Origin of the sequence: Pseudarthrobacter niigatensis, assembly GCF_030812615.1 — a bacterium.
In the GTDB taxonomy this organism is placed as follows: domain Bacteria; phylum Actinomycetota; class Actinomycetes; order Actinomycetales; family Micrococcaceae; genus Arthrobacter; species Arthrobacter niigatensis.
The window spans coordinates 1-115343 of record NZ_JAUSTB010000003.1 but is presented as its reverse complement, the minus strand read 5'-3'; the positions used below and the strand labels follow the sequence as shown (position 1 = coordinate 115343).

Here is a 115343-nt window from a genome sequence, read left to right as displayed (position 1 = left end):
AGTGCCTCGTAATAGGACCGCTGGGCGTGGTGGACCAGGAACTGGTCGCCCTTCTCCGAGACGAACAGTTCCACGTCAACGCCCCGCTGGGCGGCGGTGGTGATGGCGTAGAGCAGGGAATCGTCCGGCACGAAGTACGGGCTGCAGATGGAGATGCGGTGCTGGGCGGAGTAGATCAGGGTGTTGAAGAGCCGCAGGTTGTTTTCCGTGATGAACCCGGGGCCGCTGGGCACCACCTGGGCTGTGACGTTCCCGGGCTCCGGGTTCGGTGCGAGCTGCAGCTGGTGTTCCAGCGACTCGTCGGTCTCGCTCAGCCAGTCGGTGGCGAAGACGACGTTCAGGGTGGTCACGATGGGTCCGCGCAGGCGTGCCATCAGTTCCACCCATTCGCGGCCTGCCTTGCGGTGCCGCGGGTTGTTGTAGGAGGGCTCGATCAGGTTTTGCGAACCCGTGAAGGCGATCTCGCCGTCGATGACCATGATCTTGCGGTGGTTCCGCAGGTCAGGGCGACGCCACTGTCCGTGGATGGGCAGCAGCGGCAGCATCCGCTTCCACTGGATCTTGCCTGCGCGGAGGCGCTTGAGCAGCTTCCGGTACCCCTTGATGCGGAGGGTTCCGATGTGGTCGAACAGGAGCCGCACCTCCACGCCCCGCTCCGCGGCCTCCTCCATGGCGGTCAGCAGGTCATTGGTGACATGGTCCGAACTCATGATGTAGAACTCGGCGTTGACGAACTTCTTCGCCTTCCGCACCGCCTGGGTCATTTCCAGGATGGAGTCGGGGTAGCCGGGGATGAGGTCCACGGAGTTGCCGTCCACCATGGGCAGGGAACCGAGGGTGCGGTTGAGTTCAGCCGCGGACTTCACCCATTCCGGGCCGGGGTAGTCGCTTTCCGCGTCCGAGAGCGCGGAGATGCCTGCCTGCACGCGTTCATTTACCAGTTGCTGCTGTGCCCGCCTGCGGCTGGACAACCGGAAGTTGCCAAAGAGCAGGAACAGGACGATGCCCAGGAATGGAATGAAGAAGATGCCCAGCAGCCAGGCCATGGCGGTGGTGGGGCGCCGGTTGCCGGGGATGATACCCAGCGCCAGCACCCTGATCACCAGGTCGGCGAAACCCAGGAGCACCACCACCCACGTCGGAGCGGTGCCGGCAAGTGAAAAAGGCCACAACACGTCTTAAACCCCCGGGGAGATCGGGCTCCGGAGGACGGCTTCCGGCCGGTGCACTCTGCCCAGCTTATCCGCGGTACCGCACTAAGCTGGTGCCATGACCTCTCCAGCCCCCGTGGTTCTTGCCTTCCTCGATCCCGCTTACCCTGATGGCCGGGTGGCCGATGCCTCCAAGCCGCAACTCCTGGTCACCGACCTGGGGGTCACGCGGGGCGACGGCGTCTTCGAAACCATGCTGGCCGTGGGCGGAACAGTACGGAAGATGCAGGCCCACCTTGACCGTCTTGCCGGCTCCGCGGCGGCGTTGGACCTGGAAATCCCGGACCAGCAGGCCTGGCGGCGCGTCATTGCGGCGGCGGTGGCCCGGCACCGGCTGGAGAACCCGCCCGCAGACCCGGCTGCTGATGAGCTGGTGGTCAAACTGGTGGTCACCCGGGGCGTGGAAGGCGCGCCCACCCCCACAGCCTGGGTGCAGGCCACCCCGGCCGGGGCAGCCGGGCGCCGGCAGCGTGAAACGGGCATCGACGTCATCCTCCTTGACCGTGGCTATGACAGCGACGTGGCCGACCGGGCGCCCTGGCTGCTCCTCGGCGCCAAAACGCTTTCCTACGCCGTCAACATGGCGGCCCTGCGCCACGCCCACAAACAGGGCGCCGACGACGTCATCTTCTTCTCCTCCGATGGCCGTGTGCTGGAAGGCCCCACCTCAACGGTGCTGCTCGCCCATGTGGAAAAGTCCGACGACGGCACCACGGTGAAGCGCCTCATCACCCCGCAGCTGGACAGCGGCATCCTGGCCGGGACCTCCCAGGGCGCCCTTTTCGCCGCCGCCAAGGCCGCCGGCTGGGAACTGGGCTACGGTCCGCTGGAACCCCGGGACCTCATGGACGCTGACGCGGTCTGGCTGATTTCGAGCGTCCGCCTGCTTGCCCCCGTGAACAGGATCGATGGCAAGGAGATCGGCACCCCGGCCCTCCAGAAGGAACTGACCGCGGAGTTGGGTGAGCTTTTCGCCGGCATCCAGTAGCGGCGCAACAAGCGGCGCAATCCCTTTTCCCGCTCCCGCAACACCCGTAAGGTGTGGACCATGGACTCGCGAAACCTGCCGAAGATTGAAAACCTGTCCTTCGACGACTGCTGGGAACTCCTCGACAACGACACGGTGGGCAGGTTGGCCATCGTGGTAGACGAACATCCCGAGATCTTCCCCGTGAACTACGCTGTCCACCTGCGCAGCATCGTCTTCCGCACCGCGCCCGGTTCAAAGCTGTGGGGCGCCCGGATGGAACGTCCGGCGGCCCTGGAAATCGACGGCTACGACCCTGCCTCGGAACAGGCGTGGAGCGTGGTGGTGCGCGGCGAAACGGAGATCATCGAGGACCAGGGCGTGAAAGATGCCGTGGACGGGCTGGGCCTGGAACCTTGGCAGCCGGGCGAAAAGGCCAACTACGTCCGGCTTAACGCCAAAGCCCTGACGGGGCGCCGGTTCCGCGTCAACAAGCCGGACATCTGGAACACCCGCCTGCAGGACCGTCGTCGGGCGTCCTTCGAATAGGCCACGCCCGGTAATACGCCTCCACAAGGCCCGGAGCGTCAGGCGGCGGGGCCGGCCGCCTGGCGTGACAGCTGGGCTTCCAGCCCGGACAGCAGGATGCCAAGTCCCTGGTCAAGCTCCGCCTCGCCGTCGTACTCAGACAGGGCCGGAGCCAGTGCACGGAGCTTGGGAAACTCCTTCGCGGGCAGCCGGTGGAGCCCCAGCCGCAACAGCACCTCGTTCTCTTCAGGGTCCACCACGTACTCCTGCAGTTCGTTCAGGATGTGTCCGTAGAGGAAGCCGTAGTAGGCGCGGTAGACGTGGAGTGCATCGGCCGCACCGAATCCTGCAGCGCCGAGAAGGGACAGGATCTGTTCCAAGGGACGCAGCGTGCCCAGCGGCCTAAGGCCGAGGGGCGTGGACAGGGGCCGGGTGACCAGCAGCGGCACAACATTGGGGTGCTGGAGGGCAAGCGTTCGCAGGCCATGGGCAATCCCGCGCAGCTGGGCCTTCCAGTCGGGGTCCTCCGGATGGATGCGGAGCTGGTTGAGCACCAACTCCGTAACTCCATCCAACAAAGCTGCACGGTTCTGGGCATAGCGGTAAAGGCTCATCGGGTCCCGGCCAAGCTCCTGCCCAAGGCGGCGCATGGTCAGCGCGTCCAGGCCCTCGGCGTCCACCAGCTCCAGCGCTTTGGCCAGTACCAGGTCCCTGCTCAGCCTCGGCTTGGTGGCCGCCGTTCCCGAAGTATTGGCTGAAGTCATTATTTGATCCTTACTGGGGGCAGCCGGCTGATTTATTCAATACGGTTGCCTCAGTTGTAGTCTACGAGTAAAGTCTACAGCGTAGACATGCCTCAAGATCGCTGATATTCCCAAGTTCTCCTGATGGGATCGAACCTACAGACCCACCGCCCCCGTGCAGGGCATCGAGGGTTTTGCTGCTGTAGCCGAACGGCGGCACCGCGCACCGAGCGAAGGGACGCCGTCATGGCCAATTCGCAGTTTGATCTTTTCCTCCACGAAGCCACCTACGCCGACCAGGCCTCCGAATCAAGCCTCGACCGTGACCGCCTCTTTGGGCTGTACACCAGCTGGTGCTTCGTCAACGAGCAGCCGGCCGGCACCGAGTCCAGCTTCTGGGCTGCCATGAAACACCGGGTCTCCGCCCGCCGGAACGGACTGCGCATGAAGGGGCCTGCCGCGGCGGACTACATCATGACCAGTTACCCGCGGCTGGTCTAAGCCCCAACGGGTCGTCGGACGGGGCGCCGGGTAACCGGTGCCCCGCCATCAGATGCTGTGGCACTTGACGTATGTGCCACAGCATTTTTCATGCCCCGGGACGTCCCCGCTGCCGCCTAGGTGGGAATAATCCGGAAGAGGAACCTGGCCCGGACCATCACCCACAGAAGGCCCAGCACCACGGCGTAGGCGACGGTGTTGAGGAAGATGCTCTGCTGCTGCAGCGCCGGGATGTTGGCCACGACGGCGATCAGCACCACGTGCATGATGAATACGTAGAGCGTGGCGCGGCCCAGCGGGATCAGGAACCAGCCCAGGGCCCGCTGCACGGGTTTCCAGTAGGCGCTAAGGAAGGCGTAGGCGGCCACCACCAAGACCAGGACGTTGAGCAGGCGGCCGGGCGCCAGGTAGGTCCGGCCGAACAGCGCGTCATACATGGCCCGGTAGGCGGCGTCCGGCATGAGCGCCAGCCGGACGTCATAGTTGTTGGCCAGGTACGGGTTGCCCCAGGACAGGAAGGCCAGCGCGAACGCCGCTGCGGTGCAGGCTGCCACCACCCCGGTGTGCGCCGACAGCCAGGTGACTATGCTGCGGCGGTGGTAGCCGACAACCAGGCCGAGGACAAAGAGTACCTGCCATACCAGCAGGGGGAACGAGTCCTCGAACTGCGATGGCAGGAGCCTGAACCTGGTTACGGCCCCGACCGCATATACGGCCAGGGACGCCAGCAACACCCAGATGGCCTTGCCGCGGTTGAGTGCCGCGAGGATCAGGGGGCTGGCCAGCAGGAGTACCACGTAAAGGCCCATGACGTTGAACTGCCAGGGCCCGAACTGCAGCAGCACGATGGCCGGAAGCACCTGGGGCGGCACGGGGAACTGGAACAGCGACGACATGCCCGCGTACAGGTCGTAGGTCCGGCCCGCGCCGCTGTGCCCGGCGCCGCCGGTTCCCTGGTCCACGAACGTGGTCAGGGCCTCGGTGTGGAAGAACGGGAGCAGCGACAGCAGGAAGACGCCGACCAGCACGGCCAGGGCAGTGACATAGAGCTTCCCGGCACGGCGGGACGTCAGGTCCACCACCCGGCCGAAATCCTCCTTCGCTTTGGGCCCGTACACCATGCCCACCACCAGGCCGGAGAACAGGACAAACAACTCAGCGCCTGATACGAAGCCCACCGCCTCCTGGGTGAGCAGCTGGAACAGCGAGGCCATGCCCAGGTGGTTGACCACCACGAAGACAATGGCCATCCCGCGCAGCAGGTCCACCCGCGAATCCCTGGCAGAAGGATCCTGGTAACTCCAGGCCGTGGCAGCGTTGATCCGGCGCGGGACCTGCCACAGGGCCACCAGGAGGATGGCCATGGCGGCAGCAACGGTCCACGGGGCCGCGCCAGAGAGCGTATTAGCCCGCACGTAGGTGCCTGCGGACGCCACATCCGTGACAGGCCCGGTGACCATGGGCGATGCCTTCAACCGGTCCAAGGCAGTTTTGGCGATGTCCGGGCTTCCCGTGAGCAGCCAGCTGATGCTTGCTACGCCGGTGTCCCGCGTGCTGGTCCGTTCGTCCCACACCACGGCGGCCGTTCCGGCGAAATGCGGAGAGGTGGCAGTTGCCACCGCCTGGTCCCACCAGCGCGTTTTGATGTCCGCCTCGGGCGCCCCGCCGGATGCAGGGCTGTAGAAGGCCGAGGTCTGGAGCAGGAAGGGCTTTTTATGTCCTTCGGCGTAGGTGCCGTAGAAGTTTTCGTTGCCGGAGGCCGTCAGCATGTCTTCGAGTTCGCCGGCGTGCGGCAGGGAGTTGACGGCGGCCGCGCCGGCAGTGTCGTCATGGTAGGCGGCCAACCCCACCCAGTCCACCGCGTCGTCGCCCGGGTAATACGGGGCATAGGCGCTGTCGCTCCCGTTCCAGGTTCCGTCCCCATTTGTATCCAGGAGGGAAAACCCGTCGCTTCCCGGCTGTGGCGCATTCCGGTTCCGGTCGAAGGGGTAGTCCTTCCCCAGGTAGGGCGCCCACACCATGGTGGCCCGGCCGCCGTCGTCCTTCCTGAAGGCTGCCGACACCGCTTGGAAAGCCTGCCGGTACGCAGCCGGCTGCTGGCCCCAGGCCACCCAGCTGGCGTTCATGTCGGGGGCAAAGCGGACCAGCAGTTGGCCCTTGAATCCCGCGGTCAGGTCGCGCACCTGCGCTGCGAACGCTTCCGCCTCCGCGGCGCCGAGCTGGTCCAGCGGCACGGACGGCTTGACCGTGAGCATGGCGTGGGCGCCCTTCGCTGCGGTCTGCTGCAGGAAGCCCCCGATGTCATTCCGCTCGGATTCGCGGTAGGGCATGGTGATGTCATGGCCGTAGAGCGCCGGGGTTGCGCCCAGCCGGTCGCTGAAGCCCGCGGCGGTATCCTCACCCCATTCGAGGACCGCCCCCAGCCAGGGTTTGCCCTTGTCCGGCGCGGGGCCGGCCGCCTGCGCCGGGGCTGCCGGGGCCACCACTGCCAGGAGGGCGATGAGAACCGCGGCCAGGAAGGCCGCGGCGGAGCGCGGCCGGTTACGCCGGATGGCGGCGCGGTGGTGCGATACGTGTGCCCGCATGCTGACAAGGACCCCCGGTACTCATTGCTCTGGATACGGGGCGGCGCCCCCGGTATGAACCTTATCGGTCCGCAGCAGGCTACGTGCCGCATGGCGGGCAGCTCAATGACGGAACATGACGACGTCGGCGATGCGGCTTGGCGCGGCAGGTGTTACGTTTTTGGGGAGTAATGAGTACCGGCGCCAAGCCCTGACTTGCCGGTCGGCAACCCTCCCTTTCGCGGCGGGGTGCCTCAGGTGAATACTCGGCATATCGACCGATTCGAGCTGCAAGCGTGAGAGAAGGAGATCCGTCGTGTCCGACGCACCCGCCCTTGACGAAAGACTGTCCTACCGCCTGATAACCGGCGCGGACACCCGTGAATTCTGCGAGCGGATCTCCGCCGCACTCGCCGACGGCTACGTGCTGCACGGCAGCCCGGCAGCTACTTTCAACGGCACCAGCGTCATCGTGGCGCAGGCAATCGTCCTTCCGGCCGCGATCGCCTCAGCCGATGCCGCCGTCGCCACAGCGGTGGACCAGCTCGACGCCGGCCTTGAAGGCGATTTCGACGGCGAGGGCCACGCATGAGCTACGCCGGAGACCTGACGCCCCAGGAAGCATGGGCCAAGCTGGAGCAGGGCGCCATCCTGGTGGACGTCCGCACCGAGGGCGAATGGGCCCACATCGGCATCCCGGACACCAAGGCCACGGACAACGATCCCCTGTTCATCCAGTGGACCTTCCCCGGCGGCATCCCCAATCCCGACTTCGTCAAGGACCTCCAGGCGCAGGCGCCGGAGGATCCCCAGGCGGAACTGCTCTTCCTCTGCCGCTCCGGCCAGCGGTCCATCGCGGCTGCAACTGCCGCCACCCAGGCCGGTTTTAAGGCCTACAACGTGCTGGAGGGCTTCGAAGGCGAGCCGGACCGCTACGGCGAACGCACCGTCAACGGCTGGAAGAACCGCGGCCTCCCCACCAACCTCGGAAAGAACTAAGTGACCTTCAACCCAGACGCCCCCGGCTGGAACCCCGATACGCAGGCAGTCCGCGGCGGCCTGGACCGCTCCAACTTCCAGGAAACGTCCGAGGCCATCTTCCTGAACTCCGGGTTCGTCTACGAATCCGCTGCGGCAGCTGAACGCGCGTTCACCGGCGAGGACGAGCGCTTTGTCTACTCCCGCTACGGCAACCCGTCCGTTGCCACCTTCCAGGAACGGCTCAGGCTGCTGGAAGGCACCGAAGCCTGCTTTGCGACGGCGTCGGGCATGTCTGCCGTGTTCACCGCGCTGGGTGCCCTGCTGGCTGCCGGCGACCGCGTGGTGGCTGCCCGTTCGCTGTTCGGTTCGTGCTTTGTGATCCTGAACGAGATCCTCCCGCGCTGGGGTGTGGAAACGGTCTTCGTGGACGGTCCGGACCTGGACCAGTGGCGCGAAGCCCTGTCCAAGCCCACCACCGCCGTCTTCTTCGAGTCCCCGTCCAACCCCATGCAGGAAATCGTCGACATCGCCGCCGTCAGTGAGCTGGCGCATGCGGCCGGCGCCACCGTGGTGGCTGACAACGTCTTTGCCACTCCCCTGCTGCAGCGCTGCGGGGACCTCGGCACCGACGTCATCGTCTACTCGGGTACCAAGCACATCGATGGGCAGGGCAGGGTGATGGGCGGTGCCATCCTGGGCACCAAGGAATTCATCGACGGACCCGTCAAGCAGCTGATGCGCCATACCGGCCCCGCACTGTCCGCCTTCAACGCCTGGGTCCTGACCAAGGGCCTGGAAACCATGGGCCTGCGCGTCAACCACTCGTCCGCCACCGCGCTGCGGCTGGCTGAATGGCTGGAGGAACAGCCGGCGGTGGGCTGGGTGAAGTATCCGCTCCTGAAGTCGCACCCGCAGTACGGGCTGGCCGCTAAGCAGATGAGTGCCGGCGGAACGGTCCTGACCTTCGAACTGGCCCCGACCGGCGGGCGTTCCGGCAAGGAAGCGGCATTCGCCCTCCTGGACGGGCTGCGGATCATCGATATTTCCAACAACCTCGGTGATGCCAAGTCCCTGATCACGCACCCGGCCACCACCACCCACCGCGCCATGGGCCCGGAGGGGCGGGCCGCCATTGGGCTCAGCGACGGCGTGGTGCGGCTCTCGGTGGGGCTCGAGGACCCGGATGACCTCCTCCGCGACCTTGAGCAGGCGCTGAAGCAGATCTAGCCTTTTCGACGCGCCTCCCCGTTTTCGACGCGCAGATTCCCTGGCGCGCACGGAATGTGGCGTGCGCAAAGGAGTGTGCGCGTCGAAAAGGAATATGCATGCCGCGGACCGGCAACCCAAGCGGCAGGTCAGGCCTGCCGCACGCGCAGCAGCTCCGGCGTGTCCGCCATGTCTGACAGGTCCAGCGTGTCGCGCATCGTCAGGTGGACCGCCTGCCGCACCACGGCACCGAACCCCATGTCCTCAGGCGGCTGCCCCGCCAGGGCCTTGTCGCGGGCACGGCGCTGTTCAGCGGCCCCGGTTCCGCGGGAAATGATGTCCTCCACCCCCTGCCTGGCCAGGGCCAGCTCCCCCTGTTCGGCCAGGACGGGGGCCAGGTAGTCCACCAGGGAACGGACCACGTCCGCGGCCGGTGCGGGCCTGAAGTTGCCGAAGTCCAGGAGTTCGCCGCTCAGCCCGGCGCTGCTGGCCTGCCAGGACGCCATCCGCAGCAGGACTGTGGGTACGGGCGCGGGATCCACGTCCTCGCGCCATTCCCGGCCCGCGGATTCCACCAATGCCCGTACCAGCACCGCGATGAGGGCTGCGTCCCCGGCACGGAGGCACACGTCCGCCACCCGCACTTCCACCGTCGGATGGTTCCGGGAGAGACGGGCGTCGAAATACAGCATGCCCTCATCGAGCATGACGCCGCTGTCCAGCAGCCGGGTCACCACGCGGCGGTACGCGGGATACGTCCCGTAAATACCTGCCGGGCCCGCAGTGGGCCAGCGGTTCCAGGCCTGGGTCCGGTAGCTTTCGAAGCCGGTGGGGACGCCATTCCAAAATGGCGAGTTGGCGCTCAGTGCCGTGAGCACCGCCAGCTTGTCGCGGATTCGGTCCAGGACCGCCACGCCTTCCTCCGGCGATTCAATGAAGGTGTGGACGTGGAAACCGCAGGTCAGCTGCTCCTGGGCGGTGAGGCCAAAGCGTTCCAGCATCCTGGCATAGCGCGGGTCCGGCGTGGTGTGGCTGGGCGAGGCCACGGGAGAGGTGGCGAGCGCCGCAACCCGGGCCCCGTGCTTTTGGGCAGCCTGGTCCGCCAGCGCCCGGCCGGCCCGGATCTGTTCCAGCAGGCTTCCGTAGTCGGTGCACGGCCGGGTCTGTGTCTCGATCTGCTCAAGCTTGAGCTCGGCACTCAAGCCCATCTCGTCGTCGTAATCCGCCTGGTTGCCGGCATGGCGGCTTTCCAGCTCCACCGGCGCATCATCGGCTGCCACGCGCCGGCCAGCGAGGAGCGCGTCGGCCAGGGCAAGCGGCTCCCCGGACTCCGGATCAACAATCAGGAGTTCTTCCTCGACGCCGAATGTACGCATACGAATATTCTGCCGCGCCCGCCGGGCATTCACAGGGGCGCCGCCCTTCATGACGAAGGATGAATGCCTAGTCCTGGAAGTACTCCACCTTGGCGCCGATGGTGTTCAGACGCTCCGCCAGGTCCTCGTAGCCCCGCTCGATCACATAGATGTTCCGCAGCTCGGACACGCCCCGCGCGGCCAGCATGGCCAGCAGCAGGCAGGCGGCCGGGCGGAGTGCCGGCGGGCAGCCCACCTCGGCGGCGCGCCACTTCGTGGGGCCGTTGACGTAGATCCGGTGCGGGTCCAGCAGCTGTACCTGTGCGCCGAGCCGGTTCAGCTCCGTCAGGTAGATGGCCCGGTTCTCGTAAACCCAGTCGTGGATCATGGTCTGGCCATGGGCGTTAGCTGCAATGACGGCGAAGAAGGGCAGGTTGTCGATGTTCAGCCCGGGGAACGGCATGGGGTGGATCTTGTCCTCGGGGGCACGCAGCTCGGAGGGCTTGGTGGTGACGTCCACCAGCCGGGTGCGGCCGTTGCGGGCCATGTATTCGCCGGAAATTTCGAGCTTCTGGCCCATCTGGCCCAGCGTGGCCAGTTCGATTTCCATGAACTCGATGGGGACCCGGCGGACCGTGACCTCGGAGTTGGTGACGATGCCGGCCGTAATCAGGCTCATGGCCTCGATGGGGTCCTCGGACGGGAAATACTCGATCTCGGCGTCGATCACGGGCCTGCCGGTGATCCGCAGGGTGGTGGTTCCCACGCCCTCGATGGCCACCCCGAGCATCTGCAGGTAAAAGCAGAGGTCCTGCACCATGTAGTTGGGGCTGGCGTTGCGGATCACGGTTGTTCCGGGCCGGTGGGCCGCCGCCATGATCGCATTCTCGGTAACGGTGTCCCCCCGTTCGGTGAGGACGAAGGAGCGGTCCCGGCTATCCGCGGGCGGTGCCTGCACGGTGTAGAACCCTGCCGTGGCCTCCACTGACAGGTCGAACTCGCGCAGTGCCTGCATGTGGGGCTCCACGGTCCGGGTGCCCAGGTCGCAGCCGCCGGCGTAGGGCAGCCGGTACTCCCGGGACTCATCCAGCAGGGGGCCCAGCAACATGATGACGCTGCGGGTGCGGCGTGCCGCGTCCACGTCCATGGCGTCCAGGTCCAGGACGGCGGGGCGGCGCAGGCGGAGGTCCGTGTCATTGAGCCAGGTGCACTCGACGCCGATGCTGGTCAGCACCTCGACGATGCGGTTGACTTCCTCGATCCGGGCCAGGCGGCGCAGCACTGTGGTGCCGCGGTTGATCAGGCTGGCGCACAGCAGTGCCACGCCGGCGTTCTTGCTGCTGTTGACGTCCACGGCGCCGGACAGGGTGCGGCCGCCCTCCACCCGCAGGTGGGTCATCCGCGGCTTGGCCACGTTCACGATGCTGCGGTCAAAGATGTTTTCCAGCCGCTGGATCATTTTCAGGCTCAGGTTCTGCTTGCCCTGTTCCATCCGCGCCACGGCGCTTTGGCTGGTGCCGAGTTCGGCGGCCAGCTGGCCCTGGGTCCACCCTTTCTCGCCCCGGGCGTCCCTCAGCATGGCGGCAACGTGTTCAGCGGTTCTCTGGGTCATACCGCGAATATATCATAAATGAGTTATCCCTCCCCTTTCGCGGGGGAGGTGAAGGGTACCACCCCCGCGCTACCCATCCGATGCGATAGGAAAGCATGCAGAGCTTCCAGCGGGAGTCAGCTGCCCAGCCAGACCATGTTCCACGTGCCGGCAGAGACGGCCGCCACCAGGGCCAGTCCGGCCACCAGCACACCGCCGGCAACCACCCAGGAGTCCAGCGGGCTGAAGGTGGATTCCCTGGCCCACGTCCGCCGGCCCCCGCCGAACCCACGCGCTTCCATGGTCACGGCGAGCCTCGACGCCCGCCTGATGGCCTGGACCAGCAGTCCGAAGCTCTGGCCCAGCGTCGCCTTCACCCGCTGGACGAGGCTGCCGCGGGCGCCCACGCCCCGGGCACGGCGGGCCATCCCGATGGTCTGCCACTCCTCTGCCATGAGCCCCACCAGGCGCATCGCGGCGAGGGTGCCCAGGACGAACCGGTGCGGCAGGCGGGCCTTTTGCGCCAGTGCATCCGCCAGGTCCGTGGGGTCGGTGCAGCTCATCAGGAGCACCGCGGGCAGGGCGATCGCAAAGCCGCGCAGGAGGAAGCCGATGCCCAACTGGAGGGAACCTTCGCTCATGCTCCAGATGCCGACGTCGAGCAGGATCCTGCCGCTGTCCGGCGCCAGGATGGCGGTACTCCAGCCTCCGATGGCTGCGGCGAGGATCAGCGGCCATCCGCGCTGCCACAGCAGGGACACGGTGAGCCCGGCAAGGGGGAACAGCATCAGTTCGAAGGCGAGGGCCACTGAGGCGGACACCCAGTCGATGGACAAGGCCAGGACCGCCGTGATGAGCAGGACCGCCGCGAACTTGCTGAGCGGGTTGGCGCGGGCCAGGAGTGCATGGTTGCCGCTCAAGGTGAGTTCCTGCCTCATGGTGCCACCGCCTCCGCGGCAGCCAACCGCAGTTCCGTCCCGCCCAGGGCCGAGGTGAACTCCGCGTCATGGGTCACGGAAACCACCGCCGTACCCGCATCCAGAAGCTCGGACAGGAATGATGCGAGTTCGGCCCAGGTATTGGCATCCTGCCCGAACGTGGGCTCGTCCAGGATCAGCACCTGGGGGCTGGCGGCAAGGACGGTGGCCACGGAGAGGCGCCGCTTTTCCCCGCCGGAGAGCGTGTAGGGGTTGGCGTCCACCAGCTGGGTGAGCCGCAGGCGCTCCAGCAGTTCGTCCACCCTGTCCGCGCCGTGCCCCAGGTGCCGCGGGCCGAACTGCAGTTCGTCCAGTACCTTCCCGGTGACGAACTGGTGTTCCGGCTCCTGGAACACCGTGCCCACCCGCGAGATCAGCTGCTGGGCCTTCCACTTGTAGGGGTCGATGCCGGCGCCGCGGCTGAGGTCCAGCGTGGCTGAAACCTTCCCCGCCACGGGCTCCAGCAGACCGGCCAGGGTCAGGGCGAAGGTTGACTTGCCGGCACCGTTGGGACCGGTGATGGCCAGGGCCTGCCCGGCGCGGACCTGTGCAGCCACGTCCTCCTGGACCGGCACCGGCGGAATCTTCCGAAAGCCCTGCCGGCGGGCGCGTCCGCGGGACACGGCAAGCTGCTCAGCGGCCAACAACAGGTTCCCCGTTCCCGCGGCCGGGACGGCGGCGCGGGGACGGGTCGCGGGCACATACCCGGGCACCCACACGCCGGCAGCGGCCAGCATGGTCCTCGCCTCACTGAGCACACGGTCCGGCGGGCCGTCCAGGAGCACGGCGGGATCCGAGGCCGAGCCCGGCTGCAGGACAATGATCCGGTCCACCAGGTCCTTCCAGACGGAAACCCGGTGCTCCACCACCACAAGGGTGGCCCCGGTCTTGTCCAGGCAGCGGGCCACGGCGTCGCGGACCTCCAGGACGCCGTCCGGGTCGAGGTTGGCGGTGGGTTCGTCCAGCAGGATCAGGCCGGGGCGCATCGCCAGGATGCCCGCCAGCGCCAAGCGCTGCTTTTGCCCGCCGGACAGGGCCGACGTCGGGTGGTCCAGCGGGAGGTGGGAGAGTCCGACGTCGGCAAGCGCCGCGTGCACCCGGGGCCAGATCGCGGCGCGGGGCACCGCGAGGTTTTCGGCGCCGAAGGCGACGTCGTCCCCCACCCGGGAGAGGACCACCTGCGTTTCGGGGTCCTGCTGCATCAGGCCGGCGCGGCCGCGCTGGGCGCGGGGCGCGGCTCCGTCCACCCGGAGCGAACCGGACTCGTCGGCGTCGCCTGATTCGCCGTCGTCGTCGATGTCTCCCAGGACGCCGGCCAGCGCGTGCAGCAGCGTGGACTTCCCTGCGCCGGAGGGGCCGAGCAGGAGCACCCGCTCCCCGGGGGCGATGTCCAGGTCAAGGCCGTGGACGGCGGGTTTGGCCCGGCCGGCATGCCGCCAGCCCCAGCCACGGGCGGTGACGGCGGCGGGGCGGACCGCGCCGGAGTCCTGGGTGGGTGCCATCAGGAGAAGACGGGCTCCGTTGCGGCCTTGCGGGACGCGAAGGAGCTCAGCACCCCGGTGCGTGCCAGGCCGCGGGTGGCAACCCAGGCCAGGGCACCCGCAAGGATGGCCCCGGAAATGGTGGTGAGGACAATGTAGGCCAGCTTGTCGGCGCCGGAGTAGGCGATGTTCCAGCCCCACGGTGCAAACGAATCGTTCAGGCCGCAGAAGAATCCGGCCGCGGCGCCTGCCAGCAGGGACACGGGCAGGTTGAACTTGCGGTAGACGAAGATTGCGAAGATGATTTCCGCGCCCAGGCCCTGGATGAAACCGGAGAACAGGACCGAGGCGCCGTACTGGGAACCCATCAGCAGTTCGCCGGTGGCGGCGACGGTTTCGCAGAACAGGGCCGCCCCGGGCTTGCGGATGATCAGCATTCCCAGCACGCCGGGAATCATCCAGCCCCCGGCGAGCAGGCCGGTCAGGGGTGGGTAGGCTGCGTTCATGGGGGCGGACAGGGCGGCGGCACCCTGGTCCCATGCCCAGAAAATAACGCCGCCTGCGATGGCCACCAGCGCGGCGACGACGATGTCCACGACGCGCCAGGACTTGCTGGTGGTCTTCTTGATTGCTGCAGTACTCATGTGGTCCTCCTGGGAAACAGGAGGGGAAAGTGGACCCGGCCGGCGGCCTGTGGCCGTGGAACCGCGACACTTTGAGAACTCGACTCCCTTGCGCCGGTACTAACCGGATCAGGTTCGAGGGTCTGCGGCTGTCCGCACTCTCAGCGCCCACCTGCGGTGCCCGGCTAATGCCAGGTTGTCCGACGGCGGCGCTCCCCTGTCGTTTTTAGTGTTGCTTTTGGTGTGGGTAACGCTTGTTGTTGTGCCCGGTTGGGCGTGGTCAAGTTTACACCTGGCCGGGCTGGATTGCGGGCTGCCGGCGCCAATCACCCGGATATGACCGGCTAGGCTGGGAGCAGTCCGTTTTCCGCCCGCAAGGAGTACCTGGAATGAACCTTCTCATCAAACTGCTCGGGACGGGCGTGAGCCTCGGCGCAGGCCTCGCCGGTACCAAACTGGTCAATGCCATCTGGGAAAAGACCACCGGACAGAAGCCGCCCACCGGCAAACACGAGGACGTACCCACCAGCCTGCGTTCGGCGCTGACCTTTGCGCTGATCTCGGCGTCGGTCAGTGCCATCATCCAGGTCCTGGCCAACCGCGGCACCCAGCGCGCCATCACCCGCTTCGCGAAGACCCAGGACATCGTCTAGCGTCGTGCCCCAGCGTTACCGGCCGTCGTCGGGGCTGTCCTTCCGGGCAGTCTCGGCGGCGGCTTTTTGCACCACGGCTTCCAGTTCATCGGTGGTGAGCAGTTCCCGGTGCAGGTGCTTGGTGCGGTAGCCGGCACGGCCCACCATGTGGGCGGACACGGGCACCGTGAGGAGTTGGAAGATCCACGCCACCACCAGGACCGGCCACACCCACCACGTCCGCAGCTGCAGCCCGATGGCCGCCAGCAGCAGGAAGAGCCCCAGCACCTGCGGCTTCGTGGCGGCGTGCATGCGGCTCAGGAGGTCCGGGAACCGCAGCAGGCCTATCGCGGCGCCCAGGGACATGAGGGCACCCACCACCATGAACACGGCGGAGGCGAGGTCGATCCAGGCGTCGGGCCGGAAGAAGTCAGGATTCATTGGGCTTGACCCTCCTGTCTGCCACGAACCGGGCTACGGTCACGGAACCGATGAACCCGATGACGGAGATGGCCACCACCAGCATCAGGTTGTTCAGGTGCCGGTTCACCGCCATATCGATGCATAGCGCCCCGGCAAGGATTGCGAGCAGCACGTCGGCAGCCAGCACCCGGTCCAGCAGCGACGGGCCACGGGCGATCCGGATGATGGCACCGGCGGCCGCCAGCGAGAAAATGACGGCTGTGACAGCCAGGACAACGGGCATCATGCGCCGGCCTCCATACGGACCTCTTCCAGTTCATCCGCGGTGCCCATGATGCGGATCAGGCCCGCTTCAATGGAGCGGACCTCGTTCCGCAGGCCTTCCACGTCCTTCTTGGAGGTGATGTTGAGTGCGTGCAGGTACAGCGTGGACGTGGAACGGTCCACGTCCACCACCAGGGAACCCGGGATCAGGGAAATCACGTGTCCCGTGGCAGTGACGATCAGGTCCTGGTGGCTGCGCAGTTTCACCGCGACCACGGCATTGGTCACCTTGGGGCCGCGGACAGCTGCCAGATACAGGACCTGCGCGCTGGCCACCACCACCTTGCCCACGAACGCCAGCGCAAACGGCACGGCGTGGAGAATATTGAACCGGCCGCTGAGCTCCACCGGCGGGAGGTAGAAGAGCCGGGCCACGCCCACGGCCAGCAGGGTCCCGAAGAGGAGGTTGCCGGGGCTGAAATCCTGCCACAGGGCGCCCCACACAATCACCAGCCAGACCAGGAGCGGCAGTTCCTGGCGCAGTGAAATGCGTTTACGGCTCATCGTCCTCCTCCCGCCGCGGTGGCGCCGGGAACGGCGATGCCCTCGCCCAGCACCGCCTGGATGTACGGCGTCCGGTCAAGCATGTCCCGGGCTGCCCGGTCCGAAAGTGCGAACAATGGTCCGGCGAAGACGGTCAGGGCAACACCGAGCACCACCAGGGCGGCCGTGGAGCCCACCATGGTGCGCGGCAGGAGGGTCACCGTGTTGTTCACCTTGGCTCCCGGCCCGGAGACCCTCGCAGCGGGAGTGGCAAGGAGCACGGGGTCGGGGTGCTCGGCGTCCTCCGGCTTCCGCCAGAACGCACGGTTCCACACCCGGGCGATGGCCAGAAGCGTCAGGAGGCTGGTCACCACGCCGCCGATCACCAGCGCGTAGGCCAGCGGCGTGCCCAGCTCCACGCCGGCTTGCAGCAGGCCAACCTTGCCCAGGAATCCGGAGAACGGCGGGATGCCGGCCAGGTTCATCCCGGGGATGAAGAACAGCAGCGCCAGCATGGGTGAGAGCTTGGCGAGTCCGCCCAGCCGGTCCACGGACGAGCTGCCGCCGCGCCGTTCGATGAGGCCGGTGACCAGGAAGAGGCTGGTCTGGATGGTGATGTGGTGCGCCACGTAGAAGACCGCCGCCGCCAGCCCAACAGCCGAGGACATGGCCAGCCCGAACACCATGTAGCCGATGTGGCTGACCAGGGTGAACGAGAGGAGGCGCTTGATGTCGCTTTGGGCCAGGGCACCGAGGATGCCCACAAGCATGGTCAGCAGCGCCACCACCATCAGCGGCGTGTTCAACGTATCGCCGGGGAACAGCAGTGTCTCGGTGCGGACCATCGCGTAGACACCCACCTTGGTCAGCAGGCCCGCGAACACGGCCGTGACCGGTGCCGGAGCGGTCGGGTAGGAGTCGGGAAGCCAGAAGGACAAGGGGAAGACGGCGGCCTTGATGCCGAAGGCCACCAGGAGCATCACGTGCAGCAGGGTTTTGGTGCCCTGGTCCAGTTCGCCCAGCTTGATGGCAAGGTCCGCCATGTTCACGGTCCCGGTGGCCCCGTAGACCATGGCGATGGCAATCAGGAACAGCACCGAGGACACGACGGACACCACCACATAGGTGACGCCGGCGCGGATCCGCGGCCCGGTGCCGCCCAGGGTCATCAGCACGTAGCTTGCAGTCAGCAGGATCTCGAAGCCGACATAGAGGTTGAAGAGGTCCCCGGACAGGAACGCGTTGGACACCCCGGCCACCAGGATCAGGTAGGTGGGGTGGAAGATGGACACCGGCGCGTCGCGGTCGCCGTCGGCCATGCCCTGGCCTGTGGCGTATACGAGCACCGCAAGGCTGACGGCTGAGGAGACCACCAGCATCAGGGAGGAGAACTGGTCCACCACCATGACGATGCCAAACGGCGGGATCCAGCCACCGATGGTCACCGCGGCCGTGCCGCCGTTCCAAGCCGACGCCAGCAGGAGGCACTCAAGTGCCAGCGTCAGTGACAGCAGGCCAATGCTCACCGCCCTCTGGGCCCGGGAGTGCCGGATCAGCAGGAAGGTCAGGGCGGCGCCCAGGATGGGAAGTACGACGGCGAGCGGGGCAAAGCTTGCGATGTTCACTTTCCGCCTCCTTCCGGGCTGTGGTCAACATTGAGGGAGCCTGGCTTTTCCTCCGCGGCAGCATGTTCGGCGGGCATTTCCCGGCCGCCTGCCACCAGCGTGGCCACCCGGTCCGCGTCCCGGTCCGTGTCCCGGCCGGAAGCACCGCGGTCCGAAACATCCTTGCCGTCGGAACCGAGCATGGTGAGCGGGAACTCTGAAGTTTCCGCGGGGACTTCGGCGTCATCCTCGGCATCAAAGCTGGGGGTCACTGCCACCCGGAGGTCCTCGGCGTCGTCCTGGATGTCGTCCTGGCGGGCCAGCACCCAGGTGCGGTAGATGATGCCCAGCATGAAGGCGGTGACCGCGAAGGAAATCACGATCGAGGTCAGGATCAGTGCCTGCGGCAGCGGATCGTTGTAGTCCCGGGCGGGCGTGTCCTTGCTGAAGAGCGGCGCCAGTCCCGCGTATCCCCCGGTGGCCAGGATCAGCAGGTTGGTGGCGTTGGCCAGCAGCATCAGCCCCAGCAGCACCCTCGTGAGGCTGCGTTCCAGGATCAGGTAGATGCCGCAGGCGTACAGGGCTCCCATGACAATCAGCAGGGTCAGGTTGACGCTCATGCGTGTCCCCTTGCGGTGGTCTCGGCAGGAATCCCGTCCGGTTCCTGTTCCAGCTCCCCGGTGCCCTGCCCGTCCCCGGCAACGCCAGGCTCCTGGCCAGCTTCCTGGGACCGTTCCGGCTCCTGTGCACCGGGCCCGGACTGTTCCTCCAAGTGCTCATCGATCTCGGCTCCCAGGCTGCGCAGCACGTCAAGCACCAGGCCCACCACCACGACGTATACGCCGATATCGAAGATGGTGGAGGTGACGAACTTGATGTCCCCGAACACGGGCAGCCAGACCTGGATGATGGCGGACTGGAACACCTGCCCGCCCAGCAGCAGCGGCGCCATGCCCGAGGCGGCTGCGAGTGCCAGACCGATGCCCAGGAGCGCCCCCGGGCTCAAGGGCGCAGCCTCCCGAAGCTCGAAGCGGCCGCCTGCCAGGTAGCGGATGGTCAGGGCCAGGCCGGCGGTAAGGCCACCGGCGAATCCGCCGCCGGGCAGGTTGTGCCCCGCCAGCAGCAGGTAGAGCGAGAAGATGATCATGGAGTGGAAGATCAGCCGCGTGACCACCTCGAAGATGATGGAGCGGCGTTCCGGGGCCAGGGTCCGGCCGGCCACAATCCAGGCGTCCCGGGTGGAGGCCGCAAACCTCCGGCTGATGGCCAGGGCTGCAGCGTCGCGGGAGCCGGGGTCCACCCCGGGATGCCTGCCCACCGTGCCCGCCGCAACGCTCGCGGATGCCTGGAGCCGGTCGCCGCGGCCGCGCACGAAGATCAGGCTTGCCACGCCGGTGGCGGCCAGTGCCAGGACGCTGATCTCGCCGAACGTGTCCCAGGCGCGGATGTCCACCAGGGTCACGTTGACCACGTTCAGGCCGCCACCACCTTCGTAGGCGAGCTGCGGGAACTGCAGTGACACCGGGATGGCCGTCCTGGCACCCATGGCGAAAATGGCCGCGAATACCATGGTGACGCCGAAGCCGGCACCGATGATGACGCGAAGTACGCGGTATTTTCCGCCGGTGCGGTCGCGCAGTTCGGGAGGCAGCCTGCGCATGGCCAGGACGAAGGCCACCAGGATGATGGTTTCCACCAGCATCTGGGTCAGGGCCAAGTCCGGGGCACCCTGCAGGGCGAACACCAGCGCGATGCCGTAGCCGGTTACGGAGACCATCAGCACCGCAAGGAAACGCTTGTTGGCCTTGACGGCCGCCAAGGCGCCGATGACGATGCCCGCGCCGGCCACCAGCTGCAGTGGCGAATTCGGGTCCACCAGGTAGACGTTCGGCGGGAGTGCGTTGCCGCCCAGGAGTATGGCCACCAGTGGCAGGACGAATGCCACGCTCAGGATCACTGCGAGGTAGAAGTACAGGGAACCGCGCTGGGTCCGGCCGGTGATCCAGACGGCAGCGTCGTCCAGCGCTCCGATGGTCAGCTGGTAGGCGCGGTCGCCGTCCACCCAGGCCGGGACCAGGGACTGGGCGCGGGCCACCGCGGTGCGGCCGAAGTACATGGCTGCGCCGAGCACGAAGGTGATGGCCGTCAGCCCAAGCGCCGGGGTGAACCCGTGCCACAGCGCAAGGTGGCCTGCCTGCGCTGCGGGCGTGCCGGCGTCGGACGCTGTGGATGCGAACAGCGCGGCGTACGGCTGGATCCAGGCGTCCACCGGAACCGGCCAGAGCCCGTAGGCGATGGTCAGGAGGCTGAGGACGGCGGGCGCCGCCAGGAAGGAAGGCCTGATGGCCTTGAACGGTGTGGGGTCCACCCCGGGTTTGACCGCGAACGCACCCCACATGAAGCGGGCACTGTAGGCGAAGGTCAGGATGGAGCCCACCACCAGCCCCACCAGGACCACCATGCCCCACGGACCGGAATGCGGGTCCGTGGCGTGGTGGACGAAGGCTTCCAGCACCGATTCCTTGGCTACGAACCCTGCCAGCAATGGCACACCGGCCATGGACGCGGCGCCGATGCCGGCAACGATGCCGAGGGCGCGGGAGGAGCGGAAGACGCCTGACAGTTTCCGGACGTCGCGGGTCCCGGACTGGTGGTCGATGATGCCCACCACCAGGAACAGCGTGGCTTTGAACAGGCCGTGTGCCAGCAGCATGGCCAGGCCGGCCAGCGCGGCATCGGGCGTTCCCAGGCCTACCACCATAGTGAGGAAGCCCAGTTGGCTGACGGTGCCGTAGGCCAGGATCAGCTTGATGTCGGACTGGCGCAGGGCCCGGTAGCCGCCCACCAGCATGGTGGCCAGCCCCAGCCCCATGACCACGGGCTGCCAGTAGGCAGTCTCCGCGAAGCCCGGGGCAAGCCGTGCCACCAGGTAGATGCCTGCCTTGACCATCGCCGCAGCGTGCAGGTAGGCGCTGACCGGGGTGGGCGCGGCCATGGCGCCAGGCAGCCAGAAGTGGAACGGGACCAGCGCCGACTTGGTGATGGCACCTACCAGGATGAGTACGACGGCGGCGCCCACCATGGCCCCGGACGTCCCGTCGGCCAGCGCGGGGGCCTGCTCCAGGATGCCGGAGATACGGTAGGTGCCGGCGGCCGTGCCCAGCATGATCAGGCCTACCAGCATGGCCAGGCCGCCGGCGGTGGTGACCATCAGCGCCTGGAGGGCGGAGCGCCGGGCGGCAAGCCTGGTCCGCGCGAAGCCGATCAGCAGGTAGGACAGGATGGTGGTCAGTTCCCAGAAAATGAACAGCAGCAGGAGGTCATCCGCTGTGACCAGGCCGAACATGGCGCCTGCGAACGCCAGCAGCTGGGCACCGAAGCCGCCGAGGTCCTGGTCCGTCCGCTTGAAGTACCGCGCACAGTAGACCAGCACCAGGGAGCCGACGCCGAGCACCAGGAGGGACATGACCCACGCCAGCGCGTCCATCCGGAAGGCAAGTTCCAGATGGAGGCCGGGGATCCACTCGAAGGACTCGGTGATGGCGCCCGGGCCTGAGTAAATGGGGTTGTGCTGGAACATCAGCCAGCCGAAGGAAACCGCCGGGACGGCCGCCAGTGCATAGAAAGCGTTGCGGCCCCAGAGCCGGAAGAGGAAGGGCGCGAGGACAGCCACCGAAAACTGCACGGTAAGGACTGTGATCACTGTATTCTCCGCAACGTCAGGAATTCGATTGTCAAAAGTTGGAGCAGGCGGCAAAAAGTAAGGTCCGGGAGGGCCCAGTTTATCAAGGCCGGTCCGGCGTCTTCCCCGGTTTAACCCACCGCCCCTGCCCGAATCCCCGGCATCAAGGGCCCGTGGTCCCCGAGTGTTCGCCACGGGCGGATACGATGCATCGTATGAACAGCGCCAGCGCTCCCGGGGCGATGCAGCCCGCCTCGGATCTTGTTGCCGGAACCGGTTCCTCCAAAGGGCAGGTCCTGGCCTGGGCTTCCTGGGACTGGGGCTCCGCTGCTTTCAACGCCGTCATGACGACGTTTGTCTTCACGGTCTACCTGACGTCCAACGCCTTCGGCGGCGAGGACAGTGCCTCGGCGGTACTCGGCGGCGCGTTGGCGGTTGCCGGGTTCGCCATCGCGCTGCTGGCACCTGTCACCGGCCAGCGTTCGGATGCGGGGGGCCGGCGCAAGCTGTGGCTGGGAGTCAACTCGGCCGCCGTCGCCATCCTGACCGCACTGTGCTTCTTCGTGTTCCCGCACCCGGAATTCCTGCTCCTCGGCGTCTCGCTGATCGCACTGGGCAACGTCTTCTTCGAATTCGCCGGCGTCAACTACAACGCCATGCTCGCGCAGGTGTCCACGCCGCGGAACATCGGAAAGGTCAGCGGTTTCGGCTGGGGCGCCGGCTACCTGGGCGGCATCGTCGCGCTCCTGATCGTCCTGCAGCTCTTCGTCCAGCCTGCCTTCGAATGGTTCGGCGCCTCCACGCAGGACAGCCTGAACATCAGGCTGGTGGCCGTTTTCTCAGCCCTGTGGTTCTTGGTCTTCGCCCTCCCCGTCCTGTTCGCCGTTCCCGAAGTGCCGCGCTCCGGCCAGGCCGCGCGGCTGGGATTGGCCGCCAGCTACCGGCTGCTGTTCCGGCGGATCAAGGCGATCTACGCCACCAGCCCGCACACCATCTACTTCCTCCTGGCCAGCGCCGTGTTCCGGGACGGCCTCGCAGCAGTCTTCACATTCGGCGGCATCATCGCGGCCGGCACATTCGGGTTTGCCCTGTCCCAGGTCATCTTCTTCGCCATCTTCGGGAACGTCGTGGCCGCCGTCGGCGCCGTCATCGGCGGGTTCCTGGACGACAAGGTAGGCCCCAAGGCTGTTATCACCGGTTCCCTGGTGGGCCTTTTGATTGCCGGGACCGCCATTCTGGCCCTGGGTAACGGCAACTATTCCCTCTTCGGCATGGAATGGGCCGGCAGCACGACGTTCTGGGTCTTCGGACTGTTCCTCTGCCTGTTTGTGGGTCCCGCCCAATCCTCGTCCCGCGCCTACCTGGCCCGGCTCGCGCCACACGGTGAGTCCGGTGAGCTCTTCGGCCTGTACGCCACCACGGGCCGGGCCGTCAGCTTCCTGGCGCCTGCCCTGTTCACGCTCTGCATCACGGTGGCAACTCCGCTGGTGCCCGCCGGGCAGGCACAGCGGTGGGGCATCCTGGGCATTATGGTGGTCCTCCTCGCAGGGCTCCTTGTGCTGCTGCCGGTGAAGGCACCGGAACGGGCCCCCATCGCAGTGGTCCCGGCCAGCTGAAAACTCGTTCCGATGCTGGTGCAGCCCGCCGCCCGGTGTTGCCAGGCCGACTAGGCTGGAGTCATGAACGTGGACGAAACGAACCTTCCCGGCCTGGGCCGCCGGAAGGATTTCATGACCGCCTCCGGACGCCGCATCGGCGTCGTGGAGCTCCGGGAAGGCCAGACGGAACTCATCGTTTCCACCTGGGACGACCCCGATACCTGCCAGGCCTCGATTCCGCTCACCAGCGATGAAGCCGCCACCCTGGGCAACCTCCTGGGCGGTATGCACCTGGCCATGAAGCTCGCGGAAGAGCACAAGGACGTCCCTGGCATCGTCACCCGGCAGTTCTCCATTGCTGCGGACTCCCCTTTCCAGAACCAGCCCATGGGCAAGGCGTCCATCCGCACGCGGTGCGGCGTTTCGATCGTGGCCATCATGCGGGAAGGTGAGGTGCTGCCTTCGCCGGGACCCGACGTCGTCCTCCACGCCGGTGACCTGCTGGTGGCAGTCGGCACCCAGGAAGGCCTGGACTCAGCGGCCGATATCCTTCGCCGCGGCTAGATTCCATGGACCCGTTGGCCCAGACCCTCATTGAACTGGGGGCCGTTGTGTTCTTCCTCGGCCTCCTGGCCAGGTTGGCCGGACGGATCGGCATGTCCCCCATCCCGTTCTACCTGCTGGGCGGGCTGGCTTTTGGCGCCGGCGGCATCGTCAAACTTGAAGGTATGCACGAGTTCGCACATCTGTCGGGCGAGATCGGCGTCATCCTCCTGCTGCTTATGCTCGGTTTGGAATATACAGCGGCTGAGCTCTTCACCGGCCTTCGCCGCTCCTGGCAGGCGGGCGTGCTGGACCTCGTCCTGAACTTCCTGCCCGGTGCCGGCCTTGCCCTGCTGCTGGGATGGGGCGGTGTGGGGGCCATGGTCATGGGCGGGGTGACGTACATTTCCTCGTCCGGCATCGCCGCCAAGGTGATCACTGACCTGGGCCGGCTGGGCAACCGGGAAACCCCGGTCGTGCTGTCCATCCTGGTCTTCGAGGACCTGGCCATGGCCGTCTACCTGCCCATCCTCACGGCGACGCTCGCGGGTGTGGGTTTCCTGGGCGGGCTCACCACCGTGGGGATCGCCCTGGCAGTGGTCAGTGTGGTGCTCATGGTGGCACTGCGGCACGGGCACCACGTCTCCAAAGCGGTGCACAGCGAGAACTCCGAGGTCTTCCTGCTCAACGTCCTCGGCGCCGCCCTGCTGGTGGCGGGCGCGGCGTCCGCCATGCAGGTTTCGGCAGCAGTGGGAGCCTTCATGCTGGGCATCGCCATCTCGGGGTCCACTGCCCACAATGCCACCCGGATCCTCGAGCCGCTGCGGGACCTGTTTGCGGCCATCTTCTTTGTGGCGTTCGGGCTCAACACGGACCCTTCATCCATCCCGCCGGTCCTGGGATGGGCCCTGGTCCTGGCCGTGGCTACTGCGGCAACCAAGATGCTGACCGGGATCTGGGCGGCAAAACGGGCAGGGATCGCCCGGCCCGGACGCTTCCGTGCCGGCGCCGCTCTCGTTGCCCGCGGCGAATTCTCCATTGTGATTGCAGGCTTGGCGGTTGCGTCAGGGGCAGTCCCGCATGAGCTCGCGGCGCTGGCCACCGCCTATGTGCTGCTGATGGCGGTGGTGGGCCCACTGGCCGCACGCTACGTCGAACCGCTGGCCAGGCCGTTCGTCCGAAGGCCCGCGGTAGCTCCGCAGACCTGATGTGGCCGGCGTCGCTCCTAGATGCTGGTGCGGTGGAAGTTCAGGTGGCTGCGGCTGGCGGTAGGACCGCGCTGGCCCTGGTAGCGGTTGCCGTATTCGCCTTGACCGTACGGGTATTCCGCGGCAGAGCTTAGCCTGAAGAAGCAGAGCTGGCCGATCTTCATGCCCGGCCACAGCTTGATGGGCAGCGTTGCCATGTTGGACAGCTCAAGGGTGACGTGGCCGGAAAAACCGGGATCGATGAAGCCCGCGGTTGAGTGCGTCAGCAGGCCCAGCCGGCCCAGGGACGACTTTCCTTCCAGGCGGGCCGCGATGTCGTCGGGCAGGGTGACCGTCTCATACGTGGAGCCCAGGACAAACTCCCCGGGGTGCAGGATGAACGCCTCGTCCTGCTCCACTTCCACCAGCCGGGTCAGCTCGGGCTGCTCCTGCGCGGGATCGATGTGCGCGTACTTGTGGTTGTCGAACAACCGGAAGAACTTGTCGATCCGGACATCCACGGACGACGGCTGGACCATCGCGGGGTCGTAAGGTTCCAGCACAATCCGCTGGGAATCAATTTCGGCACGAATGTCGCGGTCAGAGATCAGCACGGCTCCCAAATTACCGTATCGGTTATCCACACCCGCATTTTCCCGTTGTTGCTGTGGCCTCGTGGGGCTAATGTTGCGAATGAAAGCCGCCGGAATGGTCTCCCGGGATGGCATAACAGAGCTGGGGATGTTGTGAATAAATTAGTGGCACCGTCTTTTCTTGGCGTGCTCTGTGCGTTGGCGCTGGTCTCGTCGTCAGCCACTGCACCGCCCTCGCCGTTGCCGCTGACCCAGGCGGGGGCGGCGGGCATTTCGCTTGCAGCCCCGCTGGTGCATGGCGGCGGTGCGTCCACAGCGGGTGACGCTTCCGCCGGGCGCCTCACCCCGGCCGTGGACCCGGATATCCGGGTGGCGTCACCGCTGACGGATGCCGCGCCCGCGCCGGCACCCAACCCCGCGCCTGCTGCCCCTTCCACGCCCGCGGTCCAGCCCGCCACCGAACCTACGCCCCCGCCGGCACCTGCGGCGTCCACCGTGGAGCCTGCTCCCCGGACCGTGTCCATCCCGCCGCTCTGGGCGCCGGACCAGGATCTGGCATCGCCCCCGGCCACCCGGCTCACGGCTCCGGAACCGGCCGCCCCCAGCCTGTCCACGGAAGCCCTGGTCCCGGACAACAATTCAGCGGCCATCCTCACCGTCTTTACCAAGATCAACGAATACCGTGTGGCCAACGGCCTGAACAAGGTCAAGTACCACCCCACTGTGGCGGGGTTGTCCCAGGACTGGTCCGACAACATCGCCACCCGTGAGGTGATCGAACACCGGGCCAATTTCTGGACCGACCCCCGCGCCATGAGTCCGAACAACGGCGCCGGCGAGATCATCGCCATCCGCACGGACCGGGACGCAGCCCAGCTGGTGGAATGGTGGAAGGGTTCGCCCGGCCACAACGCCATGCTCCTTGACCCGCGCTTCAACGTGATGGGCGCCGGCATCTCGTACACCAACTCCACCTACCAGATCTGGGGCGTGGTGAACTTCTTCGGCTACACCACGCTCCCGGCAGGCACCCTCGATTCACCGGGCGGTTCGGCATCGGGTGATGCCTTTCCGCCGTCACCGCCAAGCCTGTGCGACGCACCTGTGAAGCACATGCCGCCCACCCTTAATCTCAGCGCCGCGGCAATCACCGGCCCTGCCGACCTCGTGTCGGTCGACTCCGCCGGGCAACTGCTGGACCGGGCCTCCACCGGGCCCCGCACCTATGCCGCCGCAAAGGTAATCGGCTCAGGCTTCAGCGGGGCCAAGGAAGTCTTCGTGACCGACTGGGACCGCGATGGCGCCTTTGACGTCCTGACCCAATGGGCCAACGGCAACCTCACACTGCACCGGGGCATCGCCGGCGGCGGGTTCCAGGCGCCCATCACCCTGGGCCTGGGCGGATGGGACTCCCTGACCCTTGCCGTGGGCGGATGGTGCGCAAACAACCGGATGCCGCAGATCCTGGCCCTTGACGGCGGCGGAAACCTCTACCTCTACGGCAATAAGGGCACCGGCGATATTGCAGAACGCGTCACCGTGGCCACGGGCGTGTACGCCTCCCGGCTCGCCATGGTGGACTACGACGGTGACGGCTTCCAGGACATCCTGGGGCTGCGGACCGACGGCACCGTCCAGCTCTACCGGGGGTGGGGCAGCACCGCCCTCCGCGCCGAAGCCCGGGCCACGGTCGCTACCGGCTGGGCGGACGTCACAGGGATCCGGTCCCTGCGTGATGCCACCGGCCTGAACACCAGGGGCGTGGCGCTCCGCCGCGCCAACGACACCGTGCAGTACTGGGACCTGGGCTCCGGAAGCCTCGCGTCGCCGTCGAACATTGCCGGTCCTTGGACCGGGCAGCGGCTGGCGCAGTAAAGGCGAAGGGAGCGGCTCAGATGGCCGGCTGGAGCTCCAGCACGTTCTTCAGCCGGTCCAGCTGGGCCACATCGGAACTGACCCGGCGCTGGAGCATCCCGTTAAAGAAGGGCCACCTGCCGAGGACCCCGAACCGCCCCTCGCGTTTGGCTTCCACGGAAAACCGGACCCGGGTTCCGGCTTCTTCCGTGCTGAGATAGTAGCCGCCCCACCGGGTGGCAGGACCGGAAACCACGTGGAACTGGATTTCGGCGCCGGGCCGGACATTGGTGATCTCCAATTCGGCGGGAATGCTCAGGCCGGAGCGTCCGGCCACCATCTTCCGGTAAACGGCGCCCCTGGCTTCGGCCGGACCCTCCACAAGCTTCACGCTGCGGACGTCGCTGCGCCAGGCGGGGAGGTTGGTGGCGTCAAGGAGGTACTGGTAGACGGCCATGGCGTCGCGCTCTATGAGGACCTCGTGCTCTGCGATTGCCATGAAGAAATTCCTGTGGTTGACGTCGGCTGCCCGCAATAGCTGCCTCCCCCCAAAGCGGCCGCTACCCGGATCAGGTTAGCCACCGCCCCACGCCCGGGCCTAGCCGGCGGCGCGGACGTTATTGAAGAGTTACTGGATGACGCCACGGTTCGCGGGACACGGCGCGGCCGCCGGCCCGGGTTGGCGGGGAGCCTACAGATCTGCGCTAAGCTAAGTTCTGCCCCGCGCGAGCGAGGGCATTGCGGCTGTAGCTCAATGGTAGAGCGCTAGCTTCCCAAGCTTGATACGCGGGTTCGATTCCCGTCAGCCGCTCCATTCCTGCAGCACTCAAAGGGGCGCGCACCCCCCGGCTGATGATTAGGTCCACGGGTGTAGTCTCAGTAGTCAGGAACCTATTCGGTTCCGCTACAGGAGCAATCATGGCTGATAAGTCCCCGCGTCAAACGGCATCAAAAAAGTCCGGCAAGTCCATCAAGGAAAAGCGCGCAGACAAGAAGGCCGCCGCAGCGCCGGCCAGCTCCCTGGACATCACGTCCACCAAGGCCGCAAAGAAGAAGTGAGCGGCCACGAACCCCGGCTGAGCCTGGGCGTCCTGGCTTCCTCGCGCAAACCGGACGAGCGCCGCGTACCCCTCCACCCCCTGCACGTCGAACGGATCGCTCCCGCACTGCGGCAGCGCATCATCCTGGAGCGTGGCTACGGTGAGCGCTTCGGCGTCCCGGACAGCCACCTCTCCACGCTGGTGGGACGCATGGCGGCCCGGGAAGAACTGCTGGCCGCGGCCGACGTCGTCCTCCTGCCCAAACCGCAGCCGGAAGACCTGGCGGAGATGCGGGACGGGCAGGTCCTCTGGGGGTGGCCGCACTGCGTCCAGGACCGCGCCATCACCCAGCTGGCAATTGACAAGAAACTGACCCTCATAGCGTTTGAGGCGATGAACCACTGGGCCAGCGACGGCGGGTTCGGCCTGCACGTGTTCCACAAGAACAATGAGCTGGCCGGCTACTGCTCGGTCCTGCACGCGCTGGCGCTGACAGGTTCCACCGGGGACTACGGGCGCCGGCTGAGCGCCGTCGTGATTGGCTTCGGTGCCACGGCGCGCGGGGCGGTGACGGCGCTGAACGCGCACGGCATCCACGACGTCCAGGTGCTGACCAACCGCGGCGTGGCAGCGGTGGGCGCCCCCATCCATTCAGTGAACATCGTGCAGTTCGACCACGACGACGAGGCTCCCTTCCTGAGCCAGGTCATCACCGAACGGGGCAGGGTTCCGCTGGCTCCGTTCCTCGCCGAGAGCGACATCGTGGTCAACTGCACGCTGCAGGACCCGAACAACCCGCTCACGTACCTCCGGACCGAGGACCTGGCAGCGTTCACCCCGGGCAGTCTTATCGTCGATGTTTCCTGCGATGACGGCATGGGCTTCAGCTGGGCCAAGTCCACCACGTTTGCGGCCCCGATGATCACGGTCGGTGACCACATCAACTACTACGCGGTGGACCACAGCCCGTCCTACCTCTGGAACTCCTCGAGTTGGGAGATCAGCCAGGCGCTCCAACCGTTCCTCGGGACAGTCATGGGCGGACCGGCCGCGTGGGACGCGAACGACACCATTGCGCGGGCCATCGAGATCCGCGACGGCGTCATCCGAAACGAGGCTGTGCTGCAGTTCCAGGAGCGCGTCCCGGAATACCCGCACGAGGCGTTGCACCTGGCAGTTCTTTAGGCAGCTCCCCTTAACGGCAACCGGGCGCACCGCGCCCGGTTGCCTTCAGCAGTTGCCCGCGCGCCCTCCCTAGGCGCGGGCGTGCCGGCTGACGATCCGCAGGGGGCGGCGCCCCTTCAGGTCCATCCGGAGCTGCAGGCCGCCCTTGCGGGCCAGTATGGCCCCCACCGACAGCGCGGCCAGCGCGGGTACGCCGCCGGACACCAGCAGCGCAGCGTGCGGGTTTACATGCTCGGCGATCCAGCCCAGCATGGGGCCGCCCAGCGCCTGGCCTCCGATCAGCACCATGATGTACAGGCTCATGACCCGGCCGCGGATGGCCATGTTGGAGCTGACCTGCACCAGCTGGTTGGACCCGGTGAGGAACATCAGGCACCAGAACCCGGACAGGACCATCACCGCGCCGAACCACACCATGGACGGGGCAACGGCAGCCAGGCAGAGCATCAGGCCGTACATCCCGGCGCAGAACACCACGGACCGCAGGCGCAGCTGCCGACGCCGGGTGGACGCCACGGCGCCGGACAGTGCTCCGAGTGCCACCAGGGCGTTGAGGAGTCCATACCCGCCGGCCCCCACCTGGTAGACGTGGTCCGCGAAAGCGGCAAGCAGCACCGGCAGGCTCATGGCGAACACCGCGATGAACCCTGCCATGAGCCACGGCCAGTAGATGGTGGGCTTGCTCAGGGCGTAGCGCAGCCCCTCCCGGAGCATGCCCTTGCTCTTGGGCGTCGGGGCGCTGACGTAAAGCTGGTCCTTGCGCAGGAGCAGGAGCATGGTCACCGTGGAGCAGCAGGCCAGCGCGTTTGCCGCGAACGCCCAGCCGGCCCCCACTGCCGTCAGGAGCACACCCGCGATGGCCGGTCCGATCAGGCCGCCCAGCTGGAAGGTGGTGGAGTTGACGCTGATGGCGTTCCGCAAGTATTTCGGGCCCACGAGCTCGTTGACGAACACCTGGCGGGCGGGCTGGTCAAGGACGGTCACCAGGCCCAGGACAAACGCGATGACGTAGACGTGCCACACCATGATCACGCCGGTCAGGGCCAGGACGGCCAGGGCCGCTGAAAGGATGGCGGCCACGCTCTGGCACAGGATGAGGATCTTCCGTTTGGCGAACCGGTCCGCGATCATCCCGCCCCAAGGGCCCAGCACCAGGGACGGCATGAACTGCAGGGCCACCGTGAACCCCACGGCCGTCACGGAGCCCGAGAGCTGCAGCACCAGCCAGTCCTGGGCGATGCGCTGCATCCAGATGGCGATGACGGCGATGAAGTGGCCCATGGCGAAGATCCGGAAGTTGGGCACTTTCAGCGAGATGAAGGTGTGCCGCCAGGGCAGCTTTTCAGTGACGACGGCGAGCGGCTGGGTCTGGTTGTCCGGGGGCGCTGAGCCCGCCGCGGCGATAACTGGCTGGGTGACGGAGGCCGACGAAGGCGGTGGGGGTGCCACAGGTGTGTCCTCAAAATTGCGGGCGGGCTGGGATGTCCTTAACGCTAGGCTGGCGGAGGCAATTATGGAGCGGTATGGTCCCTATAACTCGTATTGCGAAACGCAATACACGCCGACTCGAATGCCGTGGGGGACCCAAGATGTTTGAACCAGCCCAGTTGCGTTCCTTCCTGGCGGTGGCGGACACCCTGAGCTTTACCAAGGCCGCCGAACGCCTGGGGCTGGCGCAGCCCACCATAAGCCAGCACATCCGCAAGCTTGAGGCAGCCGCCAAGCGCAGCCTGGTTACACGGGACACCCGGGACGTCCGGCTCACGGACAACGGCGACGCCATGGCCGGTTTTGCCCGCAGCATCCTGTCAGCGCATGACGCCGCGGCCCGCTATTTCTCGGGCTCCGCGATGCGGGGGCGTCTGCGGTTCGGCACGGCGGATGATCTCGCCATCACCGGGCTGCCCCGGATCCTGCGTGAGTTCCGGCAGATCTATCCGCAGATCAACCTTGAGCTCACTGTGGGCCAAAGCGACCAGCTGTACCGCAAGCTGAACGCCGGCCAACTGGACCTGGTGTTCGTGAAATGGGTGGCCGGGGCAAAAGACGGCACGGTGGTCCAGCACGATTCGTTCTCCTGGGTGGGCCTTGAACAAACATCGCTGGAACCGGGAACGCCCGTGCCGTTGATCGCCTACCCGTCCCCCAGCCTCAGCCGGAAACTGGCCATCGATGCGCTGGAAGCCCACGGCCGGACCTGGCGGATCACCTGCACCACCCGCCAGATCAGTGGGGTGCTCGCGGCAGTCAGGGCGGGCATCGGCGTGGCCGTCATGCCCACGTCGCTGGTGCCCGAAGACCTGAAGATCATTACCCGGCGCTTCGACCTTCCCGCCGTAGGGGACGTGGATTTCACCCTGATCCGCAATCCGCTGGCCAATGCCGAGGTGATCGACGCCCTTACCCAAACGATTGTCGGCAGGACCATTAACCGCCAAACTTAACTCTCCAGCGGCTCAATTTCCAGCATTTAGGGGAGTTAGGGGGCCCGTGTCCATTGATAGGGGAAGTGGCATCACCTATGCTGGTTTTCCAAGGTCAAGCAGCAGGCCGGTTCACCGAAGCAAGCGAGTCTCCGCATGCCGGAAACCACCGCTTGGGACAGGCAGCCAATGACGACAGCCAGGAATATCCACCCAGGTTCTGCGCACGCACGCCCGTACTCCACCGCACGGCCGTCCACCCGCCAGAACACCCTCGGAACCGGACACGCCTCCGTGGACTCCGGTTATGTGGGGAAACCCACCTGCGACAAGTGCCGTACGGACGAGTTCGTCTACCTCGAGTCGTACATTCCACCCACCTACCGGCGTGACGGGACGGTGGCCACCCTTGGCGAGGTGGCCTACACCTGCACCCGCTGCGAGGATTTCTCCGCCCACAGCGTCCCCGCCACCTGGACGCCGCCCGGCTGGTACTTGGGCTAGCGGGACAAACAAAAGGTCCGGCGGTTGGGCTTGTGGAAACAAGCCCAACCGCCGGACCTTCTGTGTGCCCGCAGGCGCTAGATCAGCGCGTCCGAGAGGTGGTTCGGGGTGCCGAACCGGTGCGCGGTGATGCTGACGGCCTGCTCATGCAGGAAGGGCAGCAGCTCCACGCGGCCCGCCTCCGTGACCGGGTGGGCGTAGATGGCCAGGTCCGGCCGCCCGCCCGTGGCCTCGGCGAGTGCGGAGGCGTTGCCGCCGATCAGGCGGATGCGGCCCCCTGACAGTTTGCCCGCCGAGGCGAGGTGTCCGGCGGAAGCCAGCCAGCCGGCGTCGGACTCCACCGTCACGTTGATATCCTGTGCGGTGAGCACGGAGCGCAGCTGCGCGGGAAGTTCGACGGCGGTGGACACGGTGAGTGCCGAACCGGCCAGCACGCCCGCCGCCACCGTCCGGACCAGGTGTGCCAGCGGAGCACCTTCGGAAAGGCGGATGGTGACCGGCAGGCTGCGGTAGCGGAAGATGTTGCGCTCGGCGCCCAGCCCCGAGACGTCCTTGGCGGTGCCGAACTCGTCAGCCCAGGCTTCGGCGTCGGATGCCAGGGCCCGCTGGACGGACTCGAGGCCTGCCGGGTCCAGGGCGGGGCCGGCGGCGTTGAGGATGCGGCGGACGGCCGCGTTGGATACCGGAGCCTTCGCGGATGCCTTCGCCGGAAGCCAGTCACCCAGGCCGGCCAGGTAGTTGGGGCCGCCTGCCTTGGTGCCGGCACCGACCGCCGACTTCTTCCAGCCGCCGAACGGCTGGCGCTGGACGATGGCGCCGGTGATGCCGCGGTTGATGTAGAGGTTGCCGGCCTGGATGGTGTCCAGCCAGATGCCCAGTTCCTCGGAGTTGAGGGAGTGCAGGCCCGCCGTGAGGCCGTATTCGATCTGGTTCTGGATGGCGATGGCCTCTACCAGCGTTTCGGCGGTCATGACGCCCAGGACCGGGCCGAAGAACTCGGTCAGGTGGAAGTAGGAGCCACGCTTGACGCCGTAGCGCACGCCCGGGCTCCACAGCCGGCCGGTGCTGTCCAGCTTCTTCGGTTCAACGGCCCAGTTCTCGCCCTCGCCCAGCGTGGTGAGGGCGTTGAGGAGCTTGCCGTTGGCGGGCTCGATGATGGGGCCCATTTGGCTGGTGGGGTCCTGCGGGTAGCCCACCTTGAGGGAAGTGACGGCGTCGATCAGCTGGTTGTGGAACCGCTTGGAGATGGCCACGGAACCTACCAGGATCACCAGCGAGGCGGCGGAGCATTTCTGGCCGGCGTGGCCGAACGCTGAGTAGGCCACGTCCTTGGCGGCGAGGTCCAGGTCGGCGCTGGGGGTAACGATGATGGCGTTCTTGCCGCTGGTTTCGGCCAGCAGCGGCAGGTCCTTGCGGAAGGACCGGAACAGCTCGGCGGTTTCGTAGCCGCCGGTGAGGATCACGCGGTCCACAACAGGGTGGCTGATGAGCTGGGTGCCCAGTTCCCGCTCCCCCAGCTGCACCATGGTCAGTACGCCCTTGGGCACGCCGGCCTCCCACAGCGCCTCGACCATGACGGCACCGCTGCGGGCGGCCTGCTTGGCGGGCTTGATGACGACGGCGGAGCCGGCGGCGAGTGCCGCGAGGGTGGACCCTGCCGGGATGGCGACCGGGAAGTTCCAGGGCGGGGTGACGACGGTGAGCCTGGCTGGGACGAACGTGGCGCCGTCGACCGTGTCCAGCCTGCGGGCGGACTCGGCATAGTAGTGGGCGAAGTCCACGGCCTCGCTGACCTCGGGGTCGCCCTGGTCGATGGTCTTGCCGGTCTCGCTGGCCATGACCTCGAGCAGGTCGGCCCGCCGGGCTTCCAGGATCTCCCCGGCGCGGTGCAGGATGTCCGCACGTTCGTTGCCGGACAGTTCGCCCCAGGCCTTGCCCTTCTCCACTGCGTTGGCAATGGCCGAGTCGAGGGTGTCCTCGTCATTGATGAATGCGGCCTTCACCGATGCGTCGCCCAGCGTGGAGGACGGGACGCGCTCAAGGATGGCCCGGCCCCAGGTCCGGTTGGCCGGAAGGGCGGGATCGGTGTCCGGGGTGTTACGGAATCCGGTGTGCGGCATGGCCTCCGGGGGAAGGTTCCGGTCCTGCCGGCGGTTGGGCAGGGGAACTGTGTTGTCCAGTGCCTCCAGGGAGGAGAGGAAACGCTGCTTCTCGCGCTCGAACAGCCCTTCGTTTTCGCTGAGCTCGAAGACCGCCGACATGAAGTTTTCCTGGCTGGCGCCTTCTTCCAGGCGGCGGATCAGGTATGCGATGGCGACGTCGAACTCGGACGGGTGCACCACCGGCGTGTAGAGCAGGAGTGAGCCGACGTCCTTCTTGACGGCCTCGGCCTGGCCCTGCGCCATGCCGAGCAGCATCTCGAATTCGATGCCGGACTCCACGCCGCGCTGCTTGGCCAGGAGCCACGCGAAGGCGATGTCGAACAGGTTGTGGCCGGCCACGCCGATCCGGATGTTCTTGATACGTTCGGGGTGCAGGGCGTAGTTGATGACGCTCTTGTAGCTGGTATCCGAGTCCTGCTTTGAACCCCAGGTGGCCAGCGGCCAGTCGTGCAGCGAGGCTTCCACCTGCTCCATGGGCAGGTTGGCCCCCTTGACTACGCGGACCTTGATGCCGGCGCCGCCGTTGGCGCGGCGCTCTGCGGCCCAGTCCTGCAGCCGGATCATGGCGGACAGCGCATCCGGGAGGTAGGCCTGGAGCACGATGCCGGCCTCGAGGTCCTGGAACTCGGGCTTGTCCAGGATCCGGGTGAAGACCGCGATGGTCATGTCCAGGTCCTTGTACTCCTCCATGTCCAGGTTGATGAACTTGTTCTTCTGTCCGCTGCCGGAGTAGGAGGCGGCGCGCCGGAAGAGCGGGGTGAGCTTTTCGACGACGTGTTCCACGGCTTCGTCGAAGGCCCAGGCGGAGTGCGGGGCCACGGTGGAGGAGACCTTGATGGAGACGTAGTCGACGTCGGGCCGCGCCAGCAGCGTGTGGGTTCCCTCGAGGCGCCGGGAGGCTTCGTGCTCGCCGAGGACTGCCTCGCCCAGGAGGTTGACGTTGAGCTTGATGCCGTCCTTCTTGATCTTGGCGATTGCTGGGCCCAGCTTGGCGTCGGTGGCATCCACGATCAGGTGGCCCACCATTTCGCGGAGGACCCTGCGGGCGATGGGGATGACCAGCCGCGGCATTGCCGGGGCCATGGTGCCGCCCAGTGCCACGGCGCTGCGCATGTACCACGGCAGGAAGGCGGGAACCTTGGGGGCCAGCTTGGCGAGGTTGCGGGCGGCGACGTTGAGGTCCTCGGGGCGGACCACGCCGTCAACGAAGCCCACCGTGAAGTCCAGGCCGTTGGGGTCCTTCAGGACGCCGGCCAACTGCTCTGCGGAGGCGTCCACCGGGACCTTGGCGGCCTCGGTAAGCCAGCGCCGGACCAAGGCTACCGCTTCATTGGCGAGGGCCTTGGCCTGGGGGACGTCGACGTCGACAGTCTGCGGGGTGGCCGCCTTTGCGACTGCCGGTTCCATTGCAACGTGGGTCATTGTTTTCCCGATCTTTCTGGTGTCCTGGGAGGTCTTTCCACCAGTATGAGCTTCTGCTCACATAAGATAAAGCGATCTTTTCCAACCAATACAGGTTAGGAAAACCACTGTTTTATCCCCCTCCCAACGCCTCATCACCTCCTGCCCCACAACCACCAACGCCCCATCACCTCCCGCCCCCAAACCGCCAACGCCCCATCACCTCCCGCCCCACAACCACCAACGCCCCATCACCTCCCGTCGAAAGCAACGAACCCTCCCCCACAGAATGTGAGGGAGGGTTCGGCTGGACGCCGCATTATCTGATGGCGCGTTGGGAGAAAGCGGTAAGAACGTGATGGGGCGTTGGGGGAAAACGGGCAGAAGGTGATGGCGCGTCCGGGGAGAGGTCAGGAAAGCGGGCGGTGCAGTTCTGCGAGCTCCTGGTGCCGCGGGCTGTCGGGGTTCATCAGCGAATGCTTGCGTCCATAGCTGAAATAGATCACCAAGCCGATGATCAGCCACACCACGAACCGCAGCCAGGTCTCCCAGTGCAGCTGCAGCATGAGGAAGGCCGAAGCCAGGACACCGAACGCCGGGATCACGGGCATCAGGGGCAGGCGGAACGTGCGGGGAGCATCAGGCCGCTTGTAACGAAAGATGATCACGGACAGGCAGACGACGACGAACGCGGCCAGGATGCCGATGTTGGTCAGGTCCGCGACTGCCTTGATGGGGAACACGCCGGCCAGGAAGGCGGAGGCGATGCCGCCGATCCAGGTGACGCGCTGCGGGGTGCCGCGGTGGTCCGTCTTGGCGAACCAGCCGGGGAGCAGTCCGTCACGGCTCATGGAGAACCACACGCGGGTAACGCCCAGGAGGAACGTGAGCATCACGGTGAGGATGGACAGCACGGCGAACACCGAAATGATGGTGGCGATAACCGGCAGCCCCACGGAGGTGAAGGCCGAGGCGAAGCCTGCCTTGGGGTCGATGTCCTTGTAGTTCTGCATGCCGGTGAGGACGAGCGTGGCAGCAACGTAGAGCAGCATGGCGATGATGAGCGAGAGCACGATGGCCTTGGGCATGTGCTTCTTGCCGTCCTTGGCTTCCTCGGCCGCAGTGCTCATGGCGTCGTAACCAAAGACTGCGAAGAAGACGGTGGCGGAGCCTGCCACCACGGGGCCGAAGCCGCTGGGCATGAACGGGTTGTAGTTGTTGGTGTCAATGTAGAACACGCCAAGCCCGATGATGAAGAGGATCAGGACCACCTTGATGGCCACGGCTGCCAGCTCGAACCGGCCAAACGCCTTGGTGCCGCGGGACAGGATCCAGGTGACCAGGAGGCAGACCAGGATGGCAGGGATGTTGATGATGCCGCCCTTGCCTTCGTCAAAGGTGGAGGTCATCCAGCTTGGCAGGTGGATGCCGATGCCGGCCAGGAAGGCGTCAAGGTAGCCGGAGATGCCGATCGCCACCACCGCCACGATGGCGATGTATTCCAGCAGCAGGTCCCAGCCGATGAACCAGCCGATGACCTCGCCGAGCGCTACGTAGCCGTAGGTGTAGGCGGAGCCGGCGCGCGGGATCATTCCCGCGAACTCCGCGTAGGACAGGGCTGCGGCCGCTGAGGCCAGCCCTGCGATCAGGAAGGAAATCAGTACCGCGGGCCCCACCCCGGGTGTGCCTTCGCTGCCGGCGGCCACCAGTCCCGCGAGGGAGAAGATGCCGACGCCGATAATGCCGCCAACGCCGATGGCGGTGAGCTGCCACAGGCCAAGGGACTTGAACAGTCCACTGTGCTTGTTTTCTTCTTCGATGTCATCAATGGGCTTTCGCCGCATGATCGATTGGCTCAAATCTTTGCTGCTCATCAGGAACTCCTGGTTGGGGTGCGACCCCGCCGCGGCACGCCAAGAAACCTGGCTGTGACGGGGGTAACTCGGTTTCAACAGTATGCGTGCGCAATTGCGTTAGATAAAGTGACTACTTCTAACCTATATTCGTTAGTTTCAGTTAGGAATCCACCATGCTTGATGTCCGCAGGCTGCGGCTGCTCCGGGAGTTAAGCATCCGTGGGACGCTCGCGGAGGTGGCCGAGGCACTGCAGTACAGCCCGTCGTCGGTATCGCAGCAGCTGGCCCTGCTGGAGAAGGAAGTGGGCGTGGAACTGCTCCGGAAGACCGGGCGGCGGGTGCAACTGACGCCCCAGGCCGAGGTGCTCGTGGCGCACACGGCTCAGCTGCTCGAAACCATGGAGCAGGCCGAGGCGGATCTGGCCGCATCCCTGACCACAGTCACGGGGACGGTACGGATCGCGGTCTTCCAGTCGGCCGCGCTGGCGCTGATGCCGGACACCTTGACGCGCATGGCCGCGAAATACCCCGAGGTGCGGATCGAAATGATCCAGCGTGAGCCCGAGACCGCGCTGCATGAGACGTGGGCACGCGACTTCGACCTGGTGATCGCCGAGCAATACCCCGGGCACGCCGCCCCGCGCTACCCGGAACTGGACAAGGTGAAGCTGACTACAGACGCCATCCGCCTGGCCGTTCCCCCGGCCTCCGGCAACGGACCCGGGATCCGTTTCCTGGAGGACACGGCAGACCTGGCCTGGGTCATGGAACCGCGCGGCGCCGCTTCGCGCCACTGGGCAGAACAAGCCTGCCGCAGCGCAGGATTCGAGCCCGATGTCCGCTTTGAAACCGCCGACCTGCAGGCCCAGGCACGCCTGATCGAGTCCGGCAACGCCGTGGCCCTGATGCCGGACCTGGTGTGGACGGGCCGCGGCACCACCGCGCAGCTTCTGGAGCTTCCCGGCAAGCCGCACCGCACCATCTTCACCTCGGTCCGCCGCTCCAGCACCCAGCGCCCGGCCATCCTGGCCGCCCGGGAGACCCTGGCCGCGGCAGCCGCGGCGGTGGCAACGGACGACGCCGGGTGACCGGCCGCCGTCGTCCGCGTCCTTCCGTGCGCAGCCACGCCGCCCGGCGTTGCGCAGGTGCGTTCCCTGCGCCCTGAGAACCCGCGCCGGTGCGCAGGCGCGTCGTGGCCCGTATGTTTCGTGCGTCACTGCGGGTAAAGGGCCGCAGGACTAGACTGGAGCCGTTATGAATCGAACAATGTTCAAGTCCAAAATCCACCGGGCCACCGTCACGCACGCCGACCTGCACTACGTCGGCTCGGTCACCGTTGACCTCGACCTGCTCGAAGCCGCCGACATCCTGCCCGGCGAGCTGGTGTCCATTGTGGACGTCACCAACGGCGCGCGGCTTGAAACCTACACCATCGCCGGCGAGCGCGGTTCCGGTGTCATCGGCATCAACGGTGCAGCGGCGCACCTGATGCACGAGAATGACATCGTCATCCTCATCACCTACGCCGAAATGACCACCGAAGAAGCCAAGGCCTACCAGCCCAAGGTGGTCCATGTCGACCAGGACAACCGGATCATCCAGCTGGGCAATGATCCCGCCGAAGGCCTGACTCCCGGCATGATGCGCCCCCCTTTCGCGCTTAACAACGCCACCCTGTAGCCGGAGCGTGTGTCCCGGTCCCTGCCTCCGCCGTGCCCGAACGGCTGACCCTTGCTAGGGGTGCTGGCGGGATTCTTCGTCGTTTGGTGCATCATCCTGGTGGGTTGGTTCGTGGGCCGGAAGCGGATCCTTGGTGATAACGCCCGCCCCGTCCTGAGCGGCCTGACGTTCTTCGTCGCCAGTCCGGCGCTCCTCTTTGAAACCCTGAGCAAGGCCCGCCTGCAGGAAGTCTTCGCCGAACCGCTCCTGGTCACGGCGGTGGCGGCCATCGCCACGGCCGGGATCTACCTGGTGCTGGCCAGGTTCTGGCTGAAGCGGGCCCTCCCGGAATCGCTGATGTCCGCCATGTCCGCGTCCCTTGCCAACTCGGCGAACCTGGGTATTCCCATCGCGGTATATGTCCTGGGCGATGCGAGCTATGTGGCGCCCCTGCTGATCTTCCAGCTGGCCTTCTTCACGCCAACGTTCCTGATGGTCCTGGACTCGAGCACCAGCACGCACCGGACCACGGTTTTGGGCTTCTTCCTGATGATCCTGCGCAATCCGATGATCGTGGGCTCCGGACTGGGGCTGCTGGTGGCAGGCACCGGATTCCAGGTGCCGGCGCTCGTCATGGAGCCGATCCACCTGATTGGCGGGGCCGCGATTCCGGCCATGCTGATGGCGTTCGGGATGAGCCTGAACGGCAGCCGCCCGCTGCAGGCCTCCGCCGGCCGGCGCGTGGACACCCTGCTGGCCAGCGGCTTCAAGCTCGCGGTCCAGCCGGCCCTGGCCTACGTCTTTGCCCGCTTCGCGCTCGGGATGGAGGGGCATGCCCTGTTCGCGGTGGTGGTGACGTCCTCGCTGCCCACCGCGCAGAATGTGTTCGTAGCCGCCAGCCGGTACCAGACCGGGCTTACCGTCGCCAAGGACACCGTGCTCATCACCACCGTGGTGGCGGTGCCGGCGATGATCGGCGTGGCACTGCTGCTGGCCTGAGCGCCGGCCAACCGACATAACTGCAGCTTGGAGGGCTGATGAATACTGTGCTGGACACCGTCGTGATCGGCGGCGGGGCCATGGGCTCTGCGGCCGCGTGGGCACTGTCCCGCCGCGGCCGGCAGGTGACGCTGGTGGAACAATTCGGCCCAGGCCACAAGATCGGCGCCTCCCACGGTGCTACCCGGAACCTCAACCCTGGCTACCACCAGCCCGACTACGTGGCCATGCTGGCAGAGGGGCTCGCCCTGTGGGACGAGCTGGAGCAGGACAGCGGCGTGCAGCTGCTGGCGCGCACCGGCGTGGTAGCCCATGGTCCCGGCGGGGACCTCCCCAAGGTTGCCGAGGCCCTGACCGAGGCCGGCATCCGCGCCGAATTCCTGGACCCTGCCGAAGCCGGCGGGCGCTGGCGCGGCATCCGCTTCGACCAGCAGGTCCTGCATATGCCCGACGGCGGCCAGCTCAACCCGGAGGCGGCGCTGCCCGCCTTCCAGCGTCTCGCCTCCGCCCGCGGCGCCGAGATCCGGCACCATACCAAGGTGGTGGACTTCGAGGTGTTCGACGACGGCGTGCGGCTGGGCCTTGAATCCGCTGCGGGCACGGAAGTGGTCACCGCAGCCCAGGCCGTCGTGACCGCCGGCGGCTGGACGGAAAAGCTGCTGGCCAGGGTTGCGGGCACGGGCGCCGCAGCGTTGCGGATCCCGAAGCTGAGGGTGACGCAGGAGCAGCCGGCGCATTTCCGGGTGGCGGACCCCGGCGCGGTGTGGCCCGGCTTCAACCACTATCCCGGCCCGGATTACCAGGGCTGGTACTCCCCCGTGTACGGCATGCAGACCCCCGGCGAAGGCATCAAGGCCGGCTGGCACGGGGTGGGCCCGGTGGTGGACCCGGACCACCGCGATTTTCTGCCCGAACCAACGCAGCTGGCAGCGCTGCAGGAGTACGCACGGCAGTGGCTGCCCGGCGTGGACCCTGATTCGTTCGAGGCCATCAGCTGCACGTACACCACCACCCCGGACGAGGACTTCATTTTGGACCGGGTGGGGCCGGTGGTGATCGGCGCGGGCTTCTCCGGCCATGGCTTCAAGTTCACCCCGGTGGTGGGGCGGATCCTGGCCGACCTTGCCACCGGGACCCGGCCAGCGCCGTCGATCTTCCGGGCGTCCCGCTAGCGGCGCTGCCACCCAGGGCGGGCGGCGCCGCCGGGCTGGCGTGCCGGTCTGGCGGGATTCCCTACTCCCGGCTGCCGTCCGCGTTGGTGGGCACTGGCTCCGCGCCGGAATTGCCGCTGTCCTCGGCCTTGACCGCCGGCATGGACAGCACCGCTGCCACCGTGAGGAGGCCGGCCACGAGCGCGGCCAGGAACACGGCACCCGAAGCGCTGATTACCGTGGCGGGGACGGCCTCCCCACCGCTGCTGCCGCCGTAAATAGAGTTGGCCACGGCGCCGAACACGGCCACGCCCAGGGCACTGCCGATGGACCGGGCGAACATGTTGGTGCTGGTCACCACGCCGCGTTCGTGCCAGGGAACGCTGGACTGGGCGGAAATCAGCGTGGGGGTGGCCAGCAGGCCCAGGCCAAGCCCGACGACGAAGCAGCTGACCGCGATCAGCGCCACGTTGGGCGACGACGCCGTCAGCGACAGGATCAGCAGCCCCGCCACGGCGATGGCAATGCCGATCAGGGCGGTGGACTTGAACCCGATCCGCAGGTAGAACTTCCCGGCCTGCGAGGCGCTGAGCGGCCAGCCGAGGGTCAGGGCTGCGAGCGCCAGGCCGGCCACGAGCGGCGAGGAGGACAGGGCGCCTTCGAGGAAGGTGGGCACGTAGGAGGTCAGGCCGATCATCATCGCGCCGACGCCGAAGGACACCAGCGCTGTGGTGGCCAGCAGGCGCCGGGACACCACCCAGGCCGGGAGGATGGGCTCCGCCGCCCGCCGCTCCACCAGGAGGAAGGCCACCAGCAGCACCGCCCCGACGACGAAGACGCCAATGCTGATGGGCGAATTCCAGGCCCACGCCTGGCCGCCCTGCAGCGCACCGAGGATGAGCAGGCCGAGCGATCCGGCCAGGAGGACGGCGCCGGCGTAGTCCACCTTGTGCCTCTTCCGTTCCACATTCTCGTGCAGGGTGCGGACCAGCATCCAGCCTGCCAGCAGGCAGAGCGGCACGTTGACCAGGAAGATGCCGCGCCAGATGCCGAGGGCGGAGAAGACGCCGCCCAGGCTGGGGCCCACCACGGACGAGATGGCCCAGACACTGGCCAGGTAGCCCTGGACCTTGGCACGCTCCTGCAGGGTGTAGATGTCCCCGGCGATGGTCACGGCCACGGGCAGCACCGCGCCGGCGCCGAGTCCCTGCAGGGCGCGGAAAGCGATCAGGGAGGGCATGCTCCACGCCACGCCGCAGAGCACCGAGCCCAGCAGGAACAGGCCGATGCCGGTGAGGATGATCGGTTTGCGGCCGGCCATGTCGGAGAGCTTGCCGTAGATGGGGACGGACACCGCCTGCGCCAGCAGGTATGCGGAGAAAAGCCATGGGAAGGATGCGAAGCCGCCCACGTCCCGGACGATCGACGGGACGGCCGTGGCCACGATGGTGGAGTCGATGGCCACGAGTCCCGTGGACAGCATCAGGGCGATGAGGATGGGGCCGCGGTCGGACCGGAACCCTACTCCCTGGGCGCGGGCGGTCGTCATCAGTCTCGTTTCAGTAAGGTGGATCCCTGTTACCTCCACTCTACGTACCCACAATGGGAGCCGACTATCTCCTGTCCTGGTGTTCGTCCAGCAGCCGGGCACAGCGGATGAAGCCCAGGTGCGAGTAGGCCTGCGGATGGTTGCCCAGGTGGGTCTCGGTGCCGGGGTCGTATTCCTCGGGGAGCAGCCCGGTGGGGCCGAAAAGGTTCACCAGCTGGTCAAACAGGTCCCAGGCTTCATCGATGCGGCCGACGGCCACGTACGCCTCGATCAGCCAGGTGGTGCAGATGTGGAACCCGCCCTCCAGGCCCGGCAGCCCGTCGTCGTACCTGTAGCGGAAGACCGTTGGACCCACCCGCAGCTCCCGCTCCACGGCGGTGACGGTATCCAGGAAGCGCTGGTCCGTGACGTCCAGCAGGCCGGAGAGGCCGATGTGCAGGACGGCGGCATCCAGGTCCGGGCTGTCGTAGGCAACAGTGTAGGACTTCGCGGACTCGTCCCAGCCCTCCCGGAGCACTTCCGCACGGATCGTGGCTGCCGCCGGCGCCCAGGCCGGGTCCGGCTCCCGGCCGTGCCGCGCCGCGGTCCGCAGCGCGCGGTCCAGGGTCACCCAGCACATCACCTTTGAATACACGTGATGCCGTGCTGCCCGCCGGGCTTCCCAGATCCCGTGGTCCGGTTCATGCCAGCGGGCCAGGACCGCCGAGGCCATCTGGTTCATCAGCTCCCAGTGGTCGTCGGCGAGCGCGTCCTCGCGTTCACTCAGCGAGTGGATGAGTTCGGCCACCGGCCCAAAGACGTCCAGCTGGACCTGGTGATCCGCCGCATTGCCGATCCGCACCGGACGGGATCCCGCGTACCCCGGCAGACTGTCGACGACGGCTTCCGTGGACAGCGGCGCGCCCGTCACCGAGTACAGGGGGTGCAGCCATTCGGGGCCCGGTGCGTGTTCGAGGATCCGGCCCAGCCAGCCCAGGAATCCGGCCGCCTCCGCCGTGGAGCCCAGGTCCACCAGCGCATTGACGGTCATGGAGGCATCCCGCAGCCAGCAGTACCGGTAATCCCAGTTCCTGGTCCCGCCGATCCCCTCGGGCAGGGAAGTGGTGGGGGCCGCGAGTACGGCGCCCGTGGGTTCATGCACCAGGGCGCGGAGCACCAGCGCCGACCGCCGTACCAGCGAGGGCTTGACCGATGGCAGGGAAAGGTTCTGCACCCACTGCCGGGCATGGAGCGCCACCCGTGCCCGCCGTTCCGTCTCCCCGCCGGGGTCCGCGGACTGCGGCTCGGTGTCCCCGCAGCGGAGGTTGAGCACCACGGGCCCGTCCTGGAGGTTGACGGACGCCGTTGCCGTGGCATGGCGGCCGTCCGAGGTGATGCTGAACGCGGCGCCCGGCGCGAACAGGATGATGGGCTCCGAGGTGCCCAGCACATGCAGTTCCCCGCCCCGCGCCTCCATGCTGAATGGGGCGTTCGCGTAGTCCGGCCGCGGAGCAAACGTGATCCTGGCGGCACCGTGGCCCGTCAGCACCCGGACCAGGCTGGTGATGCCTTCCGGTGCAGGCTCCAGGTAGTCGGTGACCGTGACGTCCGCCCAACGGGTTTCGACAATCATGGTGCTGTCCACGTAGCGCTGCCCCAGCACCTGGGAGGCTTTCACCGGTTCCACCGAGAAGTGCCCGGCGGCATCGCCGCCCAAAATGTGGGCGAACAGGGAACCGGAGTCCGGCAGCGGGTGGCTCATCCAGCAGATCTTCGCGTCGGGCGTCAGCAGCGCGGTGGAGGACCCGTTCCCGATCATCGAGTGGCGTTCAAGGCCCACCGCGTCCTCCCCGAACAGCCACGCCCGCCGCAGTTCGAAGAGGAACGCCAGGACGCGGGCGAAGGATTGGGGGTCGCGGAGGCGGTGCGGGGCTGCCGTCTCGCCCTGGCCCACGTGCAGGCCGAGGTCGGGCCCGCGCAGGGTGGCAATGGCCAGTTCGTCGCTGGCGGCGTCCCCCGCGAACATGGCCGCGCTGGCCCCCAGCCGGGACCTGAGGGTCTCCAATGCCTCGCCCTTGGACGGTTCCACCACGGACAGGTCCAGCACGGAGCCGTCCACGATGAAGAACAGCCCGTGGGCAGCAGCGATCTGCCGGGAAATTTCCGTCACGGTCGCCACCACGTCCGGCCGGGCGGGCCGGGTGTGCACCGAAACTGCCACCGGTTTGCGTTCGATCCAGATGCCCTCGTGGAAGCCGACGGCCTCGTTGAGGGCGGCATTGACCTTCTGCAGGACGGACTCGGTGGCCAGGCTCTGCGCGTGGGCGAACCCCATGTCCGCTTCGGCGCCGTGCGAACCGATGAGGTGCACCTCCGCGGGCAGCCGTGACACCGCTGCCAGGTCACGCAGGGAGCGGCCCGAGATGATCGCCGCATGGGTATTGGGCAGCGCTGCCAGCGCACGAAGCGCAATGGCCGCGCTGCCCAGCGGGAGCGTCTCGGTGGAGATGCCTTCGGCGTCGCACAGCGTTCCGCCGTAATTGCAGGCCACCAGCAGGCTGGGGACGCGGGCCAGCACCTTGAGCTCCGCGAGCAGGGCGGGGGTCAGCCCGTTGTCCGCCGCATCGGACTGGATGAAGGCGCGCAGCATGTCCAGCGGAAGGGACCGTGTGAGCAGCGCGGAATCCGCCACGCTCTGGTTCAATGGCGTCGGCATCCAAAACCCCTTTGAGGCAGGGCCAGGCCGGGAACACAGCCGCACGGATGGTCCGCGGGCTACCGGTTGGCGCCCCGGGGTTCCGGGTGGATGACCCGGGGCACATCCCATCCTCAGCCCGGGCAGTTACCCCCGGAAGTCCCCTTCATTGCGTATGTGTAAAAGTCTGACCGACCGAGTGGCGTTGCATGTTGCGCACCGGCCGGCAAACCACAGCGGCTACACCCGGACCAGCCCGGCCGCCTCGGCCAGGAGTTCCACGGACCGCAGGCGCGCCTCCGTCCCCGGGCTCTGGTGCGCCACGATGAGTTCGTCTGCATCGGCGTGCTTTCCAAAGCTGTCCAGGTAGTCAATGACGACGTCGGGCGTCCCCACTGCGGAGTACGTCATCATTTGTGCCATGTGGCGTCCCTGCGGCGAGTCCAGGATCATGTCCGCCTCGTCGTCGGTGAATTCGCGGCCGCCGCCGAAGAACAGGGAGACGCGGGCGCGCTTGGTGGCCTGGAACATGGCCTGCGCCTCGGACGCGGAGTCGGCGGCGATGACGTTGACGCCGGCGATCACGTGCGGCGCGTCCAGCTGGGCGGACGGTTTGAACTCGCTGCGGTAGATGGCCACCGCGTCCTGCAAAGCGGCGGGGGCGAAGTGCGAGGCGAAGGCGTAGGGCAGGCCCAGCTGCGCGGCCAGGCGGGCGCCGAACAGGGACGACCCCAGGATGTACAGCGGCACGTTGGTCCCCTTGCCCGGGGTGGCCTCGACGCCCTCGATGCGGGTGGGGCCGGTCAGGTAGCCCTGCAGTTCAAGGACGTCCTGCGGGAAGCTGTCGGCGGACATCGGGTCCCGGCGCAGGGCGCGCATGGTGTTCTGGTCACTGCCCGGGGCCCGGCCCAGGCCCAGGTCGATCCGTCCGGGGTGCAGCGTTTCCAGGGTGCCGAACTGCTCTGCGATGGTCAGCGGGGAATGGTTGGGCAGCATGACGCCGCCGGCGCCCAGCCGGATGCTTTCGGTGTGCGCCGCCACGTGGGCGATCAGCACGCTGGTGGCGGAGGAGGCGATGGAGGACATGTTGTGGTGCTCGGCGTACCAGACGCGCCGGTAGCCCAGCTTCTCGGCGTCCTGCGCCATGGCCACGCTGCCTGCGAAACTCTCCGCCGCCGTCTGGCCTTTGCCGATGGTTGCCAGGTCAAGGATGGAGAGGGGAAGAGTCACGTCAGGTGCCGGCCTTTCAAAATGTTTCGTAGGGGGGGTGCCGGCCGGATGGCGGCGGGCACGTGATGCATAACGACGGCGGGCCCCGCCTTATTTCTGTGAGCTGGGGAATACTCAGCATACTGATGAGGTTGCCGCCCCTATGAGCCATGATTCAACGAAGCAGCTGGAACTGTCCGCAACGATCGACCTCAAGGACCTGGGAACCGTGCACCGGCTGGGTTTTGGTGCCATGCGCATTGTGGGTGACGGCGTCTGGGGTGAGCCCGCAGACCGGCAGGCCGCCGTGGCCGTGGTGCGCCGCGCCGTCGAACTCGGCGTGGATTTCATTGACACCGCCGACTCGTACGGCCCCAACATCAGCGAGGAAATCATTGCCGAGGCCCTCCACCCCTACAAGGAGGGGCTGAAGATCGCCACCAAGGTGGGCTTCACACGCACGGGGCCCAACAAATGGGTTCCCGTTGGCCGGCCGGAATACCTGCGCCAGCAGACGGAACTGAGCCTGCGCAAGCTGAAGGTGGACACGCTGGACCTGCTGCAGCTGCACCGCATCGATCCCAAGGTGGACGCCGAGGAGCAGTTCGGCGTGCTGCGTGAGCTCCAGGACGAAGGCAAGGTCCGCGCCCTGGGCCTGTCCCAGGTGGGCGTGGCCGAACTCGAAGCCGCCGGAAAGCACTTCACGGTGTCCACCGTCCAGAACCGCTACAACCTGACGGACCGCAGCTCCGAGGACGTGCTGCGCTACTCCGAGGAGAACGGAATCGGCTTCATCCCGTGGGCGCCGATCTCCGCCGGCGAGCTCGCCCGGCCGGGCGGACCGCTGGATGAGGCCGCCAAGCGCCTTGGCGCCACCACCTCCCAGGTGGCCCTGGCCTGGCTGCTGCGCCGCTCCCCCGTGATGATGCCCATCCCCGGCACCGGCTCCGTGCAGCACCTCGAAGAGAACATGGGCGCCGCAGGCATCACGCTCGACGACGATACGTACGCGGAGCTAGAAGCGGCCGGCAAGTAGAGAACTCGGTACGTAAAGAAACCTGGACAGGAGCTACACGATGGCAAACATTTTGATGGTCGTCTCGGCCGCGGATTCCCTCACCATGAAGGACGGCAGCGAGCACCCCACCGGCTACTGGGCAGAGGAACTGGTGGTGGCCCACCAGACCCTGACGCAGGCCGGTAACACCGTCCACATCGCAACCCCCGGCGGCCGGAAGCCCACCGTGGACCAAGTCAGCCTGGCTGCCGAATCGGCCGGTGGCGAGGACCGGGCACAGGGCTTCCGGGACTACCTGGAAAAGATCGACGGCGAGCTGGCGCACCCGCTGGTGCTGGCCGACGTCGACGCCGCAGCGTATGACGCCGTGGTGATGCCCGGCGGCCACGGCCCCATGGCGGACCTCTACCAGGACACCGACCTGGGACGCCTGCTGGTGTCAGCGAACAGGGACGGCAAGATCATTGCGCCGTTCTGCCACGGTCCGGCGGGGCTGCTGAGTGCAACGGACGACGACGGCGGGTTCACTTTCAAGGGCCGGCGCCTGACGGTCTTCACCAACGAGGAAGAACTTGGCGGCGGCACCGGGGAGAACACGCCGTGGCTGGTGGAGGACGCCCTCAAGGCCAAGGGTGCCGTCATCGAGAACGGCGCGGCCTGGTCCTCCAACGTGGTGCGGGACGGCAACCTCATCACCGGGCAGAACCCGCAGTCCAGCGAGGATGTGGCCAAGGAAGTGCTCGCGGCACTGTCCTAGGCAACCGGCCGTGACGCACTAGAGAGGGGACCAGCTCAGTGAGCTGGTCCCCTCTCTGCGGCGAACGTCGTTGGGCGCTGGCCCGGCTGCGGATCAGGCGGCGCAGCCTCCCAGCGCTATCGTTCCGTCGATGGCACGGATCTGCTGTTGTACGGTGCCGAGTTGGGACTGCAGCCCTGCGACGACGTCCTTTTGGGCCTTGATGTCGGCAGTGTTCTGCTTCTTTTGGGCCTGCAGCGTGGCCAGCTTCTGCTGCGCCGCCGAGAGCTGCTGGTCCAGGCCGGTCAGCTGGCCCTGCAGCATTGCGAGGTTTGCTTCCGCGGTGCTGATGTCACCCTTTAGCTGGTTGAGCTGCTGCAGCAAGGGTGCTACCCGGGTTTGCAAGGACAGAATCTCGGACTCCTTGGCGGTAACTTGGCCGTTGAGTCCGGTGATCTGCAAGGCCAAGCTGTCTGCCAGGTTGTTGAGGGCCGTGAGTTCCACTTCCTTGGCCGTTACTGCAGTGTTGGCTGCGGTAACGGTCGCTTGGAGCGCTGGGAGCTGGTCCTGCAGCGCGCCCAGCTCTGCCTGCTTCTGCTGGACGGCGTTATTCGCGGCGGCCAAATCCGTTTGGGCCTGGGTCAGGGCTTCATTCTTCGATTCCAGGACTGCTTTCTGGTCGGTCACCGCCTGCTGCGCCTGCTGGAAGTCAGAAGCAAGCCCAGGCAGCGCGGCTTCCAGGCCCTTGACTGTCTGCTGCTGGGCTGTAACGGCGGCTGCTGCATCATCGGCTGCCTTTTGGAGGTCCGGCAACTGGTTTTGCACGGACGTCAGCTCCGCCTGCTTGGTGATGATTGCTGCGTTGGCCTGGTTCACTGCATCCTGCAGGCCGGGCACCTGGGCCTTGAGCGCGGCCATATCGGCTTCCTTGGCCGCGACGGCTAAGTTCGCGGCGGTCAGGGATGCCTGCAGCGGCGCCGCCTGCTGTTGCAGCGTACTGCTTTCCTGCTGCCTCGTAAGGAGCTGCGCATTCAGCGCGGTGACCTGGCTGTTCAGGGTTGCCAAATCACCCTGGAGGCCCGAAATCTGGGTGCTCTTGTCCGCGATCTGGTTGTTTACGAGGGCCAGTTCGTCTGACTTGGACTTACGCAGATCCTGAAGCGCCTTCTTCTCCTCGCTGGTTCCCTTGATGGCGGCGATCTGCTTGGTGATGGCGTCAATCTGGGACTGCAGTGAAGCCGCGTTGTCCTGAAGCGTCTTGAGGTCGCTCTGGGCTGCGGCCAGTGCAGACTGCTTCGATGAGATTTGGCCGTTGAGCGTGGCGATCTGCCCCTGCAGTGCGGCCACCTGGGCGTTGGCTGCGTTTACCTTTGCCATCTGGTCGTCGTAGGCCTTCTGGGCGGCCGCGGCAGTTGTCTGCAGTGTGGTGAGGTCGCCTTGGGCTGCGGTGAGCGCGGCATTCTTGGCTTCCAGTGCAGCTTTCGCATTGGCAGCGTCGCCCTGCAGTGTGGCCAGGTCAGACTGGGCGGCTGCGATCTGTCCCTGCTTGTCCGTAACCGCATTCGTGGCGGCCGTTGCAGCTGCCTGGAGGTTTCCCAGTGTCTGCTGGGCTGCGGCCACCTGGTCCTTTTGGGCTTGGAGCGCCCCCGCCGCGGTGGTTCCGGCGGCTTCCAGTGTCCTCAGGTCCGCCTCCGCCTGGGTGACCTGCAGCTGTGCGGCGCTCACCGCTGAGGCTGCCTGTTGCGCCTGGGAAGACAGGGCAGCAAGGTCGGTTTGCGCCTGCTGGATCTGGGCCGCCTTCGCGGCAACGTCGGCGGTTGCCGTGGCTGCCGACTGCTTCAGCTCCTCCAGTTGGGCCTGCGCTGCGGCCAGGGCCTGCGCGTTGTCAGCCTGCTTGGCAGCGAGGTCTGCGGCCTGTGCCTTTAGCCCATCGGCGGCGGTCTGCGCCGCAGTCAGTTGCTCCTGCAGCGGTACCAGCGCGTTTTGGACGTCCGCCTGCTGGCTTCGCAGGGCGGCGAGGTCGCCCGTTGCCTGCGCAACCGCTCCGGACTTGGCAGTGACCAGGGGGCCCAGCTGGTCCACCTCAGCCTGGGCGGCGGCTGCGTCCTTGTCGAGCTGGGTTGCCTGGGCATCCATGGCGGCCAGCGTCTTGTCCGCCGCCGCGATGTCCGCTGTCAGAGCGTCAGCCTTGGATTGGAGCGTTGCTTTCTCGGCCTGCAGCGCCAGGATGATGTCGGCGTTCTTCTTCGCTGCGGCCTTCAGGAGGTTTTCCTGAACGTTGCCGCGGTGCGCCAGCTGGTTCACCACCCCGTTGCAGATTCCGGTGACCGTGCCGGTGGCTGCAACCGCGGGCTGGACCAATACCATGCTGGTGGTGAGCAGCCCGGGAAGGATGACGGCGGCGGCAAGGCGTCGGGACAAGGGGGACTTGGACGGGGAAGTGCGCATGCGAGCTCCTGGTGAGACCTGAGCGGCGGCCCACTCTGGCCGCCTCATGGCCCAACCGTAGGTTCCGGAGTGGCCGGAGAACACGCGTAATCACCACTTGTCTTTCTTGCCCGAGTACTCGCTTTCTGCTGGATGCGTGACAGGCGCGTGTCCGGCTGGGCCACAGCTGGCGAATATGACCGCCGCGGTCCTCCGGTGAACTGCCGTTACTCCCTGTATCCCCGGGTTTCGCGGCCTTTGATTCCACCGCGGAGGCTGCCGGATAGTGGCTGCAACGCGCACATCCCGCTGCATCTTCCACCCTCGTTCCAAGGAGGAACCATGGCCTTCACCACCAGGCCGGCCGCCGTCGTGGCCCTTGCCGTTTCAGCACTGCTGGGACTGGCTGCCTGCTCCGACCCCGGCGCTTCGGCGGCGACAGCACCGTCGTCGTCCGCCACAAACACTGCCGGCAAGACCTTCAACCTGTCCCCGGAGCAGGACCGCTTCAAAGTCGCTGCGGACCCCGCCGCTGCCGCACTGGTCCCCGAGGCCATCAAGGCCGATGGCAAACTCACCGTGGTGACCACGGGCGGCGCGGCGCCGCTCAGCCTCTTCGCCACGGACAACAAGACCCTGATCGGCAGCGAGGTGGACATCGCCTACGCCGTGGGCGAGTCACTGGGCCTGCAGGTGGAGGTCCTGCCCGTGGCGTGGGCGGACTGGCCGTTGGGCATCGAATCGTCCAAGTACGAGGCCGTGCTGTCCAACGTCACCGTCACCGAGGCACGCAAGGAAAAGTTCGACTTCGCCACCTACCGCAATGACCTCCTGGGCTTCTATGCCAAGAGCGGTTCGGACATCGGGGAAATCAAGGAGGCCAAGGACGTGGCCGGCAAGAGGATCATCGTGGGCTCCGGCACCAACCAGGAGGCCATCCTGGTGCGCTGGGACGAGGAGAACAAGAAGAACGGCCTGGCGCCGGTCCAGTTCCAGTATTACGACGACGACTCCGCCTCGAGCCTGGCCCTTCAGTCAGGCCGTGCGGACCTGACGTTTGGGCCCAACGCGGCTGCCGCCTACAAGGCGGCGCAGGACGGAAAGACGAAGCAGGTGGGGACGCTGAACGGCGGCTGGCCACTGACGGCGCAGATCGCCTTCACCACCAAGAAGGGCAACGGCCTGGCGGTGGCCGCCCGGGCTGCGCTGAACCACTTGATCGAGGATGGCACCTACGCCAAAATCCTGGACCGCTGGGGCCTCTCCTCCGAGGCCATCCAGAAGTCCGAACTGAACCCGGCGGGCCTGCCCAAGAAATAAGGCAGCCTGCCGACGAAGGAATCCCCGCCCTGCCGGCAGCAGGGCGGGGATTCTTCTGTTTGAGTGCGGATCCGCGAAAGTGCGCTCCCGGCCGGTTAGGCAATAGTCTGGCCAGATGGGGACCAGTGCCGTTAACTCCGGCGAACAAGTGGACAGGCAGGCCCGCATTCTCGAAGCGGCAATGGACCTGCTGTCCCGCCACGGGATTTCCGGCGTGAGCATGCGCGCCGTCGCACGCGAAGCCGGCGTGGCGCTGGGCCTGGTCAACTACTACTACGACGACAAGACCACCCTGATCCGTGCCGCCCTGCGCCGCGTGGATGAGCATGACCTTTTACTCGTCGCCCCGGACCCGTCGGTGGCCCCGGATGAACAGCTGCGCCGGGCGCTCCGGCGCGTTGCCGGAGCTGACCTGCTGACCACGCGCTACCTGTCCCTGCGCCTGCACCTGTGGGCCCTTGCCCAGGCGGATGAGGACTACGCGCAGATCAACGCCGCCGCCTTCGACCGGTACATCGACGGGCTCGCGGCCTTGGTGTCCAGCGCCATGCCAGGGCTGACCTGGGAAGCGTGCAGGGAGCGCGCCTCGGACATTGTGGTCATCCAGAACGGCGTCTGGCTGACCGCGCTGCTGGGCGTTGACAAGGCTTCAATTGAGCGGAGCATCGAGCGGACGGAGCAGATCGCGTTCGCACCGGTTCCGGACGAAAACGCCGGCGGCCGGGTTACCTTCCGGCCCTGAAAAACCCGCTTCAGGGGCAACAGTAGCGCCCTGCGAAGCATTGAACAAGTGTTCAAGAAACCTATTGAACACTTGTTCAACTTGCACTACTGTCCTTCCTATGACTTACGCCACACAGGCCCAGGAAGCCGCCCCGAGCACCGAAACCAAGCCCGCCTCCTCCCTGTTCATCAACGGCAAATGGGAGCCAGCGGCGTCGGGCGCCGTCCGTGAAATCCGCAACCCGGCCGACGGCGAGCTGGTGGCCACCGTCTCGGAAGCGGGCCGGGAGGACGCCGAACGCGCCATCGCGGCGGCCCGCGCCGCCTTCGACTCCGGCGTCTGGTCCAGCGTCCCGGCACCGGAGCGGGGCGCCTTCCTCCTGAAGGTCGCCGCCGGACTGCGGGAGCGGCGCGAAAAGTTCGCCCGCGCCGAGTCCCTGGACACCGGCAAGCGGATGGTGGAAAGCCGCATCGACATGGATGACATCGCCGCCTGCTTCGAGTACTTCGGCAGGCTCGCCGGGCAGCAGGCGGGCAGGATTGTCGACGCCGGGAACGCCGCCGTCGTCAGCAGGATCGTCTACGAACCCGTGGGCGTCTGCGGCCTCATCACGCCGTGGAACTATCCCCTGCTCCAGGCGGCGTGGAAGATCGCGCCCGCCCTGGCCGCCGGCTGCACCTTCGTCCTCAAGCCCTCCGAGCTGACCCCGTCCACCAGCATCCTGGCTATGCAGCTGCTGCAGGACCTCGGCCTGCCGGACGGCGTCGCCAACCTCGTGACGGGAGCGGGCGCTGAGGCGGGCGCACCCCTTTCGGAACACCCCGCCGTCGATCTCGTCTCCTTTACCGGCGGGCTGGAAACCGGCAAGCGGATCGCCGCGGCCGCTGCCGGCACCGTCAAGAAGGTGGCGCTGGAGCTCGGCGGCAAGAACCCCAACGTGGTGTTCGCCGACGCGGACTTCGACGCCGCCGTCGACAACGCCCTGAACGGCGCGTTCGTCCACTCCGGGCAGGTCTGCTCCGCCGGCGCCCGGCTGCTGGTGGAGGAATCCATCGCCGAACGCTTCGTGGACGAACTGGTCCGCCGCGCAGAGGGCATCCGGCTGGGCGGGCCTTTCGACGACGACGCCGAAACCGGCCCGCTGATCTCCGCAGCGCACCGCGACAAGGTCCACGCCTACGTCCAGCGCGGCATCGCGGAAGGCGCGCGGCTCCGCACCGGCGGCGCGGCACCTTCCGGGGAGAAGTACGACGGCGGGTTCTACTACCAGCCGACCATCCTGGACCAGGTGCAGCGCGGCATGTCCGTGGTCACCGACGAGGCGTTCGGCCCCGTGGTGACCGTGGAAACCTTCCGCACCGAGGACGAAGCAGTGGCCACCGCCAACGACACGATCTATGGCCTGGCCGGCGCCGTCTGGACCCAGGACGCCGGCAAGGCTCAGCGCGTGGCGTCACGGCTGCGGCACGGCACCATCTGGATCAACGACTACCACCCCTACCTCCCCCAGGCCGAGTGGGGCGGCTTCGGCCAGTCCGGCGTCGGCCGCGAGCTGGGCCCCACCGGCCTGGCTGAATACCAGGAAGCCAAGCACATCTACCAGAACACCAGCCCGCAGGTCACCGGCTGGTTTGCTGACCACGGCAAGGAGAACTAGATGCACTACGACAACATCGAGGACGTGACCGAACGCGGGTTCGACTACGTCGTTATCGGCGGCGGGTCCGCGGGGGCGGCGGTGGCCGCACGGCTGAGCGAGGATCCGGACGTGACCGTGGCCCTCGTGGAGGCCGGCCCGGACGACCGCAATATCCCGGAGATCCTGCAGCTGGACCGCTGGATGGAACTGCTGGAATCCGGCTACGACTGGGACTACCCCATCGAACCGCAGGAAAACGGCAACTCCTTCATGCGCCACGCCCGTGCCAAGGTGATGGGCGGCTGCTCCAGCCACAACTCCTGCATCGCTTTCTGGGCGCCCCGGGAAGACCTGGACGAGTGGGAAGCCAAATACGGAGCCACCGGCTGGAACGCCAGCGCCGCCTGGCCGCTGTACCAGCGGCTGGAAACCAATGAAGATGCCGGCCCGGACGCACCCCACCACGGGGACTCCGGCCCCGTGCACCTGATGAACGTGCCCCCGGCGGATCCTGCTGGCGTCGCGCTCTTGGACGCCTGTGAGCAGGCGGGCATCCCCCGCGCGAAGTTCAACACGGGAACCACCGTGGTCAACGGTGCCAACTTTTTCCAGATCAACCGGCAGGCGGACGGCACCCGCGCCTCCAGCTCGGTTTCCTACATCCACCCCATCATCGACCGGCCCAACTTCACCCTGCTGACCGGCCTGCGCGCCCGCCAGCTGGTGTTCGATGCTGACAAGCGCTGCACCGGCGTGGACGTGGTGGACGGAGCGTTCGGCCGGACCCACCGGCTCACGGCCCACCGGGAAGTCGTCGTATCCACCGGCGCCATCGACTCCCCCAAGCTCCTCATGCTCTCCGGCATCGGCCCGGCCGCACACCTGGCCCAGCACGGCATCGAGGTGCTGGTGGACTCCCCCGGCGTGGGCGAGAACCTGCAGGACCACCCGGAAGGCGTGGTGCAGTTCGAGGCCAGGCAGCCCATGGTGCAGACCTCCACCCAGTGGTGGGAAATCGGCATCTTCACCCCCACCGAGGACGGCCTGGACCGCCCCGACCTCATGATGCACTACGGCTCCGTCCCGTTCGACATGAACACGCTGCGCCACGGCTACCCCACCACGGAGAACGGCTTCAGCCTCACCCCCAACGTCACCCACGCCCGCTCCCGCGGGACGGTCCGGCTGCGCAGCCGCGACTTCCGCGATAAGCCCATGGTGGACCCCCGCTACTTCACGGACCCTGAAGGCCACGACATGCGCGTCATGGTGGCCGGCATCCGCAAGGCCCGCGAAATCGCCGCCCAGCCCGCCATGGCGGAATGGACCGGACGCGAGCTGTCCCCCGGCATCGAAGCACAGACCGACGAGGAGCTCCAGGACTACATCCGCAAGACCCACAACACCGTCTACCACCCGGTGGGCACGGTCCGCATGGGAGCGGACGACGACGGGATGTCACCTTTGGATGCCCGGCTGCGGGTCAAGGGTGTCACCGGCCTCCGGGTCGCCGATGCATCCGTCATGCCTGAGCACGTCACCGTCAATCCCAACATCACCGTCATGATGATCGGCGAGCGCTGCGCCGACCTGATCAAGGCGGACTACGCCGGCGCCGACGCCCCGGAAGAGAAGGAGCTCACCACGTCCCTCGCCTGAGCGGCGGGTCATCAAGGGGGCCGCATTCCCCAACAATGGCGGCCCCCGCAGAACGTTATCTCGCCGCACCCCAGGGCGGCCGTTCCCATCGTGCTTTTCTGATCTAGGAGTCCATATTGGAACCCAGCAAGAGTATTGATTCAAGCGGCATGGATGAATTTGGCTACACCCAGACCCTCGACCGGAGCATCGGCAAGTTTGCCAGCTTCGCAGCGGGTGTCAGCTACATCTCCATCCTCACCGGTGTTTTCCAACTGTTCTACTTCGGCTTTTCCATGGCCGGCCCGGCGTACGCCTGGTCCTGGCCCATCGTGTTCGTCGGGCAGCTGATGGTGGCCCTCTGTTTCGCCGAGCTGGCCGGCCGCTACCCGGTTGCGGGCTCGGTCTACAACTGGGCCAAGCGGCTGTCCTCCGGAACCTCGTCCTGGCTGGCCGGCTGGCTGCTGCTGCTGTCCTCCATCATGGCGCTGGGCTCCGTGGCCCTGGCCCTGCAGATCACGCTCCCCCAGCTCTGGAAGGGCTTCCAGTTCGTCGGCGACGGCACGGGCCCCTATGACTTCGCGATGAACGGGGTGGTCCTGGCCACCATCATGATCACCATCTCCACCCTCATCAACGCGTTCGGCGTGAAGCTGATGACCCGGATCAACAGCATCGGCGTCTTCGTGGAGCTCATCGCCGCCGTGCTGCTGATCCTCGCACTGGCCTGGCACGTGGTCCGCGGGCCGGAGGTCTTCTTCCAGACCAACGGCTTCGGCGAGGGCCAAGACCTGGGCTTCTTCGGCGTCTTCCTGATCGGCGCCATGGCCTCCGGCTACGTCATGTACGGCTTCGACACCGCCAGCTCCCTGGGTGAGGAAACCAAGGATCCCAAGAAGACCGCGCCCAAGGCCATCCTGCGCGCCGTCACGGCATCATTCCTGCTGGGCGGGGGGATCCTGCTGTTCGGCATCCTGGCTGCACCGGACCTCACGGACCCGCAGATCGGCTCACCCGACGGCGGCCTGCAGCACATCGTGCTCTCCGTCCTGGGCGGCCCCTTCGGCAAGGCCTTCCTGGCCTGCATCGTGGTGGCCGTGGTGGTCTGCACCCTGGCCGTCCACGCCGCCGCCATCCGGATGATGTTCGCCATGGCCCGTGACAACAACCTGCCCTTCAGCCGGCAGCTGGGCAAGGTGGACCCGGTCCGCCGGACCCCCACGGTGGCAGCGATCGTCATCGGCGTCCTGGCGGTCATCCCGCTGCTGGTCAACGTGATGCAGCCGGCCATCTTCACCATCCTGTCCAGCATCAGCATCGTGCTGATCTACCTGTCCTACCTCCTGGTCACGGTTCCCCTGCTCCGCAATCGGATCCTGAAGAAGTGGCCGCTGGTCGCGGACGGTTCCGAGCCCGGGTTCAGCATGGGCAAATGGGGGCTACCCGTGAACATCCTGGCCGTCCTGTGGGGCGCCGCCATGACGGTTAACCTGGTCTGGCCCCGCCCGGAGATCTACAACTCGGTGCCGCCGTTCGAGTGGTACCTGCAGTGGGGCGGCGTATTCTTCGTTGCCGCCGTGGTGATTGGCGGGACCCTCCTGTACCGCCTGAAGATCCGCCACCAGACCGGGGTGCTGGCCGAGCACGCTGCCGCAGTGGCCGCCCATCCGTCGTCCAATGACCCGCGGTACGACGCGCAGGAGGAAGCGGTGCCGGCCAACGCGGTCATGGCAACCGAAGGCTAGCAGCGCCTCAGCAGAAAGGGTCGACGGCGGCACTCACCCGAGTGCCGCCGTCGACCATTTGACGTTCAGGGCGCCTGCACAGGGTCAGGGCCCGCGTCACACAACGGAACGGCCATCCGCTCCGGACCGCCAACGCCCTACCCTTGACAGGTGACATTGACTAAACTCCGCACCGCGTCAGCGGGCTCCCTCGCCGCAGCAGGCCTCCTGCTTACCCTCGCCGCCTGTTCCACGCCGGCCGCCACCCAGCCAAGCTCCTCCGCACCCGCGTCAGCGGCTTCATCGAGCGCCAGCGCCGCTTCAACCTCCGCCGGCCCCTGCGCCGGCGTGAAGGTCGTCGTCGATTCGGGCGCCCTGAAGCAGTCCGCCGCCGACACCTCCACCTGCGTGTCCGTGGACGGACCCACCGTGGCATCGGACGTGCTGGGCAAAGCCAACGTGAAGATCCAGGGCACAGCCAAGTACCCCACGAGCTTCGCGTGCCGCGTCAACGGCGTGCCCGCTGCGGACTTCGACATCAAGCACAAGGGCGGCACTACCCGCGAAGCGTGCGATGACACCAACACGGTCTCTTACTGGGCCCTCTGGGTGAAGCCCGCCGCCGGCACGTGGGCCTACGCGCAGGAAGGCCTCGACAGCCTCAAGCTCAGCCCCGGCGAAAGCCTTGAACTGCTCTACACCGTGGACAACGAACCGGCAGCACCCGCGTCATGACCTTCCGGCCCGCGCCGTTGCGCGCAGCAGCGGTTCTCGCTGCTGCGTTCATCGCGGCGCGGGTCGCCTACCGGGTCCTTTTCAACGGGACAGGTACCGGCAGCCCGGTCCTGCTGGACCTGCCGCCGCTGCGGCTTCCGGCTCCGTACGCCCATGTGGTGTTCCTGGGCCCGGTCACCGGTCCGGGGCTGTGGGCAGCGGTGCTGTCCGCATTGCCCATCGCCGCGACCATTCTCGCTTTCGGCCTGCTCAACGCCTGGGTGGATGTGTCCCGGGGCTTTGTCCGCCTGGCCCGCGGCGGCCCCCTGCAGGGCGTGGCGCGGATGCTGGTGGTGGCGTGGGCGGCGCTCCCGGCGCTGGCCGACGCGGTGGCCTCGGTTCGGTTGGCCTTCCGGTTGCGGGGCGAACGCTTCGGCCCGCGCGCCTTGGTGCCCGTGCTCGAACGGACCCTGGAACACGCAGGCCGCATTGCCGCGGCGCTGGAGCTGCGCGGCTTCGGCAGCCGGGCAACACACTCAGGAAATCACGACGACGGCGCGCCGCTTCTGGTGCGCGGTGCACAGTTCGGCGTCGCTGACACACGCATCAGGGTTGATTCGTTCGCGCCGCCCGCCGGGTCCGTCACGGTGATCACCGGGCCCACCGGATCCGGTAAGTCCACCATCCTGCGCGGCCTCGCGGGCCTCCTTTCGCACGTGGACGGCGGCGGGCTGTCCGGCACCGTACGGATTGCCGGGACGGACCGTGCCTCCGCTCCCCCGCGCGACACCGCGGGTTTAGTGGGCGTCGTCCTCCAAAACCCGCGCGCAGCCTTCGCCACCAGCCGGGTCCGGGATGACATCGCCCTGGCGCTCGAGCTCCGCGGCGTGCCGTCGGCCGCCGTGAAGGCCCGGGTCCTGGCGGTGGCGGAACGGATCGGGGTCGCCGCGCTGCTGAACCGGGAAGTCAGCACCCTCTCGGCAGGTGAAGCAACGCTCGTGGCCATCGCCGCCGCCGTCGTGGACCAGCCCAGGCTGCTGCTGGTGGACGAGCCGCTGGCCGACCTCGACGCCACGGCCCGCAGCCGCGTCATTGCGGCGCTCAGGACCCTGGCCCGCGAAGACGGCGTGTGCGTCATCGTGGCCGAGCACCGGGCCGGAGCGCTGGTGCCGGTGGCGGATTCCTGGTGGACCCTCGAGGACGGCGCCCTGGTGCGGGGCACCGCTCCCGCCCCCTCCGCTCCTGCCCATGCCCGGCCCGTTGTCTTCCCCGCCCACAGCCATGACCCCGTGCTGACGGCAACCCACCTCGAGGTGCACCGGAAGGGGACGCCGCTGGTCCGCGACGCTTCCGTGGCCCTGCATCGCGGCGAGATCGTGGCGCTGGTGGGGCCGAACGGGGCCGGGAAGTCTTCCCTCCTGGTGGCGCTGGCCCTCCCTGAAGCCAAAGGCGCGGTGGAAACGTCCGACGGCGGCCGGGTCGCCCTGGTGCCGGACGCCTCCGATGACCTTTTCACCCGGGATACCGTGGCGGGCGAGCTGCGGGCGGCGGAACGGCGGCTGGCGCGCAAAAAACACGGCGCGGCGGTTGCTGCCGGTGCCGCGGCGGCCCGCGTTGCCCGGCTTCGGGGAGACGTTCATATTCCGGTCGGGAACGGGCATCCGCGGGACCTCTCCGCCGGCGAACGCAGGATCCTGGCCATCGCCCTGCAGACCATGGACAGCCCCGGGGTGCTGCTGATTGACGAGCCCACCCGCGGACTCGATCCGGCCGCACGCGCAGCGGTGACGAACGCCCTGCGCACGGCGGCAGAGGACGGCGCGGCGGTCCTGATCGCCACGCACGACCTCGACTTCGCGCACGGCCTGGGTGCCCGCATCCTGCCGATGCGTGACGGCGTGGCACCATCCCTGGAACCTGTCGCTGCCCCGGAACCGTATGTCCCGGCACCCCCTCCCGCTTTTGCCGGAGCCCAGGCTGGGGCGTCCCCCGCTGAACAGGAAGATGTACCGGGCGCCACGAGTCCACACCGGGTCCGGATGCCGAGGGGCGCTGAACTCGCGGTCCTCGCCGTCGCCAACCTGCTCGCCCTCGCCGCGTTCTGCTGGCCGTTGCTTGCCGCGGCCCTCCCCCAGGACGCTGCCGCCGCAACCCCTTACGCGGCGCTGGCCATTGCACCCGTGGCCGCGGTCGCCGTCGTGCTTTCCCTGGACGGGTCGGTGCGTTCGGCACACACGGTGGCGCTGCTGGGCGTGCTGGCTGCCGTCGCTTCGGCGGTGCGGGTGGCGAGCACCGGCGTCGGCGGCGTGGAAGCGGTCTTCATCCTGCTGATCCTGGCGGGGCGTGCATTCGGTGCCAGGTTCGGCCTGCTCCTCGGGGCCGCCACGATTGCCATCTCCAGTGCGCTGTGGGGCGGGATCGGACCGTGGACGCCGTTCCAGGTCTTTGCCTGCGCGTGGGTGGGTGCGGGAGCCGGGTTGCTGCCCCGCCGGGTGCGCGGCAAGGCGGAGTTGTGGATGCTGGCCGCCTACGGCGTGGTGGCGTCCTACGTGTTCGGGCTGCTGCTGAACCTGTGGTTCTGGCCCTTCGCCGTGGGCGCCGGCACAGGCATTTCCTACGTTCCGGGCGCGCCGCTGGGCACCAACCTCAGCAGCTTCCTGCTGTACTCGCTGCTGACCTCGACGGCGGGCTGGGACACCCTGCGCGCCGTCACCACGGTGATCGGCATCGCGGTGGTGGGCCGGGCGGTGCTCGCCTCACTGCGGCGGGTGAAGCCGGTGTCCGGTGCGGGCGGGGCTGCCGGGGCGGACGGCCAGGCCGCCAGTGTGCCGTCACCGCTGGTGCGGGACCGGCGCCAGCTCACACCGTAACGCAGACAGGTTGCCTCCAGCCAACGAATTTGTGACACTGTTGTCCTCTGTTCCCCAGTGTTAGGCAATGTTTTGACGGGCATTTCAGGTTTCGCGACGCAATCCGCGCGCTGACACTTCCCTGATGCCCCAAGGGCCGGCAAGTTCAGCGCTTCACCCGCTGAAACCACCCGGAGCCCGATGCCGATCCACGGCTTTCTTTCCCCTGCACTGATTTCCTGCCCCGCAGCATACGCCTGCCCATGCCAGGCCGCCGTGGCCGCCCACCGCCACGCCCCGTCCGCCCTAGGACCCGCGCTCTACGGACCTGACCTTGGCGAACCGCGGCCCAGCCGCCCAACATCCTGTTTTGGGAGCACCATGCCTGCAACAAAAAATCCATCCATCGTCCTCACGGACGTGCATTTCCGGTGGCCGGACGGCTCGCCGGCTTTGTCCGGGATATCCGGGAGCTTCGGGCCCGGGAAAACCGGGCTCGTCGGAACGAATGGCTCCGGGAAGTCAACGCTGCTGCGACTCGTGGCGGGGACCCTCACACCGACGGCCGGCAGTATCACCACGGGAGCCGACGTCGGCTACCTTCCGCAGACCCTGACGCTGCACCACGATGCCACCCTGATGGAGCTGCTCGGGATCAAGGACAAAGTCCGTGCCCTGCGGGCTATCGAATCCGGTGACGCAGCGGTGGAGCACTTCGATGCGTTGGGCGACGACTGGGACATCGAGGCCCGTGCGGACGAGGCGCTGGAGGGGATCGGCCTGGCCGGCGTCGGGCTGGACCGGCGCGTGGGCGAACTGTCCGGCGGGGAAGCCATGCTGGCCGCCATCTCCGGGCTCCGGATCCGGCGCACCCCCATCACCTTGCTGGATGAACCGACGAACAACCTGGACCGCCGGGCACGCTCGGCGCTCGGACGCATACTGGCCGACTGGCCGGGCAGCCTGGTGGTGGTCAGCCACGACCTGGCACTGCTGGAACTCATGGACAGCACGGCCGAACTGTATGAGGGAGGGCTCACGGTGTTCGGCGGCCCCTACAGCGAGTGGCAGGCGTACCTGGACAGCCAGCAAGCCGCAGCCGCGCAGGCAACCCGTGCCGCTGAGCAACTGGTGAAGAAGGAAAAGCGGCAAAAGCAGGAGGCCGAATCGAAGCTCGCCCAACGGGCCAGGACGGGCCAGGCCAGCTACGACAATAAAAAGGGATCCAAGATCCTGATGAACCAGCGGGCCTCTGATGCCCAGGTCTCAGCCGGACGAATGCGTTCCGGCATGGACGCCAAAGTGCAGGCCGCGCAAGCGGCCCTGGACGCCGCCGCAGCGAGGGTGCGGGACCAGGAGCGGATATCCCTGAACCTTCCCGACCCGGACGTTCCGCGCGGCCGGCGGATCGCGGAACTGCGGGGCACCAACCGCTCCTTTGTGGTGCAGGGCCCGGAGAAGGTGGCCATCATCGGACCCAACGGTGCCGGCAAGACCACACTGCTGGAACGCTTGATGGGCGGTGTCCCGTGCATCGAGGGCGAAGCCGGTGGAAGCCTGCTGACGGACCGCGCCGGCTATCTGCGTCAACGGCTCGACGGGCTGCGGGAAGAGGCAACAAGCCTCGAAAACGTACAGGACGCCGCGCCGGACGTGCCTGCGGGTGATATCCGCAACCAGCTGGCCCGGTTCCTCCTCCGCGGCGACAGCGTGAACCGGCCGGTGCACACGCTCTCGGGCGGTGAGCGGTTCAGGGTTTCCCTGGCCCGGCTGCTTTTCGCCGACCCGCCGCCTCAAGTCCTGATCCTGGATGAGCCAACCAACAATCTGGACATCCGGAGCGTTGACCAGCTGGTGGAGTCGCTCGGGGCCTACGGCGGCGCCGTCATCGTGGTCAGCCACGATGACGCCTTCCTGGACCGGTTGGACCTGGACTTCATCCTCGGCATGGGACGCGATGGGTCGCTGACCGAACTGGCCTCGCTGCCTGGCGCGGAATGACAGGAGGCCGGGGCCGGCAGCGCGGTCCCCAGGGCCACAGCCAAACTCACACCTTGAAGTACTTGGCCTCCGGGTGGTGGAACACGAACGCGTCGGTGGACTGTTCGGGGTGCAGCATCAGCTCGTCGCTCAGGACCACGCCCATCCGCTCGGGCTTCAGCAGCTCGGTGACCTTGCGGCGGTCCTCCATGTCAGGGCAGGCGGGGTAGCCCAGCGAGAACCGGGCACCGCGGTAGTCCAGCTTGAAGTACCCTGCCGTGTCCTTGGGCTCCTCGGCGGCGAAGCCGAGCTCCTTGCGGATGCGGGCATGCCAGAACTCGGCCAGCGCCTCGGTGAGCTGCATGACCAGGCCGTTGAGTTCGTAGTAGTCGCGGTACTGGTTGGCCGCGAACATCTTGGACGTGAACTCCTCGATCTTGGAGCCGGCGGTGACCAGCTGCACCGGCAGCACGTCGATCTGCCCGGACTCGCGGGACTTCACAAAGTCCGCCAGGCACAGGTGCCGGTCGCGGCGCTGGCGCGGGAAATCGAACCGCAGGCGGTCGGTGCCAATCGGGCCGCCTGAACCACCGTCCGGGGCGAGCAGACCGGCCTGGCCCAGGACGCCGTCGGGATCCTCGCCGTGGTGCAGCACCACCACCTGTTCGCCCTCGGAAACCACGGGGAAGTAGCCATAGGCCACGGACGCGTCCAGCATGCCCTCGCCCAGGATGCGGTCCAGCCAGTAGCGCAGGCGCGGCCTGCCCTCGCGTTCCACCAGTTCCTCGTAGGAGGCCCCATCCTCGCCGCGGCCGGGCTTGAGGCCCCACTGGCCCATGAAGGTGGCGCGCTCGTCGAGGAACGCGGAGTAGTCGTGCAGCGAGATGCCGCGGACGATGCGCGTGCCCCAGAACGGCGGCACGGGGACGGGGTTGTCGGTGGCGACGTCGGACCGGCCGGGCATGGCCTCCGGCTCGGTGATGGTGAACTTCGCCCCGCCCTTGTGGATGCGCTTCTTCAACGGCGGCAGGCCGACGTCGTCCGGTGATTCACCGCGGGCCACGCGGACCAGTGGTTCCATGAGGGACAGGCCCTCGAAGGCGTCCTTGGCGTAGCGGACCACGCCGTCGAACTGCTCCGCCAGGTCCTGCTCCACGTAGGCGCGGGTGAGTGCCGCGCCGCCCAGGATGACCGGCCATTTCTTGGCCAGGCCGCGGGACTGCAGCTCGGCGAGGTTTTCCTTCATCACCACGGTGGACTTGACCAGCAGGCCGGACATGCCGATCACGTCGGCGTTGTGCTGCTCGGCTGCGGCGATGATCTCGGCGATGCCCTGCTTGATGCCGATGTTGATGACCTTGTAGCCGTTGTTGGTGAGGATGATGTCCACCAGGTTCTTGCCGATGTCGTGCACGTCGCCGCGCACGGTGGCGATCACCATGGTCCCCTTGCCGGAGGAGTCCGACTTCTCCATGTGCGGTTCGAGCAGCGCGACGGCGTTCTTCATCACCTCGGCGGACTGCAGCACGAACGGCAGCTGCATTTCGCCGGCGCCGAAGCGTTCGCCCACCACCTTCATGCCCTCGAGCAGGTGGTCGTTGATGATGCCCAGCGGGGTCATGCCTTCGCTGCGGGCCAGGTCCAGGTCTGCTTCGAGGCCCTTGCCTTCGCCGTCGATGATGCGCCGTTCCAGCCGCGCGCCGGTGGGCAGCGCCGCGAGTTCGGCGGCGCGCTGGTCCTTGAGCGCTGCGGTGTCGACGCCGGCGAACATGTCCAGCATGCTGGCGAGGGGATCGTAGGTGGTGTTGCCGTCGGCGTCGTATTCGCGGCGGTCCCAGACGAGGTCCAGGGCCACCTTGCGCTGCTCATCGGGCAGTGAGGCGAGCGGGACGATCTTTGCGGCGTCGATGATGCCGCTGGTCAGCCCCGCCTGGACGGCCTCGTGCAGGAACACCGAGTTCAGGACGATGCGCGCGGCGGGGTTCAGGCCGAAGGAGACGTTGGATACGCCGAGCGTGGTGTTGATGCCGGGGTATTTGGCGGTGATCTGGCGGATGGCCTCGATGGTTTCGATGCCGTCGCGGCGGGTTTCCTCCTGGCCGGTGGCGACGGGGAAGGTGAGGCAGTCGACGATTATGTCCTCGACCCGCATGCCCCAATCGCCCACCAGGGAGTCGACGAGGCGGGAGGCGATGGCCACCTTGCCTTCGGTGGTGCGGGCCTGGCCTTCTTCGTTGATGGTCAGGGCGATGACGGCGGTGCCGTGTTCCTTGACCAGCGGCATGATGCGGGCGAAGCGGCTGTTGGGGCCGTCGCCGTCCTCGTAGTTGACGGAGTTGACCACGGGGCGGCCGCCGATGAGTTCCAGGCCGGCCTGCAGGACGGGCGGCTCGGTGGAGTCGATGACCAGCGGAAGGGTGGAGGCGGACGCGAAACGGGAGACGATCTCCTTTACGTCCGCCACGCCGTCGCGGCCCACGTAGTCCACGCAGACGTCCAGCAGGTGCGCGCCGACGCGGATCTGTTCGCGGGCGATGTCCACGCAGTCGTCCCAGCGTTCCTCGAGCATGGCCTGGCGGAAGGCCTTGGAGCCGTTGGCGTTGGTGCGCTCACCGATGGCCAGGTAGGCGGACTCCTGGTCGAAGTTCACGTGCTGGTACAGGGAGGCGACGCCGGCCTCGCGCTCCTCGGGGATTCGTGCCGGTGCCGTTTTGTCCCCTGTGGTGGGCACGGCTTTGCTGCGGAAGGGGGCAAGACGTTCGACGACGGCGGCCATGTGTTCCGGCGTCGTACCGCAGCAGCCGCCCACCAGGCCCAGGCCGAATTCGCGCACGAACTGTTCGTGCGCGGTGGCGAGTTCGGTGGGGGTAAGCGGGTAGTGCGCGCCGTTGGCGCCGAGGATGGGCAGGCCGGCGTTGGGCATGCAGGCGATGGCGACGGAGGACTGCTTGGCGAGGTGGCGGAGGTGTTCGCTCATCTCATCGGGGCCGGTGGCGCAGTTCAGGCCGATGGCGTCGACGCCGAGCGGTTCGAGTGCGGTGAGGGCGGCGCCGATTTCGGATCCCATGAGCATGGTTCCGGTGGTTTCCACCGTCACCTCGACGAAGATGGGGAGGCGGATGCCGCGGTTCACGATGGCCTGTTTGCAGCCGTTGACGGCGGCTTTGGTTTGCAGGAGGTCCTGGCTGGTTTCGATGAGGAAGGCGTCCGCGCCGCCGTCGATGAGGCCCTCTGCCTGGAGGGCGAAGGTCTGCTTGAGGTAGTCGTAGCTGGTGTGGCCCAGACTGGGGAGCTTGGTGCCCGGGCCCATGGAGCCGAGGACCCAGCGCATGCGGCCGTCTGTTTCTTCCGCGGCTTCGGCGCGTTCGCGAGCGATTTGTGCGCCTTTTCTCGCCAGTTCCTCGATGCGGTCATCGATGCCGTAGTCCGAGAGGTTGGACCAGTTGGCGCCGAAGGTGTTGGTTTCCACGGCGTCGATGCCGGTGGCGAAGTAGGCGTCGTGGATATCCGCGATGACGTCCGGGCGGGTGTCATTGAGGATCTCGTTGCAGCCCTCGAGGTTCTGGAAGTCCGTTTCGAGCTGCAGGTCCCGGCCCTGCAGCATGGTGCCCATGGCGCCGTCGGCAATGACCACCCGGTGGTTCACGGCGTCCAGGAGTTCCTGGGAACGGGCTGGGCGGGGGACGGATTCGATGTCCAGTGCGAAACGAGGCATCTAATCAGGTTACGTGTGGGGGCCGGAACGTTGCGCTGTGTGTCCGTGTACTACGGGGAAGAAGCGGGCTCGTGATGTCTGGTCCCGCTTGGGAAGTTGGAGTTTACGCTACTCGCCTAGCGTCAAGTAGCCATCCGTCCGGTGTCAGACCAAGCTACTTTGGGTCTTAGTTTGCCCCGGCAACAGCGGGACGTCTTGGGGCTCTTCACGGTTTATTCGGCCCCGCTCGGGCGAACTGCGAAGAGCCCCAAGCCCCACACTCTTAGAGTGCTGCTGTTTGTCTTGCAACCAATCCAGGGCAGTGTGCCTTAAAGCAAGCACTCATAAGCACAATTTTGTCTGCTCAGGAAGAAACCGGGGGCATGACGCCACTCAGCAAAGTGGAACCCCGGAAATGAATTTGCTAGTTAGCGAGAAGATGAGACCGTAAAGCACAGCGCTTCAATCATACTTTTCATTTCAACATGCGAATCTCTGGGGTCGTAGGTAATCATCTCTATTCCATAATGTTCTTGAAAAAGACGCTGCAAATACATCGGCCCGTCAGATGGAGCTAGCCAATAATGGGCCCCAGCCCGACTAGCGCCTCCAAATGAATTTTCGAGAAGCAGCATCAAATCGGGATCCTGAAAAGAATAACCAATAAAAAGACATGTCTTCGTTAAGAAAATGGCCTCCATCACTCTATAAAGTTCTGCGGCCCTATGGCGGATCGTCGCATAGTCAGAGCGAGTAAGCACGATATTGCTGAGATCGTCAACGGTGCCGTGCGGCTTCACTAAAGCCGGTGTTCCGGTCCGCACGTCCGCGCCCAGATTAAGGTCGCCTGGCCGATGGACACTATAACCGTGATCACTTGCACGTTCTATCAGTCGGTCATAATTGGTAGTAATGATGAGAGAGGGAGCTAATTCGTTGATAATTTTTTCGTGCAACTGCGATGCCTTAAAAGGAGCACCAACTGCGCCGTCCGTTGCCGCGCGAATCATTGCCCTAAAGTCATGCTCCTTGCCCGCGGCCACAGCGCTTTGTTTCACAACCTCCGCAGCATCTAGAAACTGACCAAGTCGCACCAATTCATCAACCAGTTTCCTTTCATCCCCACTTGTAAAGGTCGCGCTGAGCTGCTCGATCAACTGCTTCCAGCCAAGAGGGCTAGAGTGACCGTTGGAAGCATTCCTGGATAGCCCCGCTCCAATGACCAAAGCCCAGTCTTCGGCAATGATGCGCTGAACGAGATTGTCCGGCCATTTTGTTAGCAGGCTGGCCGCTGACGCCGTAGCGATCGTCATCGCTTCAGTCCTGCGTTTTCAGCGAGGGCGTCACCTATGGACTTCAACTGATCAGAATAGGCGCGCTGCTGCGAAACTTGAGCACCGCGAACTCCGTCCTTGGGCGACAGTTCCAGTATGGGAGCGTGGACGCTTTGTGCTAGCGGGATCATGGAAAACATGTTGGGTACAACTCCAAGGGCAGGGTCGATCACGTCCGGCGCCGCAAACTTGGTCAGCATCCTTGCACGTTCCGGTATTTGAAGTTTGAAGCGGTCATAGGCTGCAACAGAGCGAACCTCGTTACCGGTTCGTTTGCTGACATACTGTTGGATCGTATAGCCCACAAAACCCTGCTCTATTCCTGATGTCTGAGGCAAATCTAGGACGCCTGGCAATCCAATGTTTTCACGAGTAACAGCTGCAATTGCAGCCTCGTAATCGTGCGTCCAACTATTGATCCACTCCGTGATGTTGTCTAGGGCGTAAAGGCTGAAGAGATCAGCGGCCATTGGCGTTACGAACTTGTCAGTGCCGATAAGCACAGAACGGTTTAGGGCACCTAGGCTTGGCCCGACGTCGAAGACGATCAAGTCGTAGTCGGTTGCCGCGACGAGGGCAGCGACCCATCTACTCCTCCTCGCGCCACCGAAACTTCCCGCTCTAAAATCAGTCCATGACTGGCTGAGCTTGTCTTCTACCGCTGACAAAGTCGGGTGACCTGCCAGAACGTCCACGCCAAACCGTTCGCTGCGATGGACAACGAAATCTGTATCAATCCCACTATCACCCGAGCGAATCTGCGTGAGGACTTTGAGAATTGTCTTCCGTTCCGAGGAACTTCGGTCCTCGTAAATGTCTAACCATTCTTCGTCCTGTAGCAGCAGCTGCGTAGCGTTGCACTGAGGATCGCAGTCAACAACGAGTGTCTTCAGATTGAAGTTACTAGAAAGATAATGCGCCATGTTACAAGCAAGAGTGGTCTTCCCGACTCCGCCTTTGTTATTGAAGAACGCCAATGATTTCATGTAGAGAACTTAGCCGATTCAATGGGGTTTCCTTCAATTACTGCGCCTCGTGTCCGCCCCAAGCCCCACTTCTAAACGTCCGCCGCCGGATCGGCGAACTGCGCCTCGTACACCCGCGCGTAAGCTCCACCGCAGCGAGCAGCGAAGCGTGGCTGCCCTGCTCCACAATCTGGCCGGCCTCCATCACCAAGATGAGGTCGGCGTCGCGGATCGTGGACAGGCGGTGCGCAATCATGGCCGGCATGATCAGCCCGGAAATGAACTGCGAGTTAGTCGCCCTCTGCCGGTGCCCATCCCAAAGCCGGCCCCAGCATCCTCGCAATATCCGTAAGTATCTGAACGTAATCCTCGTGGTCGAAGCTGAAGGGGAGTGCGAAGGCCACTTCGTCCACTTCCTGGAAGCCCGCGTGGGCGTACAGCTGTTCGGCGATCTCCTCGCTGGTGCCGATCAGATCAGCCGCGAACATCATGCCCCGCGGCCCTTGCGGAGCGGCAGTCCGTGGAGTGCGTTCGTCCACGTACCGCTGGTACTTCTCCCGCTGGGCCGCAGTCGCCGAATCGGTGGGGATCACCACCAGCCCCTGCGACACCCGGGCCCCATCGTGGCCGGCAGCAGCAGCCGCTTCCCGGAACGCCCGGATCTGCGACTGCTGGACCAAGGCAAAGTCGGGCTCCTGGTCCTTGTCGGGGAAGATCACGCTGCTGGAGAGCAGATTGAACCCATTCGAACCCGCCCATACCGCTGACTTCGTACTCCCGGCTCCATACCAAAGACGGCTCCGCAGCCCTGGCGAGTGCGGCTCCACGCGGTTCGAAAACTCCTCCACCACGCCCTGCTTACCGGAAAACTCCCGGACCGTCTCCCCGGCAACCAAACGCGCAAACCGCTCCACGCGGGCGTAACTGAAGTCCTCCACGTCCGCCGTATCGGGGTACAGCTCGTGCTTCACCGTGTCGTACTGCATCGGTTCGCCCACGCTCACGCCGGGGTTGATCCGTCCGCCGGCGAGCAGGTCCACGGTGGCCAGGTCCTCGGCCAGGCGCAGCGGGTTCTCCCAGCCCAGCGGCGTCACGGCAGTGCCAAGCTCAATGTGCGAGGTGCGCTGGCTCGCCGCAGCCATCACCGCCACAGGCGAAGAAATCCCGAACTGCAGGTGCCGGTGGCGCAGCCAGGCACTGTCGAATCCCAGTTGCTCCCCCAGCTCGATGATCTGCAACGTGGACTCGTGGCCCGCAGCCGGGTTTGCCGGATCAAACAAGCCAATGGTCAGAAACCCCAGCTTGCGCAGGGGACGGTTGGGGTGCGGCATCGGCTTCCTTCAAAGCGGCGGACGGGGCTGGTTTCAGACTAGGCGGAAGCCCCTTAAATGAACCAGCAAGCATTGACGCACATGACGGCCTTGTGGTTAGGCTCACCACGAGCCAGCGACGGCCCGCCACAGGAGGAATACATGTCATTGCAGGAAATCGAATTCACGTCCGCCAACGGCCGTGACACCATCCAGGCGTGGGTCTACGAGCCCATCGGCCAACCCAAGGCCATCGTGCAGCTGATCCACGGGCTCGGCGAGCACTCCCGCCGCTACCTCCACCTCATCTCCACCCTGGTGGACGCGGGATTCATCGTGGTGGCAGGCGACCATTCCGGGCACGGGCGCACCGCGATGCAGCAGGGCACGTGGGGCGATGCCGGGGAGGACGCAGCCAGCGTGGTGGTGGCGGACGAGGTCACCCTCCAGGCCAAAGCCAGGGAGGCACTCCCCCAGCTTCCGTACGTGGTGTTCGGCCACAGCTGGGGCTCCATGATCGCCCGCGGCATGGCCGTCAATCCAGGTGCGCAGCTTTCCGGCCTGATCCTCTGCGGAATCGCCGCCCAAATGCGTGGCATCGAGAAAAGGATCAACCGGCCGGAACTGGCACGGCTTGCCTCCGGCGAGAGTGCAGCGGAACCCGCGCCTGAGGAACTGGTGGGCCAGTTGTTCGACGGTTTCCTGGGCCGCCTGGGAGAAGACGCCGGCCCCACCGCCTGGGTGGCGCTGGACGCCGACGTCGTCACCGACCACGGGAGGGACCCCTTCAACAACTTCGGCGCACCGCTGAGCGCACGGTTCCTGCAGGGCTTCGTGGACCTCTACGACCAGGTCACCTCGGACGACTGGTACAAACAGCTCCCCGCGGACCTCCCCGTGCTGATCCTCGCCGGCGACCAGGACCCCGTGACCAACTACGGCGAAGGCGCCTACCACGTGGCAAACCGCCTAGCGGATTCGGGCCACGCGGACGTCCGCACCCGCGTCTTCCCCGGCGTCCGGCATGAGGTGCACAACGAACCCACCACCCGCGCAGAGACAGAGCGCGAGACGGTCGAGTTCATCCAGCGTGTCACCCAGCGGCAGGACTCCCCCACACCGTCAGCTGCAGGCTGACCGTCCCCGAGGAAAGCACCCCGCTGGAAGGTTCGACGGCGGCACTCACCCGCCGCCGTCGTCGTACCTTCCAGCAAGGGGAGGCTCAGTCAGCTGCTGATTGCTCCAGCAGCCGTCGGATGCGTTCGACGGTTGGGTCGATGCCCCCTGTTGACTCGACCATCAGGCCGGATTCGTCGGTCTGCAGCTCCTCCAGGGTTTCCAGCTGGGACGTGAGCAGCGACGCCGGCATGAAGTGTCCGGGGCGTTGGGTGAGGCGGTCCTGCAGTGCCGGCCTGTCGGCTTTCAGCAGGATGAACGTGGTGGCAGGCGCGGCCGTCCGGATGGCGTCCCGGTAGCTTCGTTTCAGTGCTGAGCAGGCAACAATGGTTGGTTTTTCGGTGCTGGCGGACAGCTTGGTACCCACCAGGTGCAGCCACGGCCATCGGTCATCGTCCGTGAGGGGAACGCCCGAAGCCATTTTCCTGATGTTTGCTTCCGGATGCAGGGTGTCGCCATCGACGAAACTGGCGCCGAGCCGGGTGGCGAGCGCCTGGCCGACGGAGGATTTCCCTGCACCGGAGACCCCCATCACCACGATGCTCTGGGGCATTACAGGGCGCCCTGCCGGGCAGTGCCGGCGGGAATGGGCGTCAGGCGGGTGACCTCGACGGGTTCTGCCAGGAGTCCTTCGAGGGAGGCGTTGAGCCGCTTCACGGCGTCCCCCACTCCGTGGGCGTCGAGCAGCTCGGCGCTCTCCCATTTCTCAATCATGACGATCTGGCCGTTCGGCGCATCGTGGATGGCGTACAGAAGGCATCCGGTTTCCTCGTGGACCTCGGCGATGGCGGGCTTGAGGGCCGCGACAACCTGGTCGCGGGCGCCGTCGTTGGGCGTGAAGACTGCAGTGACGACGATGGTCATGATGGTTCCTTTACTCGATTGCTGGTGACGCTCAGATAAATGCCTGTGTGGTCAAGGTCCCCGAGACCCTCGGTGACCATTGCCTGGAATGCCGAGGTCAGGGTGTTGGCGACGGGCAGTGCGAGTCCGGCATCCGCGGCCGCCTCCGTGACAAAGCGCAGGTCTTTGAGCTGGTTTTTGGCCGAACCGCCACCGTGGAAGTCCCCTGAAACCCAGCGTTCGCCTTTTTGCTGGAGGACTTCAGAGTTGGCCAGGCCGCCCTTGAGGATGGCCTGGACCTTTTCCAGGTCCAGGCCGGACGCCTTCGCCAGCGCCATGGATTCCGACAGGGCGGTGACCGTTGCCGCCACCACGATCTGGTTGCAGGCTTTCACGATGGCCCCGGCGCCGGCCTCCCCGAACCACATGACCGTGGAGCCGTAGAGCTTGAAAAGCGGAGTGAGCCATTCGACCACACTCCCGGGCCCGCCGGTCATGATGCTCAGCCGGCCCTGCTCCGCCCCGATGGTCCCGCCGCTGAGCGGTGCGTCGATGACCACCACCCCGTAACGGGACTTGCAGTGGGCTGCGAAGGCGGTGACCGCCGTGGGGGACAGGGTGCCGTGGATGACCAGGACAGGTTCAGCCACGCCTGTCCGCGCCCACCCCGCGAGCAGGCCGTCCTCGCCTTCCAGGAGTGCTTCGACCTGGGGCAGGTCCGGCAGAACGGTGAGGACCACATCCGCCGCGGCCTCCGCCGGCCGGAGCGCTACTGTCCCCCCTTCGATGGCTTCGGCTTTCTGGAGGGTGCGGTTCCACAGCGTCAGGGGTACCCCGGCGTTGATGATGTTCCGGGCGATGGGGGCTCCCATGGGGCCGGTGCCGAGCAGCGAGACGGAGACACCGGGATCGAGCGCTGAGGGACGTTTGGTTTCTGTCATGGGCTAGAAGGGGATCAGGCCGGCGAGGGCGGGAAGGAAGGTGCTGAACCAGGGCACGGCGGCGAGGACGAGGAGGCCGACGAACACCGCTACCAGGTAGGGCCAGAAGTGTTGGAGGCTGTTTTCCACGGTTTCGCGGGCGGTGGCGCAGGCGACGTAGAAGCCAACCCCTGCCGGCGGGGCGAAGGATCCGATGCCCATGGAGATGATGAGGACCATGGCGTACTGCACGGGGTTGACGCCGAAGTCGGTGGCGATCGGCAGCAGCAGGGGCGCGAAGATGAGCACCGCTGGCAGGCCTTCGAGGAGCTGGCCCATGATGATCAGCAGCACCACCGTGAAGAGCATGAACAGGATGGGGGAATCGCCCAGCCCGGACATCAGGTCGTGGATCTGCTGTGAGACGCCGGCCAGGGCGAGGGTCTGCGCCAGGGGCGACGCCGCGGCGATGATGAACAGCACCATGCCCGCCGTCGTGGTTGTTTCACGCAGGGTGTCCCCCAACAGGCGCCTGCTGCCGCGGCGGTAGGCTGCCGCGAGCACGAAGGCGTAGGCGACGGCGACCGAGGAAACTTCCGTGGGGGTGGCGAATCCGCTGAGGATCCCCACCACCATGCCCACGGGCAGCAGGAGCGTCGGCAAGGCGAAGAACGTGGCGGAGCCCCGGGCCCGCCACGTGGCCTTGGCGCTTGGGACGCCTCCCTGCTTGCGCGCCCTCAGGAAGACCAGTGCCATGACCACCAGGGCGAGGAAGGCTGCCGGCACGAAGCCTGCAAGGAAGAGGGTGGTGGTCGAGATGGTGGTGATGGAGCCCAGGATGAGCAGGACGATGCTGGGCGGGATGGTTTCGCCCATGATGGCCGACGCCGACAGCACGGCGACCACTTCTCCACGCGGGTACTTACGCTCTTCGAGCATGCCGCGCATGGTGGTGCCCACTGCTGCGACATCGGCGACCTTGGAGCCGGAGATACCGGAGAAGATGTACATGGTGACCACCACCACCTGCAGCAGGCCGCCGCGGAGATGGCCGATCAGTGCATCGACGAGCTTGGCCAGCGGCAGGGTGAGGCCGGCCGAGTTCATGACCGTGCCGGCCAGGATGAAGAACGGGATGGCCAGCAGGACGAATCCCTTGGCTCCGGACGCCATGCCGATGGGGATGGCGCTTACGTCGGAAATGCCGCCGAGGTACAGGTAGATGCCGGAGGCGAGGGCCAGGACAAACGCAATGGGCAGTCCCAGGAACAGCAGGCCGAACAGGGCCACGAGGACCACCACGAGCAGGACGTTCGGTGAGGCGTAGTAGAACAGCGGCGGGGAGATCAGGACGACGGCGACGAGGGCGGCTGCGATTCCGGCACCGACGACGGCGGGTCGCCAGGCCTGGCGCCGAAGTTTGACCAGGGCAAACCAGGCGATGAGGACCATGCCCACCGAGAAGGGCAGGTTGACCCAGAACACAGGCAGCTGAAGGATTGGAGTCTTTTCCTCGACCTGCTGGACGAGGGTGGGCACGAACAGGGCAAGCGCGCCGGCGCTCATGACAAAGACGAGCCAGTCGACCAGCGCCGCGAGGTACGGCTTCCAGGATGCGGGCAGGCGCATGATGAGCGCCTGGACGGACATGTGTGCGCCTTTCGGGTAGGCGATGGCGCCGCCGATGAAGGCAATGGTCAGCAGGGCAATCTCGGACACTTCCTGTGTCCAAAGCACTGAATCACCGGTAATGAGGCGGACGGTGATGTTCAGGAGGATGACCACGAGCTCCGCGAGAATCGCCGCTCCCACAATCCCTTCGAGCGTCTTGTCGAGCCAAGCTGCGCCGCTCCAGCGGTCTGGCACGTGGTCGTGGTGGAGGATTTCCTCCGCTTCGAGGGGAAGGACTTCCTCGTAGTCCTGGGGAGCAACGGTGGGTTTCATGGTTTTCCAGACTGTCGACATTGAGAGCGGGATGTGTGTGGGGAGTGGGGTGCTGGCACGGGTGGGAGCCGCCTTGTGGGCTCCCACCCGTCCTTGCTACTTCTTGCCGGTGAAGGCGATGGCCTGGTCGAAGAATTCCTTGCCGATGAGTTTGGAGAACTCCGGGTAGAGGCTTTGGGAGGTGGCCTTGAATTCGGCGAGCCCGGACGCGCTGAGCTCGTTGGCCTTCATGCCCTTGGCTGCCAGTTCATCCAGCTGCTTCTTGGACTGTTCCTCGTCATAACCGGTCTTGAAGGTGGCCGTTTCCTCTGAGGCGGCGGTGAGCGCCTTCTTCTGGTCCTCCGTCAGGGAATCCCACTTCTTCGATGACAGGGCCAGCACCCAGGCGTCGTTGATGTGGTTGGTCATCGAGACGTATTTCTGCACCTCGGAGAACTTGTTCGTCCAGGGAACCTCAATCGGGTTTTCCTGGCCGTCGATCGTTCCGGTCTGCAGGCCGGTGAAGACTTCGGAGAAGGCCATGGTCGTGGGGCTTGCGCCCAGCTTGCCGAAGAAGTCGGTCCACAGGGTGTTGCCCGGCACCCGGATCTTCAGCCCCTTCAGGTCGGACGGCTGTTCAATCGGGCGCACGGAGTTGGTGATCTCGCGGCCGGTCCGGGTCAGGAAGGCGAGTGCCACGGTGTCCTTTGCCGCCAGCTTGTCCTTCAGGACCTTTCCAGGTTCTCCAGCCAGGAACTTTGCCTCTTCCTTGGTGTCCGAGAAGAGGTAGGGGATGCTGATGCCGTTCATTTCCGGCACCACCGAGGCGTAGACGGAGGTGGACAGGATGAGTCCGTCGAGTGATCCGCCCTGCAGCCGGGTCACGGCGGCGTTCTGGTCCCCGCTGAAGCTCGTGCCGTTGGGTACCACGGTGACCTGGACGGAACCGTTGGAGGTCTTCTTGACCTGGTCGGCGAAGTGCTGGGCGGTGACGCCGACCGAGGACGTCAGCGGGTCAGGGATGGAGAGCTGGATCTTGGCCACCGGGGCGCTTTGGCCGGCGGGGGTTCCGCCTGCACAGCCGGACAGCAGGGCGGCGGCCAGGCTGGTTGCCAGTACCCCGGTGATGGCGCGGGTCTTGAAGTTCATTCGATGCCTTTCTTCATTGGAAGGATGCGGTGGTACTGGTTCAGGAGACGGTGACGGGGGCAGAAATCAGCGCTTCGGTTTCGCGGCGGAGTTCCAGCGCTTGGGACAGGGAGTCATCAATGATGACATCGTCCCAACCAACGATCGCTCCCTTGGGCACATCGTTACGCAGCTCCACGTGGTGGGCCAGGGCGACGGGGAGGGCGCCGGTGGAGACCGAGTGCTTGGCGGAAACCAGCTTGCCCCACACCGTGAAGCCGCCTTCGCCGTCGAGGAATTCACCGGCCTTGAGGTCTTTCTTGGCGGTAGCGACCACATCGCCATAGAAGCCGACGGGCCCGCCGGTGGGGATGCCGCGGAGGGCTGCGTTGGCGATGGACATGTTCAGTTCGAGGCCTACGTAGTGGTAGGGGCGGTACAGGGCGGCGTACTGGCCGGTGGGGTCCGGGTGCCAGGGGTATTCGTTGAAGCAGCCGGAAACGTAATTGTTGGTTGCCTTGACGACGACGAAGACGCCCTCCTGGGTGTTGTGGCTGATCCAGCTGCCGTCGCGGTTGACGCTGGACATGACGTCGACGCTTCCTTCGTGGGCCAGGGATCCACCGACGGCGGCCGGGCGGCAGATGGTGGCGATCTCTTCAACGTTGCCCGGTGTGAAGCTCAGGCCGGAATCGGAGGGGGCCAGCCCCGCGCCGTTGGCCACTGCCGCCATTTCGATGGCGGCCTTGGTGCCGTCGCGGAACGAGGTGTGCATGTAGGGGTTGAGCTGGCCGGAGTCGGTCAATTCCTTGGAGAACTCCCAGTTCTCCCAGACGTTGTCCGGGTTCATCTCGTGGTAGTGCTCCAGGTATTTTGCGCCCTTGCCGGCGCAAACCACATCAAAGCCGCTGGTGCGGGCCCAGTCGACGAGTTCCATGATGAGGGCCGGCTGGTCCCCGTAGGCCATGGAGTAGACCACGCCTGCTTCCTCGGCCCGCTTGGCCAGCGCAGGGCCGGCAAGGGCATCAGCTTCGACGGTCACCATGATGATGTGCTTCTTGGTTTCGATTGCCTTCAGGGCGTGCTTGATGCCGACGATCGGGTTACCGGTGGCTTCGACAATGACGTCGATGTCCACGTCGAACAGTTCGTCAGCGCTGGCGACGATGGCGGTGGAGCGGTCCTTCAGCGCCGTAGCGATATCGGGAGCTACCTGGGAAGCAGGCCAGTCCACCAGCTCGAAGGCCCCCTGCGCCCGCTTGACGTTGATGTCGGCAATGGCAACAACGTGGATGCCGGGGATGTTGTTGGCCTGCGCCAGGTACATGGTCCCGTAGCGGCCGGCGCCGATCAGTCCAACGCGGATGGGACGGGACTGCTGCTCACGCTCGCTGAGGAGTTTATGAAGGTTCACGGGAATCTCTCTAGGGGGTGCTTGGCCAAAGAAAAGCACCTCCGGCTTGCCGGATGGCACAACTTCTTTGTCGCGTTTTGTGGGAAAAGCGTCCGGAGTGGAACCGGTTCCACTTTTGTACCAGCTGCTGATAAGCTGTGTCAACGATCACCTTCCAGCCCGGCGTCATGAAGCAAACGGCTGAAAGAAATCGCGTAGGTCATAACCACGAAAGTCTTGTGTCTCAAGGAGGAGCGGTGCGCAAAGCGCCTACCATTCGCGACGTAGCGTCTGCTGCGGGAGTATCCGTCTCTGTGGTCTCACGGGTACTGAACCCGGAGTCGGGACCGGTCGCACCCGCAAAGAGGCAAGAGGTCTTGAGGGTCATCGATGAACTGGGTTACCGGCCCAGGGCGGCAGCGCGTGAACTCAGCGCCGGGCATGCACTCACCATCGGCCTGGTGGTCACCGATCTCTCCAACCCGTTCTTCGCCCGCCTGGCGGACAGGATCGTCTGGGAGGCGCGCAGCCATGGCGTGCAGGTGGTGTTGATGACCACGCAGGAGGATCCGCACCTGGAGGCGGACTCCCTGGATACGTTGCTGGACCGGTCGGTCAGTGGCGTCATTGCCACTCCCACCGGGGGCAACATCGAAAAATGGAGGCGCCTGCGCGACCTCGGCGTCAATGTCGTCTTCATCGACCGTGCCATCGAAGAACTCGAAGATGTCGATGTTGTCAGCATCGAAAACTTTGACTCGGGACAACGCTCAACCGAGCATCTCATCAGCCTGGGCCATACCCGGATCGGGCTGATCACGGGCCCGCTTACCACCTCCACCGGGAGTGCGAGGTTGAACGGCTACAGGGCTGCACACCGGAACGCCTCCCTGCCAGTAGACCCCACGCTGATACGTGACGTACCTTTTCGCGGGGACGCGGGCGGGGACGCCGTAGGATCGCTGCTTGCGATGCGCCAGCCGCCAACAGCACTCATCGTTGCCAACACGGCACAGGTGCAAAGTTCAGTCCGCAGGCTCGTCCAAATGGGCACTGACATCCCCGATCAGCTTTCGCTCATCGTCTTTGACGACAATCCCTGGACTGAACTCACCTCTCCCCCGCTGAGCGTCATCCGCCAGCCACTCGACATGCTCGCCGTCCATGCCATCGAGCTTGTGCTTGGGCGGATGCATGGGAAACTTCCGGACGGGGCCCGCCGCATCGAGGTCAAAGCGGACTACCTTCCGCGCAACAGCTGCGCGCCCGTTACCGCCCCGGTCGCGCGCTAAAGGCCTGCAGGGTCCAGCCCTGGAAGGCGGCCCTGGAGAAAAGCACCCGCAAAAATGGTCGACGGCGGCACTCACCCGGCGCCGTCGTCGAACCTTCCAGCAAAACCGGCCGGTCACGTCAGGTGTGCGTAGCCTTCTGCTGCCAGCGGGACAGGCGTGCGAACGTGGGGCCAGCGGGCGCCGGGATTTTGGCTGGGTCGGCGCCCGGCCGCCGTCGGCGCAGTTCCAGCGCCAGCGCCTCCTGTCCGCGCGCCATCGCCCACCGGTGGTTCGCGGCAAATGCCGGCTTGAGCAGCCAGCCCAGCCGCCGCAGCAGCGGTTTCGCCGCACTGACCCGCCAGTCATAGGTGACCACCGTTTCAGGCCCGTCCTGCTCGAACGTCCAGCGTCCGGTGCCGTTGAGGTCGCCCCGCGCGGACAGCGCGAAACCCTGCTCCGTAACGGGCTCCGTGAGGGTGAGCTGCCACTTGAGCGTGTAGGGCAGCCAGCCTTTGGTGTGGAGGAAGAACGCCTTGCCGGTGCCGTCCGGATTGCCCGTATCCAGGGGCTCGACGTCCAGATACACCGATGGCCACCAGCGCGGAAGCGTGCCGGCATCCCCCAGGACGTCCACCACCTCCCGTGGTGTCCCGGCCACGCGCCAGACGGTCAGGAACTCATAGTCGGTGCTGCTTTTCGAATCGCCCATGGCTGCCTCCGCGGCGAGGATGAATAGGCGGCCCACAGTACGCACGCCGTTGTTTGTGGTCAACGGACGCCGCGCCTACGGCCGCCTACGGCCGCGCCGGCCGGGACCGGTAAACGTGCCCCGGCAGCAGCGGAATCCCCTCGAAGAGCTGGGGGGCGGACACCAGCTTGTAACCCTGCCCCTGCAAGCCCGCAATCAGTTCCTGCTGCCCGGATATTGTCGAGGGCTGGACGTCATGCATGAGCACCATCGCGCCGGGCGTGGTCTCCTTCAGCACCTTGGGCACGAAGGCCGCCGGATTCTTGCTCTGCCAGTCCAGCGAGTCCACGGCCCAGATCATCAATGGTTTGCCCACTGCCGCCTGGACAGTTGCATCGGCCGCGCCGTACGGCGGACGCATCATGCTGGGAGTGGAACCCGTGGCGGCCAGGATCGCGGCATCCGTCCGGTCCATCTCTTTCCTGATCGCGGGCGGGGACAGCTTGGTCAGGTAGGGGTGGCTGAAGGTGTGGTTGCCGATTGCGTACCCGGCCTCGGCAACCTGCCTGGCGGTGGCCGGGTTGGCGGTGGTGTTGGACCCGGTCATGAAGAACGTGGCCTGCGCGTCGTTGGCCTTCAGGATGTCCAGTAACTGGGGCGTGGTGCGGGGGTCGGGCCCGTCGTCGTAGGTCAGTGCAGCGCAGGGGACTATATCGCAGTTCACGTGCCTGTGGGCCGGGGCGCTTGCCGGGCGCGGTGCTGCGGCGGCGTTCAGCTGCCCCAGCACTTGGCGGCCGTAATCGCTGAGGGCAGCCGCCGTGTCTGCGGCATCCATCGTGGCCGTCACCTCCCGGCCGGGCATGCCGGGCTGCCCTGCGGAGACGGTCAGTTCGCCTTCCGGACTGAGGACAAGGTCGGTCGGGATTCCTTGAGGGGCGCGGGCCGCGATGTCGGCCGGGACGCCCGCCGCACGTGCCTGGATGGCCGGTATGGCGTCAGGCCTCAGCAGGTCGGTGCCGTTGCGGGCCGCGCCGGTGGCCAGGTCGACATAAACGGTGGCGGACGCCATCGCGCTGACTCCCTCCGGCCCGGCGTCCGACACCCTTTGACGGACCACGAGCACATTGCCCTTGGCCTGGACGGGTTTGGCCGAAATGACCATTTCCCGGCCCTGGTGCTGGCCGGCGTTCAGTGCCATCGCGGGCCGGTAGCGGCCACCCGCCGGAGCCGCCCCATCCAGGAGTCCCAGCAGCCACGAGTCGATCTGGGCGTTGAAGGCGGCCAGCCCGTCAACGTAGGTCCAGGACGCGTGGACGTGGTGGTTTCCCACCTGGGCCGTCAAGGCCATCGGGTACCCGCCCGGGACAGCGGCCGGCTGATCCAGCACGTCCGACAATGGCGGTGGCATCGGCACCACCCGCGGCTGGCTGGAAACCCGGTCATGGGACTGCAGCAGGGAAGGGGCCACCGCACTGCCAGCACCGCTGGCCAGCACCGCCGCTGCGCAGAGCGAGGCAACGAGCATACGCAGGCAGGCAACAGCCACGCTCCCGCGGGTGCGCCCCATACCCAGCCCCATCGATCCGCACGCTCCTCAGGTGTTGACCTCTCGATTGTCCCTTACTACCAGGCCCACATGACGAAACCGGAGGCAGTGGCCTGGAACCGGGGAGCTGCGGCAGCCTAGATGGTCACGTTGAGTCCCGCTGTGTAGCCGCCAGCGGCTGAACCGCTCATTGTTGCCAGCTGGTAGATGCCGCCGTCGTCCCCAAAGACGTTGTCCGATTTCAGGGTGGTGCGGGTCATGTTGGTGATGCTCTTCTCGTATCCGGGGGTGGCGTAGACGTCGTCGCAGGCCGCCTTGGGCAAGGCGATCTGGGAGACGGCCAGGACCTGCCCGGCAGCCGTTGCGTTGTTCATCGACTCGAACACCTCGAAATGGATGTGCGGCCAGCGCCCGGAGTAGGCGGCCGGGAAGATCGACGTGAAGGTGACCTGCCCGTTGGCATCGGCTTCCTGCACACCGCGCAGGTAGTTTTCGTTCTTCAGGCTCGAGTCGTACATCGAGTATTTTCCGTCCCGGTCACAGTGCCACGCGTACACCGCGGCGCCGGCCATCGGGGCGCAGCCGTTGGCGTTGTCCAGGAGGGTCAGCGTGAACGTCAGCGGAATGCCCTCGGCCTTCGCGGAAGCTGTGCCGAAGCTTGAGGTGATGTCCCGGCGCACCACTCCGGACGCTTCCAGGACGTTCGGCCCGTTGGAACCGTCGCCAGGATAGGGGCCCGCGGTTTCCTGCGGAATTTCCACCCCGCACTCGGCGATGGCCCGCGTCAGCGTTGGCGTGGCGGTGCCGGTGTCCGAGGCCGTGGCAGATGCGGCGGACGTGGTGGCTGCCGCCGTCGTGGTTGCTGCCGGCGAGGTGGAACCCGTGTTTCCGGCCGGTGAACACGCGGCGAGCGCGGCCACCGCACCGCCCGCGCCCAGGAACAGTCCCAGGGACCTGCGGCTCACCAGGGTGTTCAGGTCAAACTCCAGCCCCCGGTCATGGTCGGGGTGCGGCTGGTCAAGGTCGGGCTGGCGGGGTGCGCGTGAAGTGCTCATGATGCAAGGAAACCGCACGGGGCTATGCCGTGGGCCGGTTGCTGCTGTGCCGTTGCTGTGCGTTCGGACGGAGCTTCTTGCACGGCCGGCCGGGGGAAGGTACGACGGCGGCACCCGCCCGCCGCCGTCGTCGTCCCTTCCAGCGAAGCCGGCCCGGCGCATAAGGCGCCGGAAAAGCGAGGCGGGGCAGGCCCCTTGGAGCCTGCCCCGCCTCTTTGCACCGGCCGATGCCCTGCGCCCGACTTTCGGGTTTCCTGTTGCGATGGAGTATGCAGGAACATCTGCCGGCGGGTCTGGTGCGGACGCTGCGGCCTAGAGCGTCCTGGGATCCTCGGCGTACATCTTCAGCCGGATGTTCAAGGCGTCGGACATGTGGCGGGCGGCGATCTCACCCGCACGCCCGGAGTCGCCGTCCCCGATGGCGGCCAGCAGCTCGGCGTAGTCCGCCAGCACCACCGGCCACCGTCCCGGGTAGGTCAGGGTGGTGAGGGTGTACCGGCGCACCTGCTGGTCAAGGCGTTCCAGCAGTCCGATCAGCGACGGGCTGTGCGTGGCGTGCCACAGCTGGGCGTGGAAGGCGCGGTTGGTTTCGGCGAGCGCCCGGCCGTCACTGGGATCCAGCTGCTGCATCTGCGTCAGCAGCCCCGTGAGCAGCTGACGGTCCAGGGCCGTTGCCTTGACGGCAGCCTTGGCGGCGGCTGCCTGCTCCAGGATGATCCTCGACTCGTAAATGTCGATGATCTCCTCGGCCGAATGCGTGCGGACCACCACCGCCTTGCCGCGCCGCTCCACCAGCCCGTCCTGCTCCAGCCGCTGCAGCGCCTCCCGCACCGGGGTCCGGGATGCCCCGTAACGCTCGGTGAGCTTGGCCTCCGTGAGGGGCTCGTCAGGCGCAAAGACGCTCGCGAGGACATCCTCGCGGAGCCGCTGGTGGATGGGACTGGCCACTTTTTCCTCTTTTCCGTTGCTGGTGGGGGCTGCTGGGTTGCCTAGGCGATGGAGCCGGCGCGGCGGCCGAAGACGGCGCCCGCCGCAAGCCCGGAGCCGCCGGGGTAGTTTCCGCTGAACAGTCCGCCCAGCGCTTCGCCGCAGGCATACAGCCCTTCGAGCGGCTCCGCGTCTTCGGTGAGCACGCGGCCCCAGGTGTCCGTCTTGAGGCCACCGAAGGTGAAGGTGATGCCGCAGGTCACCGGGAAAGCGTAGAACGGGCCCGTGGCGATGCTGCGGGCCCAGTTGCTCTTCGGCGGCTGGGTGTCGGCCCGGCGTCCGTCCTTGACGTTGGGGTCGAAGGGCGAGCTGCCGGTGATCGAAGCATTGAAGCCTTTCACCGTTTCTTCCAAACCCTCGGGGCTGATGCCGGCCTTTTGGGCCAACTCGGCGAGGGTTGGAGCGGTGACCACCGAGACGCCCGGCATGTCGTACTCCTCGGCGCGCAGCATGGGGCGGGAAGAAGCGTCAAAGATCTGGAAGGCGGCCGAGCCCGGCTGGGCAAGGATGTCCCGGCCGTACTTCGCGTAGGTGTAGTTCCTGTAGTCGGCGCCCTCGTCCACGAACCGCTTCCCGTCGCTGTTCACCACGATGCCCAGCGGGTACCCGCCGCGGGTGAGCTGGTTGGTGAGCTGCAGGTTGCCCTCGTTCTCCGGGTGCCAGGCATCCCAGGCCACGCTGTGGCAGGTTGACCAATCGCCGCCCCTGGCCGCGCCGGCGTCCAATGCGGCGAGGATCATCTCACCGGTGTTGCCCGGCGTGCCGCGTACCTTCGCGTTCTGCCAGCCCTCCCCCAGGTGCCGGCGGCGCAGTTCAGGTGAGGCCTCGAACCCTCCCGAGGCGAGGATGACCGACTCGGCCCGGAGCTCACCTTCTCCGGATGAGCTGCGGTACCGGACCCCGCGCACCCGGCCGTCCTCCTGGATGAGGCCGGTGGCTGCGCAGTCGTAGATGACCTCAACGCCCATGCGCTCAGCAGCTGCGCGGTGGTCGGCCATCAGCCCCTTGCCGCCGCCCACATTGCCCACGTGCAGTCCGCCCCAGAACAGGTACCCGCCGTCCTGGGTCCGGTACGCCTGGCGTTCGTACATCAGGCGGTATTTGAGTCCCATGCCCTGAAGCCAGCGCAGGGTCGGGTTGCTTTCGCTGACCAGGACCGCGGAGAGTTCGGGGTCGTTGCGCCCTTCCGAGACCTTGGACAGATCGGCAAGGTATTCGGCGGCGGTGTAGGCGGGGACCTCGCTGGCGGCGTGCCGCTCATCAGGTTCCACGAATTCGATCAGCTCCTGGAGCCCGTCGTGGGAGATGCGCGTGGCACCGGCGGTGTAGAAGCTGTTGCCGCCCGATGCGGCTTCCCGTGCCTTTTCGAGCAGGACCACTTTGCGTCCACGCTCGGCGGCTGCAAGTGCTGCCGTAAATCCGGCGTTGCCGCCGCCCACTACCAAAACGTCGCTCTTGATCATCGTCAATCTCCTCAGCTCCATCGCTGTACACGATTGTATACATAGGTATGCCGTAGCATGCAATAGCGCCTTGGCGCAGGCTTCACGGGCTTGGCGGGAGGGTTTAATGCCGGGATTTGTGGCTATCCCAGGCGCGGGTGGCTGATTTCCTGGGCGTCGATGTACATCTGGATGCGGATGTTCTTTGCCTCGTCCATGTGGGCGCTGGCGATGCGGCCAGCCTCCTCCGCGTTCCGTGCGCGGATGGCCACCAACAGCTCCTCATGCTCCTTCAGCACGCGGTCCCAGCGCTCCTTGGTGGAGAGCGTGGTGCCGGGGTAGCGGATGAAGTGGACCAGGATCCGGTCCAGCAGGTCAAGGAGGGCGGCGCTGTGGCTGGCGGCCCAGATGCGCTCATGGAAGGTGCGGTTGGCGGCGGCCAGTTCAGCCGGAGTGGCAGCATCGAAATCAAGGGTGACCATGGCCTGGTGGGCGCGGTCGATCAGCATCAGGTCCATGTCGGTGTGCCGGAGAGCCGCGGTTTTTGCGGCGGCCTCCTCCAGGAAGGTCCGCACCTCGTAGAGGTCCAGCATCTCCTCCGGGCGGTACTCCCGCACCTGCATCCGCGAACCGTAGCGCTCCACGAGCCCCTCGGTTTCGAGGCGCCGCAAGGCTTCCCTGATGGGCGTCCGGGAGACGTTGTACTTCTTGGCCAGGGCGCTTTCAACGAGCTGGGCACGGGGAGGCAGCTCCTGCGAGATGATGGCGTTCCTGATCATCAGGTAGGGGCTTGTCTCTGGTTGCGACGCCACGGGCGGCCTCCGGTCTTCATGCAAACAAGCGGCAGGACGCGCCGGCGCCATACCTTTAGCCGCAATTCTAACGCACTGCATACCGTTTCGGCGCGCTGTGAACACCGTACCGATTTTCAGCACACCATCTCGCCCCGCAAGACACCAAGGCTGCCGTGTCGGTATTCATATTCAAATGACTGTTGCTTAAGTCATATCAACGGTATACCGTTTGTGACCAACGCCATACAGCACAGCAATTACCGGATTCCGGTTTGCCCAGCTTTGAACATTTATCCGGCGACTGCACACGGCAGCGCGGGGTATTTCAGGAGAACCAATGACGCTTCTATTCAGGGAAGAGCCGCAGGCCGGCACCCTCCCGGTCACCCCGGTACCGGCCACCCTCGTCCGTGGCGGCACCAGCAAGTGCTGGATATTCCGTGACGAGGACCTTCCGGCTGACGCCCTGGAGACGGACCGTCTCCTCATCCGCACCTTCGGCTCGCCGGACCTCCGCCAGATCGACGGAGTGGGGGGCGCCTCGTCCACCACCAGCAAGGCGATCACTGTGGCGGGCACCGACCCGGACGGAACGGTCCGCTATCGGTTCGCCCAGGTGGCCATCGACAAGCCGGCCGTGGAGTGGGCCAGCAACTGCGGCAACTGCGCCACAGCGCTGGGCCTGTACGCGCTCCATGCCGGGCTGGTCGCTCCCACCGGGGAAGTCACCCGGGTCCCCATCCTGAACACCGTGACCGGGCTGCGCCTCGTTTGCGAGATCCCCACCCCGGGGGCGCAGGTACCGGCCTACGGCGGGCGGCGCCTCGACGGCCAGCACTACCCCGGCGTCCCCATCGACGTCATCTTCCAGAAGTCCTCCTGGTCCAGCTACGGAGCACAGTTCCCCACAGGCAACGCCATCGATGACATCGAGGTCGACGGGAAGCGGTACCAGGCGACACTGATCGACGCGGGCGCCCCGGCTGCGCTCTTTGCCGCACAGGACCTGGGGCTGGACGCAACCGGCAGCGAGGAAGCTTTGGAGGCGCTGGTCCGGATCGCTCCGAAGCTGCGCGCTGCGGCCGCCTGCAGGATGGGACTGCCGCAGGACCTCAGCTCCATTCCGAAGGTGGGCATCGTGGGGCCTCCGCCAGCAGGCGCAACCGGCGTTTCGGCCCGGATGATCTCGATGACCGCGCTGCACCCCGCCATCGGCCTCACCAGCGCCGTCGCCGTCGCTGCCGCTTCGGGCACAACAGGCAGCGTGGTGCAGCGCAGCGTGGTTCCGGCGGCGGAGGCCGGACTCTTTATCCACCTGCTGAAAGGCAAGACGGCGCTGGCATTGGATGCAGCCGATCCCGCCGAAGTCTCCTTTCAACGCTCGGCCCGCGTCATCAGCGAAAGCACCATCCTGGTGCCCAGTGACTGAAGAAACCCCTACCGGAAAAACCCAGCCAAGGAATCAGCCATGAAAATCAGCATTCAAAACCTGCAGCTGAAGTACGGAAGCTTCACTGCCATCGAAAACCTCAACCTCGACATTGAAGACGGCGAGGCCCTGGTACTCCTGGGCCAGTCCGGTTGCGGCAAAACCAGCACCATGCGCTGCATCGCCGGCCTGGAAGAGCCCACCTCGGGGCGGATCATCATCGACGACGTGGTGGTGTTCGACTCCGAAAAAGGCATCAACCTGCCCCCGAACAAGCGCAACGTCGGCATGGTCTTCCAGTCCTACGCGGTATGGCCGCACATGACGGTGGCCCAGAACGTTGCCTACTCCCTCAAGCAGAAGAAGCTCTCCAAGAGCGAAATCGATGAGCGGGTCATGGAGGCCCTCACGCTGGTGGGCCTGGAGCCCTACGCCGACCGCGGCGCCAGCCTGCTCAGCGGCGGCCAGATGCAGCGCGTGGCCCTGGCACGCAGCCTGGTCATGCGGCCCAGCGTGCTCATGCTCGACGAACCGCTCTCCAACCTTGACGCCCGCCTGCGTGACCGGCTCCGGGTTGAACTGCGTGAAATCCAGCTCCAGCTCGGGCTCACCTGCGTGTACGTCACCCACGACCAGCACGAAGCCTTCGCCCTCGCAGACCGCATCGCCCTGCTCCAGGGCGGCCGGATTGTGCAGATGGGCGCACCCCAGCACATGTACGAGGCACCCGCCAGCGCGTCAATCGCCCACTTCCTCGGTGTTTCCAACATCATGGACTGCACGCCCGAGGGCACCGCCGCCGGGTCCACCACCGCACGCATCGCCAACAGCGAGCTCACCGTCCAGTCGGCCCAGCTGGCCAGTGACGCCGGGACCTCCCCCAAGGTGTGCATTCGGGCCGAGGACCTGCAGATCACCGCCATGCCCACCGAACACCCCAACTCATGGCCGGGAACGGTCCGGGTAGCGGGGTTCCAGGGCAATGACATCCGGTACGCCATCCAACTGGAATCCGGGCCCGAGCTTGATGCCCTGGGCGGACTTCGCCGCGGCGAACAGCACAAAGTGGGAGACCGCGTGTGGGTGACCGTCAACCCCCGCGAAGTCCAGATCCTGCCGGCTGAGGTCCTCGCATGAGCCTCAAGACCACCGAGGCGGCCACCCGCGCCGACGCCCGCCTCGCACCCATGCCGGCGCCCCGGGACTACCGTGCAGCCCGGACCCTTTCGGGCCTCCGGAAGAACACGCCGGGCCTGATCGTCCTGGTCATCCTCGGCGTCCTCATCGTCCTCCCCCTTGCCCTGGTGTTGCTGGCCGCGTTCTCGGACAGCGTTCCCCGGCCCGGCAGCATCTCCCTGGGCGGCCTGACACTGTCCAACCTGGCCCTGCTGGCCACCCCGGAAGCACTCGGGGCCCTGGTCAACTCGCTCATGGTCGGTGCCGGCTCAGCGATCATCGCCCTGCTGATCGGGGCATTCCTGGCCTTCGTGTGTGCCCGTTCCGATGCGCCGTGGCGGAAGTTCATCTTCTTCATCGGCATGGCGCCGATGTTCATCCCCGCCCTGGTGGGTGCCCTGGCCTGGTCGCTGCTGTGCTCGCCCAGCGCCGGCTACATCAACATCTTCCTCCGCGACCTGGGCATTGATGCCGCCATCAACATCTACAGCCTCCCGGGCCTGGTGTTCGTGCTGGGAATCTTCTACGCCCCGTACGCCTTCCTGCTGCTGCACAGCTCACTGTCGATGATGAACGCCGACCTCGAAGAGGCCGCCACCGTCCACGGGGCGCCCTTGCGCACCATGCTGCGGACCGTCACCCTGCCCCTGGCCCTTCCCGCCATCCTGGGCTCCGCCGTCCTGGTCTTCGCCTTGACCATGGAGAACTTCCCGGTGGCCCAGGTCATCGGCAACCCTGCCGGCGTGGACACCCTGCCCACCTATATCTACCGCCTGATGAGCGCCACCCCGGCCAAGAGCAACCAGGCTGCCAGCGTCGCCGTGATCCTGACCGTTGCGCTGATGGCCGTGACCCTCATCCAGCAGCGCATCATCAACAAGCGCAAGTTCACCACCATGACCGGCAAGGGCAACCGTCCCCGGCAAGTGCCGCTGCGCAAGATGCGCTGGCCGTTCACCATCCTGGCCCTGGCCTACTTCGCCGTATCGGTGGTCCTGCCGATGCTGGCCCTGCTGGCCGCTTCGATGCAGGCCACCCCGTTCGTGTCCTCGATGTCGCAGCTGCTCGAAGCCAACTCCCTTAGCTTCGCGAAGCTGATCGAGGTCCTGGGATCCAACGACTTCCAGCTCGCCCTGAAGAACAGTGTCCTGGTGGCCCTGATCGCAGCCTTCGCCGGCACCACCCTCAGCTTCATCGCCTCCTACATCCGGTACCGCACCAAGTCCAAGGTGGGACGCCTGATCGAACTGGTCGCCATGACCCCCCTTGCCGTCCCCGCCATCGTCATGGGCATCGGACTGCTCTGGACCTGGCTGCTCCTGCCGCTGCCCATTTACGGCACCCTGGCGATCCTCGCCGTCGCCTGCGTCGCAGTGTTCATGCCCCAGGGATACCGCGGAGTCTCCGCATCAATGCTCCAGATGGACCAGGACCTCGAGGACAGCGCCGTGATGCTCGGCGCCGGACGGACCAGGTCCGTCCTGGACGTCACCCTGCCCTTGATGCGCGTGGGCATCATGTCCTCGTTCCTGCTGTTCCTCATGCTCTCCATGCGTGAGCTCAGCGCCTCCATCTTCCTCTTCACCTCGAACACCCGGATCCTGTCCATCCTCGTGTTCGACAACTTCGACAACGGCCAGAGCCAGGCAGCTGCCGCCGTGAGCGTCCTGTACTGCCTCGTCATCGGAATCCTCGCCGTCATCGCCCAAAAAGTCGGCGGCGAACGCAAGACCAAGAACTGACCTCACACCCACCTTTGAAAGGGACACCCTCAATGAAGTTAGCCTCCAAACTCCCCGCCCTCACCGCCGCCGGAGTGCTCCTGGCCCTCAGCCTGACCGGCTGTGGAAGCGCCGCCCAGAGTGCCGGCGTGGTCACTGCCAGCGCAGCCGTGAACACCGACAACGGACTGGTGATCAACGGCGAATCCATCGCGGACAAGGACACCTATGAGAAGGCCAAGACCCAGACCCTGTCCCTCTACTCCGGCTACACCGACTCGTCCGAAAGCGCCCTGGTGGACGCCTTCACCAAGGACACCGGCATCAAGGTCAACGTCGTCCGCCTCACCCCGAACAAGCTCTCCGAACGCGTGCTCTCCGAGCAGGGTGCCGGCAAGCTCAGCGCCGATGTCATCCGCACGTCCGACTACCGGATCGCCAAGTCCATGGAGGACGCCAAGGTCTGGAAGGCCTACGACGTCCCCGGCGCTTCCGCACTCAAGGACGTCTCCGTGGACGGCGGCCAGTTCACCCGCATGTTCAACTCCGTCTACACCCTGGGCTACAACACCCAGCTGGTGAAGGAAGCCGATGCCCCCAAGTCATGGGCGGATGCCGTCGGCGGCAAGTGGCAGGGCAAGCTGGGCATCGTCCAGGGCGGCTCTGGCGGCAGCACCGCGGCACTGAACCGGTTCATGGAAACCAAGATGGGCGGCGACTACTTCGCCAAGTACGCTGCGCAGAAGCCCAAGATCTACGACTCCCTGGGCGCTGAAGCCACGGCTCTGGCCCGCGGCGAAGTGGCCGTGGGCACGGTCACCATCAGCGGCACCAACATCTCAGCCGTCCAGGACAAGGCCCCGGTCAAGTTCATCGTCCCCGAGGAAGGACTCGTCTCGTACGACTACTACCTGGGCATGACGGGCACCGCCACGAACGTGGAAGCCGCGAAGGTCTTCATGAACTACAACCTTTCCAAGCAGGGCCAGCAGGTCTTCGCGCAGATCGGTGAATACCCGGTCCGCACCGACGTGGCACCGCCCACCATCATGGGCGTAACCCTCCCCGCCGTCGATTCCGGCAAGGTCTACCGCATGCAGAACAGCGACGCCACCACTTACGGCAAGGACGACCTGGCCAAGTGGAACCAGGTGTTCGGCTACACCAAGTAACCCCGAAATCCCGCGCCTGGGGACCCGGCCTCCGCCGGGTCCCCAGGCTTTTTCGTTCCACACCATCCACCAGGAGGCCCCGTGACCGCCGCCCCGGACATTTCGGTGCCCCGGAACACCACGTCCCTGCTGGTCCTCCAGGACGGCAGCACCGTCGTCGAACTCGGCGACACCACCCGCGCCAGCTACGTCGCCTCCGTCCGCAAAAGCCTGCTCTCCATCCTTTTCGGCATCCAGGTGGCAGCCGGCACGGTCAGCCTCGACGCCACACTCGATGAGCTCGGTGTTGACGATGTGGGCGGCCTGCTGCCCATCGAGCGGACGGCGCAGCTCCGTGACCTGTTGACGTCGCGTTCGGGCGTCTACCACCCGCCCTCCAGCCCGGGCAGTGACGAGGCTGCCTTCCCTTCACGCGGCACAAAAGCACCGGGGCAGTATTTCCTCTACAACAACTGGGATTTCAACGCCGCGGGCGCCATCTTCGAGAAGGCCAGCGGCCTGACCGTCTTCGAAGCGTTCCAGCAGCACCTGGCCGGTCCGCTGGGGTTCGACGACTACGACCCCACACGCCAGCGAATGCTCGGGGACGCCCGAAAGTCCGCCTTCCCTGCCTACCACTTCTTCCTCTCCGCCCGGGACCTGGCCAAGATCGGGATGCTGATGGCAGCCGGCGGCCAGTGGGAGGGACGGCAGCTTGTCCCCCGGGAGTGGGCCACGGACAGCGTGGCCACCCATGTCAGGCGCGCAGACATGGCGCCGTCCACCGGTTTTGGCACCTGCGACTACGGCTATCTGTGGTGGCTCCCCCGGGAATCCGGCCCGCAGTGGCAGGGGGCGTTCCTGGCCGCGGGCAACTACGGCCAGTTCCTGCTGGTCCTGCCGGCGATCGGGAGCGTCATTGCGCACCGGCGCTTCGTCAGCGACAGCTTCGCCGTCGCCCGGAACACCCCCACGGCAGCTGCCTCGACGGCAGGCCCCGCTCCGGTGACCCACGCCGACTTCATGGACCTTGCCCGGGCTCTGGTTGCCGGGCCCCTGGCCCGGTAGGCGTCAGGAAAGGCACCGTACGACGGCGGCACCCTCCTTGTCAGGAAGCCGCGCCCTTGGCGATGGACCGGAACACCTTGGTGGCCTGCTGCGCGGCGGGGCTGAGCCGCCGGTTTGCCAAGTGGGCCAGGAGGATCCGGCGCTTCGGGGACCCGGCGAGCGGGACCGCCACGACGTCGGGGCGCAGGGCCGTCAGGGCCAGCCTGGGTGCCAGGGCGATGCCGATGCCGGCCGCCACCATGCCCTGTGTCTCCTGGTAATCGTTGGCGGCGAACGCGATCCGCGGTTCGAACCCGGCGTCGCGGCATACCCGGCTGAGGACGTCGGCCACGGGGTGCTCGTCGCGCACCACCCATTCCTGGTCGCTCAATGCGCCGATGCGGACCGAGCCCAGTTTCGCAATGGGGTGCTCCCGCGGGACCAGCAGCACTGTTGGATCGTTGGTCAGCCTGACCAGGGCGAGGTCGGGGTCCTCGATCTGTTGCCAGGGATAGTCCCACAGCAGGGTCAGTTCGATTTCCCGCCGCCGCAGCCGTTCCAGCAGGCCGTCCCGGCGGGCGCTGACAACCGTCACTGCCACCTCGGGGTGGCGGGCGCGGAACGCCAGCACAACGTCGGGCATCAGGGAGGCTCCGCCGGTGGGAAAGGTTCCAAGCCGGAGCTGGCCGCGCCGAAGGCCCGCGAACTCCCCCATTTCGGCGCGGGCAGCTTCCACGGTCCTGTCGATGTCGTCGGCGTAGTGCAGCAGGGCGTGCCCCGCCTCGGTCAGGACCACGCCCCGGGGATGGCGCTCGATGAGGACCACGCCCATCTCCTGCTCGAGTTTGGCTATCTGCTGCGACACCGCCGAGGTGGTGAAGGAAAGGGCGGCAGCAGCAGAGGTCAGGGAGCCGGAACGGCCCACCTCGCGGAGCACGTGGAGCCGGTGGAGGTCGAGGATTGCCATGCACTGAGTTTAGCAAAAGTAGATAGTCGTCCATTTATTTGCGATTGTGCTGAAGGCTCCCATCCCGGATCGTAGAAGTACAAGGTGCTGTGAAGTAGAGCACCTGCAAGTTACGAGGGAGAAATACAGTGGGACTCAAAGGACATTGGTACCGGGGCGGCACCAGCAAGTGCTGGCTCTTCGATGCCAGGGACGTGGCCCTCCACGCCCCCACCCGCGAGGAAATCCCCGCACTGCTGTCAGCCGCATTCGGCGCAGCGGACGCGCGGCAGCTGGACGGCGTCGGGGGCGGAACGTCCACCACGTCCAAGGCTGCGGTCATCTGGGCAACCCCTGGTGCCGAGGCAGACCTCGACTACCTTTTCGCCCAGGTGGGGATCGGTGACCCCACCGTTGAGCTGGGTTCCAACTGCGGCAACTGCGCCACCGCCATTGCCCTGTTCGCAGTCCAGACGGGCATCGTTCCCGCCCGGGACGGCATGACCAAGGTCCGCATGCGCCACGTCACTTCCGGTGCCGTGCTGAGCGGATCGGTTCCCACCCCGGGCGGACACATTCCCAAGTCCGGCCTGGCCCGGGTTCCGGGCAGCAGCGCCGCCGGCGTTCCTGTCAGCCTCTCGTTCCATGGCCCCTGGGGCCAGAACACCGGTGCACTCCTGCCTACCGGCAACACGGTGGACGAGCTCCAGGTCAACGGCCGGACCCTGGCCGCCACGATGGTGGACGCCGGCGCCCCTGCCGTGCTCCTGGCAGCCGACCAGGCCGGCGTCGATCTTTCCTCAATGACTGGCAACCTCACCGCCCAGCTGCCGGACCTCATCGCGGCACGGGCATCAGCCGGCCTCATCATGGGGCTGCGGAAGCCTGAGGATCCGCCGCAGAACGCCGTCCCGAAAGTCGGGGTGGTGGCTCCTGCAGGCGACTACACCGCCGCGGACGGAACAACCATCACCGCCGGCAGCCACGACGTGCGGGTGCGGATGCTGTCCATGCTGGCACCCCACCCGGCCATCGGCCTGACCTCAGCCGTGGCAGTTGCCCTGGCATCCTCGCTGCAGTCATCGGTCGTAGCCAACGCAGCAGGCCAATCACCATCCACCGGCACCGGAACTCCCCGCTTGCTGCGGGTCGGGACGCCCGCCGGCGTGATCACCGCCGAAATCATCACCGATGACACCGGCAACGTCAGCGAAGTGGCCCTCCACCGGGCAGCCCGCCACATCGCCACCGCAGATATCGACGTGGCCCCGGCCGCCGAGCTGTCTGCCTAAAACCCCTATCTCTTTGCCCCATCATTAAGGGGCCGCACCAACCAGGAAGTTGTTCAATGAAGATCAAATCCATCCTCGGACACCTGTATGTCCAGGTACTCATCGGAGTCGCCCTCGGCGTCGTTGTAGGCGCACTGTGGCCGGACCTCGGCTCGTCCCTGAAGCCCATCGGCGACGGATTCGTGAAACTCGTGAAGTTCATGATCGCCCCCATCGTGTTCTGCACCATCGTCGGAGGCATCACCTCCCTGCGGGACACCAGGAAGGTGGGGCCCACCCTGATCCGTTCGCTGGGCCTCTTCTACGCACTGACCGCACTCGCCCTGGCCCTGGGCCTGGCCGCGGTGACGCTGTTCCAGCCCGGCGCCGGGATGCACATCGATCCCGCGCACCTGGACTCTTCGGTGGCGCAGAAGTACACCACGCAGCTGCCCAGCAGCAACCCCGTGGACTTCATCCTCAGCATCATCCCCACCACCTTCGTGGGCGCCTTCGCGGACGGTGAAGTCCTGCCCGTGCTGGTCATTGCACTGCTGTGCGGCTTCGCCTTCAGCAAGCTCGGCGCACCGGGCCAGCTGGCGCTGAACGTGGTCAACAGCTTCAACAAGCTGCTCTTCATCATGTTCGGTTACATCATGAAGGTGGCTCCGCTGGGAGCCTTTGGGGCCATGGCCTTCACCGTTGGCAAGTACGGCGCCCACTCCATCGGAAACCTCGGCATGCTGATCCTTGCCTTCTACGCCGCCTGCATCGTCTTCGTGGTGGTGGGCCTGGGCATCCTGGCCAAGGTGACCGGCTTCAGCCTCTGGCAGATCCTGCGCTACTTCAAGGATGAGTTCCTGATCGTCCTGGCCACGTCCTCCAGCGAACCGGTCCTGCCGCGCCTGCTGTCCAAGCTTGAAAGGATCGGCTGCGACCGCAGCGTTGTGGGGCTCGTGGTCCCCACCGGCTACTCCTTCAACCTGACCGGAACGGCCATCTACCTCACCCTCGCCTCCATGTTCATCGCCCAGGCCTGCGACATCCACCTCAGCTGGGGCCAGATCCTGCTGATGCTCGGCATGATGCTGCTGACCTCCAAGGGTGCGGCCGGCGTCACGGGCAGTGGTTTCGTGGCCCTGGTGGCAACCCTGACGGTCATGCCCACCCTGCCGGTGGCCGGCGTGGCCCTCATCGTTGGCATCGACCGTTTCATGAGCGAGGCCCGTGCCCTCACCAGCACGGTTTGCAACATCGTCTCCTGCGTGGCAATCGCCAAGTGGCAGGGCGAGCTGGACATGGGCAAGCTCCGCTCCGAACTCCAGGCGGGCTTCGTGCCCACCGAGGCGGAGAAGGTCCAGCTGGCCGAACCGGCCCTGGCCCACTAACCGGCCGGCAGGCCACCACCCCCAGTGTTTGCCCGGGATCCCAGCAGGGGTCCCGGGCAAACCCTTGCAAGGGGGACTACTTCACAACCCCTACGGAAAGGACCCGGAATGAGTGAGCGCCAAACGGAGCAGGACACTGCAGAAGACTGCGATGAAGGCACCTGCTTCTACTGCCAAAGCCCGGAAACCGACTAGCACCCAAGGAAAGGCAGGGAGGTGGCGGGCCCTACACCCACTGCTCCCATACAGTCAGCTGCAGGGTGACCGTACCGGGCGAACCGGCCACCACAGCACCAGCCCCCACGGAAGGTTCGACGGCGGCACCCACCCTGCCGCCGTCGTCCCGTCCGGCAAAACCAGCCTTCCAATTAAAGCCAGCCCGGCCGGCGAAACCGGCCCAGCGCATCAGGCGCGGACCGCCGCGGCCGCCTCATCGGCGGTACGCACGGGCGTTTCCAGCCCCAGGTGCTCGCGGAGGGTGCTGCCCCGGTAGTCGGTGGGGTACACGCCGCGTTCCTGGAGTTCGGGGACCAGGTGGTTCACGATGTCGTCCAAGCCGGTGGGAATCAGCCACGGGGAAATGTTGAACCCGTCCACGGCCCCCACCCGCGCGTACTCGGCCAGGTGATCGGCCACGGCCGTGTAGGAGCCGGTGAACGTGGAATCGATCCGCGCGGTCTTCGAGGTGACGAACTGCCGGATGGACAGCCCCTTGTCCTTGGCCTCCGCCCGCCACTGGTCCGCCAGCTGCCGGGCCTTGGCGCCGTGGAAACCGCTGCCGCGGGTCTCGGACGTTTCCTCCACCACCGGATCGATCTCCGGCAGGGGGCCGTCCGGATCGTAGGAGGACAGCTCGCGGCCCCAGAACTGCTCCAGATAGGCAATGGCCTGCTGCGGGCCGATCTGCAGGCTGCGCACCCACGCCTTCTTCTCGGCGGCTTCGGCAGCGGTCGGCGCCAGGATGAACTCACTGGCCGGCATGATTTGGACGGCATTGGCACCGCGGCCGGCGGCCACGGACCGCTCCACCAGGTCCTTCCGGAACTCCACGGCGTCGTCGAACTTGGGGTGGGCCGAGAAGATCACGTCCGCCTGCCGCGCGGCGAAGTTGCGGCCCTCCGGCGAATCCCCGGCCTGGAACAGCACCGGCCGGTACTGCGCACTGCGCGGCAGCCGGGGCGTGACGTCCACGGTGTAATGCTGCCCGTGGTGCACCACCCGGCGGGCGGGACCGTCCGGCGTCTCCCAGGAATCCCAGATGCGCTTGGCCGTCTCCACGAAGGCCTCGGCGTGCTTGTACCGGTCGGCGTGGTCCAGGTAGCCGCCGCGGCGGAAGTTCGCTCCGGTCCAGGCGTTGTCCGTGGTCACGATGTTCCACGCCGCACGGCCGCCCGAGACCAGGTCCAGCGACGCGAGCCGGTGCGCCAGGTCAGCGGGATCGTTGTACGTGGTGTTCTGGGTGGCCACGAGCCCGATGTTTGTGGTCACCGAGGCCAGCGCGGCGAGCATGGTCTGCGCATCCGGCCTGCCCACCACGTCCAGCGCGTGCGGGCGCCCCAGGTGTTCCCGCAGGCGCAGCCCCTCGCCCAGGAAAAACGCGGCGAACAGGCCCCGCTCCGCGGTTTGGGCGATCCGGCGGAAGGATTCGAAGTCCGTCTGCGAGCCGGATTCCGGGGCCTTCCAGATGGTGCCCGAGTTGACGCCCTGGAAGAAGACGCCGAACTGGATCTGGCCGCTTGGCGTGAAGACCTCGGATTTAGCACGGGTGTGCTGTGTCATGGTTTTTCCCTTACTTTCCGGTGCCGGCTGCCGCGGCGGAGACGGTTGCATAGCGGCTGGCCGGGCGCTCCAGGCCCAGCAGGCCGCGGAAGGTGCCGTCCTGCACCACCGGGCGGAGTGCTCCGCGGCGGCGCAGTTCCGGCAGCACCAGCCGGCCCAGCTCCTCGAGATCGACAAAAAGCGACGCCGGGTGCAGCCGCACGCCGTCGGCCGCCCTTAAAAGGTCGGACAGGAAGTCGGTGAGACCGGCTGCGGAACCTGCAAAAGCCGCCCGGCCGCCGTCGAACGCTGCATCCCTCGCAGCCGCAGCCTGCCCGCGGGCGTCCAGGACGACGTCGAGCTCGGCGATCACGGCAACGGACGCCCCCACCCGGGCCCGGACGTCGCGGACCTCGGCGGCCAGCAGTTCCGCTGCGGGCGCAGACACCAGCACGGCATCCACCGCGTCCGCCGGAACGTCTCCGAGCAGGGACGCGGGAACCAGCACCGGCAACTGCCCCTGGAGCGGCCGCGGAATGATGGATGGCCCCTTGACGGAATAGCCCGCGCCGGAAAAACCGGCAGGTGTCTGGAAATCGACATAGTGCAGCTTGTCCACGTCGATGTACCGGCCGGTGGCAACATCGCGGATCACGGCGTCGTCCTCCCATGAATCCCACAGCCGGCGGGACACCTCGATGGACGCGGCCGCTTCCTGGCCGAGCGCCTCGCCGGTGACGGAAACACGGCCGACGGCGGCGGCCGCCCCAGATGCGTCGGAAGCGGTGGCGATCCACCCGGCCCGGCCGCCGGACACGTAGTCCAGGCTGGCCAGCTGGGTGGAGACGTGGAAGGGCTCGGTGTGGGCGGTGTCCACCTCCGGGACCAGCGCAATGGTGTGCGTCACCGGCCCCGCGAAGGCTGCCCGCTGCAGGGCGTTGGCCCGGCCGGGCGCCGGCGCGTCGGTGAAGGTGGCGGCGTGGAAGCCGGCGGACTCTGCTGCCAGCACGGCGCGGGCAAGGTCCGCACCGTCCCACCCGGCGCCGTCGAGCTCGATCGCCAGGAAGCCCGGCTTTTCAAAGGTACTCACTGCTGGTCCTGACGCTCGTAGGGAATCTTTTCGCCGGCTTCGATGGCCACGGGAAGCCGGTTTTCGGCCGGCGGCAGCGGGCAGGTGGCCAGGTCCGTGTAGGCGCACGGCAGGTTCACGGCCCGGTTGAAGTCCAGCACCACGGACCCGTCCGCGGCCGGCACCACCGAAAGGGAGCGGTTGGCCGCGTAGGTAGTCTTGCCGGCGGTCTGGTCGGTGAACAGTATGGACAGTGAGCCGGGCGCGTGGCCGTTGAACGCGGTCAGCGCCAGCTCCTGGCCGGCCAGCTTGAAGCGGATCTCGCCGGGTGCCTCGTAGACATGCCGGATGCCTTCCACGGCTGCACCCACGGTGGTGGGCCGCGGCGCCTCGAACGGCACGAAGGTCCCGCGGACGGCGTACGCGGCATCCGGGGAGTAGGCGGGCGTGCCCTGGTACGCCTGCAACAACGGGTTTTCGGGGTGACGCGGCCGCACGATGTACTCGCCGCCCCGCTTGGCCAGTTCAATGACGGTCTCGCCGGACACCAGGTTGATGCCGCCGCGTTCTTCAACGGGGCCAAACTCCAGCGATGCGCCGGCTTCCGTGTTCAGCTCCGTGCCGTCCTGCTGCAGGCTGTCACCCGGTTCCAAAAGGACGCGGACGACGTCGGCCGCCACGCTCCAGGTGCCCGGGGCGCCTTCCAGCCGGGTGGGTTCGTCGCCCAGCCAGTGCAGGTGGGTCACCGCCAGGAAACCGTGCCGGTGGGCGCGCTGCTGTTCGTGGGCGGCGTGCCATTCCTGCCAGTCGGCGTCGAAGGACTCGAGGGCGGTTTCAGTGTGTACTGCGTTCATGATGCCTTCCCCGCCTGTGACGGAGCGGCCGTGGCGGTTGCCGGCGTGGCCGCGAAGTTTTCCGCTGTGATGGTCTTGGATTCCGGCAGGGCTTCCTCTGACAGGCCCCAGCGTTCCAGGACCTTCCCGTAGGAGCCGTCCCCGATGACCTCGTTCAGGGCCTCGGAAATCACCGGCGCCAGCCCGTTGCCGCGCAGCGTGGTGGCGGCCACCAGGGTCTCGGACGGCCAACCGGCGTTGACCTTGCCCACCACTTTCAGGTCGTCCCGGGTGTTTTCCCGGTACACGGTGGAGGGGTACGGCGCGATGTTCAGGTCGGTCCGGCCGGAGGACAGGGCCAGGATGGTGTCGGCGTCGGAGGAGTAGTACTGCAGCGTGGCCGGGGCCTTGCCTTTGGCCTCCAGCTCCTTGTTCCAGGCCAGCAGGATCTTCTCCTGGTTGGTTCCGGAGCCCACGGAGACCTTCAGGCCGGAGATGTCGTCCGCGCCCTTGATGTCATAGGTGGCGGACTTCTTCGCCTCGAACCCCATGTACGCGGCCCGGTAGCTGGCGAAGTCGAACAGCTTGACCCGGTCCTTGTTCACGCCCACGTTGGAGAAGACGGCCTCGAAGTCGCCGGACTGGGTCTTCAGCGGCCAGTTCTCCCAGGACGTGACCTGCACGTCCAGCTCCAGGCCCAGCTTGTCCGCCACCAGCTGCGCGACGTCCAGCTCGGAGCCGATCGGCGTCTTGTCGTCCGTTGCGTGGAAGGACAGCGGGATGGAACCGGCCGTCGTGGCCACCGTCAGCTTGCCGTCCTTGCTGATCAGCGCGGGAACCTTGGCGGCGAGCGCCGGGTCCTTCTCCGCGCGGATCCGCTGCTGGTCCGGGGAGGTGTTGTAGACCACGCCGTTTCGGGCCGCCGTCGCCTGCGCCCCTCCGGTGGGGTTGCCGGCGGCGGAGGCGCCGGGGTCCGCGCAGCCGGCGAGCGCGGCTGAACCAAGGAGTGCCGTGCCGAGGAGTACGACGGCGGGACGCGCCGCGAGGGCGCGGCGGCGGCTGGTGGGGAAAGCCATGGGAGTTCCTTAGATGTTGAAGGCCGGTTCGAGCACCTTGGAGAAGAAGCTCCGGGTGCGCGGTTCCTGGGGGTTGCTGAAGATGTCCTGCGGGGTGCCCTGTTCCACGATCTGGCCTTGGTCCATGAACACCACGGTGTCCGCCACGTCGCGGGCGAAGCCCATCTCGTGGGTGACGATGATCAGCGTGGTGCCGGACTTGGCGAGTTCACGGATGACGTCCAGGACCTCGTTCACCAGTTCGGGGTCCAGGGCGGAGGTGGGCTCGTCGAACAGCAGGATCTTGGGGTCCAGGGCCAGCGCGCGGGCAATCGCCACGCGCTGCTGCTGGCCGCCGGAGAGCTGGCGCGGGTAGGCGTCAGCCCGGTCCTTGAGGCCCACCCGGTCCAGCAGTTCCAGGCCGCGGCGGCGGGCTTCCGCCTTGGAGCGGCCCTGTGCCACCACCGGCGCTTCCGCCACGTTCTCCAGCGCGGTCAGGTGCGGGAACAGGTTGAAGTTCTGGAACACCATGCCAATGTCGGTGCGCTGTTTCAGGATCTCCTTTTCCCGCAGTTCGTGCAGCCGGTCGCCGCGGACTTCGTAGCCCACCAGCCGGCCGTCGATGGTGATGTGGCCGCCGTCCACCTTCTCCAGGTGGTTGATGGTGCGCAGCAGGGTGGACTTGCCGGATCCGGAGGGGCCCACGATCACGGCTACTCCCCCGGGTTCCACGGTGAGGCTGACGCCTTTGAGGACTTCCGTGGGGCCGAAGGATTTGCGGACGCCGGTGATCTCCACCAGGCCGCGGGTGGCCGTGGGGGCGGTAAGGGTCTCAGTCATCAGAAGTTCCTCCGGGTGGGGACTGCCGCGTGGGTGGCGAAGAATTTGCGGGCCTTCTGCAGGGGCGTCAGCGGCAGGTTCCGCACCGCGCCCTTGGAGTAGTGCCGTTCGATGTAGTACTGGAAGACGCTCAGCACGGAGGTGATCACGATGTACCAGAGGGTGGCCACCAGCAGCAGCGGCAGGACCTGCTGCGTGCGGTTGTAGATGACCTGCACCGTGTAGAACAGCTCGGAGTAGGCCAGGACGTAGACGATCGAGGTGCCCTTGACCAGGCCGATGATCTCGTTGAACGCGGTGGGCAGGATGGCGCGCATGGCCTGCGGCAGGACGATCCGGGTGGAACGGCGCCAGGCCGGGATGCCCAGGGCGGCCGCGGCTTCCAGCTGGCCCTGGTCCACGGACAGGATGCCGCCGCGGATGATCTCCGCCGAGTACGCCGCCTGGTTCAGGGTCAACCCCAGCACTGCTGCCGCGAACTGGCTGATCAGTGTGGTGGTCTGGACCTCGAAGAAGCGGACATCGGTGAACGGGATCCCTAAGCTGATCTTCTCGTACAGGTAGCCCAGGTTGTACCAAAGAAGCATCTGGACCAGCAGCGGCGTGGACCGGAAGATCCAGGAGAAGGTCCAGGACACCGAGACCAGCAGCGGCGATGCGGACAGCCGCATCAGCGCCAGGATGAAGCCCAGCACGAACCCCAGGATGCCGGAGATGGCGGTCAGCTTCAGCGTTTCCACCAGCCCGTTGACCACCGACTGGGCGGTGAACCACTGCGCCACCACGCCCCACTCCCAGCGCGGGTTGGTGGCCAGGGACCACGCCACCGCCAGGACGCCGAGCGCGACGACGGCAGTCCCCACCCAGCGCCACGGATGCTTTGCTGCCACCACCCGGTAGGACGAGTAGTCCGGGGCCTTCCGGGCGGCCGCCCCATCTTCGGGCCGCCGGGTTTTCGGTGGCGTTTCCGCCGGCGGTGCCGGCTGCGGCTGTTGTGACTGCGCCACGGTCGTTGCTGCTGAACTCATGTGCCACCTCGCTTCTCGTCGTGGGATCCGGATGGGCGTTGCCCCGGGTGGGACCGTTCGGCCCCTTGCTGGCTGCAAATCTAGGACCGGCCGGAACGGCCCAGCAAGGCGGCAGGTTGCAATAGTTCACGGGGCTTCGTACGGCGTCATGAGTCGATTCTTTGCGTCCCGTAACGCGCCGTGACGCGGAGTTAACGGCCGTGACCAGGCGCTCGACCGCCGTCGTCACGGCTGCCTAGCATGGGCACTCAATCCCAGCCCCCACTGTCAGGAGCATCCATGCCAGCCACCATCCCGGCCATCGTCTTCATTGGCGGCGGACCGCGCACGGCCGGTGTGCTGGAACGGATAGCGGCCAACCGGCCTGACGTCTTCGCAGGCCCGCTGCAGATCCATGTGGTGGAGCCGCACGTCCCCGGTTCGGGCCGGATCTGGCGGTACGACCAGGACCCCGGCCTCCTGCTGAACTCCATGGCAGCGGACATCACCATGTTCACGGACGAGTCGGTGGACTGCGCCGGCCCGGCCGCCCCCGGCCCCGGTTTGGCCGCGTGGGCCGCGGGCGTCCTGGATGCCACCATCATCGACGTGCCGGACTTCCCGCAGCAGCTGTGGGACCAGCTCCGCGCGCTGACGGGCACCACCTTCCCCACCCGCCGGCTGCAGAGCCAGTACCTGGAGTGGTTCTTCCGCCGGGCCGCCAAGTCGCTGGGCCGCAGCGTGACGGTGCACCGGACCACCGCCCTCGGCATTGCCGCTGTGGATGGCGGCCATGAGGTGGAGCTGGCCAATGGCCGGACGCTGCACGCGGACATTGTCGTCACCGCCCTGGGGCACACTGACTCCCGCCCGGACGCCGTCTCCGCCGGGTTCGCGGACTTCGCCGCCCGGCACGGCGGCTACCACGCGGCACCCAGCTACACCACCGACGTCGACTACTCCCCCATCGCCGCCGGGCAGGACGTGATCGTCGCCGGGATGGGCCTGGCGTTTGTTGACCTGCTGGTCCTGCTCATGGAGGGGCGCGGCGGCAGGTTCCAGGAAACGGACGACGGCGGGCTGCGCTACCTTCCGTCCGGACGGGAACCACGGCTGTGGGCAGGGTCGCGCCGTGGGGTTCCGTACCACTCCAAGATTTCCGCACCCCTGCGCGGACAGGCTCCGGGGCCGCTGCGGTTCTTCACTGCTGGTGCCGTGGACGCCCTCCTGGATGCCCACGGCGAACTGGACTTCCGGAAGCACCTCTGGCCGCTCATTGCCAAGGAAGCAGGCTACTGCTACTACCGCGAACTCCTCACGGGCAGCCCGGAACGCGCGGCCATGGAATGGGAAGTGTTTGCCGCCCGTTATGCCGGGGTGGACTGGTACAGCGGCGAGCGCGCGGACCTCGTGGCGGCTGCCGTGCCGGACCCGGGCCTGCACCTGGACCTGGAGCGGCTGGACCGGCCCTTCGACGGTGTCCACTTTGCCGGCCACCAGGAGCTGCAGGACGCCGTGGCCGGGTATATAGAGCACGATCTCTCTTTACGGGACGGCCCGGACCATCCGGAAACCCTGGCCCTGTTCCTGGCCCTGCTGCACGTGTACATGGAGGTGGGACGCGTGGTTCCCGCGGAACGCCTCAATGCCCGCTCGCAGCAGGTCATTCACGGCTGGTGGCACGGCTTTTTCAGCTTCGTGGATTCCGGTCCGCCGCCGCACCGGCTGCGCCAGATGCTGGCGCTGCACCGCGCCGGGGTGCTGCAGTTCCTTGGCCCCGGCCTGGAGGTATCCGCCGACGACGCCAGCGGTACCTTCGTCGCCACATCGCGGCAGTCCGGGGTCACGGTGTCCGCCACGGCACTGATCGAGGCGCGGTTGCCGTCCACGTCCGTGGCCCGCTCGCTCAACCCGGTGCTTTCTTCGCTGTATGACGGCGGCCTGGGCAGCGAACAACAGCTGCTGACCTCGGACGGCATCCACTCCACCGGGAAGCTGCTGGTCTCTCCCGGGCACCACCTGGTGGACGCGGACGGCCGGGCGCAGGCAACCCTCTTCGGCGTCGGGCCGGGAACCTCCGGCTGGGGCGCCGGCGCCTTCGCCAGGCCCAACACCAACGCGGCGCCCTTCCGCGAGAACGATGCCCTGGCCCGGACCGTCCTCGGGGTTGCCCGGGACATCGCCTCCCAGGTGTCCGCCACAATGAGTCCAGAACCAGCCGCCGCCGGAAAGAACTAGCACCATGACCGCAGAGTCCGATCTCAAGCCCCGCCCCCTCGATCCCGCCAGGCTGTCGGTCCTCAGCCTTCCCATGCACGATCCGCGGGTCCGGCCGCTCCTGGACGAGCTCGCCGTCGAATATGACACCCGCTACGGGGACCTGTTTGGCCGCGGGGCCGCGGCAGAGGAACTGAACCGCTACCCGGCGGCCGAATTCGAGGGCCCGCACGGCGCCCTGCTGGTGATCCAGGAAGACGGCGAGTCAATCGCCGGCGGCGCGTTCCGCCGGTACGACCCCGCCACGGCGGAACTGAAGCGGATCTGGACGCACTCGGCACACCGCCGTCGTGGGCTGGCACGCCTGGTGCTCGCCGAACTCGAGGCCCTGGCCGCCGCCCGCGGCTACACCAGGCTGTACCTCACCACCGGTCCACGGCAGCCGGAGGCCAAGCACCTCTACCTGAACACCGGCTACGAGGCGCAGTTCGATCTCGACGCCGACCCGGAAACCATCGGGCCGCTGGCCTTCACCAAGGACCTGCCGAAAATTTGAGTGCCCGGCCTGCCCGCCAGATGGGGTGACGCCGCTAAGCTGGCGCCATGGCCACGAAAACCACAGCAGAGAAGCTTGCCACCATCCAGCAGGGCTACGCGCTGGAAGGCGCCACCATCGAGTTGGGAGCCGCCATCATCGACGGCGAACTCCACAAGGACGCGCCGGTGCGGCTGCCGCTGGCCATGATGAACCGGCACGGGCTGGTGGCCGGGGCTACCGGTACCGGCAAAACCGTCACGCTGCACATGATGGCCGAGCAGCTGTCCACGGCAGGCGTGCCCGTTTTCCTGGCCGACATCAAAGGTGACCTTTCCGGCCTGGCGACGGCCGCCGTCGGCAGCGACAAATTGAAGGCCCGCACGGACAGCATCGGCCAGCCGTGGCAGGGTAAGACGTTCCCCGTGGAATTCCTCGCGCTGGGCGGCGACGGCAACGGCGTCCCGGTCCGCGCCACGGTGACCTCCTTCGGTCCCGTCCTGCTTTCGCGCATCATGGAACTGAATGACACGCAGGAATCCAGCCTTCAGCTGGTCTTCTACTTCGCGGACAAGAACGGCCTGGAGCTGATCGACCTCAAGGACCTCCGCGCGGTCATCCAGTTCCTCACCTCGGACGAGGGCAAGGACAAGCTGGAGGAACTCGGCGGCCTGTCCAAGGCAACCGCAGGCGTGATCCTGCGGGAGATCGTGAACCTGGAGGCGCAGGGGCTGGAGAAGTTCTTCGGTGAGCCGGAATTCGATACGGCCGAGCTGCTGCGCACCGCCCCCGACGGCCGCGGGGTGGTCACCTGCCTGGAACTGCCCACCCTGCAGACCAAGCCCATGCTGTTCTCCACCTTCCTGATGTGGCTGCTGGCAGACCTGTTCGAGGACCTTCCCGAGGCCGGCGACCTGGACAAACCCAAGCTCGTGTTCTTCCTCGACGAAGCACACCTGCTGTTCAACGGGGCCTCCAAAGCCTTCCTGGACGCCATCACCACCACCGTCCGGCTGATCCGGTCCAAGGGTGTGGGCATCTTCTTCGTCACGCAGACGCCAAAGGATGTCCCCGCCGACGTCCTGGGCCAGCTGGCAAACCGGGTCCAGCACGCCCTGCGCGCCTTCACCCCGGAGGACGCCAAAGCGCTCAAGGCCACGGTCTCCACGTTCCCGGTCAGCGACTACGACCTGGAAGAGACGCTGACGTCCGCGGGCATCGGCGAGGCCGTCATCACCGTCATGAACGAGAAGGGTGCACCCACCCCGGTGGCCCTCACCCGGCTGCGAGCCCCGGAATCCGTCATGGGTCCCAGCGAGGAAGCGCTGGTCCGGAGCACGGTGGCCGGCTCCGCCCTGCTCGGGAAGTACGGGACCACCGTGGACAACCCCTCCGCCTACGAGAAGCTCACCGGCAAAGCCGCAGCCCCCACGGGCCCGGCGGTCCCCGGGCCTGCTGCCGGCGCACCTGCCCCGGGTGCTCCTTCAGCTCCGGGCACGTACGACGTGGACGCCGAGGCCCGCCGGATCGAGGAGGAAATCCTGGGCCGGCCCAGCAGCAGGCCAGCCCAGGCCCCGGAACCGCAATACAGCGAGCCCCAATTCGACGAAGCCCGGGACCCGGGGCCGCGCCAGTCCCGGGCCAAAGCGCCCCGGACGCGCCAACCGCAGCCAAGCCAGCCGGAGCCACAAGCCGGCGGCATGATGGGCGACCTTGGCGACGTACTCGGCGGTGCCCTGGGCGGGGGGCTAAAGAGCATGGCGCGGTCCGTGGGCACGCAGCTGGGACGCGAACTGCTCCGCGGCGTGTTCGGAACGTCGTCCCGGCGCCGTCGCCGCTAACCCCGCCACCGGGGCCGCCGGAGGCAGGGTCCAAGGTGCTGGTGGGCGTTGTCCCGGCGCCCCGCCGTCGGGAGTTAACGGGTGTTGCCCGGCAGATTAGGGGGACACCAACTTTAGTGTGCGTCGGCACTGACGTTACTGTGTAGAACGTGCAGATGAGTCAAGCGTTGGTGAGGATCGCGGCCGGGTGGCTGCTGGGCCTCATGCTTGCCATCGCCGGAGCCGTGGTGGCCATCAATGTCGTGAACAATACCGTGGCCAGTCCGCAGCAGCCCGTCAGGGAATACCTGGACGCGCTGAAGAGCGGCGACGGCGGGCGTGCGCTGGGGATCCTGCGGGCGGCTGTCCCGCCCAGCAACGCCGCCATGCTGGATGGGCCAGGGCTGCAGACCTCCGCGTCCCGCGTCACGAATGTGGATATCGGCGATCCCGAGGAACGTCCGGGGAACCAGGTCATGGTCCCGATGGAATACACCATCGACGGCAGCCGGCTGCACACGGAGTTCCTGCTGCAGAAGACCGGTACCGAGTGGCTGTTCTTCAACACCTGGGCATTCGTCCCGTCCCGCCTGCCCACCGTCGATATCACCGTGGTCAACGGCAACGAGGCGGTGCTGAACGGCGTCCCGGTGAACATGCCCAACGGCCGCAATTCCTTCGCGGTCTTCTACCCGGGCGAGTACGAGGCCTCCCTCAACGGGCAGTACTTCTCGGCTCCCGCCACCCGGGCCACGGTCACCGCCAAGGACGCGCCCGTGGCGCCACTGAACCTGCTGACCCAGGCCACGGACAAGCTGAAGAACGATGTCGCGGCCAAAATCAGGGAATTCCTGGACGGCTGCGCGGCCCAGGCCGTCAAGGAACAGAAGCTCCAGCCGGACTGCCCCTTCTACTACGCCAGCAACAACCGGGTCCAGGACGGCACCATCAAGTGGACCGTCACCGAATACCCGGGCGTCTCGGTGGAACCCTTCGACGGCCGGTGGGTGGTGTCCCCGCTGGACGGCAAGGCCAAGGTCGAAGCGCTCCAGCAGAACTCCTTCACCGGCGCCTGGTACCCGCTGGACGCCGAGGTGGACTTCAGCTTCACCACCCGCCTCGACGTGGCCGGTGACACGGTCAAGGTCACCCCGCAGCTGAGCTTCTAGGCCCCCTCCCCTACCCGCCGCGTCACACCGGGCACGCTTTCAACAATGGCGCATGACGCAGCCCCTGCTTCACCATCGCCTGCGGCCCGTACACCACGTCGGCGTAGTAGTAGCGAAGGGCTGTATATCCCTGGAGGACCGACTCATTGTTACGGCGATGATCCTTTTGAACCTGTTTCCACTCCGCGTGGTGCCTCCCGTCCAGTTCAACGACCAGCCATCCGTCCACAGATCCACATACCCCACCCGCTCCAGGTACACCTGCGGCTGCACCTGGATTCCCGCTTGCCGGAAGTATGTGTCGCCGCGGGTTACGGCGCACTCCACCATGACCAGCGATCCCGCGAAAGACAGGCATCGAAGCGCGTGGATCAGCACATCAGCCAGGGCGGCCACAGGCTGGACCCGGGAGGGTGGCAGCAGGAGCCCGGAATGATGGATTGCATCCCCACCGACCGCCTCCTGCCGGCGGTGGTAGACGTGGCGTTTTCCGTCCGAGGGCAGCGACCACAGGCTATATGCAGTCGCAGCGCTGGAACACGTCAACAACTCCCGGTTTTGGAGCACGGCAACCAAATCCGGAGGCGCCGTCGGAAGCGCATACAGACCCCGGTCCGGTTGCAGGACCCCCGCCCGTACCGCCCTCCTGAGGGCGGCGTCATCCACTCCCAGCCTGGCAAGGGCGGGTCTCCGTGCGGCTCCGCCGCAGACTTCCAAGGCTCTGAGGGCATCCACCTGGCCATGGTGCCCCGCTTCTGAGGGCCGCCCATACCCCGCCGCCGCCCTATGTGGACAGCGGCGGATCCGGCCAGCGTCACGCAGAGCACGCTTTCAGGGCCGGCAGTCTGCGAAAAGCCCGGAATCCCGGGACGGCCGCCGTGCTGGGAACGCGAAAGGCTGCCTCCCGTGACGCGGAGTCACATGGAAGCAGCCGTTCAGCAAACCACAGGCGGTCAGTCCATTCCGCGGAGGTCCAGGACCAGTTCGGTGTCGCCGTCGGCCTGCAGGACCACCGGGATGCCCCAGTCCTGCTGGTAGAGGTGGCAGGCGGCGTGGTCGGGGATCTCGCCGTCCTCGGTCTCGGGGCCGTCGCAGGCCGCGGCGCGGGCGGTAATGTGCAGCACGCCCTCGGGAACGTCCGGGGACAGCTCCAAGGTGCGGAGCAGTCCCACCGAGGTGCCGCCGCCGGCCACCAGCAGTTCCGGCGGGGTGGAGGAGATCTTCAGCTGCGTCGGATCGCCCCAGCGGTCATCGAGTTTCTGCCCGGTGGGAGCGGCGAAGCGGACGGTTAGGTCCAGGGCGCCGGCGGCCACAGGGCTCTTGGGCCGCTGGGTCTGGGATGCGCCCTCATCCACCTGCTGCGCTTCCTTGGGGATGGGAACGTACACCAGCTGGTGCTTGTTCGCCTCGACCACCACCAGAAGGGGCTCGGAGCCGGCGGATTCCGTGTGGTCCACAATCACGTCGGACGGCTCGGCAAGCCCGCGGGCCAGCGTGGACACGGTGCCGGACGCGGGGTCGTAGCGGCGCACGGCTCCGTTGTAGGTGTCTGCGATCGCCACGGAGCCGTCGGGCAGGACGGTCACACCGAGCGGGTGCTGCAGCCGTGCTTCGGCGCCCGGGCCGTCGCGGAAGCCGAAGTCGAACAGGCCCTTGCCCACGGCGGACTCCACGGTGATGGAGGCGTCGTCTGCGATGTTCAGCTTGCGGAGGGCCGACGTTTCGGAGTCCGCCACCCAGATGTTGCCGTCGGCATCTTCGGCCAAGCCTGAGGACTGGGCGAACCAGGACTCGTGCGCGGGACCGTCGAGGAGCCCTTCCAGGCCGTTGCCGGCAATGATCGACACGGCGCCGGAGACGGGGTCAAAGCTGAAGATCTGGTGCGTGCCGGCCATGGCCACCACCACCGCATTGAGCTTGCGGGACCATACGACATCCCACGGCGAGCTCAGCGCCACATCCAGCGGGTCCGTGCCCAGTGAGCCGCTGAAGCCGGCGCCTTCCTCGTCCACCCGGGCCGGACCGGTTTCCAGCAGGCGCTGGATGCCGTTTCCAGCCAGGGTGGAGGCCTTGCCGTCCGTGAGCGAAAGTCCACGCAGCCGGTGGTTGACCGAGTCGGCAATGACGACGTCGTAGCCCGCCTTGGCTGCCACGTCTTCCGGGAGCAGGACCAGGCCCTGGGGCTCGTTGAACTGGGCGCTGGCGGTGTCCCCCGCGGCGGGGCCGTCGGTGTAGCCCTTGGTGCCCGAGCCGAAGGTGGCCAGGACTGTTTCGAAGTCGGTGGCCAGTTCCACCAGGCGGTGGTGGCCGGTGTCGGTGACCAGCCAGGACCCCTTCTCCGCAGCAACGGAAGCGGCTGCACCTGCGGGCGTGCCGCCGTCGGCTGTTCCAGCCAAAGCCGTGGAACCGCGGCCCGGCGGGAGGAACAATGCCTTGCCGGGGAAGCGCAGGGTGCCGGACGTTGCCTCGGGGGCCACGTACGGGCCGGAGCCGCGGTGCAGGGTGCCCTTGGCCTCGTGCTCGGCGATCAGTTCCGGGATCAGCACCGCGAGCCCGTCCGCGTGGCCCTCACCGGAAAGGTGCGCCACGATGTAGCCCTCGGGATCAATGACCACCAGGGTGGGCCATGCACGGGCTGTGTACGCCTTCCAGGTGTCCAGTTCGGGGTCGTCCAGGACCGGGTGGTGGATCTCGTAGCGCTCCACGGCGGCCGCCAGCGCCACAGGGTCCGCCTCGTGCTCGAACTTGGGCGAGTGGACTCCCACGGTGACCAGCACGTCGGAGTACTGCTGCTCAAGCGGCCGCAGCTCATCGAGGACGTGCAGGCAGTTGATGCAGCAGAAGGTCCAGAAATCGAGCAGCACGATCTTGCCGCGCAGGGCTTCGAGGTCCAGGGACTTGCCACCGGTGTTCAGCCAGTTGCGGCCCACCAGTTCGGAGGCCCGGACCCGGGCATGCGTGCGTACGGTTTCGCTCATCAGCGTCCTTCCAGCTTGTTGCGTTCAGCCAGCTTGGCATCGCGTTCGGCCAATTTGGCAAACATATCGTTGTAAGCGGTCAGATCGGCGTCGTTATTCCTGTCCGCGGCGCGGTCCACCCGCTTGGTCTCCCGCTGGTCCGACCTGGACCACATGATGGCGACGCCGATCGCCACCAGCAGCGTGGGCACTTCGCCAATGCCCCAGGCCACCGCGCCGCCGGCCTGCTGGTCGGCAAGGGCGGACGGTCCCCAGGCACGGCCCAGGTTGCCAAAGTAGTCCGCAGCCATCAGGCCCGTGCCGCCCATGATGGACACGCCGAAGAAGGCGTGGAAGCCCATGGTGGCCAGGAGCAGGAGCAGCCGCATGGGGTACGGGGCGCGGCGCGGCAGCGGGTCGGTGCCGATCATGCTCAGTACGAAGATGTAGCCGGTCAGCAGGAAGTGCAGGTTCATCAGCTCGTGGCCCACATGATCGCGCATGGCGAAGCCGAAGAGGTCCGAGTAGTAGAACAGGATGATGGAACCGGCGAAATTGGCTGCCGCGAACAGCGGGTGGGTGACCAGTTGGGAGAACTTCGAGTGCACGAAGACCAGGAGCCACTCGCGGGCACCGCGTGAGCCGTCACCGCGGGCGGGCAGGGCGCGCAGGGCCAGCGTCACCGGCGCCCCGAGCACCAGGAAGATCGGGGCCACCATGGTCAGCGCCATGTGGTCCACCATGTGCGCAGAAAACAGGATGCGTCCGTAGACCGACGGCGGCCCGGACGTGATGTATGTCAGCACCACCAGGCCGATGACCCAGTTGACGGACCGGAACCACTGCCAGGAGTCTCCCCGCCGGCGGATCCTGGCAACGCCCAGGAAGTAGGCGACCAGCCCGAAGAGGGCCACGCCGACCCAGATCCAGTCCAGGCGCCACTCAGTAAGCCAGCGTTCGGGAGTGAGCTCGGGGGGAAGCTCGTAGCCGCTGAGGATGAAGGCGGGTGAGGCGTTGGGTGCCAGCTCTGTTGGCTGCGGCGGGGCTGAGCGGCCCAGGGCCACGGCGATGCCCGAGGTGGCACCCATGACCAGCAGCTCCGCCAGGATCAACTGCCACAGCACGCGCCGCGAGGACATAGTGGCCCCCTTGCGGCCCAGCTGCGGGATGACCCACTGCCGGTGCATGAAGCCGATGCCGCCCAGCACCACCGCGCCCGCGGTCTTGGCCAGGATCAGCTGCCCGTACGCCGAGCCGAAGAGATCATGCCAGCTGGTGACGCGGATTGCTGCGTTGATGATGCCGGAGGCGAAAACCAGCACGAATGCGAAGCCCGCCAGGGTGGAGAAGCGCTTGAGCGTGGGTTCGGTGATATCGGAAGCTGCCCCGGCTTTGGGCCCCGTCAGGATTCCAGACAGCAGGGCCAGGATGATGATGCCGCCCACCCATGTGCTGACGCCGAGCAGGTGCAGGCCGAGCGAGTTGATGGCGCCCTCGTGGTCCGACGAGCTTGAGGAGTGTCCGATCAGGGCGGTGGGCACCAGGCCGATGAGGGCCAGGATGAGGGTGAGGGCCAGGCCACCGAGTGACCTGACGCCGAAGAGTGCCGTCGTCACTATCGCGGCGATGATGGTGACGGCGAGCCAGGCCCGCCCTGTATCGATGTCCGTCATGAAGTACACCAGGGCCTGCGTGAAGGCAGGATCGCCCGACAGTCCCTGGCCGGCCACATCGGCGTACGTGAGCACCAGGACCGCTATAGCGGACAAGGTCCACACCGCGCCCGCAACGGCCGCCACAGCGAGCACGCGGGTGAAGGCGGGGTGCTCGGGTGCCCCGCTGCCTGTTTTCTCCCGGTCCCGCCTGCGCCCGTTGAGGTTCTTGGGCAGGATGCCGACGGCGAAGATGAGGCCGCCGACGACGGTCGCCAGGGACACGTTGTGGATGGCCTTGCTGATGGGGAGTCCCCAACGGACCAAGGCGCCGGGATCGGCGACGCTGCGGGCCGCTGACGCTCCGGAGAAGATCAGCGCTGCTGCAAGGCCCAGGAAAAGTGCCGCCAAGCCAGCCACTTGCCAGGCAACCCGTACCCCCGGGGTGCCGGCGTCCCGGACCGCAGCCCCCTTGCCAGGGCTGGACTGTGGCGGGGTGGAGCGTGGTTTTGCGGCAGAAGACACCATCCCATTGTCCGCTACGCCCGCCCGGGCGGCGAATCCGGGGTTAAACGCCAAGGAGCGGCAACCCGACGGGTTGCCGCTCCTGTTCCAGCCGGCTGCATGCCGGCCGGGAATAAGCTCTACTTCTTGGAGACTGCAGCCTTCAGCTTGGAGCCGGCGGTCAGCTTAACGCTGTGGCCTGCTGCAATCTGGATGGTCTCGCCGGTCTGCGGGTTGCGGCCGGTGCGGGCTGCACGGTCGGTACGCTCGACGGCGAGCCAGCCCGGGATGGTGATCTTCTCGCCGGCGGCGACGGAAGTCTCGAAAACCTCGAACAGTGCGTCGAGGACGGAGTTGACGGCAGCCTGGCTGGTGCCGGCCTTGCCAGCTACCTCTGCAACAAGTTCACTACGGTTCTTAGCCATTGATGTCCTCCTGGACGGTTCTGATTCTGGAGCCTGCACACGGCATGCGCGCAGGCCACTGTCCGAAAACTTACCAGCTTGGGCGGTTCCGGTCCGCAAATTCCGCGTGTTTCCGCCATTTTTTGAGGTTAATCACCGATTCTTCGGCCGTTTTCACCCTCGTCAACCCATCACGGGCACCAGCAGCACCGCGGTCCACGCTCGGCTGGCAGGTAAGTACGACGGCGGCCGGCACCTCCCAGCCACGGCCCGCCAGGGTGGATGGCCGGAAGGCCCGCGGCGTGCGGTGTGCGGTGTTTTGTGTGTTAAATGTGGGAGGCCCCAACCGTGTGGTTGGGGCCTCGACCATTAATAGTTGTTCCGGCGGTGACCTACTCTCCCACACCCTCCCGGGTGCAGTACCATCGGCGCTGTGGGTCTTAGCTTCCGGGTTCGGAATGGGACCGGGCGTTTCCCCCACGCTATGACCGCCGTAACCCTTGTACCCGGCCAACCCCTGGGGGGTTGGTGGGAAGTCTTGTGGTTACAACATGGTGTTGTTATTCAGTTGTTGGTTCCGTGCCGTGACAACCCGTGTTGGGGGGTTGTTGGTTGGGAACCACATAGTGGACGCAAGCAGAGTTTTGTATGTATCTGTGTGGTGTAAGTTGTTGGCCTATTAGTACCGGTCAG

General features: G+C 66.7%; 93 protein-coding genes, 1 tRNA gene, 1 rRNA gene, 2 pseudogenes and 2 riboswitches (1 of these 99 running past the window's edge). Of the genes and pseudogenes, 44 read left to right on the top strand and 53 right to left on the bottom strand.

Annotated features, from left to right (window positions below; genetic code table 11):
• On the bottom strand, window positions 1–1175 hold the 5' portion of the coding sequence (gene cls, locus J2T23_RS05765) for a cardiolipin synthase (RefSeq protein ID WP_370871431.1). Its footprint begins 301 nt before the window's first position; only the first 1175 of its 1476 coding nucleotides appear in the window; it begins with the start codon at window positions 1173–1175; its stop codon lies beyond the left edge, outside the window.
• Window positions 1176–1269: 94 nt separating this feature from the next.
• Here cls and J2T23_RS05760 point away from each other — a divergent pair, with 94 nt between their 5' ends.
• Together J2T23_RS05760 and J2T23_RS05755 are read left to right on the top strand one after the other, a co-directional pair.
• Complete coding sequence (locus J2T23_RS05760; RefSeq protein WP_141159086.1) at window positions 1270–2199, top strand: aminodeoxychorismate lyase; 930 nt, start codon at window positions 1270–1272, stop codon at window positions 2197–2199.
• A gap of 60 nt (window positions 2200–2259) precedes the next feature.
• Window positions 2260–2727 carry a pyridoxamine 5'-phosphate oxidase family protein gene (locus J2T23_RS05755; protein WP_141159085.1) on the top strand — a complete coding sequence of 156 codons (468 nt, stop codon included), beginning with the start codon at window positions 2260–2262 and terminating at the stop codon, window positions 2725–2727.
• A gap of 38 nt (window positions 2728–2765) precedes the next feature.
• On the opposite strand, the gene J2T23_RS05750 is transcribed toward J2T23_RS05755, so the two are convergent.
• Window positions 2766–3470, bottom strand: a complete 705-nt coding sequence (locus J2T23_RS05750; RefSeq protein WP_141159084.1) for a TetR/AcrR family transcriptional regulator C-terminal domain-containing protein — start codon at window positions 3468–3470, stop codon at window positions 2766–2768.
• Window positions 3471–3695: 225 nt separating this feature from the next.
• Here J2T23_RS05750 and J2T23_RS05745 point away from each other — a divergent pair, with 225 nt between their 5' ends.
• Complete coding sequence (locus tag J2T23_RS05745; protein ID WP_141159083.1) at window positions 3696–3950, top strand: hypothetical protein; 255 nt, start codon at window positions 3696–3698, stop codon at window positions 3948–3950.
• Between the two features lie 116 nt (window positions 3951–4066).
• Here J2T23_RS05745 and opgC read toward each other — a convergent pair whose 3' ends face one another.
• On the bottom strand, window positions 4067–6535 hold the full coding sequence (gene opgC / locus J2T23_RS05740) for an OpgC domain-containing protein (protein WP_307357944.1): 2469 nt from the start codon (window positions 6533–6535) through the stop codon (window positions 4067–4069).
• Between the two features lie 166 nt (window positions 6536–6701).
• Window positions 6702–6817, top strand: a riboswitch (SAM riboswitch).
• Window positions 6818–6830: 13 nt separating this feature from the next.
• Here opgC and J2T23_RS05735 point away from each other — a divergent pair.
• From J2T23_RS05735 to J2T23_RS05725, 3 genes are read left to right on the top strand one after another with little or no spacing between them, the layout of a single operon-like run.
• Window positions 6831–7106, top strand: coding sequence for a DUF1737 domain-containing protein (locus J2T23_RS05735; RefSeq protein WP_141159081.1), 276 nt, complete (start codon window positions 6831–6833; stop codon window positions 7104–7106).
• Complete coding sequence (locus J2T23_RS05730; RefSeq protein WP_307357941.1) at window positions 7103–7513, top strand: rhodanese-like domain-containing protein; 411 nt, start codon at window positions 7103–7105, stop codon at window positions 7511–7513. The genes J2T23_RS05735 and J2T23_RS05730 overlap by 4 nt, the downstream gene beginning before the upstream one ends.
• On the top strand, window positions 7514–8722 hold the full coding sequence (locus tag J2T23_RS05725) for an O-succinylhomoserine sulfhydrylase (RefSeq protein ID WP_307357939.1): 1209 nt from the start codon (window positions 7514–7516) through the stop codon (window positions 8720–8722). It begins immediately after the preceding gene.
• A gap of 128 nt (window positions 8723–8850) precedes the next feature.
• Here J2T23_RS05725 and J2T23_RS05720 read toward each other — a convergent pair whose 3' ends face one another.
• The 5 genes from J2T23_RS05720 to J2T23_RS05700 form a co-directional block, all read right to left on the bottom strand.
• On the bottom strand, window positions 8851–10077 hold the full coding sequence (locus J2T23_RS05720) for a glutamate--cysteine ligase 2 (protein ID WP_141159078.1): 1227 nt from the start codon (window positions 10075–10077) through the stop codon (window positions 8851–8853).
• A gap of 67 nt (window positions 10078–10144) precedes the next feature.
• Entirely contained in the window at window positions 10145–11668 is a 1524-nt protein-coding gene (locus tag J2T23_RS05715) for a UDP-N-acetylglucosamine 1-carboxyvinyltransferase (protein ID WP_141182661.1), read from the bottom strand.
• A 116-nt stretch (window positions 11669–11784) separates the two neighbouring features.
• Complete coding sequence (locus J2T23_RS05710) at window positions 11785–12585, bottom strand: energy-coupling factor transporter transmembrane component T family protein (protein WP_141182662.1); 801 nt, start codon at window positions 12583–12585, stop codon at window positions 11785–11787.
• A complete protein-coding gene (locus tag J2T23_RS05705; RefSeq protein ID WP_307357933.1) occupies window positions 12582–14126 on the bottom strand; it encodes an ABC transporter ATP-binding protein in 1545 nt (514 codons plus the stop codon). Before J2T23_RS05705 ends, J2T23_RS05710 begins: the two co-directional genes overlap by 4 nt.
• Window positions 14126–14749 (bottom strand): ECF transporter S component, encoded by a 624-nt coding sequence (locus J2T23_RS05700; RefSeq protein ID WP_141159074.1) that lies wholly within the window; start codon window positions 14747–14749, stop codon window positions 14126–14128. Before J2T23_RS05700 ends, J2T23_RS05705 begins: the two co-directional genes overlap by 1 nt.
• A 67-nt stretch (window positions 14750–14816) precedes the next feature.
• Window positions 14817–14957: riboswitch (TPP riboswitch) on the bottom strand.
• Window positions 14958–15117: 160 nt separating this feature from the next.
• Between J2T23_RS05700 and J2T23_RS05695 the strand changes: the two genes are divergently transcribed.
• Entirely contained in the window at window positions 15118–15381 is a 264-nt protein-coding gene (locus J2T23_RS05695; protein ID WP_141159073.1) for a DUF4235 domain-containing protein, read from the top strand.
• 15 nt (window positions 15382–15396) lie between these two features.
• Here J2T23_RS05695 and mnhG read toward each other — a convergent pair whose 3' ends face one another.
• Genes mnhG through J2T23_RS05665 form a run of 6 tightly spaced genes read right to left on the bottom strand, consistent with a single transcriptional unit; the run spans window position 15397 to window position 21897 of the window.
• Window positions 15397–15801, bottom strand: coding sequence for a monovalent cation/H(+) antiporter subunit G (gene mnhG / locus J2T23_RS05690; RefSeq protein WP_307357929.1), 405 nt, complete (start codon window positions 15799–15801; stop codon window positions 15397–15399).
• The gene (locus J2T23_RS05685; protein ID WP_307357925.1) at window positions 15791–16069 is read right to left on the bottom strand and encodes an MrpF/PhaF family protein; all 279 of its coding nucleotides are present in this window, start codon (window positions 16067–16069) and stop codon (window positions 15791–15793) included. Before J2T23_RS05685 ends, mnhG begins: the two co-directional genes overlap by 11 nt.
• A complete protein-coding gene (locus J2T23_RS05680) occupies window positions 16066–16611 on the bottom strand; it encodes a Na+/H+ antiporter subunit E (RefSeq protein WP_141159070.1) in 546 nt (181 codons plus the stop codon). The genes J2T23_RS05685 and J2T23_RS05680 overlap by 4 nt, the downstream gene beginning before the upstream one ends.
• The gene (locus J2T23_RS05675) at window positions 16608–18215 is read right to left on the bottom strand and encodes a Na+/H+ antiporter subunit D (protein ID WP_307357922.1); all 1608 of its coding nucleotides are present in this window, start codon (window positions 18213–18215) and stop codon (window positions 16608–16610) included. The genes J2T23_RS05680 and J2T23_RS05675 overlap by 4 nt, the downstream gene beginning before the upstream one ends.
• Window positions 18212–18814 carry a Na(+)/H(+) antiporter subunit C gene (locus J2T23_RS05670; protein ID WP_141159068.1) on the bottom strand — a complete coding sequence of 201 codons (603 nt, stop codon included), beginning with the start codon at window positions 18812–18814 and terminating at the stop codon, window positions 18212–18214. The genes J2T23_RS05675 and J2T23_RS05670 overlap by 4 nt, the downstream gene beginning before the upstream one ends.
• Window positions 18811–21897 carry a Na+/H+ antiporter subunit A gene (locus tag J2T23_RS05665; protein WP_307357919.1) on the bottom strand — a complete coding sequence of 1029 codons (3087 nt, stop codon included), beginning with the start codon at window positions 21895–21897 and terminating at the stop codon, window positions 18811–18813. Before J2T23_RS05665 ends, J2T23_RS05670 begins: the two co-directional genes overlap by 4 nt.
• 194 nt (window positions 21898–22091) lie before the next feature.
• Between J2T23_RS05665 and J2T23_RS05660 the strand changes: the two genes are divergently transcribed.
• From J2T23_RS05660 to J2T23_RS05650, 3 genes are all read left to right on the top strand, one after another.
• Window positions 22092–23492 (top strand): MFS transporter, encoded by a 1401-nt coding sequence (locus J2T23_RS05660; RefSeq protein WP_141182671.1) that lies wholly within the window; start codon window positions 22092–22094, stop codon window positions 23490–23492.
• Window positions 23493–23555: 63 nt separating this feature from the next.
• Window positions 23556–24038 carry a cation:proton antiporter regulatory subunit gene (locus tag J2T23_RS05655; protein WP_141159065.1) on the top strand — a complete coding sequence of 161 codons (483 nt, stop codon included), beginning with the start codon at window positions 23556–23558 and terminating at the stop codon, window positions 24036–24038.
• Between the two features lie 5 nt (window positions 24039–24043).
• Window positions 24044–25225, top strand: coding sequence for a cation:proton antiporter (locus J2T23_RS05650; protein ID WP_141182672.1), 1182 nt, complete (start codon window positions 24044–24046; stop codon window positions 25223–25225).
• Between the two features lie 17 nt (window positions 25226–25242).
• On the opposite strand, the gene dcd is transcribed toward J2T23_RS05650, so the two are convergent.
• Complete coding sequence (gene dcd / locus J2T23_RS05645; protein ID WP_141161442.1) at window positions 25243–25818, bottom strand: dCTP deaminase; 576 nt, start codon at window positions 25816–25818, stop codon at window positions 25243–25245.
• A 144-nt stretch (window positions 25819–25962) separates the two neighbouring features.
• Between dcd and J2T23_RS05640 the strand changes: the two genes are divergently transcribed.
• A complete protein-coding gene (locus tag J2T23_RS05640) occupies window positions 25963–27672 on the top strand; it encodes a CAP domain-containing protein (RefSeq protein ID WP_370871432.1) in 1710 nt (569 codons plus the stop codon).
• Between the two features lie 16 nt (window positions 27673–27688).
• Here J2T23_RS05640 and J2T23_RS05635 read toward each other — a convergent pair whose 3' ends face one another.
• Window positions 27689–28150: an SRPBCC family protein gene (locus J2T23_RS05635; protein ID WP_141159063.1), complete on the bottom strand. Its 462-nt coding sequence runs from the start codon at window positions 28148–28150 to the stop codon at window positions 27689–27691.
• Window positions 28151–28391: 241 nt separating this feature from the next.
• On the opposite strand from J2T23_RS05635, the gene J2T23_RS05630 reads away from it, so the two are divergent.
• The 3 genes from J2T23_RS05630 (at window position 28392) to J2T23_RS05620 (ending at window position 29876) form a co-directional block, all read left to right on the top strand.
• A tRNA-Gly gene (locus J2T23_RS05630) sits at window positions 28392–28465 on the top strand.
• Window positions 28466–28569: 104 nt separating this feature from the next.
• Complete coding sequence (locus J2T23_RS05625; RefSeq protein WP_168223187.1) at window positions 28570–28710, top strand: hypothetical protein; 141 nt, start codon at window positions 28570–28572, stop codon at window positions 28708–28710.
• Window positions 28707–29876: a N(5)-(carboxyethyl)ornithine synthase gene (locus tag J2T23_RS05620; protein ID WP_307357911.1), complete on the top strand. Its 1170-nt coding sequence runs from the start codon at window positions 28707–28709 to the stop codon at window positions 29874–29876. Before J2T23_RS05625 ends, J2T23_RS05620 begins: the two co-directional genes overlap by 4 nt.
• Window positions 29877–29945: 69 nt before the next feature.
• Here the strand turns inward: J2T23_RS05620 and J2T23_RS05615 are convergent, their stop codons facing one another.
• On the bottom strand, window positions 29946–31325 hold the full coding sequence (locus J2T23_RS05615; protein WP_307357909.1) for an MFS transporter: 1380 nt from the start codon (window positions 31323–31325) through the stop codon (window positions 29946–29948).
• A gap of 140 nt (window positions 31326–31465) precedes the next feature.
• Between J2T23_RS05615 and J2T23_RS05610 the strand changes: the two genes are divergently transcribed.
• Together J2T23_RS05610 and J2T23_RS05605 are read left to right on the top strand one after the other, a co-directional pair.
• Window positions 31466–32320 (top strand): LysR substrate-binding domain-containing protein, encoded by an 855-nt coding sequence (locus tag J2T23_RS05610; RefSeq protein WP_307357907.1) that lies wholly within the window; start codon window positions 31466–31468, stop codon window positions 32318–32320.
• Between the two features lie 168 nt (window positions 32321–32488).
• Window positions 32489–32803, top strand: a complete 315-nt coding sequence (locus tag J2T23_RS05605) for a hypothetical protein (RefSeq protein WP_141159059.1) — start codon at window positions 32489–32491, stop codon at window positions 32801–32803.
• A gap of 77 nt (window positions 32804–32880) precedes the next feature.
• Here the strand turns inward: J2T23_RS05605 and J2T23_RS05600 are convergent, their stop codons facing one another.
• Both J2T23_RS05600 and J2T23_RS05595 read right to left on the bottom strand, forming a co-directional pair.
• A complete protein-coding gene (locus J2T23_RS05600; RefSeq protein WP_307357905.1) occupies window positions 32881–36387 on the bottom strand; it encodes a bifunctional proline dehydrogenase/L-glutamate gamma-semialdehyde dehydrogenase in 3507 nt (1168 codons plus the stop codon).
• Window positions 36388–36776: 389 nt separating this feature from the next.
• Window positions 36777–38240 (bottom strand): amino acid permease, encoded by a 1464-nt coding sequence (locus J2T23_RS05595; RefSeq protein ID WP_141159057.1) that lies wholly within the window; start codon window positions 38238–38240, stop codon window positions 36777–36779.
• A gap of 155 nt (window positions 38241–38395) precedes the next feature.
• Between J2T23_RS05595 and J2T23_RS05590 the strand changes: the two genes are divergently transcribed.
• The 4 genes from J2T23_RS05590 (at window position 38396) to J2T23_RS05575 (ending at window position 42052) form a co-directional block, all read left to right on the top strand.
• Window positions 38396–39310 carry a LysR substrate-binding domain-containing protein gene (locus J2T23_RS05590; protein WP_307357901.1) on the top strand — a complete coding sequence of 305 codons (915 nt, stop codon included), beginning with the start codon at window positions 38396–38398 and terminating at the stop codon, window positions 39308–39310.
• A gap of 166 nt (window positions 39311–39476) precedes the next feature.
• Window positions 39477–39902, top strand: a complete 426-nt coding sequence (gene panD, locus J2T23_RS05585; RefSeq protein ID WP_210411346.1) for an aspartate 1-decarboxylase — start codon at window positions 39477–39479, stop codon at window positions 39900–39902.
• 51 nt (window positions 39903–39953) lie between these two features.
• Complete coding sequence (locus tag J2T23_RS05580) at window positions 39954–40880, top strand: AEC family transporter (RefSeq protein WP_307357898.1); 927 nt, start codon at window positions 39954–39956, stop codon at window positions 40878–40880.
• Between the two features lie 38 nt (window positions 40881–40918).
• The gene (locus tag J2T23_RS05575) at window positions 40919–42052 is read left to right on the top strand and encodes an FAD-dependent oxidoreductase (RefSeq protein ID WP_307357896.1); all 1134 of its coding nucleotides are present in this window, start codon (window positions 40919–40921) and stop codon (window positions 42050–42052) included.
• Window positions 42053–42113: 61 nt separating this feature from the next.
• Here the strand turns inward: J2T23_RS05575 and J2T23_RS05570 are convergent, their stop codons facing one another.
• The 3 genes from J2T23_RS05570 to J2T23_RS05560 all read right to left on the bottom strand — a co-directional run bounded on the left by J2T23_RS05570 (window position 42114) and on the right by J2T23_RS05560 (window position 47484).
• Window positions 42114–43580, bottom strand: coding sequence for an MFS transporter (locus J2T23_RS05570; RefSeq protein ID WP_307357893.1), 1467 nt, complete (start codon window positions 43578–43580; stop codon window positions 42114–42116).
• A gap of 64 nt (window positions 43581–43644) precedes the next feature.
• A complete protein-coding gene (locus J2T23_RS05565; protein WP_307357890.1) occupies window positions 43645–46275 on the bottom strand; it encodes a trehalase-like domain-containing protein in 2631 nt (876 codons plus the stop codon).
• Between the two features lie 219 nt (window positions 46276–46494).
• Complete coding sequence (locus tag J2T23_RS05560; RefSeq protein ID WP_018769951.1) at window positions 46495–47484, bottom strand: LLM class flavin-dependent oxidoreductase; 990 nt, start codon at window positions 47482–47484, stop codon at window positions 46495–46497.
• A 142-nt stretch (window positions 47485–47626) separates the two neighbouring features.
• Between J2T23_RS05560 and J2T23_RS05555 the strand changes: the two genes are divergently transcribed.
• Window positions 47627–48499, top strand: coding sequence for an aldo/keto reductase (locus J2T23_RS05555; RefSeq protein ID WP_056391954.1), 873 nt, complete (start codon window positions 47627–47629; stop codon window positions 48497–48499).
• 40 nt (window positions 48500–48539) lie between these two features.
• Window positions 48540–49238: a type 1 glutamine amidotransferase domain-containing protein gene (locus tag J2T23_RS05550; protein ID WP_307357886.1), complete on the top strand. Its 699-nt coding sequence runs from the start codon at window positions 48540–48542 to the stop codon at window positions 49236–49238.
• Between the two features lie 93 nt (window positions 49239–49331).
• Here the strand turns inward: J2T23_RS05550 and J2T23_RS05545 are convergent, their stop codons facing one another.
• Window positions 49332–51665, bottom strand: coding sequence for a coiled-coil domain-containing protein (locus J2T23_RS05545; RefSeq protein ID WP_307357884.1), 2334 nt, complete (start codon window positions 51663–51665; stop codon window positions 49332–49334).
• Window positions 51666–51986: 321 nt separating this feature from the next.
• Between J2T23_RS05545 and J2T23_RS05540 the strand changes: the two genes are divergently transcribed.
• The 9 genes and pseudogenes from J2T23_RS05540 to J2T23_RS19910 all read left to right on the top strand — a co-directional run bounded on the left by J2T23_RS05540 (window position 51987) and on the right by J2T23_RS19910 (window position 64253).
• The gene (locus tag J2T23_RS05540) at window positions 51987–52964 is read left to right on the top strand and encodes an ABC transporter substrate-binding protein (RefSeq protein WP_307357882.1); all 978 of its coding nucleotides are present in this window, start codon (window positions 51987–51989) and stop codon (window positions 52962–52964) included.
• 115 nt (window positions 52965–53079) lie between these two features.
• Complete coding sequence (locus tag J2T23_RS05535; protein WP_307357880.1) at window positions 53080–53706, top strand: TetR/AcrR family transcriptional regulator; 627 nt, start codon at window positions 53080–53082, stop codon at window positions 53704–53706.
• 100 nt (window positions 53707–53806) lie between these two features.
• Window positions 53807–55345, top strand: a complete 1539-nt coding sequence (locus J2T23_RS05530; protein WP_307357878.1) for an aldehyde dehydrogenase family protein — start codon at window positions 53807–53809, stop codon at window positions 55343–55345.
• Complete coding sequence (locus tag J2T23_RS05525) at window positions 55346–56986, top strand: GMC family oxidoreductase (protein WP_307357875.1); 1641 nt, start codon at window positions 55346–55348, stop codon at window positions 56984–56986.
• Between the two features lie 149 nt (window positions 56987–57135).
• A complete protein-coding gene (locus tag J2T23_RS05520; protein ID WP_307357873.1) occupies window positions 57136–58710 on the top strand; it encodes an APC family permease in 1575 nt (524 codons plus the stop codon).
• 156 nt (window positions 58711–58866) lie between these two features.
• Window positions 58867–59424 carry a hypothetical protein gene (locus J2T23_RS05515; protein WP_141161439.1) on the top strand — a complete coding sequence of 186 codons (558 nt, stop codon included), beginning with the start codon at window positions 58867–58869 and terminating at the stop codon, window positions 59422–59424.
• Complete coding sequence (locus J2T23_RS05510) at window positions 59421–62273, top strand: ATP-binding cassette domain-containing protein (RefSeq protein WP_307357869.1); 2853 nt, start codon at window positions 59421–59423, stop codon at window positions 62271–62273. The genes J2T23_RS05515 and J2T23_RS05510 overlap by 4 nt, the downstream gene beginning before the upstream one ends.
• Window positions 62274–62453: 180 nt before the next feature.
• Window positions 62454–63143 (top strand): annotated as a pseudogene (locus J2T23_RS19915) (ATP-binding cassette domain-containing protein); the annotation flags it as partial.
• A 111-nt stretch (window positions 63144–63254) separates the two neighbouring features.
• Window positions 63255–64253: an ATP-binding cassette domain-containing protein gene (locus J2T23_RS19910; protein WP_442439570.1), complete on the top strand. Its 999-nt coding sequence runs from the start codon at window positions 63255–63257 to the stop codon at window positions 64251–64253.
• Window positions 64254–64299: 46 nt separating this feature from the next.
• Here J2T23_RS19910 and metH read toward each other — a convergent pair whose 3' ends face one another.
• The 5 genes and pseudogenes from metH to J2T23_RS05485 form a co-directional block, all read right to left on the bottom strand.
• Window positions 64300–67947, bottom strand: coding sequence for a methionine synthase (gene metH / locus J2T23_RS05500; protein ID WP_307357864.1), 3648 nt, complete (start codon window positions 67945–67947; stop codon window positions 64300–64302).
• Window positions 67948–68354: 407 nt separating this feature from the next.
• Window positions 68355–69239, bottom strand: a complete 885-nt coding sequence (locus tag J2T23_RS05495; RefSeq protein WP_307357862.1) for an SIR2 family NAD-dependent protein deacylase — start codon at window positions 69237–69239, stop codon at window positions 68355–68357.
• A complete protein-coding gene (locus J2T23_RS05490) occupies window positions 69236–70246 on the bottom strand; it encodes a ParA family protein (protein WP_307357859.1) in 1011 nt (336 codons plus the stop codon). Before J2T23_RS05490 ends, J2T23_RS05495 begins: the two co-directional genes overlap by 4 nt.
• A gap of 71 nt (window positions 70247–70317) precedes the next feature.
• Window positions 70318–70481, bottom strand: a pseudogene (locus tag J2T23_RS19870) (ABC transporter ATP-binding protein); the annotation flags it as partial.
• Between the two features lie 34 nt (window positions 70482–70515).
• Window positions 70516–71556, bottom strand: a complete 1041-nt coding sequence (locus J2T23_RS05485; RefSeq protein ID WP_307357857.1) for an LLM class flavin-dependent oxidoreductase — start codon at window positions 71554–71556, stop codon at window positions 70516–70518.
• 141 nt (window positions 71557–71697) lie between these two features.
• Between J2T23_RS05485 and J2T23_RS05480 the strand changes: the two genes are divergently transcribed.
• The gene (locus J2T23_RS05480; RefSeq protein WP_307357855.1) at window positions 71698–72672 is read left to right on the top strand and encodes an alpha/beta fold hydrolase; all 975 of its coding nucleotides are present in this window, start codon (window positions 71698–71700) and stop codon (window positions 72670–72672) included.
• Between the two features lie 85 nt (window positions 72673–72757).
• On the opposite strand, the gene J2T23_RS05475 is transcribed toward J2T23_RS05480, so the two are convergent.
• The 6 genes from J2T23_RS05475 to J2T23_RS05450 form a co-directional block, all read right to left on the bottom strand.
• On the bottom strand, window positions 72758–73264 hold the full coding sequence (locus J2T23_RS05475) for a gluconokinase (protein ID WP_307357853.1): 507 nt from the start codon (window positions 73262–73264) through the stop codon (window positions 72758–72760).
• Window positions 73264–73575, bottom strand: a complete 312-nt coding sequence (locus tag J2T23_RS05470) for a putative quinol monooxygenase (RefSeq protein ID WP_307357850.1) — start codon at window positions 73573–73575, stop codon at window positions 73264–73266. Before J2T23_RS05470 ends, J2T23_RS05475 begins: the two co-directional genes overlap by 1 nt.
• Window positions 73572–74495 (bottom strand): NAD(P)-dependent oxidoreductase, encoded by a 924-nt coding sequence (locus tag J2T23_RS05465; protein ID WP_307357847.1) that lies wholly within the window; start codon window positions 74493–74495, stop codon window positions 73572–73574. The genes J2T23_RS05470 and J2T23_RS05465 overlap by 4 nt, the downstream gene beginning before the upstream one ends.
• Before the next feature lie 3 nt (window positions 74496–74498).
• A complete protein-coding gene (locus J2T23_RS05460) occupies window positions 74499–76418 on the bottom strand; it encodes a TRAP transporter large permease (RefSeq protein ID WP_307357845.1) in 1920 nt (639 codons plus the stop codon).
• A gap of 96 nt (window positions 76419–76514) precedes the next feature.
• The gene (locus J2T23_RS05455; protein WP_307357843.1) at window positions 76515–77546 is read right to left on the bottom strand and encodes a DctP family TRAP transporter solute-binding subunit; all 1032 of its coding nucleotides are present in this window, start codon (window positions 77544–77546) and stop codon (window positions 76515–76517) included.
• Window positions 77547–77586: 40 nt separating this feature from the next.
• The gene (locus tag J2T23_RS05450) at window positions 77587–78939 is read right to left on the bottom strand and encodes an NAD(P)H-dependent oxidoreductase (protein ID WP_307357841.1); all 1353 of its coding nucleotides are present in this window, start codon (window positions 78937–78939) and stop codon (window positions 77587–77589) included.
• Window positions 78940–79106: 167 nt separating this feature from the next.
• Between J2T23_RS05450 and J2T23_RS05445 the strand changes: the two genes are divergently transcribed.
• Window positions 79107–80210: a LacI family DNA-binding transcriptional regulator gene (locus tag J2T23_RS05445; protein ID WP_307358425.1), complete on the top strand. Its 1104-nt coding sequence runs from the start codon at window positions 79107–79109 to the stop codon at window positions 80208–80210.
• A gap of 118 nt (window positions 80211–80328) precedes the next feature.
• Here the strand turns inward: J2T23_RS05445 and J2T23_RS05440 are convergent, their stop codons facing one another.
• From J2T23_RS05440 to J2T23_RS05415, 6 genes are all read right to left on the bottom strand, one after another.
• Window positions 80329–80898, bottom strand: coding sequence for an SRPBCC family protein (locus J2T23_RS05440; protein ID WP_307358423.1), 570 nt, complete (start codon window positions 80896–80898; stop codon window positions 80329–80331).
• A gap of 85 nt (window positions 80899–80983) precedes the next feature.
• Window positions 80984–82444 (bottom strand): polysaccharide deacetylase family protein, encoded by a 1461-nt coding sequence (locus J2T23_RS05435; RefSeq protein ID WP_307357839.1) that lies wholly within the window; start codon window positions 82442–82444, stop codon window positions 80984–80986.
• A gap of 116 nt (window positions 82445–82560) precedes the next feature.
• Window positions 82561–83478 carry an intradiol ring-cleavage dioxygenase gene (locus J2T23_RS05430; RefSeq protein WP_307357837.1) on the bottom strand — a complete coding sequence of 306 codons (918 nt, stop codon included), beginning with the start codon at window positions 83476–83478 and terminating at the stop codon, window positions 82561–82563.
• Window positions 83479–83790: 312 nt separating this feature from the next.
• Window positions 83791–84426: a GntR family transcriptional regulator gene (locus tag J2T23_RS05425; protein WP_141159023.1), complete on the bottom strand. Its 636-nt coding sequence runs from the start codon at window positions 84424–84426 to the stop codon at window positions 83791–83793.
• A 41-nt stretch (window positions 84427–84467) separates the two neighbouring features.
• Window positions 84468–85928, bottom strand: coding sequence for an FAD-dependent tricarballylate dehydrogenase TcuA (gene tcuA, locus J2T23_RS05420; RefSeq protein WP_307357834.1), 1461 nt, complete (start codon window positions 85926–85928; stop codon window positions 84468–84470).
• A gap of 122 nt (window positions 85929–86050) precedes the next feature.
• Window positions 86051–86719, bottom strand: a complete 669-nt coding sequence (locus tag J2T23_RS05415; protein WP_223992974.1) for a GntR family transcriptional regulator — start codon at window positions 86717–86719, stop codon at window positions 86051–86053.
• Between the two features lie 319 nt (window positions 86720–87038).
• Between J2T23_RS05415 and J2T23_RS05410 the strand changes: the two genes are divergently transcribed.
• The 5 genes from J2T23_RS05410 (at window position 87039) to J2T23_RS05390 (ending at window position 93246) form a co-directional block, all read left to right on the top strand.
• Complete coding sequence (locus J2T23_RS05410) at window positions 87039–88130, top strand: PrpF domain-containing protein (protein WP_307357831.1); 1092 nt, start codon at window positions 87039–87041, stop codon at window positions 88128–88130.
• 39 nt (window positions 88131–88169) lie between these two features.
• Window positions 88170–89267, top strand: a complete 1098-nt coding sequence (locus J2T23_RS05405; protein ID WP_307357829.1) for an ABC transporter ATP-binding protein — start codon at window positions 88170–88172, stop codon at window positions 89265–89267.
• Window positions 89264–91048 (top strand): ABC transporter permease, encoded by a 1785-nt coding sequence (locus J2T23_RS05400; protein ID WP_307357827.1) that lies wholly within the window; start codon window positions 89264–89266, stop codon window positions 91046–91048. Before J2T23_RS05405 ends, J2T23_RS05400 begins: the two co-directional genes overlap by 4 nt.
• A gap of 32 nt (window positions 91049–91080) precedes the next feature.
• Window positions 91081–92199 carry an ABC transporter substrate-binding protein gene (locus J2T23_RS05395; protein WP_307357826.1) on the top strand — a complete coding sequence of 373 codons (1119 nt, stop codon included), beginning with the start codon at window positions 91081–91083 and terminating at the stop codon, window positions 92197–92199.
• Between the two features lie 81 nt (window positions 92200–92280).
• A complete protein-coding gene (locus tag J2T23_RS05390) occupies window positions 92281–93246 on the top strand; it encodes a serine hydrolase domain-containing protein (protein WP_307357824.1) in 966 nt (321 codons plus the stop codon).
• A gap of 40 nt (window positions 93247–93286) precedes the next feature.
• Here the strand turns inward: J2T23_RS05390 and J2T23_RS05385 are convergent, their stop codons facing one another.
• Entirely contained in the window at window positions 93287–94192 is a 906-nt protein-coding gene (locus J2T23_RS05385; protein WP_018772062.1) for a LysR family transcriptional regulator, read from the bottom strand.
• 128 nt (window positions 94193–94320) lie between these two features.
• Here J2T23_RS05385 and J2T23_RS05380 point away from each other — a divergent pair, with 128 nt between their 5' ends.
• Window positions 94321–95463 (top strand): PrpF domain-containing protein, encoded by a 1143-nt coding sequence (locus J2T23_RS05380; RefSeq protein WP_307357822.1) that lies wholly within the window; start codon window positions 94321–94323, stop codon window positions 95461–95463.
• 56 nt (window positions 95464–95519) lie between these two features.
• Window positions 95520–96830, top strand: a complete 1311-nt coding sequence (gene dctA / locus J2T23_RS05375) for a C4-dicarboxylate transporter DctA (protein WP_141159015.1) — start codon at window positions 95520–95522, stop codon at window positions 96828–96830.
• Between the two features lie 226 nt (window positions 96831–97056).
• Here the strand turns inward: dctA and J2T23_RS05370 are convergent, their stop codons facing one another.
• Genes J2T23_RS05370 through J2T23_RS05340 form a run of 7 tightly spaced genes read right to left on the bottom strand, consistent with a single transcriptional unit; the run spans window position 97057 to window position 103413 of the window.
• Complete coding sequence (locus tag J2T23_RS05370; RefSeq protein ID WP_307357818.1) at window positions 97057–97236, bottom strand: hypothetical protein; 180 nt, start codon at window positions 97234–97236, stop codon at window positions 97057–97059.
• On the bottom strand, window positions 97236–98609 hold the full coding sequence (locus J2T23_RS05365; RefSeq protein ID WP_307357816.1) for an NtaA/DmoA family FMN-dependent monooxygenase: 1374 nt from the start codon (window positions 98607–98609) through the stop codon (window positions 97236–97238). The genes J2T23_RS05370 and J2T23_RS05365 overlap by 1 nt, the downstream gene beginning before the upstream one ends.
• Window positions 98610–98619: 10 nt before the next feature.
• Window positions 98620–99678 (bottom strand): LLM class oxidoreductase, encoded by a 1059-nt coding sequence (locus J2T23_RS05360; RefSeq protein ID WP_307357814.1) that lies wholly within the window; start codon window positions 99676–99678, stop codon window positions 98620–98622.
• The gene (locus J2T23_RS05355) at window positions 99675–100511 is read right to left on the bottom strand and encodes a DUF1684 domain-containing protein (protein ID WP_307357811.1); all 837 of its coding nucleotides are present in this window, start codon (window positions 100509–100511) and stop codon (window positions 99675–99677) included. Before J2T23_RS05355 ends, J2T23_RS05360 begins: the two co-directional genes overlap by 4 nt.
• The gene (locus J2T23_RS05350; RefSeq protein ID WP_307357809.1) at window positions 100508–101566 is read right to left on the bottom strand and encodes a transporter substrate-binding domain-containing protein; all 1059 of its coding nucleotides are present in this window, start codon (window positions 101564–101566) and stop codon (window positions 100508–100510) included. The genes J2T23_RS05355 and J2T23_RS05350 overlap by 4 nt, the downstream gene beginning before the upstream one ends.
• A gap of 9 nt (window positions 101567–101575) precedes the next feature.
• Window positions 101576–102385, bottom strand: a complete 810-nt coding sequence (locus tag J2T23_RS05345; RefSeq protein WP_141182710.1) for an amino acid ABC transporter ATP-binding protein — start codon at window positions 102383–102385, stop codon at window positions 101576–101578.
• Window positions 102385–103413 carry an amino acid ABC transporter permease gene (locus J2T23_RS05340; protein ID WP_175316939.1) on the bottom strand — a complete coding sequence of 343 codons (1029 nt, stop codon included), beginning with the start codon at window positions 103411–103413 and terminating at the stop codon, window positions 102385–102387. Before J2T23_RS05340 ends, J2T23_RS05345 begins: the two co-directional genes overlap by 1 nt.
• A gap of 279 nt (window positions 103414–103692) precedes the next feature.
• Here J2T23_RS05340 and J2T23_RS05335 point away from each other — a divergent pair, with 279 nt between their 5' ends.
• The 4 genes from J2T23_RS05335 (at window position 103693) to J2T23_RS05320 (ending at window position 109133) form a co-directional block, all read left to right on the top strand.
• Window positions 103693–105630 carry an FAD/NAD(P)-binding protein gene (locus J2T23_RS05335; protein WP_307357806.1) on the top strand — a complete coding sequence of 646 codons (1938 nt, stop codon included), beginning with the start codon at window positions 103693–103695 and terminating at the stop codon, window positions 105628–105630.
• Window positions 105631–105634: 4 nt separating this feature from the next.
• Window positions 105635–106165 (top strand): GNAT family N-acetyltransferase, encoded by a 531-nt coding sequence (locus tag J2T23_RS05330; RefSeq protein WP_141159007.1) that lies wholly within the window; start codon window positions 105635–105637, stop codon window positions 106163–106165.
• A gap of 47 nt (window positions 106166–106212) precedes the next feature.
• Window positions 106213–107985, top strand: a complete 1773-nt coding sequence (locus tag J2T23_RS05325) for a helicase HerA-like domain-containing protein (RefSeq protein WP_307357793.1) — start codon at window positions 106213–106215, stop codon at window positions 107983–107985.
• A gap of 155 nt (window positions 107986–108140) precedes the next feature.
• The gene (locus J2T23_RS05320) at window positions 108141–109133 is read left to right on the top strand and encodes a hypothetical protein (protein ID WP_210411344.1); all 993 of its coding nucleotides are present in this window, start codon (window positions 108141–108143) and stop codon (window positions 109131–109133) included.
• A 22-nt stretch (window positions 109134–109155) separates the two neighbouring features.
• Here the strand turns inward: J2T23_RS05320 and J2T23_RS05315 are convergent, their stop codons facing one another.
• From J2T23_RS05315 to rrf, 5 genes are all read right to left on the bottom strand, one after another.
• Window positions 109156–109491, bottom strand: coding sequence for a DUF559 domain-containing protein (locus J2T23_RS05315; RefSeq protein WP_307357791.1), 336 nt, complete (start codon window positions 109489–109491; stop codon window positions 109156–109158).
• A 595-nt stretch (window positions 109492–110086) separates the two neighbouring features.
• Window positions 110087–112111, bottom strand: a complete 2025-nt coding sequence (locus J2T23_RS05310) for an NHL domain-containing thioredoxin family protein (protein ID WP_307357787.1) — start codon at window positions 112109–112111, stop codon at window positions 110087–110089.
• On the bottom strand, window positions 112111–114270 hold the full coding sequence (locus J2T23_RS05305) for a bifunctional copper resistance protein CopD/cytochrome c oxidase assembly protein (protein ID WP_307357784.1): 2160 nt from the start codon (window positions 114268–114270) through the stop codon (window positions 112111–112113). Before J2T23_RS05305 ends, J2T23_RS05310 begins: the two co-directional genes overlap by 1 nt.
• Before the next feature lie 116 nt (window positions 114271–114386).
• On the bottom strand, window positions 114387–114671 hold the full coding sequence (locus J2T23_RS05300) for an HU family DNA-binding protein (RefSeq protein WP_011693739.1): 285 nt from the start codon (window positions 114669–114671) through the stop codon (window positions 114387–114389).
• 358 nt (window positions 114672–115029) lie between these two features.
• Window positions 115030–115146, bottom strand: a 5S ribosomal RNA gene (gene rrf, locus J2T23_RS05295).
• Between the last annotated feature and the right edge of the window lie 197 nt (window positions 115147–115343).

What these genes read in the sequence shown, in the direction of transcription:
- J2T23_RS05365 (WP_307357816.1), bottom strand. Translation starts at nt 98,609, where the DNA reads ATGACACAGCACACCCGTGCTAAATCCGAGGTCTTCACGCCAAGCGGC.
- J2T23_RS05510 (WP_307357869.1), top strand. Translation starts at nt 59,421, where the DNA reads ATGACCTTCCGGCCCGCGCCGTTGCGCGCAGCAGCGGTTCTCGCTGCT.
- J2T23_RS05455 (WP_307357843.1), bottom strand. Translation starts at nt 77,546, where the DNA reads ATGAACTTCAAGACCCGCGCCATCACCGGGGTACTGGCAACCAGCCTG.
- J2T23_RS19910 (WP_442439570.1), top strand. Translation starts at nt 63,255, where the DNA reads ATGGACAGCACGGCCGAACTGTATGAGGGAGGGCTCACGGTGTTCGGC.
- J2T23_RS05610 (WP_307357907.1), top strand. Translation starts at nt 31,466, where the DNA reads ATGTTTGAACCAGCCCAGTTGCGTTCCTTCCTGGCGGTGGCGGACACC.
- J2T23_RS05710 (WP_141182662.1), bottom strand. Translation starts at nt 12,585, where the DNA reads ATGAGGCAGGAACTCACCTTGAGCGGCAACCATGCACTCCTGGCCCGC.
- panD (WP_210411346.1), top strand. Translation starts at nt 39,477, where the DNA reads ATGAATCGAACAATGTTCAAGTCCAAAATCCACCGGGCCACCGTCACG.
- J2T23_RS05595 (WP_141159057.1), bottom strand. Translation starts at nt 38,240, where the DNA reads ATGAGCAGCAAAGATTTGAGCCAATCGATCATGCGGCGAAAGCCCATT.
- J2T23_RS05430 (WP_307357837.1), bottom strand. Translation starts at nt 83,478, where the DNA reads ATGAGCACTTCACGCGCACCCCGCCAGCCCGACCTTGACCAGCCGCAC.
- J2T23_RS05570 (WP_307357893.1), bottom strand. Translation starts at nt 43,580, where the DNA reads ATGACGACCGCCCGCGCCCAGGGAGTAGGGTTCCGGTCCGACCGCGGC.
- J2T23_RS05400 (WP_307357827.1), top strand. Translation starts at nt 89,264, where the DNA reads ATGAGCCTCAAGACCACCGAGGCGGCCACCCGCGCCGACGCCCGCCTC.
- J2T23_RS05395 (WP_307357826.1), top strand. Translation starts at nt 91,081, where the DNA reads ATGAAGTTAGCCTCCAAACTCCCCGCCCTCACCGCCGCCGGAGTGCTC.
- mnhG (WP_307357929.1), bottom strand. Translation starts at nt 15,801, where the DNA reads ATGAATCCTGACTTCTTCCGGCCCGACGCCTGGATCGACCTCGCCTCC.
- J2T23_RS05750 (WP_141159084.1), bottom strand. Translation starts at nt 3,470, where the DNA reads ATGACTTCAGCCAATACTTCGGGAACGGCGGCCACCAAGCCGAGGCTG.
- J2T23_RS05405 (WP_307357829.1), top strand. Translation starts at nt 88,170, where the DNA reads ATGAAAATCAGCATTCAAAACCTGCAGCTGAAGTACGGAAGCTTCACT.
- J2T23_RS05485 (WP_307357857.1), bottom strand. Translation starts at nt 71,556, where the DNA reads ATGCCGCACCCCAACCGTCCCCTGCGCAAGCTGGGGTTTCTGACCATT.
- J2T23_RS05685 (WP_307357925.1), bottom strand. Translation starts at nt 16,069, where the DNA reads ATGATGCCCGTTGTCCTGGCTGTCACAGCCGTCATTTTCTCGCTGGCG.
- J2T23_RS05335 (WP_307357806.1), top strand. Translation starts at nt 103,693, where the DNA reads ATGCCAGCCACCATCCCGGCCATCGTCTTCATTGGCGGCGGACCGCGC.
- J2T23_RS05350 (WP_307357809.1), bottom strand. Translation starts at nt 101,566, where the DNA reads ATGGCTTTCCCCACCAGCCGCCGCCGCGCCCTCGCGGCGCGTCCCGCC.
- J2T23_RS05525 (WP_307357875.1), top strand. Translation starts at nt 55,346, where the DNA reads ATGCACTACGACAACATCGAGGACGTGACCGAACGCGGGTTCGACTAC.
- J2T23_RS05605 (WP_141159059.1), top strand. Translation starts at nt 32,489, where the DNA reads ATGACGACAGCCAGGAATATCCACCCAGGTTCTGCGCACGCACGCCCG.
- J2T23_RS05385 (WP_018772062.1), bottom strand. Translation starts at nt 94,192, where the DNA reads ATGGCAATCCTCGACCTCCACCGGCTCCACGTGCTCCGCGAGGTGGGC.
- J2T23_RS05300 (WP_011693739.1), bottom strand. Translation starts at nt 114,671, where the DNA reads ATGGCTAAGAACCGTAGTGAACTTGTTGCAGAGGTAGCTGGCAAGGCC.
- J2T23_RS05705 (WP_307357933.1), bottom strand. Translation starts at nt 14,126, where the DNA reads ATGGCACCCACCCAGGACTCCGGCGCGGTCCGCCCCGCCGCCGTCACC.
- opgC (WP_307357944.1), bottom strand. Translation starts at nt 6,535, where the DNA reads ATGCGGGCACACGTATCGCACCACCGCGCCGCCATCCGGCGTAACCGG.
- J2T23_RS05730 (WP_307357941.1), top strand. Translation starts at nt 7,103, where the DNA reads ATGAGCTACGCCGGAGACCTGACGCCCCAGGAAGCATGGGCCAAGCTG.
- J2T23_RS05520 (WP_307357873.1), top strand. Translation starts at nt 57,136, where the DNA reads ATGGATGAATTTGGCTACACCCAGACCCTCGACCGGAGCATCGGCAAG.
- J2T23_RS05760 (WP_141159086.1), top strand. Translation starts at nt 1,270, where the DNA reads ATGACCTCTCCAGCCCCCGTGGTTCTTGCCTTCCTCGATCCCGCTTAC.
- J2T23_RS05330 (WP_141159007.1), top strand. Translation starts at nt 105,635, where the DNA reads ATGACCGCAGAGTCCGATCTCAAGCCCCGCCCCCTCGATCCCGCCAGG.
- J2T23_RS05535 (WP_307357880.1), top strand. Translation starts at nt 53,080, where the DNA reads ATGGGGACCAGTGCCGTTAACTCCGGCGAACAAGTGGACAGGCAGGCC.
- J2T23_RS05565 (WP_307357890.1), bottom strand. Translation starts at nt 46,275, where the DNA reads ATGCCGACGCCATTGAACCAGAGCGTGGCGGATTCCGCGCTGCTCACA.
- J2T23_RS05720 (WP_141159078.1), bottom strand. Translation starts at nt 10,077, where the DNA reads ATGCGTACATTCGGCGTCGAGGAAGAACTCCTGATTGTTGATCCGGAG.
- J2T23_RS05695 (WP_141159073.1), top strand. Translation starts at nt 15,118, where the DNA reads ATGAACCTTCTCATCAAACTGCTCGGGACGGGCGTGAGCCTCGGCGCA.
- J2T23_RS05470 (WP_307357850.1), bottom strand. Translation starts at nt 73,575, where the DNA reads ATGACCATCGTCGTCACTGCAGTCTTCACGCCCAACGACGGCGCCCGC.
- J2T23_RS05650 (WP_141182672.1), top strand. Translation starts at nt 24,044, where the DNA reads ATGGACCCGTTGGCCCAGACCCTCATTGAACTGGGGGCCGTTGTGTTC.
- J2T23_RS05355 (WP_307357811.1), bottom strand. Translation starts at nt 100,511, where the DNA reads ATGAACGCAGTACACACTGAAACCGCCCTCGAGTCCTTCGACGCCGAC.
- J2T23_RS05475 (WP_307357853.1), bottom strand. Translation starts at nt 73,264, where the DNA reads ATGCCCCAGAGCATCGTGGTGATGGGGGTCTCCGGTGCAGGGAAATCC.
- J2T23_RS05340 (WP_175316939.1), bottom strand. Translation starts at nt 103,413, where the DNA reads ATGAGTTCAGCAGCAACGACCGTGGCGCAGTCACAACAGCCGCAGCCG.
- J2T23_RS05625 (WP_168223187.1), top strand. Translation starts at nt 28,570, where the DNA reads ATGGCTGATAAGTCCCCGCGTCAAACGGCATCAAAAAAGTCCGGCAAG.
- J2T23_RS05440 (WP_307358423.1), bottom strand. Translation starts at nt 80,898, where the DNA reads ATGGGCGATTCGAAAAGCAGCACCGACTATGAGTTCCTGACCGTCTGG.
- J2T23_RS05465 (WP_307357847.1), bottom strand. Translation starts at nt 74,495, where the DNA reads ATGACAGAAACCAAACGTCCCTCAGCGCTCGATCCCGGTGTCTCCGTC.
- J2T23_RS05410 (WP_307357831.1), top strand. Translation starts at nt 87,039, where the DNA reads ATGACGCTTCTATTCAGGGAAGAGCCGCAGGCCGGCACCCTCCCGGTC.
- tcuA (WP_307357834.1), bottom strand. Translation starts at nt 85,928, where the DNA reads ATGATCAAGAGCGACGTTTTGGTAGTGGGCGGCGGCAACGCCGGATTT.
- J2T23_RS05670 (WP_141159068.1), bottom strand. Translation starts at nt 18,814, where the DNA reads ATGAGCGTCAACCTGACCCTGCTGATTGTCATGGGAGCCCTGTACGCC.
- J2T23_RS05435 (WP_307357839.1), bottom strand. Translation starts at nt 82,444, where the DNA reads ATGGGGCGCACCCGCGGGAGCGTGGCTGTTGCCTGCCTGCGTATGCTC.
- J2T23_RS05490 (WP_307357859.1), bottom strand. Translation starts at nt 70,246, where the DNA reads ATGAAATCATTGGCGTTCTTCAATAACAAAGGCGGAGTCGGGAAGACC.
- J2T23_RS05310 (WP_307357787.1), bottom strand. Translation starts at nt 112,111, where the DNA reads ATGAGCGAAACCGTACGCACGCATGCCCGGGTCCGGGCCTCCGAACTG.
- J2T23_RS05600 (WP_307357905.1), bottom strand. Translation starts at nt 36,387, where the DNA reads ATGACCCACGTTGCAATGGAACCGGCAGTCGCAAAGGCGGCCACCCCG.
- J2T23_RS05755 (WP_141159085.1), top strand. Translation starts at nt 2,260, where the DNA reads ATGGACTCGCGAAACCTGCCGAAGATTGAAAACCTGTCCTTCGACGAC.
- J2T23_RS05700 (WP_141159074.1), bottom strand. Translation starts at nt 14,749, where the DNA reads ATGAGTACTGCAGCAATCAAGAAGACCACCAGCAAGTCCTGGCGCGTC.
- J2T23_RS05530 (WP_307357878.1), top strand. Translation starts at nt 53,807, where the DNA reads ATGACTTACGCCACACAGGCCCAGGAAGCCGCCCCGAGCACCGAAACC.
- J2T23_RS05715 (WP_141182661.1), bottom strand. Translation starts at nt 11,668, where the DNA reads ATGACCCAGAGAACCGCTGAACACGTTGCCGCCATGCTGAGGGACGCC.
- J2T23_RS05575 (WP_307357896.1), top strand. Translation starts at nt 40,919, where the DNA reads ATGAATACTGTGCTGGACACCGTCGTGATCGGCGGCGGGGCCATGGGC.
- metH (WP_307357864.1), bottom strand. Translation starts at nt 67,947, where the DNA reads ATGCCTCGTTTCGCACTGGACATCGAATCCGTCCCCCGCCCAGCCCGT.
- J2T23_RS05495 (WP_307357862.1), bottom strand. Translation starts at nt 69,239, where the DNA reads ATGACGATCGCTACGGCGTCAGCGGCCAGCCTGCTAACAAAATGGCCG.
- J2T23_RS05305 (WP_307357784.1), bottom strand. Translation starts at nt 114,270, where the DNA reads ATGGTGTCTTCTGCCGCAAAACCACGCTCCACCCCGCCACAGTCCAGC.
- J2T23_RS05370 (WP_307357818.1), bottom strand. Translation starts at nt 97,236, where the DNA reads ATGCGCTGGGCCGGTTTCGCCGGCCGGGCTGGCTTTAATTGGAAGGCT.
- dctA (WP_141159015.1), top strand. Translation starts at nt 95,520, where the DNA reads ATGAAGATCAAATCCATCCTCGGACACCTGTATGTCCAGGTACTCATC.
- J2T23_RS05545 (WP_307357884.1), bottom strand. Translation starts at nt 51,665, where the DNA reads ATGCGCACTTCCCCGTCCAAGTCCCCCTTGTCCCGACGCCTTGCCGCC.
- J2T23_RS05540 (WP_307357882.1), top strand. Translation starts at nt 51,987, where the DNA reads ATGGCCTTCACCACCAGGCCGGCCGCCGTCGTGGCCCTTGCCGTTTCA.
- J2T23_RS05325 (WP_307357793.1), top strand. Translation starts at nt 106,213, where the DNA reads ATGGCCACGAAAACCACAGCAGAGAAGCTTGCCACCATCCAGCAGGGC.
- J2T23_RS05480 (WP_307357855.1), top strand. Translation starts at nt 71,698, where the DNA reads ATGTCATTGCAGGAAATCGAATTCACGTCCGCCAACGGCCGTGACACC.
- J2T23_RS05445 (WP_307358425.1), top strand. Translation starts at nt 79,107, where the DNA reads ATGAAGCAAACGGCTGAAAGAAATCGCGTAGGTCATAACCACGAAAGT.
- J2T23_RS05655 (WP_141159065.1), top strand. Translation starts at nt 23,556, where the DNA reads ATGAACGTGGACGAAACGAACCTTCCCGGCCTGGGCCGCCGGAAGGAT.
- J2T23_RS05635 (WP_141159063.1), bottom strand. Translation starts at nt 28,150, where the DNA reads ATGGCAATCGCAGAGCACGAGGTCCTCATAGAGCGCGACGCCATGGCC.
- J2T23_RS05550 (WP_307357886.1), top strand. Translation starts at nt 48,540, where the DNA reads ATGGCAAACATTTTGATGGTCGTCTCGGCCGCGGATTCCCTCACCATG.
- J2T23_RS05590 (WP_307357901.1), top strand. Translation starts at nt 38,396, where the DNA reads ATGCTTGATGTCCGCAGGCTGCGGCTGCTCCGGGAGTTAAGCATCCGT.
- J2T23_RS05555 (WP_056391954.1), top strand. Translation starts at nt 47,627, where the DNA reads ATGAGCCATGATTCAACGAAGCAGCTGGAACTGTCCGCAACGATCGAC.
- J2T23_RS05745 (WP_141159083.1), top strand. Translation starts at nt 3,696, where the DNA reads ATGGCCAATTCGCAGTTTGATCTTTTCCTCCACGAAGCCACCTACGCC.
- J2T23_RS05320 (WP_210411344.1), top strand. Translation starts at nt 108,141, where the DNA reads ATGAGTCAAGCGTTGGTGAGGATCGCGGCCGGGTGGCTGCTGGGCCTC.
- J2T23_RS05460 (WP_307357845.1), bottom strand. Translation starts at nt 76,418, where the DNA reads ATGAAACCCACCGTTGCTCCCCAGGACTACGAGGAAGTCCTTCCCCTC.
- J2T23_RS05345 (WP_141182710.1), bottom strand. Translation starts at nt 102,385, where the DNA reads ATGACTGAGACCCTTACCGCCCCCACGGCCACCCGCGGCCTGGTGGAG.
- J2T23_RS05315 (WP_307357791.1), bottom strand. Translation starts at nt 109,491, where the DNA reads ATGCCTGTCTTTCGCGGGATCGCTGGTCATGGTGGAGTGCGCCGTAAC.
- J2T23_RS05680 (WP_141159070.1), bottom strand. Translation starts at nt 16,611, where the DNA reads ATGAGCCGTAAACGCATTTCACTGCGCCAGGAACTGCCGCTCCTGGTC.
- J2T23_RS05660 (WP_141182671.1), top strand. Translation starts at nt 22,092, where the DNA reads ATGAACAGCGCCAGCGCTCCCGGGGCGATGCAGCCCGCCTCGGATCTT.